97 protein-coding genes and 1 pseudogene (2 of these 98 cut by a window edge) are annotated in these 115343 nt (G+C 61.2%); 41 read left to right on the forward strand and 57 right to left on the reverse strand.

The window, feature by feature from the left end; all coding sequences use genetic code 11:
• From HUU46_01390 to HUU46_01405, 4 genes are all read right to left on the reverse strand, one after another.
• A protein-coding gene (locus HUU46_01390) for an NADH-quinone oxidoreductase subunit D (protein ID NUM52273.1) crosses the window boundary here: on the reverse strand, positions 1–1210 show its 5' portion. It extends 98 nt beyond the left edge of the window; 1210 of the gene's 1308 nt are visible here — the first part of the coding sequence; the start codon lies at positions 1208–1210; its stop codon lies beyond the left edge, outside the window.
• Between the two features lie 289 nt (positions 1211–1499).
• Positions 1500–2192 (reverse strand): NADH-quinone oxidoreductase subunit NuoB, encoded by a 693-nt coding sequence (gene nuoB, locus HUU46_01395; protein NUM52274.1) that lies wholly within the window; start codon positions 2190–2192, stop codon positions 1500–1502.
• Positions 2183–2509 carry an NADH-quinone oxidoreductase subunit A gene (locus HUU46_01400; protein NUM52275.1) on the reverse strand — a complete coding sequence of 109 codons (327 nt, stop codon included), beginning with the start codon at positions 2507–2509 and terminating at the stop codon, positions 2183–2185. Before HUU46_01400 ends, nuoB begins: the two co-directional genes overlap by 10 nt.
• Before the next feature lie 284 nt (positions 2510–2793).
• Positions 2794–4335: a DUF4331 domain-containing protein gene (locus tag HUU46_01405; protein NUM52276.1), complete on the reverse strand. Its 1542-nt coding sequence runs from the start codon at positions 4333–4335 to the stop codon at positions 2794–2796.
• 229 nt (positions 4336–4564) lie between these two features.
• On the opposite strand from HUU46_01405, the gene HUU46_01410 reads away from it, so the two are divergent.
• The 5 genes from HUU46_01410 (at position 4565) to HUU46_01430 (ending at position 11846) form a co-directional block, all read left to right on the forward strand.
• Entirely contained in the window at positions 4565–5908 is a 1344-nt protein-coding gene (locus tag HUU46_01410; protein ID NUM52277.1) for a Gfo/Idh/MocA family oxidoreductase, read from the forward strand.
• Positions 5844–7898 (forward strand): hypothetical protein, encoded by a 2055-nt coding sequence (locus HUU46_01415; protein ID NUM52278.1) that lies wholly within the window; start codon positions 5844–5846, stop codon positions 7896–7898. Before HUU46_01410 ends, HUU46_01415 begins: the two co-directional genes overlap by 65 nt.
• A gap of 67 nt (positions 7899–7965) precedes the next feature.
• Complete coding sequence (locus tag HUU46_01420; GenBank protein NUM52279.1) at positions 7966–9213, forward strand: Gfo/Idh/MocA family oxidoreductase; 1248 nt, start codon at positions 7966–7968, stop codon at positions 9211–9213.
• 3 nt (positions 9214–9216) lie between these two features.
• On the forward strand, positions 9217–10122 hold the full coding sequence (locus tag HUU46_01425) for a sugar phosphate isomerase/epimerase (protein NUM52280.1): 906 nt from the start codon (positions 9217–9219) through the stop codon (positions 10120–10122).
• A gap of 218 nt (positions 10123–10340) precedes the next feature.
• Positions 10341–11846 (forward strand): L-fucose/L-arabinose isomerase family protein, encoded by a 1506-nt coding sequence (locus HUU46_01430; protein ID NUM52281.1) that lies wholly within the window; start codon positions 10341–10343, stop codon positions 11844–11846.
• Between the two features lie 108 nt (positions 11847–11954).
• Here the strand turns inward: HUU46_01430 and HUU46_01435 are convergent, their stop codons facing one another.
• Both HUU46_01435 and rhaT read right to left on the reverse strand, forming a co-directional pair.
• Positions 11955–15194: a family 78 glycoside hydrolase catalytic domain gene (locus HUU46_01435; protein NUM52282.1), complete on the reverse strand. Its 3240-nt coding sequence runs from the start codon at positions 15192–15194 to the stop codon at positions 11955–11957.
• A 49-nt stretch (positions 15195–15243) separates the two neighbouring features.
• The gene (gene rhaT, locus HUU46_01440) at positions 15244–16293 is read right to left on the reverse strand and encodes an L-rhamnose/proton symporter RhaT (GenBank protein ID NUM52283.1); all 1050 of its coding nucleotides are present in this window, start codon (positions 16291–16293) and stop codon (positions 15244–15246) included.
• Between the two features lie 243 nt (positions 16294–16536).
• Here rhaT and HUU46_01445 point away from each other — a divergent pair, with 243 nt between their 5' ends.
• The 3 genes from HUU46_01445 to HUU46_01455 are packed head-to-tail and all read left to right on the forward strand — an operon-like array spanning position 16537 to position 20337.
• Entirely contained in the window at positions 16537–17514 is a 978-nt protein-coding gene (locus HUU46_01445; protein ID NUM52284.1) for a hypothetical protein, read from the forward strand.
• 11 nt (positions 17515–17525) lie between these two features.
• Positions 17526–18428 carry a homocysteine S-methyltransferase family protein gene (locus tag HUU46_01450; GenBank protein NUM52285.1) on the forward strand — a complete coding sequence of 301 codons (903 nt, stop codon included), beginning with the start codon at positions 17526–17528 and terminating at the stop codon, positions 18426–18428.
• A 10-nt stretch (positions 18429–18438) separates the two neighbouring features.
• On the forward strand, positions 18439–20337 hold the full coding sequence (locus HUU46_01455) for a DUF4445 domain-containing protein (GenBank protein NUM52286.1): 1899 nt from the start codon (positions 18439–18441) through the stop codon (positions 20335–20337).
• A gap of 74 nt (positions 20338–20411) precedes the next feature.
• Here HUU46_01455 and HUU46_01460 read toward each other — a convergent pair whose 3' ends face one another.
• Positions 20412–21413 carry a hypothetical protein gene (locus HUU46_01460; protein ID NUM52287.1) on the reverse strand — a complete coding sequence of 334 codons (1002 nt, stop codon included), beginning with the start codon at positions 21411–21413 and terminating at the stop codon, positions 20412–20414.
• Positions 21414–21586: 173 nt separating this feature from the next.
• On the opposite strand from HUU46_01460, the gene HUU46_01465 reads away from it, so the two are divergent.
• A complete protein-coding gene (locus HUU46_01465) occupies positions 21587–22255 on the forward strand; it encodes a cobalamin B12-binding domain-containing protein (GenBank protein ID NUM52288.1) in 669 nt (222 codons plus the stop codon).
• On the opposite strand, the gene HUU46_01470 is transcribed toward HUU46_01465, so the two are convergent.
• The gene (locus HUU46_01470) at positions 22256–22438 is read right to left on the reverse strand and encodes a hypothetical protein (protein NUM52289.1); all 183 of its coding nucleotides are present in this window, start codon (positions 22436–22438) and stop codon (positions 22256–22258) included.
• Positions 22439–22501: 63 nt separating this feature from the next.
• A pseudogene (locus tag HUU46_01475) lies at positions 22502–23695 on the reverse strand (hypothetical protein).
• A 215-nt stretch (positions 23696–23910) separates the two neighbouring features.
• On the opposite strand from HUU46_01475, the gene HUU46_01480 reads away from it, so the two are divergent.
• Positions 23911–24927, forward strand: coding sequence for a uroporphyrinogen decarboxylase family protein (locus tag HUU46_01480; GenBank protein ID NUM52290.1), 1017 nt, complete (start codon positions 23911–23913; stop codon positions 24925–24927).
• Positions 24928–24938: 11 nt separating this feature from the next.
• Positions 24939–26033 carry a hypothetical protein gene (locus HUU46_01485; GenBank protein ID NUM52291.1) on the forward strand — a complete coding sequence of 365 codons (1095 nt, stop codon included), beginning with the start codon at positions 24939–24941 and terminating at the stop codon, positions 26031–26033.
• Positions 26034–26130: 97 nt separating this feature from the next.
• Here HUU46_01485 and HUU46_01490 read toward each other — a convergent pair whose 3' ends face one another.
• Together HUU46_01490 and HUU46_01495 are read right to left on the reverse strand one after the other, a co-directional pair.
• Positions 26131–27645 carry a Gfo/Idh/MocA family oxidoreductase gene (locus tag HUU46_01490; GenBank protein NUM52292.1) on the reverse strand — a complete coding sequence of 505 codons (1515 nt, stop codon included), beginning with the start codon at positions 27643–27645 and terminating at the stop codon, positions 26131–26133.
• A gap of 36 nt (positions 27646–27681) precedes the next feature.
• Positions 27682–28749 carry an FAD:protein FMN transferase gene (locus HUU46_01495; protein ID NUM52293.1) on the reverse strand — a complete coding sequence of 356 codons (1068 nt, stop codon included), beginning with the start codon at positions 28747–28749 and terminating at the stop codon, positions 27682–27684.
• A gap of 39 nt (positions 28750–28788) precedes the next feature.
• On the opposite strand from HUU46_01495, the gene HUU46_01500 reads away from it, so the two are divergent.
• The 3 genes from HUU46_01500 to HUU46_01510 are packed head-to-tail and all read left to right on the forward strand — an operon-like array spanning position 28789 to position 31603.
• Entirely contained in the window at positions 28789–29838 is a 1050-nt protein-coding gene (locus HUU46_01500; protein ID NUM52294.1) for an ABC transporter ATP-binding protein, read from the forward strand.
• Positions 29835–30596: an ABC transporter permease gene (locus tag HUU46_01505; GenBank protein ID NUM52295.1), complete on the forward strand. Its 762-nt coding sequence runs from the start codon at positions 29835–29837 to the stop codon at positions 30594–30596. Before HUU46_01500 ends, HUU46_01505 begins: the two co-directional genes overlap by 4 nt.
• 2 nt (positions 30597–30598) lie before the next feature.
• Positions 30599–31603 carry a hypothetical protein gene (locus tag HUU46_01510; protein NUM52296.1) on the forward strand — a complete coding sequence of 335 codons (1005 nt, stop codon included), beginning with the start codon at positions 30599–30601 and terminating at the stop codon, positions 31601–31603.
• Positions 31604–31634: 31 nt separating this feature from the next.
• Here HUU46_01510 and argB read toward each other — a convergent pair whose 3' ends face one another.
• The 4 genes from argB to HUU46_01530 form a co-directional block, all read right to left on the reverse strand.
• Entirely contained in the window at positions 31635–32516 is an 882-nt protein-coding gene (gene argB / locus HUU46_01515) for an acetylglutamate kinase (GenBank protein NUM52297.1), read from the reverse strand.
• Positions 32517–32539: 23 nt separating this feature from the next.
• Positions 32540–33742: a bifunctional glutamate N-acetyltransferase/amino-acid acetyltransferase ArgJ gene (argJ, locus tag HUU46_01520; protein ID NUM52298.1), complete on the reverse strand. Its 1203-nt coding sequence runs from the start codon at positions 33740–33742 to the stop codon at positions 32540–32542.
• Positions 33739–34749 carry an N-acetyl-gamma-glutamyl-phosphate reductase gene (argC, locus tag HUU46_01525; protein ID NUM52299.1) on the reverse strand — a complete coding sequence of 337 codons (1011 nt, stop codon included), beginning with the start codon at positions 34747–34749 and terminating at the stop codon, positions 33739–33741. The genes argJ and argC overlap by 4 nt, the downstream gene beginning before the upstream one ends.
• 73 nt (positions 34750–34822) lie before the next feature.
• Entirely contained in the window at positions 34823–35749 is a 927-nt protein-coding gene (locus tag HUU46_01530; GenBank protein ID NUM52300.1) for a prolyl oligopeptidase family serine peptidase, read from the reverse strand.
• A gap of 91 nt (positions 35750–35840) precedes the next feature.
• Between HUU46_01530 and HUU46_01535 the strand changes: the two genes are divergently transcribed.
• Complete coding sequence (locus tag HUU46_01535) at positions 35841–36686, forward strand: 1-acyl-sn-glycerol-3-phosphate acyltransferase (protein ID NUM52301.1); 846 nt, start codon at positions 35841–35843, stop codon at positions 36684–36686.
• Between the two features lie 45 nt (positions 36687–36731).
• Entirely contained in the window at positions 36732–38732 is a 2001-nt protein-coding gene (locus tag HUU46_01540) for a hypothetical protein (protein NUM52302.1), read from the forward strand.
• A 13-nt stretch (positions 38733–38745) separates the two neighbouring features.
• Here the strand turns inward: HUU46_01540 and HUU46_01545 are convergent, their stop codons facing one another.
• The 4 genes from HUU46_01545 to HUU46_01560 all read right to left on the reverse strand — a co-directional run bounded on the left by HUU46_01545 (position 38746) and on the right by HUU46_01560 (position 46333).
• Positions 38746–40467, reverse strand: a complete 1722-nt coding sequence (locus tag HUU46_01545; protein NUM52303.1) for an NAD-binding protein — start codon at positions 40465–40467, stop codon at positions 38746–38748.
• 55 nt (positions 40468–40522) lie between these two features.
• Positions 40523–41503 carry a ketoacyl-ACP synthase III gene (locus tag HUU46_01550; GenBank protein NUM52304.1) on the reverse strand — a complete coding sequence of 327 codons (981 nt, stop codon included), beginning with the start codon at positions 41501–41503 and terminating at the stop codon, positions 40523–40525.
• A gap of 547 nt (positions 41504–42050) precedes the next feature.
• Entirely contained in the window at positions 42051–44147 is a 2097-nt protein-coding gene (locus HUU46_01555; GenBank protein NUM52305.1) for a protein kinase, read from the reverse strand.
• Complete coding sequence (locus tag HUU46_01560) at positions 44147–46333, reverse strand: serine/threonine-protein kinase (protein ID NUM52306.1); 2187 nt, start codon at positions 46331–46333, stop codon at positions 44147–44149. Before HUU46_01560 ends, HUU46_01555 begins: the two co-directional genes overlap by 1 nt.
• 301 nt (positions 46334–46634) lie before the next feature.
• Here HUU46_01560 and mntR point away from each other — a divergent pair, with 301 nt between their 5' ends.
• Together mntR and HUU46_01570 are read left to right on the forward strand one after the other, a co-directional pair.
• The gene (gene mntR / locus HUU46_01565; protein NUM52307.1) at positions 46635–47054 is read left to right on the forward strand and encodes a manganese-binding transcriptional regulator MntR; all 420 of its coding nucleotides are present in this window, start codon (positions 46635–46637) and stop codon (positions 47052–47054) included.
• Between the two features lie 102 nt (positions 47055–47156).
• Complete coding sequence (locus HUU46_01570; protein ID NUM52308.1) at positions 47157–48734, forward strand: alginate export family protein; 1578 nt, start codon at positions 47157–47159, stop codon at positions 48732–48734.
• 9 nt (positions 48735–48743) lie between these two features.
• On the opposite strand, the gene HUU46_01575 is transcribed toward HUU46_01570, so the two are convergent.
• From HUU46_01575 to HUU46_01620, 10 genes are all read right to left on the reverse strand, one after another.
• Positions 48744–49913: an iron-containing alcohol dehydrogenase gene (locus HUU46_01575; protein NUM52309.1), complete on the reverse strand. Its 1170-nt coding sequence runs from the start codon at positions 49911–49913 to the stop codon at positions 48744–48746.
• Positions 49914–49919: 6 nt separating this feature from the next.
• The gene (locus HUU46_01580) at positions 49920–50396 is read right to left on the reverse strand and encodes a tetratricopeptide repeat protein (GenBank protein ID NUM52310.1); all 477 of its coding nucleotides are present in this window, start codon (positions 50394–50396) and stop codon (positions 49920–49922) included.
• 31 nt (positions 50397–50427) lie between these two features.
• A complete protein-coding gene (locus tag HUU46_01585) occupies positions 50428–52128 on the reverse strand; it encodes a cation:proton antiporter (protein ID NUM52311.1) in 1701 nt (566 codons plus the stop codon).
• Between the two features lie 1114 nt (positions 52129–53242).
• Complete coding sequence (locus HUU46_01590) at positions 53243–53398, reverse strand: hypothetical protein (GenBank protein ID NUM52312.1); 156 nt, start codon at positions 53396–53398, stop codon at positions 53243–53245.
• Between the two features lie 194 nt (positions 53399–53592).
• The gene (locus HUU46_01595) at positions 53593–54948 is read right to left on the reverse strand and encodes a DUF1552 domain-containing protein (protein ID NUM52313.1); all 1356 of its coding nucleotides are present in this window, start codon (positions 54946–54948) and stop codon (positions 53593–53595) included.
• Positions 54945–55616, reverse strand: coding sequence for a hypothetical protein (locus HUU46_01600; protein NUM52314.1), 672 nt, complete (start codon positions 55614–55616; stop codon positions 54945–54947). Before HUU46_01600 ends, HUU46_01595 begins: the two co-directional genes overlap by 4 nt.
• Entirely contained in the window at positions 55613–56011 is a 399-nt protein-coding gene (locus HUU46_01605; GenBank protein NUM52315.1) for a DUF1585 domain-containing protein, read from the reverse strand. The genes HUU46_01600 and HUU46_01605 overlap by 4 nt, the downstream gene beginning before the upstream one ends.
• Positions 56008–56673 (reverse strand): hypothetical protein, encoded by a 666-nt coding sequence (locus HUU46_01610; GenBank protein ID NUM52316.1) that lies wholly within the window; start codon positions 56671–56673, stop codon positions 56008–56010. The genes HUU46_01605 and HUU46_01610 overlap by 4 nt, the downstream gene beginning before the upstream one ends.
• 112 nt (positions 56674–56785) lie before the next feature.
• Positions 56786–57439, reverse strand: coding sequence for a hypothetical protein (locus tag HUU46_01615; GenBank protein ID NUM52317.1), 654 nt, complete (start codon positions 57437–57439; stop codon positions 56786–56788).
• Positions 57436–59379, reverse strand: a complete 1944-nt coding sequence (locus tag HUU46_01620) for a DUF1592 domain-containing protein (protein NUM52318.1) — start codon at positions 59377–59379, stop codon at positions 57436–57438. The genes HUU46_01615 and HUU46_01620 overlap by 4 nt, the downstream gene beginning before the upstream one ends.
• Positions 59380–59860: 481 nt before the next feature.
• Between HUU46_01620 and HUU46_01625 the strand changes: the two genes are divergently transcribed.
• Entirely contained in the window at positions 59861–61690 is a 1830-nt protein-coding gene (locus HUU46_01625) for a tetratricopeptide repeat protein (protein NUM52319.1), read from the forward strand.
• On the opposite strand, the gene HUU46_01630 is transcribed toward HUU46_01625, so the two are convergent.
• Positions 61685–62116, reverse strand: coding sequence for an SET domain-containing protein-lysine N-methyltransferase (locus HUU46_01630; protein NUM52320.1), 432 nt, complete (start codon positions 62114–62116; stop codon positions 61685–61687). The two genes, HUU46_01625 and HUU46_01630, sit on opposite strands and share 6 nt — an antisense overlap.
• Before the next feature lie 163 nt (positions 62117–62279).
• On the opposite strand from HUU46_01630, the gene HUU46_01635 reads away from it, so the two are divergent.
• Positions 62280–65780 (forward strand): hydantoinase B/oxoprolinase family protein, encoded by a 3501-nt coding sequence (locus HUU46_01635; protein NUM52321.1) that lies wholly within the window; start codon positions 62280–62282, stop codon positions 65778–65780.
• Between the two features lie 106 nt (positions 65781–65886).
• The gene (locus HUU46_01640; protein NUM52322.1) at positions 65887–67104 is read left to right on the forward strand and encodes an NTP transferase domain-containing protein; all 1218 of its coding nucleotides are present in this window, start codon (positions 65887–65889) and stop codon (positions 67102–67104) included.
• Positions 67105–67471: 367 nt separating this feature from the next.
• On the opposite strand, the gene HUU46_01645 is transcribed toward HUU46_01640, so the two are convergent.
• The 4 genes from HUU46_01645 to HUU46_01660 form a co-directional block, all read right to left on the reverse strand.
• Positions 67472–68563, reverse strand: coding sequence for a hypothetical protein (locus tag HUU46_01645; protein NUM52323.1), 1092 nt, complete (start codon positions 68561–68563; stop codon positions 67472–67474).
• A gap of 140 nt (positions 68564–68703) precedes the next feature.
• Positions 68704–69111: a type II toxin-antitoxin system VapC family toxin gene (locus HUU46_01650; GenBank protein NUM52324.1), complete on the reverse strand. Its 408-nt coding sequence runs from the start codon at positions 69109–69111 to the stop codon at positions 68704–68706.
• Positions 69108–69323 carry a hypothetical protein gene (locus HUU46_01655; GenBank protein ID NUM52325.1) on the reverse strand — a complete coding sequence of 72 codons (216 nt, stop codon included), beginning with the start codon at positions 69321–69323 and terminating at the stop codon, positions 69108–69110. The genes HUU46_01650 and HUU46_01655 overlap by 4 nt, the downstream gene beginning before the upstream one ends.
• 12 nt (positions 69324–69335) lie before the next feature.
• Complete coding sequence (locus HUU46_01660; protein NUM52326.1) at positions 69336–70040, reverse strand: PHP domain-containing protein; 705 nt, start codon at positions 70038–70040, stop codon at positions 69336–69338.
• Between the two features lie 212 nt (positions 70041–70252).
• Here HUU46_01660 and HUU46_01665 point away from each other — a divergent pair, with 212 nt between their 5' ends.
• Entirely contained in the window at positions 70253–70765 is a 513-nt protein-coding gene (locus HUU46_01665; protein NUM52327.1) for a hypothetical protein, read from the forward strand.
• Positions 70766–70987: 222 nt separating this feature from the next.
• Here the strand turns inward: HUU46_01665 and HUU46_01670 are convergent, their stop codons facing one another.
• The 3 genes from HUU46_01670 to HUU46_01680 all read right to left on the reverse strand — a co-directional run bounded on the left by HUU46_01670 (position 70988) and on the right by HUU46_01680 (position 75626).
• Positions 70988–72970 (reverse strand): beta-lactamase family protein, encoded by a 1983-nt coding sequence (locus HUU46_01670; protein ID NUM52328.1) that lies wholly within the window; start codon positions 72968–72970, stop codon positions 70988–70990.
• Entirely contained in the window at positions 72967–73635 is a 669-nt protein-coding gene (locus HUU46_01675; GenBank protein NUM52329.1) for a four helix bundle protein, read from the reverse strand. The genes HUU46_01670 and HUU46_01675 overlap by 4 nt, the downstream gene beginning before the upstream one ends.
• A gap of 110 nt (positions 73636–73745) precedes the next feature.
• Positions 73746–75626, reverse strand: a complete 1881-nt coding sequence (locus HUU46_01680) for a M28 family peptidase (GenBank protein ID NUM52330.1) — start codon at positions 75624–75626, stop codon at positions 73746–73748.
• Positions 75627–75757: 131 nt separating this feature from the next.
• Between HUU46_01680 and HUU46_01685 the strand changes: the two genes are divergently transcribed.
• Positions 75758–76591 (forward strand): hypothetical protein, encoded by an 834-nt coding sequence (locus tag HUU46_01685; GenBank protein ID NUM52331.1) that lies wholly within the window; start codon positions 75758–75760, stop codon positions 76589–76591.
• Between the two features lie 46 nt (positions 76592–76637).
• Here the strand turns inward: HUU46_01685 and ppk1 are convergent, their stop codons facing one another.
• The 5 genes from ppk1 to HUU46_01710 form a co-directional block, all read right to left on the reverse strand.
• On the reverse strand, positions 76638–78671 hold the full coding sequence (ppk1, locus tag HUU46_01690) for a polyphosphate kinase 1 (protein ID NUM52332.1): 2034 nt from the start codon (positions 78669–78671) through the stop codon (positions 76638–76640).
• A 96-nt stretch (positions 78672–78767) separates the two neighbouring features.
• On the reverse strand, positions 78768–79835 hold the full coding sequence (locus HUU46_01695) for a Gfo/Idh/MocA family oxidoreductase (GenBank protein NUM52333.1): 1068 nt from the start codon (positions 79833–79835) through the stop codon (positions 78768–78770).
• Complete coding sequence (locus HUU46_01700; GenBank protein NUM52334.1) at positions 79832–80224, reverse strand: cupin domain-containing protein; 393 nt, start codon at positions 80222–80224, stop codon at positions 79832–79834. The genes HUU46_01695 and HUU46_01700 overlap by 4 nt, the downstream gene beginning before the upstream one ends.
• 197 nt (positions 80225–80421) lie before the next feature.
• Positions 80422–82359, reverse strand: a complete 1938-nt coding sequence (locus tag HUU46_01705; protein ID NUM52335.1) for a hypothetical protein — start codon at positions 82357–82359, stop codon at positions 80422–80424.
• Positions 82360–84048: a hypothetical protein gene (locus tag HUU46_01710; protein ID NUM52336.1), complete on the reverse strand. Its 1689-nt coding sequence runs from the start codon at positions 84046–84048 to the stop codon at positions 82360–82362.
• A 114-nt stretch (positions 84049–84162) separates the two neighbouring features.
• Here HUU46_01710 and HUU46_01715 point away from each other — a divergent pair, with 114 nt between their 5' ends.
• The 6 genes from HUU46_01715 (at position 84163) to HUU46_01740 (ending at position 88050) form a co-directional block, all read left to right on the forward strand.
• On the forward strand, positions 84163–84726 hold the full coding sequence (locus HUU46_01715; GenBank protein NUM52337.1) for a GNAT family N-acetyltransferase: 564 nt from the start codon (positions 84163–84165) through the stop codon (positions 84724–84726).
• Positions 84723–85169, forward strand: coding sequence for a hypothetical protein (locus HUU46_01720; protein ID NUM52338.1), 447 nt, complete (start codon positions 84723–84725; stop codon positions 85167–85169). The genes HUU46_01715 and HUU46_01720 overlap by 4 nt, the downstream gene beginning before the upstream one ends.
• An 81-nt stretch (positions 85170–85250) precedes the next feature.
• Complete coding sequence (locus HUU46_01725) at positions 85251–86147, forward strand: zinc ABC transporter substrate-binding protein (protein NUM52339.1); 897 nt, start codon at positions 85251–85253, stop codon at positions 86145–86147.
• Entirely contained in the window at positions 86144–86896 is a 753-nt protein-coding gene (locus HUU46_01730) for a metal ABC transporter ATP-binding protein (GenBank protein ID NUM52340.1), read from the forward strand. The genes HUU46_01725 and HUU46_01730 overlap by 4 nt, the downstream gene beginning before the upstream one ends.
• Complete coding sequence (locus HUU46_01735) at positions 86889–87689, forward strand: metal ABC transporter permease (protein NUM52341.1); 801 nt, start codon at positions 86889–86891, stop codon at positions 87687–87689. The genes HUU46_01730 and HUU46_01735 overlap by 8 nt, the downstream gene beginning before the upstream one ends.
• Before the next feature lie 7 nt (positions 87690–87696).
• Entirely contained in the window at positions 87697–88050 is a 354-nt protein-coding gene (locus tag HUU46_01740; protein ID NUM52342.1) for a hypothetical protein, read from the forward strand.
• A gap of 209 nt (positions 88051–88259) precedes the next feature.
• Here HUU46_01740 and HUU46_01745 read toward each other — a convergent pair whose 3' ends face one another.
• The 3 genes from HUU46_01745 to HUU46_01755 form a co-directional block, all read right to left on the reverse strand.
• A complete protein-coding gene (locus tag HUU46_01745; protein ID NUM52343.1) occupies positions 88260–89183 on the reverse strand; it encodes a DUF4349 domain-containing protein in 924 nt (307 codons plus the stop codon).
• A gap of 302 nt (positions 89184–89485) precedes the next feature.
• Entirely contained in the window at positions 89486–91069 is a 1584-nt protein-coding gene (locus HUU46_01750; GenBank protein NUM52344.1) for an AMP-binding protein, read from the reverse strand.
• 147 nt (positions 91070–91216) lie between these two features.
• Positions 91217–92098 carry a MaoC family dehydratase N-terminal domain-containing protein gene (locus HUU46_01755; GenBank protein ID NUM52345.1) on the reverse strand — a complete coding sequence of 294 codons (882 nt, stop codon included), beginning with the start codon at positions 92096–92098 and terminating at the stop codon, positions 91217–91219.
• A gap of 133 nt (positions 92099–92231) precedes the next feature.
• Between HUU46_01755 and HUU46_01760 the strand changes: the two genes are divergently transcribed.
• Positions 92232–93224 (forward strand): hypothetical protein, encoded by a 993-nt coding sequence (locus tag HUU46_01760; protein NUM52346.1) that lies wholly within the window; start codon positions 92232–92234, stop codon positions 93222–93224.
• A gap of 52 nt (positions 93225–93276) precedes the next feature.
• Here HUU46_01760 and HUU46_01765 read toward each other — a convergent pair whose 3' ends face one another.
• From HUU46_01765 to HUU46_01815, 11 genes are all read right to left on the reverse strand, one after another.
• A complete protein-coding gene (locus HUU46_01765) occupies positions 93277–95448 on the reverse strand; it encodes a response regulator (GenBank protein NUM52347.1) in 2172 nt (723 codons plus the stop codon).
• 315 nt (positions 95449–95763) lie between these two features.
• Entirely contained in the window at positions 95764–96177 is a 414-nt protein-coding gene (locus HUU46_01770) for an MGMT family protein (GenBank protein NUM52348.1), read from the reverse strand.
• A gap of 16 nt (positions 96178–96193) precedes the next feature.
• Positions 96194–97717 (reverse strand): Rne/Rng family ribonuclease, encoded by a 1524-nt coding sequence (locus tag HUU46_01775; GenBank protein NUM52349.1) that lies wholly within the window; start codon positions 97715–97717, stop codon positions 96194–96196.
• A 39-nt stretch (positions 97718–97756) separates the two neighbouring features.
• Positions 97757–98929 (reverse strand): rod shape-determining protein RodA, encoded by a 1173-nt coding sequence (gene rodA / locus HUU46_01780; GenBank protein NUM52350.1) that lies wholly within the window; start codon positions 98927–98929, stop codon positions 97757–97759.
• On the reverse strand, positions 98926–101106 hold the full coding sequence (locus tag HUU46_01785) for a hypothetical protein (GenBank protein NUM52351.1): 2181 nt from the start codon (positions 101104–101106) through the stop codon (positions 98926–98928). The genes rodA and HUU46_01785 overlap by 4 nt, the downstream gene beginning before the upstream one ends.
• Positions 101106–101639: a rod shape-determining protein MreD gene (mreD, locus tag HUU46_01790; protein ID NUM52352.1), complete on the reverse strand. Its 534-nt coding sequence runs from the start codon at positions 101637–101639 to the stop codon at positions 101106–101108. Before mreD ends, HUU46_01785 begins: the two co-directional genes overlap by 1 nt.
• Positions 101636–102655, reverse strand: a complete 1020-nt coding sequence (locus HUU46_01795) for a rod shape-determining protein MreC (protein ID NUM52353.1) — start codon at positions 102653–102655, stop codon at positions 101636–101638. Before HUU46_01795 ends, mreD begins: the two co-directional genes overlap by 4 nt.
• A 3-nt stretch (positions 102656–102658) precedes the next feature.
• Positions 102659–103687: a rod shape-determining protein gene (locus tag HUU46_01800; protein ID NUM52354.1), complete on the reverse strand. Its 1029-nt coding sequence runs from the start codon at positions 103685–103687 to the stop codon at positions 102659–102661.
• A 210-nt stretch (positions 103688–103897) separates the two neighbouring features.
• Positions 103898–104305 (reverse strand): hypothetical protein, encoded by a 408-nt coding sequence (locus tag HUU46_01805; GenBank protein ID NUM52355.1) that lies wholly within the window; start codon positions 104303–104305, stop codon positions 103898–103900.
• A gap of 175 nt (positions 104306–104480) precedes the next feature.
• Complete coding sequence (locus HUU46_01810; protein ID NUM52356.1) at positions 104481–105800, reverse strand: PQQ-binding-like beta-propeller repeat protein; 1320 nt, start codon at positions 105798–105800, stop codon at positions 104481–104483.
• 38 nt (positions 105801–105838) lie between these two features.
• The gene (locus HUU46_01815) at positions 105839–106075 is read right to left on the reverse strand and encodes a helix-turn-helix domain-containing protein (protein NUM52357.1); all 237 of its coding nucleotides are present in this window, start codon (positions 106073–106075) and stop codon (positions 105839–105841) included.
• A gap of 139 nt (positions 106076–106214) precedes the next feature.
• Here HUU46_01815 and HUU46_01820 point away from each other — a divergent pair, with 139 nt between their 5' ends.
• The 4 genes from HUU46_01820 (at position 106215) to HUU46_01835 (ending at position 108632) form a co-directional block, all read left to right on the forward strand.
• Positions 106215–106448 carry a TM0996/MTH895 family glutaredoxin-like protein gene (locus HUU46_01820; protein NUM52358.1) on the forward strand — a complete coding sequence of 78 codons (234 nt, stop codon included), beginning with the start codon at positions 106215–106217 and terminating at the stop codon, positions 106446–106448.
• Between the two features lie 19 nt (positions 106449–106467).
• Complete coding sequence (locus HUU46_01825; GenBank protein NUM52359.1) at positions 106468–106947, forward strand: hypothetical protein; 480 nt, start codon at positions 106468–106470, stop codon at positions 106945–106947.
• Entirely contained in the window at positions 106944–107633 is a 690-nt protein-coding gene (locus HUU46_01830) for a sulfite exporter TauE/SafE family protein (protein NUM52360.1), read from the forward strand. Before HUU46_01825 ends, HUU46_01830 begins: the two co-directional genes overlap by 4 nt.
• A 213-nt stretch (positions 107634–107846) precedes the next feature.
• Positions 107847–108632: a hypothetical protein gene (locus HUU46_01835; protein NUM52361.1), complete on the forward strand. Its 786-nt coding sequence runs from the start codon at positions 107847–107849 to the stop codon at positions 108630–108632.
• 449 nt (positions 108633–109081) lie between these two features.
• On the opposite strand, the gene HUU46_01840 is transcribed toward HUU46_01835, so the two are convergent.
• Positions 109082–109390, reverse strand: coding sequence for a hypothetical protein (locus tag HUU46_01840; protein NUM52362.1), 309 nt, complete (start codon positions 109388–109390; stop codon positions 109082–109084).
• A 128-nt stretch (positions 109391–109518) separates the two neighbouring features.
• Between HUU46_01840 and HUU46_01845 the strand changes: the two genes are divergently transcribed.
• The 7 genes from HUU46_01845 to HUU46_01875 form a co-directional block, all read left to right on the forward strand.
• Entirely contained in the window at positions 109519–110295 is a 777-nt protein-coding gene (locus HUU46_01845; GenBank protein NUM52363.1) for a hypothetical protein, read from the forward strand.
• A gap of 366 nt (positions 110296–110661) precedes the next feature.
• Positions 110662–112134: a PQQ-binding-like beta-propeller repeat protein gene (locus HUU46_01850; GenBank protein NUM52364.1), complete on the forward strand. Its 1473-nt coding sequence runs from the start codon at positions 110662–110664 to the stop codon at positions 112132–112134.
• Positions 112131–113141, forward strand: a complete 1011-nt coding sequence (locus HUU46_01855; protein NUM52365.1) for a hypothetical protein — start codon at positions 112131–112133, stop codon at positions 113139–113141. Before HUU46_01850 ends, HUU46_01855 begins: the two co-directional genes overlap by 4 nt.
• Positions 113116–113334, forward strand: coding sequence for a hypothetical protein (locus tag HUU46_01860; GenBank protein NUM52366.1), 219 nt, complete (start codon positions 113116–113118; stop codon positions 113332–113334). The genes HUU46_01855 and HUU46_01860 overlap by 26 nt, the downstream gene beginning before the upstream one ends.
• A complete protein-coding gene (locus HUU46_01865; GenBank protein NUM52367.1) occupies positions 113327–113950 on the forward strand; it encodes a 4Fe-4S binding protein in 624 nt (207 codons plus the stop codon). Before HUU46_01860 ends, HUU46_01865 begins: the two co-directional genes overlap by 8 nt.
• Positions 113937–115211, forward strand: coding sequence for a 4Fe-4S binding protein (locus tag HUU46_01870; GenBank protein ID NUM52368.1), 1275 nt, complete (start codon positions 113937–113939; stop codon positions 115209–115211). Before HUU46_01865 ends, HUU46_01870 begins: the two co-directional genes overlap by 14 nt.
• Positions 115212–115214: 3 nt before the next feature.
• On the forward strand, positions 115215–115343 hold the beginning of the coding sequence (locus HUU46_01875; protein NUM52369.1) for a PQQ-binding-like beta-propeller repeat protein. 1659 nt of this gene lie beyond the right edge of the window; 129 of the gene's 1788 nt are visible here — the first part of the coding sequence; its start codon is at positions 115215–115217; its stop codon lies beyond the right edge, outside the window.

The following is a 115343-nucleotide window of genomic DNA, read 5'->3' on the forward strand; positions in this document are numbered from 1 at the left end:
GGTTGTTGAAATTGGGCGAGCGGAAGTGCAGCCGGTACGGCGTTTTGCTCGTTCCGTCGGATGCGGCGAGCACTCCGAATACGCCGCGCGCCGTTTCCACATGTCCATAGTGCAGGCCTTCTGGAAGGATGATGTCGTCGTTGTATCGCAGCGTAGCGATCGGGCCTTCTGGGATATTGTCGATGAGTTGCTCGATGATGCGAATGGATTCCCGCATTTCTTCGAGCCGCACGTAGTACCGGTCCCAGCAGTCCCCGACGGCGCCAACGACGACGTTGAACTGCACCTTGCCATACATGCCGTAGGGCTCGGCTGCGCGCAGGTCGTATGGGACGCCGCTCGCGCGCAGGATCGGCCCGGTGCACCCGAGCGCAAGCGCGCGCGCACCGTCGATCATGCCGATGTTGCGCAGACGCTCCTGGAAGATCACGTTTCCGCTCAACAGCGTCTCGTATTGTTCGATGCAGTCTTTCAGGTACGGAAGGAGTTTCTTCACCTTCGCGGCAAAATCGGGCTTGATGTCGTACATCAGCCCGCCGGGCTGAATGTAATTCATCGTGAGCCGCGCGCCGATTGTTTCCTCGAAGATTTCGCCGATGATCTCGCGCTCGCGGAACCCGTAGAGAAACGCCGTGTACGCGCCGAGGTCCATGCCCGTCACGCCCCACCACAGCGCGTGACTCTGGAGACGCTGGAGTTCCGCCATGATTGTGCGAATCGTTTCGATGCGATAGTTCGTCGGAATGCCCGCGGCGGCTTCGACCATCCGTGCGACGGCCCAGTTGTTCATAATCGCGGACAGGTAATCGAGCCGATCGGTATACGGAACGATCTGGCGGTAGGTCAGGTGTTCGCACATCTTCTCGACGCCGCGGTGGACGTATCCTGGAACGGGAATGACGTGCTTGACCGTCTCGCCGTCCAGCCGCAGCACGACGCGCAACGAGCCGTGCGCGATGGGGTGCTGAGGCCCCATGTTGACGAGGTATTCCTGCGTCGTCAGTTCGCTGTCGGCAATGAGCGGCGCGTGCAGCAGTTCGTCGAGCGTTCGGACCTGCACGCTCACTTCGGCAGCTCCAGCATGTACTCGTCCTGATAATCTTTGCGCAACGGAAACCCCGGCCAGTCGTCTTCGAGAAACACGCGGCGCAGGTCGGGATGGTTGTCGTAGAGCACGCCGAGAAGATCGTAGGCCTCGCGTTCCTGCCATTCCGCGATCGGCCAGATGCCGCATACGGACGGCGCGATCGGTTCCGATCGCTTGACGTTTGCCGTTACAAACATCGAGTGCCCGTGGACCGAAGAGTATAGGACGTACACCAACTCGAATCGGTTTTCGTGAGGCACGTCTACGGCCGTGTGGGTCAGGAGCAAATCGAATTGCAGTTCGGGGTGGTTGCGCAGGGATTTCATGACGCCGAGCAAGTCTTCCACGGCAACCGCAATGGCGGCGCGATCCGCATGCGGCCTGTGTTGCACGGTGGGATGAAGCGACCCAATCAGCGTGAGGAGGCTTTCCGAATCCATTCTCTCACCTTTTGGGCCCAGGGTTTCTCGTTCGCGGATTTTTCGACGTCGATCACGTTTTCGTCGATCAACGTGCCGCGGATTTCCTTGCGAATCTCGTGGATCGTCACGTCTTCCGGCAATGCAGCCATGACCGGCTTTCGGCGAATCCCCGGTTCTCGAATCGTCTCGCCTTCGCGAATCATGCGTTGGAGCGTCAGCAGCCCCCAAAAGAAGGCCTCGGGCCGCGGTGGACATCCCGGCACATATACGTCGACCGGGATGACTTCGTCGGCGCCGCGGACGACGGTGTAGGAGTTGTACATGAACGGCCCGCCTGAAATGGCGCACGATCCCGTTGCGATCACGTATCTCGGTTCGGCCATTTGTTCGTAGAGCAGGCGCATGCGCGGCGCCATCTTCTTCACGATCGCCCCCGCAATGACCATCAGGTCGGCCTGCCGCACGGAGGCGCGCGCCACCTCCGCGCCGAAGCGCGAAAGGTCGTGGTGCGACGCGCCCGTGGCCATCAGCATTTCGATCGCGCAGCACTTCGTGCCAAACATGAGCGGCCACAGGCTGTTCGATCGCGCCAGATTGATCGCCTGGTCCAGCCGCGTGATCGCGACCGAGCCGCCGGGAAAACGCTCGACTATGCCCGGCAATTTCTCGAGCGCTACACCCATTCCAGGACCCCTTTCCGCCACGCGTACACGAGGCCGAGGATGAGGACGAACATGAAGATGGCCATCTCGATGAGTCCGGGCAGCCCGACGGCGCGGAACACGACCGCCCATGGATACATCAGCGCCGCTTCAACGTCGAATACAAGAAAGAGCAGGCCGAAAAGGTAGTAGCCGACGTTGAACTGAATCCAGGCCTGGCCGATGGGTTGCTCGCCGCATTCGTAGGGGATGTCCTTGAGCCCGCCGGGACGTCGCGGCGCGACCAGACGGGAAACGACCAGCCCTCCGGCCACCATCGCGGCGGCCAGCACGACCATCGCCAAAACGAACAAAAATTCCACTTCGGCATTTAAGGCCAAGCGGCACACCGCTTTAGCCTTCCCCCCGGCTACCCGTTCCCCCTGGCTTCTGTCCCGATACGCCAGCGAATAGCCGAATATATATGAAATTGTACCTTTTTATCGCACCAATTCGCAAACGCGAGGAGGGGCGTCAATGCGCGTGTCTTTTTGGGGGGGCGTTTGACTCGAGTGGGCGCACCGGCACGGGACGGGCGCCGCACTGCCCCCCGCGTTGGAACCGGAACGTGTCCGGTAAACTGCTAGTCATCGTTGATGCCGGAATCCTTGGAATGACTTGGTCCGGCATGCGGCGTCCCGGAATAGGGGAAAATCTGGTTGAAGACTTGGTCATTCGCGGCGACGTTGTCACCCATGATTGTGACTACCGAGTAAACCGGACCACTCGCCACGAGAGACAGCGCGATATCCACGACGTCGTCCCCCGGACGGCGTCCATTGGGCCAGCCGCTGGATTTCGTTTGTGCGCCGCTGTCCAGGATCGTATCGCCACCGAAGAATCCCAGGCGGTTGAAGCCGATCTGTCCCGGAAGAGGCACCGCTGCAGTAGTTGTATCGACACGCAGCACGTCGGGTATGAACACGTCCGCGAGATCGGTGCGGCCGGAGGTGACGAGACTCGTACCGAACACGGTGTTGAAGAGCGATGCAATCTCGGGGCTGAGCGCGTAATCGATGAACTTGTTCGCATCCGTCACAGGTTGCGTGCGGCTGTATTTGTCCTTGTTCCGGAGCGCGATGAACAGCTCATTGAACAGCGGGTTGCCCATGCGATTGACCTGAATGTACGGCCCCGATGTTTTCGGATCGCCGTCCACGCGGCGAATGGTTTTGCGCGGGCGGCCGACCGTGGCGTACACGCCGACGCCGTTCGCCGTGCCGTTTGCCGGTAGCGCGTTCGCCAAATCCGCGAACGGTGCGGTGTATTCGAATGAAGGGAGCGAATCAACCGGAATCTGAATCGCGAACGCGAGCACGTTATAGCCCTTCATTCCGTCCACGCCGCCGCCATCTTGTCCAAGACCATCGGCCAGGTTACCGTTGTTGTCAATGATGCGCGAATCCAGGAGATCGAAAAACCCGGGGATATCGCTGTAAAACCCGTCCTCGCGCTGGCCGGCGAACACTGCGACCCCAGATGGCAGGGCGTAAAGCGTCTGCTGTGTGTATTTGTCCAACGACCCAAAATCGACTGCGCCGGAAATCGCGCGGCCAGTCTGCGAGTCGTTGTAGAACGGCGTCGTGCGCAGCCCAACATTGGGCGGCGGCGTCAGGAGATCACTGCCCAGAATCGTCTCGTTGCCGTTGCTGTTCACGCGTGTGACGGAGTACGTCTGCGTGAAATTGTGCCGCGCATCGTTGACGTCAAGTATTGGCCCGAACTCGGTCCCGAGGCCGTACGAAAGAATGGTGTCTTTGTTCTTCAACCGCGCTCCACCGTCGGGATTGCTGTTGGAGAATTTGAAATCGTAGCGGCGCACCCCCTCGCCGGTCACGGGGTTGGCGATGTGAATACTGTACAGCGCGTCATCGGCGAAACGGTCGTAAATTGCTCCTGCGCCAGGTTCACAATACGGGTGGACATGCACAATGACGTTAAGCACCTTTACGCCAGCGTCGTCATATTTGGTACCGACGAAAGCGTAGACATCGGTGATGTTGGCGTCGGGGTCCTGTGAAACCAATGGAGCGTCGCTATGACTGGAGCCGTTGGCTGGCCCGGGGAAAAATGCCAAGGCGCCCAGAAGCACCGCCGCCGATAGATGCCGGGTAGTGTTATTCATCGGTTATGCACCCCTCCTGTGGTTTGAGTTCTTCCTGCCCGAACGTGCGCACCAAACCCGGCGATTGACCCGACTTCCAGCGGCGGGACGGACTGCCGCCCATGCACCAATGACTTGCAGCGTTGCTACGCTACCAGTCCGCTCCCCGCCCGTCAATAGCGTAGCGCGTTTATGTGTTCTCGCGCGGGTGTAGGTGTATAATAGGCACACGAAGTCGGGGGGCTTCATTATGGGGGCGAATACCACTCTGTCTCGACGGGGGTTCCTGAAGGCCGGCGTTGTAGCCGGATCGATCGCGGCGGGATTCCCAACCATTATTCCGGCGTCCGCCATTGGGCGGGGCGGGCGCGCGGCCCCAAGCGAACGCGTCGTCATCGGGTGTATCGGCGTGGGCGATCGCGGCGCCTACCTGATGGGGTCCGCGCTGCGGCAGCCGGACGTGCAGGTTCGTGCCGTCGCCGACGTCAAACGTGACCGGCGCGAAGCGGCCAAAGCGGCCATCGACAAGTATTACGGGAACAGCGCCTGCGACGCCTACAACGAATTCGAGGCCGTCACCGGACGCGACGACATCGACGCGTGCATCGTCGCATCGTGCGATCACTGGCACGTGCTGCACGCCGTGGCCGCGGTACGCGCGGGAAAAGATGTGTACGTCGAGAAACCGCTGGGCGTCAGTCTCGAACAGGATCAGACGCTCCGCAAAGCGGTTCGCCGCCACAAACGCATTTTTCAATTTGGCACGCAACAACGATCGGACGATCGCTTCCGCCGCGCGTGCGAACTGGTGCTGAACGGGCGCATCGGCACACTAAAGTCGATCAACGTCTGGTCGCCCGCAAGCGTGTCCGGCGGACCCACCGAGCAGGCGCCCGTGCCGCCGACGCTTGACTACGACCGCTGGCTGGGCCCCGCGCCCGACGTTCCCTACACGACGGAACGCGAGACGAACAAGTGGTGGTGGTTTATTTCCGATTACGCAATCGGCTTTATCGCCGGTTGGGGAATCCATCCTATCGATATCGCGCTGTGGGGCGCCGGAAAACTCGCGCAATCTCCCGTGCGCATCAGCGGCAAAGGAACGTTCCCGGCCGAAGGCCTCTGCGACACCGCCACGTCCTGGGACATTACATGTGCCTACGAAAGCGGAATCGACATACGTTACCGCTCAGAGCCGGCGCCCGCCGAATGGAAGGAGCGCTACGGCCAAATCAGCGGACACGGCACGGCATTCGAAGGTACGGAAGGCTGGGTGCACGTGAATCGAAACGTCATTCGCACGTTTCCCGAAAATCTTGTCGACTCCGTGATACAACCTAACGAAGTGCACCTGATCAAAAGCGATCACCACATGCGCAATTTCATAGACTCTGTAAAATCGCGCAAGGACCCCATATCCCCGATCGAATCGGCGGTCCACGGCGACCTGCTATGCCAGGTCTGCGATGTCGCCATTCGTCTTGATCGGGAAGTGCGCTGGGACACAAAGAAGGAGCGGTTCATTGACGATGCGGAAGCCAATCATCGGTTGGAGCGCGAAATGCGCGGCCCGTGGAAACTGGCGCGCATGTAGCGCCATATCATCTCTGCTGTTAACGGCCTTCGCGGCATTCGCCGCCGAAGGAAATCCCCAATTCACGGGCCGGTACTATTCCGGCGATGGCGATATTGAGTACCTGCAACTGCTGGATATCTCGCGCCGGATGTTCGCGTGCGATCCGGAGTTTCAGAACCTGTCGATGCTCTATATGCCCACCTGGAACGGTCTCGTCGAAGGGCCCACCTGGGGCGCGTGGTGGATACAAAACAGCTACGGCACGACGTATTGCGCGCTACCCTTCCTCGAAGAGCCGTTCACGACGTTCCTGCAGAACTCGCAAGACCTCTGGTTCGACCAGATGGGCGACGGCAAGCGCGTGGGATACAAGGATTGGGTCGCGCCCGACGGATGTCTATGCGACGCGGCGTCGCCGGGTTGGATCGTTTACAAACAAGGCGACGGCCGCACAGACATCCACGATTGGGGCATGGAATTCACGGCCGCCGGCGTTGTGCTGCAAGCAGAATTGCTGTTGATCAGCCGCGACGCGAAGGAAATTGCGCATTACCTGCCGATGCTCGAGCGCAGCGCGAACTTCATCGAAACGCGACGTGACCCGACCAACAATCTCTTCCTTGCCGGACCGGCGGGAAACCTTCTCGCGCCGAGCTTCGCCGGCTGGAAGCGTCCGGATGGAACGTACGACAAGGCGTATCTGACCGGACTATCGATCACCTATATCGCAGCGCTAGATCGTCTTATCGAACTCAAAAAGCTTGCAAATGCGACGGAGAAAGTCGCCCTATACACCGACCGTCGCGACCGCGCGCGCCTCGGCCTGAAACACGTCACGACAGACGAAGGCTACTTCATCAAATCGCTCGATCCCGACGGAACGCGCCACGGCGTATTCGGAGCGGAAAAGCACGGCTATTTCGAATCCTCGCCTAACCACGACGCAATTGCATTCCGCATCGTGGACGACGCTCAGGCGAACAAGATTTACGATAAGATCGCGTCGATCCCGCTTTTGCGCCGCCACGACATCATCATCGCAAACGAACCCGGCCTCGACGACATGTACGAGGAGCCCACGTCGTGGCTCTGGCAACACGGGACCTGGGTCAACGGCGGCCACTGGTCCACCTGTGAAGCCCGCATGGACCTCGCGTACTTCCGCCTCGGCAAATATGAAGACGCGCGCCGGGCGGTAAATCACATGATGCGCTTCGCGCGTGAGTTCCGGCTCGACAATCCCCTCGTCGATTTCGGCAACGCCGTGTACCAGCCGAAGGAAGCGTACAATTTGTGTTACGACTCGTTCGGGCCGATGGCGGCGATCGTGCGCGGACTGTTCGAATACCTCTACACGGCGGACACGCTGACAATCATCCCGCACATTCCCACCGGCATTACGCGGCTCGATCAAAAATTCCCCGTCCGGTTCGGCACGAAACGGATAGCGTTGCGCACCGTGGGACAGGGCCCCGTGACATCCGTGACAATCAATGGGAACCCGTGTTCCACGTTTGACGAACGATCCGTTCGATTGGAATACGGCGCGCTGCCCGACTCCGCCGTTGTAGCGATCGGTCTCGGAGGTAGCGCGACTGACCAAGTTGGGTCCGCGCCAGAGCTGTCCGCTCGCCATCAGCAGGATCTGGATACGGAAGCATCGCAGTTGTTCGCGGTCTCCGCAGGGAACAACGCCGAAGCGCTTGCGGCCCGTATCGCGAAATTCGCTTCAACCCTTGATGCCAGCGATTCACGTAACAGCTACGAAGCGTCGCACGCGGGCTTGGCCGTAGAAGCTATCAACGCGATCGTTGCGCGCAAACGCTTGAACGACGCAGGCAAGCTGGCGGCGCTGCCGGAACCCACGAAATCCGCCGCTGACAAGCTCTATGTCGATACGGCGCTGAAGCTTTGCCAGGGGCTGGAACAAACGTTGAACGCCTACGAGTCCTCCGCCGATCCGGCGAAGGTTGCCATCTATCAGGCGTGGACGAAAGCAAAGATCTAAGCTTCTCACAAAACGACTTCACGCGCCGCGACTCGGGGGAGCGCGGCGTCACAGGGGGAAACACACCATGTCGTTCGTTACGAACAGGCGCGCCTTCCTAAAAACGGCCGCGGGCGCGACGGCGATCTCGATGTCCGCATCGAGTTACGCGCGCGTCATTGGCGCCAACGACCGCATCAACATCGGAATCATCGGTTGCGGCAACCGCGGTATCGAAGCGCACATGCGCGGCATCAACACGCACGCGCAGGCGCAAAACGTGGTCATTTCCGCGGTATGCGACCCGTGGCGGCCGCGTCGTGAAGAGGCCGCCGCGCGCTGCAAAGAGTGGTATAACATCGACGCCAGGCAATTGGTCTCGTACCGTGATCTGCTTGAGCTCGACGATATCGACGCCGTCACCATCGCTTCCTGCGACCATCAGCACGCCACGCACCTGAAAGCCGCGGCCGATGCAAATAAGGATGTCTACATCGAAAAACCGCTCGGCAAGGACCTCGACAGCGTCAAGAAAGCCTGCGACGCCGTGAAAAAGAACAAGGTCGTCGTCCAAGTCGGCACACAACTACGCAGCATGGCGAGCATGACGGGCGCGCGCGTGGTGTACAAAACCGGTATTCTCGGCAAGGTCGGCCGCATCGAACAACACCGCAACGAGTGGCGGCCATATTGGTACGGCTACGTGAAGGACGTGCGGCGCGAAGACGTCGACTGGGACGAATTCCTCCTGCACGCGCCGAAGCGCGAATTCGATCCGCGCCGCTATTCCGGATGGTACGGTTACCGCGACTACTCCGACGGGCCGGTGCCCGGACTCGGTTCTCACTTCATCGATCTGGTGCATTACATCACCGGCGCCCAGTTCCCCGAGAGCAGCGTGTGCCAGGGCGGCATCTTCACGTGGATCGACGAGTACAAGTTCACCTGTCCCGATCACGTGCAGGCGACGTGGATTTACCCCGAGGGGTTCATGGTCAGTTACACGACCAATTTCGGCAACGCCGCGGGCGATTCGTTCGCCATCTTCGGCGAGAACGGCATGATCGATCTCGTGAATTGGGACAAGCCGATCCTTTCGGGCGAAGGCGCGGGACCAAACAAGGCGTGCGTGCCCGAACCAAAAATGATCGATCACGTCGAGCGCCCGGACCACATGCTAAACTGGTTGCAGTGCATCCGCTCGCGCGAGACGCCGCATGCATCTATCGACGCGGGATACCAGCACGCCGTCGCGGTGATCATGGCGATGCGCGCTTACGATACGGGGCATCGCATGGCGTACGATGCCAAGGCCCGCGAAATTCGGAAGGGGTAGGCCATGGTATCTTCCATTTCACGCAAAGAATTTCTCATCCGGGCAAGCGGCTCCGTCGCGCTAGCGGCGTCGTCCGCGTCCTTTGCCGCCGAACAGCTCGCCGCCACGTGGCAGATCGGTTGCTACCTTCGCCCGTGGAACCAGTTTGAACACACCGTCGCGCTGGACGCCATCGCCGAGGCCGGCTTCAAGTACACCGGCCTCCTGACCACGAAATCGCCGAACAAGTTCGGTATCACCGTAAACACGACGCCCGAGGAAGCCGCCGCAATCGGCGAGGAGTGCAAGGAACACGGGCTCGGGTTGCCTTCCGCGTACGGTGGCGACATTCCGCTCGATTCCATCGAAGCCGGCATCGCGGGGATGCGCAAGCTGATCGACAATTGCGCCACAGCGGGCGTGGCGAACCTGATGATGGGCGGCGTGGGCACGCCGGAACTGGGCGAAGTCTATTACAAGGCCATTGGCGAATCCTGCGCCTACGCCGCGGAAAAGGGCATCGGGATCAGCGTGAAACCGCACGGCGGCACAAACGCGACCGGCCCGCAATGCCGCGCGCTCATCGAAAAAGTGAACCAAAAGAACTTTCGACTCTGGTACGACCCGGGAAATATTTTCTTCTATTCCGATGGAAAGCTGAATCCTGTAGACGACGCCGCGACGGTGGATGGGCTTGTCGTGGGCATGAGCGTGAAGGACTACCGCGAACCCAAGACAGTCGACGTGACCCCCGGCACGGGCATGGTCGATTTCCCGAAGGTCCTCGCGCGGCTCAAACGCGGCGGATTCACCTCCGGCCCGCTGATAGTCGAATGCCTGAAACCCGGCACGCAGGCTGAACTGCTGGAAGAAGCGAAAAAGGCCTTCGCGTTCGTGACGAACCTAATCGCGTCACCAGGAAGCACATGACGCTTTCGTGCTCGTGCTCGTGCGTCGTCATCGTACTCGTGCCTCGTTTTTCCTCGTTCCCAAATTTCCATTTGGGAACGCGCTCTTGAAAAGCTCTGCTTTGGTCTTAGCCTTATGGAATGTCGACGGATCGAATGCACGATTACGAGTACGAGCACGACGGTGAGGCAGGATTACTTCCGCATTTAAAGACAAAGACTTGAATGGAGGATGGAGCAATGCTGCAAACGACAAATAATCCAGCCCGCCGCGCGCGCGTCGGTCTTTTCTCCATTGGTCATCCGCACTACTGGAACCAATTCGCGGGCCTGCACGATCGCCTCGTCGGCTATGGCCAGTTCATTGAACGACAAGTCGCGCACTGGGCGGAAGTGCACAACTTCGGCATGGTTGACTCGCCGGAGAAGGGACGCGCGGCGGGCGAGTTCTTCAACAGTCGCAACGCCGATCTGGTCCTCTGCCACGCCGCGACATACGCGATGAGCGCGTTCGTACTCCCCGTGTTTCAACGCTGCAACGGACCCGCGATCGTCCTAAACCTCCAACCCGCCGAACGCATGAACTACGCGAAAACCACGACCGGCGAATGGCTCGCGCACTGCTGCGCATGCTGCGTCCCGGAGCTGGCGAACGCCTTAACGCGATCGGGAATCCCGTTCCACATCGTCAACGGACTGCTCGGCCTAGACGAAACGCCCGCGATCTCCGTCGCGAACGAGACAACCTCCGATCGCCCTGAAGCTGTCAATGCGTGGCGCGAGATCGAGGAATGGGTCCGCGCCGCTGGCGTCGTGCGATCGCTGCGCGAGGGCCGCATGGGTTTCCTCGGCCATACCTATCCCGGCATGCTCGATATGTACAGCGATTTCACGATGATCCAGGCGCAAACCGGCATGCATGTCGAAATCGTCGAGATGTGCGATCTTGCGCGGCTCGTTTCCTCCGTCACGGACGACGAAAAACGCGCCAAACAACGCGAGGTCGCGGAATTCTTCATCATCAGCGAGGACTCGCCCAGCGATCCGCTCGCGAAGAAACCAACGCCGGAACAACTCGATTGGTCGTGCACCGTCGCCGCCGCGCAGGAAAAGTTGGTGCGGGAATTCAGCCTCGATGCACTGACCTACTACTACCGCGGCGCGCCGGGCAACGAGTACGAGCGGTTACAGGAAGCGTTCATCCTCGGCCACTCGCTGCTCACTGCGCGCGGTGTGCCGTGCTCCGGCGAGGGCGACATGAAAACGGCCGTCGCGATGAAGATATGCGACTTGCTCGGTGTCGGTGGAAGCTACAGCGAACTCGTCGCGACGGATTTCGTCGACCAAACAATCCTCATGGGCCATGACGGACCCTTCCATATCGCCATCGCCGATTCCAAACCGATTCTCCGCGGCATGGGCCTCTACCATGGCAAATGGGGCTCGGGCGTGTCCGTCGAGGCAAAAGTGAAACGAGGCCCCGTAACTACGCTCGGCATCACTCAAACGCTCGACGGAAAGCTCAAAATGATCGTGAACCAGGGCATCGCAACCGACGGCGAAATCCTCCGCATCGGCAACACGATGACGCCCGTGCGATTTGCTGTAAGTCCCGTGGAACTGATGGACGCGTGGTTCCCCATGGGCCCGACGCACCATTTCGCGATGTCCGTCGGCCACAACGCATCGCAATTCAAAAAGGTGGCAACGCTCCTCGGATGGCCATTCGAGACCGCATGCCTATGACATGAGACACACCCAAACCATATTCGCTTTTATCATGCTCGTAATCGTAATCGTGCTCGTAATCGTAATCGAACGTCTCGAAAATCCTTGTGGTAGCCGGTGCTTTTGCTAGGACTTCACCGAAGAGAATCTGTATGTCCCCGATCCCACGCGATAAACGACCCGATCCGCCTCTTTCCTGAGCGGTTCCAGTCGCTGTGCATCGTTCTCCGCGCCGTCCGTCTCGGAAACGCTGCCCGCGTCCGAGGTGGGTACGTACACGTCCGACGTCGAATTCGGCGGCACACTCAAGCTCCACGTGAATTCGTCCCCGTCGTGTTTCCATTCGCTTTCGATGACGCCATACGGACTGCGATACGTCGCGCGAGCGAAGTCTAATCCGTCCACCGGTTCCGGCCTTAGGATGAAGTGCTTGAATCCCGGCGCTTCGGGATCCGGCCGAATGCCTGCGAGATACTCGTAGAACCACACAAGCAAATCGCCCAGCAGCATCACGTGATTGTGCGAATTCATCGCGGGATCGGCCGTGTTCCCGTTCCACAACTCCCAGATCGTGGTCGCGCCGTGGTCGATCATGTAGCCCCAACTCGGGTAATCGCGCTGCGTCGCGAGCGTGTAACCGATATCGCTGCGCCCGTTGCTCGCAAGCGTCCGCATCAGCCACTGCCCGCCGATCAACCCTGTGCCGATGTGCCCGTTGTTCTCGACCGCGATCTTCTTTGTGAGATGATCGAACACCGCCGCGCGTCGCGCTTCCGGCACGATGCCGAACGCCAGCGGCAGCACACACGATGTCTGCGTGCCGTTGTCATACGTGCCGGACTGTTCGTTCAGATAGGTCCGGTTAAACGCGGATTTCATTTTCCCGGCAAGTCCTGAGAACCGTTCGGCATCGCCGGCCTTTCCAAGCAGTGACGCGTACCGCGCCATCAACGTCAGGTCGTGGTAGAAGTAGGCGGAGCCAATGAGATCGCCTGATGTTTTCCGCTTCGGATCTTTGCTGTGGATGAGATCCTGCGATTCCGGCGGGACGCACCAGTCGCCGTATTGGTCGCGCGGCATCAAGTCATCCTTGATGAATTGGCACATGTAATCTACCCAACGCTTCATCGCGGGATAATGCTTCTCGATCACACGCATATCGCCGTACTTCTCGTAAAGCGTCCCTGGAATGATGATGAAGCTGCTCGGCCACGTCACGTTGTCGGTATAAAACGGATAGTACGGCGGCGCAACGTCCGGTACGGAGCCGGTGTCCTTTTGCGCGTCTTCCATGTCCTGTACCCACTTCTCGTAGAACAATGCGAGGTCATACAAGTACATCTCTCCGCGCGATTCTTCCGACCGATCGCCGAGCCATCCCTGCCGTTCGTCGCGCTGCGGACAATCGGTCGGCACGCTCCGATAATTCCCGCGAATACCCCACACCGCGTTGCGATATATTGCGTTGATCGTCTCGTTCGAGCACGCGAACGTCCCCGCCGGCTCGACGTCATCGTGAACAACTTTTCCCTCGATCATATCCGGGGACAGCTCACCCGGAACGCCGCGCATTTCGACGTAACGGAACCCGAAATAGGTGAAGTGCGGTTCGCAAAATTCGTCACCGCTTCCCTTGAGCGTATGCACGTACTCGGCCTTCGCGCTGCGAAGATTGGCCACGTAAAGACTGCCATCGTCTTTCAACGTTTCCGCGTGGCGCATCCGCACCTTCGTTCCCGCGGGCCCGTTCAACCGCACGCGACACCACCCGACCATGTTCTGCCCCATGTCCACGAGGTAGACCCCCGGCTTTACGCGGCGGACGGATTTCGGCGTAACCGTTTCGACAACCCGAATCGGTTCGATCGACTGCGACGCGAGCACACCTTCCGGCGCCGGAACTACCGTCGCGGGCCGCCACGTCGAATCATCGAACGCCGGTTCGGACCATCCCGGAGTCTCCATCCGCGCGTCGTATTCTTCGCCGTCGAATTCGTTGTTCGTACGGATGGGACTATCGGTGCTCAGTTTCCACTGCGCGTCGCTCACGACGACCTGCGACGTGCCGTCCTCGAACTCGACATGCAGTTGCAGCAGCAATTTCGGGTAACCGTAACTCAACATGCCCACGAACGAACTGCCGCGCGGCGCGTAATACCTCCCGTTGCCCAGTTGCACGCCGATCGCGTTCGCACCCGGGCGCAATTCCGGCGTCACGTCGTATGTGACGTAATACACGCGCTTCGTGTAGTCGCTCAGCGCGGGCGACAGCACATGGTCCCCGATGCGCCTTCCATTCACGTACAGCTCCGACAGCCCAAGCCCGGCCATGTACACCAGCGCCGACCGCACGGGTTTATTCAGCTCCACAGTCCGCCGCAGCATGCGCGCGGCCAGACGTCGATCCTCCGGAATGCTGACATCGCCCCACGGTTTAATGCCGTGCGGTCCAAGCTCCATCGCCGGCGCCCACGCGGAATCGTCGAACTCCGGCGCGGTCCAATTCGCCGCATCTTCCTTGGCCACGCGCCACGACGCATCGGTCGCGCTTCTAAGCATAGAACCGTCCGAAAACGTCACCTCGACGACGCCAATGAGACCCGCCGGATTGTCCGATTCGCCGCCGTTCTCCGCTTTCACCGCAACAACATTTCGTCCCGGCTTCAGCAGTTCTCCAATGTCAAATTCCCCGGCGATGTGATAGTCCGGATTAATACCGGCTGGAGTGCCGTTCACGAAGACCGACGCCGAATTGTCGGCGGCAATCAGCGTCCGCGCGGAATCGATGTGCTTGTCTGTGGGCACGTCCAACGCGAACCGGAAGTATCGCGCGCCAAGCGGAGCCCCCTCCGCCGGATTTCCCTCCGGGTACCAAAGCCAATGCGCGCCGTTAAGCCCCTTCCGTACGGGGCTGGAATCGTCGCCAATCCATTGCGCGGTCCACTCCTCCGAACGCAGAATCCCCATGCTCCACCGCTGCGGCGCGCTCCATTCGGACGCCTCCCCCAACTCGTCCCAGACGCGGACCTTCCACCAGTACTGCTGGCGCGATGTGAGCGGTTTACCCTCGTATGGCACGAGCACGGATCGATCCGAATCGCGTTTCCCGGAGTCCCACAGATCGCCCGTGCCTTCGTCGAGAAGTTTCGCGTCGCTCGCTACGATCACGTGATGCGCGGTTTGTGCGGCGCCCCTGCGTTTGGATTGGAGTTTCCAGCTCAATCGTGGTCTTACCGTGTCGATCCCCAATGGTTCGCGCCGATACTCGCACTTCAAGTCGCCAACCGTAATCGCCGCGGACGCCACAAGACTGCTTCCAACCACCGCCAATAGCGCGATCAGCCGAAGTACAGTTTTCCTACTCATTGGTCTCATTGGTCTCATCGGTCCCATACTTTCCACCCGCCACCGGCCCTCACCCGCTACCCGCCAACTTGTTCCCATACCCGATTACCACGGTCGAGAGGATCAGCACCAAGAGGCCCGCGAGAATCCACGCCGTGGTGCGTTTGCTGCACCCTTTCCACTCGCGCAATCCAAGCGCCCAGATGTTGCTGAACACGATGATGAACGCCATGTGCAGCGTCCAACTCGCGAAATCGTAGCGGCCCATCTGTGTCGTGCCCATGCCGTAGAACATGAACTGCAAGTACCACGTCACGCCCGCGAGTGCGCTGAACAGGTAATTTGCCAAGAGCGGTGTGTCGCGGCGCAGGTAGTCTCCACCCGTCCTGTTCCGCACGTTCAAGTAAACGCACCATATACAGTTGGTCGTAAATCCACCGGCGAGAATGACGATGAAAACGGGCGCGTTTTGCCACAGATGTGCCGCGCCGCGTTCAACGGCGAGCGCCGCGATCGGTTTACCGGCATTGATGGCGAAGGACATGCACGCGCTCATCACCCCCGCGAACACCGCGACCCAAACGCCGCGCCAGAAGTTGAACTCCGCGATGACCGCCGTCTTGCCGCTTTCCGGAAGCTCCCGCTCCTTCTGGATGCCCGCGTGACCGCACACCGCGATCCCCGCGAGACACACGACGACGCCCGCGAGCACCACACGGCCGGACGCCGCCGCCATCATGCCGGCAAGTTCGCCGGTGAACATTGGTGGAATCAGCGTACCCAAGGCGGCGCAGAACCCGAGCGCAATTGCGTACCCCAGCGAAATGCCGAGGTAACGCATCGAAAGACCGAAGGTCAGGCCGCCTACGCCCCACAACACTCCGAACGCGTAGCTCCAGAAGAGGCTCTCACGCGGCGCATCGGCGAGTATTCCCAGCACGTCCGGCGCGGTGAGCAGCGCCACGATCCACGGAGCAACTATCCAGCTCAAGACTCCGCCCACCAACCAGTAGCTTTCCCACGCCCAGCCGCGCACCCCCTTATATGGAATGTAGAAGCTGCCCGCGGCGAGCCCGCCGATGGCGTGGAGCATGACGCCCAGAAAAGGATTGGATACCACGACTCGGGTCCCCCGTCGTTGTCGCAGTCTATTACGTCGCCCGCATCCCCCCGGCGCGGACGCCACAAGTCTACAGGAAGCGCCCGCTGCGGCGCGAAAACTTGCCGGAAATTTGGATCAATAGCTAGAATAGCACTGGCCGTTGGGGAACGGCCCGCATTCTGGGGGAAAAGCTATGCGATTCGCTCGCATCCGCTTCTCGTCATGTTCTCGTATCAATCGCCGTACGCGGGGTGTCCGCGTATGACGCCACGCGAGTCATTCATTGCCGCTTTGGAGCGGCGTCCTCCAAGCGGGCGCGTACCGCATTTTGAGTTGGTGTTCTTCCTCACCATGGAAGCGTTTGGCCGCGTGCACCCGCTGCATCGCAACTACGCGCAGTGGCTGCAAATGACGGACCGCGAACGCGCGTTGCACCGCGCCGACATGGCCGATCTCTTCATCAAGACCGCAGAACGCTACGAACACAATGCAATTTTCCTGCACACGAACCCAAGCACGGAAGACGAAGACATTCGCATGATCGATCTCGTTCGCGACATGTCGGGTGACGCCTACTTCCTGATGCTGCACGGCGACGCCACCTACGAGATTCCGCCGGGCGACAAGATGGTCTCGTGGGTGTCGTGGCTCTACGAAAACTTGGACGAAGCCAAGCACAAAGCCGACGAAAAGGTGAACCGCATGCTCGAGAAGGCGGAGCGATTGGCGAAACGCGGCGGACTCGACGGGTTCGCGCTCTGTGCCGACTACTGCTACAACGACAACCCGTTCCTGAGCCCGGACCTATTCGGCGAAGTCGTCGCGCCGTATCTCGCGAAGTTGTGCAGCGGAATGCGCGACCTCGGCTATTACGTAATCAAGCATACCGACGGCAACATCATGCCGATCATCGATCAACTCGTCGCAGCCCGACCGCACGCGCTGCACTCCCTCGATCCGCAGGGTGGCGTCGACATCGCGGAAGTGAAGCGGCGTTACGGCGGCGAAGTGTGCTTGATCGGGAACGTGAACTGCGGATTGCTGAATTCCGGCACCGATGAACAGGTCATCGAGTCCGCACACTACTCCATTCGGCACGGCATGCCGGGGGGCGGCTACGTATTCTCGACCAGCAACTGCATTTACACCGGCCTGCCGTTGGAGCGGTACGAACTCATTTGGAGAATATGGCACGAAGAGGCCGTCTACCCGGCGCAACCGGTCACCACGGCGGTATAAGGAGTACCACAATGCAGACTATTCGAGATGCGTTGCGCGAAAAGAAGCTCCTCGTATCCGACGGCGCATGGGGCACGATGCTCATGGCCGCGGGTCTGCCGCCGAACGTATGTTCCGAACTCTGGAATGTCGAGAACCCGGATGCCGTGCGCAACGTCGGGGCGCAATACATCGCCGCCGGTTCCGAACTTATCACGACGAACAGTTTCGGCGGCACGTCGTTCAAGTTGGGGGACTATGGACAAGGCGCTCGCGTCCGCGAATTCAATAGGGCGGCCGCATCAATTTCCCGCGAGGCCGCCGGCAACGACCATTTTGTCATCGGCTCGATGGGCCCGACCGGCAAGTTTCTGCTGATGGGCGATGTCACGGAACGGGAGCTTTACGACGCTTTTCGCGCACAGGCGGAGGCCTTGGCCGAGGGCGGCGCAAACGCATGCTGCATCGAGACCATGTCCGCAATCGACGAAGCGGTCCTCGCCGTGAAGGCGGCGAAAGAAAATACGGACCTCGAGGTGATTTGCACCTTCACCTTCGATCGCGTCGTTGACGGCGTGCATCGCACAATGATGGGAGTGTCGCCGGCGGAAATGGCGGCGGCGATCGTGGACGCCGGCGCGGACATCATCGGCTCGAACTGCAGTCAAGGGCCTTCTACGATGGTTGGGATTGTGGAAGCGTTGCACGCGGCGGCGCCGGACACGCCCATCGTCGTCCATCCCAACGCGGGCATCCCCGCTTTTGTCGACGACGCCGCGCAGTATCCCGAGACGCCGGAATCGATGGCGGCGTATGTCCCCGCGCTCGTGCGCGCCGGTGCGTCCATCATCGGCGGTTGCTGCGGCACGACGCCCGGCCACATTCGCGAGATCGCGGCAACCGTTCGATCGGCACGAAGAGAATCCCCCCGATAGGGAACCGAGCGTGGGCAACGACCTGCTGAGAGTGCGTTTTCTGCCTTCCGGCGCGACGGTGTCCGTCGCGCGGGGCACTTCGCTGAGCGACGCGGCGGCGCTCGCCGGCATTTCGCTCGATATGCCCTGCGGGGGACAGGGCAACTGCGGCAAGTGCAAGGTGCAGGTCACCGGCGGCGCGACCTTATGGACCAACACCGAACGGTCCCTGCTCAACCACGAGGAATTGCAGCGGGGATTTCATCTCGCGTGCCAGATGCGCGTGTTCGCGCCCCTGATCGTCGAAGTGCCGACAACGTCGTTGTTGGCGTCCACCTACAAAATCCTTGCAGACGCGCACTCGGGCGCATTCGACGTTTCCGATGCGCCGGTCCGCGTGCGGTCCGTGGTGCTCGAAATGCCGTCATTGTCAGACGACGCGAGCGACCTCGAGCGGCTCGAACGCGAATTGGGCCCGCTCGAACTGGACCTCGGCATGATGCGGGCGCTGCCCGCGTTGCTTCGCGAGCAGGACTTCCGCGGCACGGCAGTTCTGGCGGACCGCAGACTCCTCGCGTTTTCTCCGCCCGGCGACGCGCCGGCGTGCGTCGCAGCGGCCTTTGATATCGGCACGACGACCCTCGCTGCGTCGCTCATCGATCTTGCGGATGGCCGCGAACTGGCGCGCGCCGCGCGCCTGAACCCACAAACCAAATTCGGCGATGACGTCCTTGCGCGCATTTCCTACGCGAGCACGCCGGACAAGCGCGAGCGCTTGCGCCACGATATCGTCGACTCCATAAACGAGATGCTTCAGGACCTCGCCGAACATGCGGACGCGCGTATCGATAGCGTTTACGCGATTGCCTGCGCCGGCAACACGACTATGCAGCACCTGTTGTTAGGCATCGACCCGGTATCCATCGGCGTCTCGCCGTTCGTGCCGGCCGTCAGCGCGGCTGTGCACCTGCCCGCATCCGAGATCGGCATACATTCGCACGCGAAATCGCATTGCTACGTGTTCCCTGCGATCGCGGGCTATGTCGGCGGAGATACCGTTGCGGGACTGGCGGCGACCCGCTTCGCGGAGGCGGAAACCCCTTCGCTCTTTATAGACATCGGAACGAACGGCGAACTGGTGGCGAACGCCGACGGGAGACTCGTTGCTACGTCCTGCGCCGCGGGCCCCGCCTTCGAGGGCACACGCATCGCCCACGGTGTGCGCGCGGCCGCGGGCGCGATCGAGGCAGTCCACATCGAAGACGATCTCGTATACAAGACGATTGGGGGCGCGCAACCCATCGGCATCTGCGGTTCCGGTCTTATTGACATCGTCGCGGAACTGTTGCGTCTCGGAATCGTGTGCCAATCGGGCGTGCTCCTGGGGCCGAACGAGTTGCCCGAAGGGCTTCCCGGCGCCGTTGTGCGGCGCATTCACTATTTCGACGATCAACTGGGCTTTGTCATCGCGGATGCGGACGAGACGCAGACGGGGCAGGTGATTGCGCTGTATCAGAACGACGTGCGCCAGGTGCAACTCGCGACCGCCGCGGTGCGAAGCGCCATTGCGATTCTGCTCGATCGGATTGGCGTGCGGGCGGCCGAACTGCGGCGCGTGCTGGTGGCGGGCGCCTTCGGCAACTACATTCGGTGTTCCAACGCGCAGCGCATGGGGCTGTTGCCCGGCGACGTCGATCCGGAGCGCATAGCGTTTGTCGGCAACACGTCGCTGGCCGGTGCGCGTCTCGCGGCGACCTCGTTGAAAGCGCGCCGTGAAGCGGAGGAACTCGCGAAGCGGACCGAACACCTTGATCTTTCCCTGGACCCCGCGTTCCAGGAGATTTATGTGGACGCGCTGTTCTTCCCTGAGCTCACGAGTAAACCTTTGAGCGCGTGGCGGGAGGATTTTTCACGCGAACAGCCTGTATAGACCGGAAACCATGGAACTTCATGTGGCGCAACGGATAGCACACGTTTTTTTGCTGTTCGCGTGAAAAATCCGGGCTATAGCCACGCTTCGAACACCGCGGCGATGTTTTCGGCGGCGTCTGCGTTGCCCCATTCGCAGTGCGCGATAACGCCGCCCGTTCCATCGTCAAGCGCCCGCCGCACGCGCCGCACGGCCGCGCGCACGTCGTCCGGTGTCCCGAATGGCAGAATTTGCTGACGGCAAATCTCGCCCCAAAACGTAACTCTTCCCTTGAAGCGGTGCGCAATGAACTCGATATCCATGCAGAACAACTGCGAGTTCACGGCGTTCACGCCGATTTCGATGAGATCGGCCAGAATCGGATCGATAAAGCCGTCGGAATGAAAGAATACGAACTTGCCGGCTTGCTTGATGCGATTGCAGTAGTCTGCGTAACACGGCTTGAACACCGAGCGCCACAAGTCCGGCGCGATCAGCAAATTGGACTGCGATCCCCAATCGTCCATGAAGAAGATCGCGTCCACATCCGTCTTTGTCCACTGGTCGATTTCGCGCACGTAGTAGTCGTGGACCATGTCACGCAGCGTGTAGAGTTCCGCCGGCAGATACGCCAAATCGAGGAACAGGTTCTCGACGCCACGCAGAAACTGCATGCGCTCGAAAAGCCGAATCGACGTATTGCTCCGCACGAACTTGTCCGTCGCCGCGCAACTCGCGTTCGTTTCCGAGAAATCCGCACCATCGAGCACTTCCCACGGCGGCGCAAACTTGGCCAGGGCGCTCCAATCCTCCAGCGGATGGACTTTCACTTCGCCGACTACGCCGTCTTCCGCGACGGCCCACACGCAGCCCCACTCGTCGGTATACGACCCTACGCGGTCGGGCGTTCCACGCGCGCGCAGAGACTGCCCATACCGCGCGACCGGCTGGGCGAAATCGATAGGATATTGCGCAAGCAACGCGTCCAGCTCGCTCCTGCGGAACTGTGCTACCCCCGGCAGGTGCCATAGGTCGCGCGGCGCCCGGTCCGGAGTCCGGAATTCGAGGGCGCGTATAACGCGCTCGCGAGGCGTCATGGTTTGCCCATGCTAATCAAAGCAAAATGTCCATAGGAGGAATTGCACTCTGCCGTCGCTTCGGGCAACTCGGAATCGCTCGGCCGCTTTCTGTAGAATATATGTGGCACTATCGCTTGGGCGCGCCTTTGGGCTGGCGCGAATCGCCGCGCAATTGTAGTGCAGGGGGACGTATGAGCGAAATCATCGAACGCATTGCACTGTGTCTGGAACGGGGGAAAGTCAACCGCGAATCGCCGTATCCGCCGGACTTGAGGGGCCAGGACGGCGCAGATGAATTGACCAAGCGCGCGTTGGACGACGGGGTGTCCGCGGAAACCGTGCTCGCGGAGGGTCTCATCGTCGGGATGACGCGCGTGGGTCGAAAGTACAGCGACGGCAAAGCTTTCGTGCCGGACCTGCTCATGGCGGCGAAGGCAATGAAGGCGGCGATGGCGCACCTCAAGCCGTACTTCGATTCCGGCCAGACGCATCACCGCGGCACCTTCGTGATCGGCACCGTCGAAGGCGACCTGCACGACATTGGCAAAAACCTCGTCGCCATGATGCTCGAAGGCGGCGGGTACAAAGTCATCGATTTGGGCGTGAACGTTACCGCGGACAAATTCGTCGAGGCGGTGCGCGACAACCCCGGCTGCAGCGTCGGGCTCAGTGCGCTCCTCACGACGACCATGGTCAACATGGAGAAAATCATCAAGGCAGTCCATGGGGTCAGCCCGAGCACTCCCATTCTCGTCGGCGGCGCGCCGGTAACGGACGACTTCGCGCGGCGCATTCGCGCGACGGCCTACGCACCCGACCCGCAGGGCGCGCTCGACTACCTCAGCGCCGCGGCGACGTAGTCAAAACGACACGAGGCAGTGCCAGATATACGTGTAGGCAAAGCCTTCGATGTTCTCCCATACCCGCTGGACGATGGCTTCATCGCCGAGTAGGTTGTCGAGTTCCTTGCGTTTCACCGCCCACGGAATGCAAATGCCCGGAGCGGGATTCGCGTCGACGAACTCCTTGGCCCATGCTTTGATCCGGTTGTCATTGCGCGGCCGGGCCGACGGCGGGTCGAGCGATTCGATTGGCGGGCCGCCCCGATAAACGCCGTACTCGCGCGTAAAGTGCGTCATCACTTCCACGTTGTGCACCTGCGCGTCATTCTGCACGATGGCGCTTGCGTCCATGATGTATCCGCCGTCCGCGCCCACTTCGTCGATGAGCCGCTTGCAGTAGTCGCGGACTTCCTGCGGTTTTCCGAGCGCCAACAGCGTGTTTGGCACGCCGCCGCTGATTGCGAACTTGTGATGCAACACGCGGTGCGCTTTCCGGTAATCGCTCCGATCGACATGAAAGATGATGCTCCCCTCGGGCAGTTCGGTGAACGCCTCCAGGTGCGCGTCCCAATTCCCCTCCGCATAGAACAACACCTGATAGCCGTGCGCCCACAGCGTTTCGACAATCGGGCGCAGCGTCGGCCAGTAGACCGTCTCGAACGTTTCGGGCGTCACGAACGGCACGCACCCGCGGTGCATCCAGATCGTTATCGGCACCAGCTTGTCCGGATCGGCGCTCGTCAGCGCAATGTGCATCAAGTGCGGCATCAGCGCCCGGCAGGCGCGCAGTACTTTCTCCGGCTGTTCGATGAGATCGTTTGTCAGCCCGTAGTAACCGCGCAGCTTATCGCCGAGAATATCGAGTGGCGCCTTTAGAATTCCCCCGATGGCAGGTGCCATGCCGCACTCGGTCCTGAGTTTCTCGTTCTGCGCGCCGAGCGCCGTGAAGTAATGCAGCATCGCCATGCCACCCTTCAGGAACGACAGGTTATTGCGATAAGTCGCGGGCGCGCCGATCGGCGCTACGTCCTTCGATACACGCGGCAACCACGTGTTAAACAGAAATCCCGTCGGGTCGGCTATTAGCGCGTCGTACTCGTCCGCGCGCATATGCGCCTCGTTCTCGGCAGGTTCGCAGTATTGAAACCCCACGTCCGCGGGAACATGAATCCCCGGCGCGCCGTAATACGTCAGCCCGATGGCTTCCGTCAGCCCGGTCCACACGTAGATCATGTTGCCGACGGTCGCATCCCAGTCGAAGTCCATCGCGCACTTGCGCGTTGCCGTCAGCGCGCCTTCGAAATCGTGCGTCGCCTGCTGGCACGTAACGCCCGCGTACTTCGACGCAAATTCCGCCACGAACGGGCGGATCGGCACGCGATCCGGTTTCTTGTTTTTCATGGCGGTGGTGTAGCGGCGAAGTCGTTCGGCATAACGTTGGTCGATGGCTGCGCTCATGGCATCCGCCCCCTCGGTTTGGCCGGCAGCGTGAAAGTAGGATGGAATCGCTGGCTACGTCCCCCGACGCGCCAACTCCGCTCCGGCAACCCGGTTCGACAATAACAGCACGCATATCCGGCGTCAACCGTCGCGGTTGACCTTCACGGGCCGCAGGTTTAGGCTCTCTTCCGGGGGTTCTCAGCAAGTCCGGATTTCATCAGGGGGAAGGTGCCATGGACGGGCGCGAGAGGATACTTTCCGTGATCGAAGGCGGCACGCCGGATCGTCTGCCTTTCATGCCGATCACGATGATGTTCGCCGCGGAGCACGCCGGGAAACGGTACGGTGACTACGCGAAGGACTATCGTACCCTGGTCGAATGTCAGCTCCGCGTCGCGGAGGACTACGAGATCGACCACGTCTCCTGCATTTCCGATCCAGCGCGCGAGGCCGCGGATTTCGGCGCACGCATCCAATATTTCGACGATCAACCCCCCGCCATTGACGAAGATAACGCGCTGCTCGCCGAGAAGGCCGCGTTGGTCCGGCTCAAGCGCCCCGATCCGCTCGGCGGCGGACGCATGCACGACCGGGTACGAGCGGCCGCGCTCTTCAAGGAACGTGTCCGCGGCGAGAAGCTGATCGAAGGTTGGGTCGAAGGGCCCTGCGCGCAGGCCGCCGATCTGCGCGGCATTAACACGCTCATGATGGATTTCTATGAGGACCCGGACTTCGTCCGCGATCTTTTCGCCTTTGTCATCGAGTTGGAACTTGAGTTCGGGCGCGCGCAAATCGCGGCCGGCGCAGACTCGATCGGCGTGGGTGACGCAGCGGCCTCGCTCATTGGGCCGCGGTTGTATGAGGAATTCGTGTGGCCGTATGAGGTCCAACTCGTGAAGGGCCTGCGCGACATGGGCGCGCGCGTGCGGCTGCACATTTGCGGCAATACATCCCCGATCGTCGAGGGCATGGGCCGCCTCGGCTGCGACATTGTCGATCTGGACTTTCCCGTATCGATGGCCGCCGCGCGCGACGCAATGGGGCCACGACAAACGCTGCTCGGCAACATCGATCCCGTGCGCGATCTGCGCGACGGCACGCCGGAATCCGTCTACGCCGGAATCGCGAAATGCCACTGCGACGCGCACGCGCCATACATCGTGAGCGCGGGCTGTGAAGTGCCGCGCGGCACGCCGCCCGAGAACATGCGCGCGATGCTCGACTACGCGCGCAACACGAAGCCGGCCTGAGCAACCGCGCCATGACCGGGCAACTTATCAGCTATATTGCGCCGGGCGCGCCCGCGACGCGGCAACCCGCTGCGGGAGACGAACCATTCGTGCGTCCGGAGATTGGGTTTACACCCAAATGGTACCGTGACGCAATTGGCATCGACTTCGGCGAGCGATGGCATTTGGACATCTCGTACAGACTCGAATCCCTCGCTCTGATGCGTGCCGAACTGGATCGGCGTTTTCCCGGCGCGCAAATTGGAATGCCGCGCTACCGGCCCGATGTCACAGACGCGTTAACCGGGGTCCACGGCGCATGCGTTATTGCCGGCATCTATGGTCTTCCCATCCTGTACCGCGCCGAGCAATGGCCCGTGACGACGGGCACGCCGCTCACCGAAGAGCAAATCGCCACGTTGGAACCACCCGACCTCGACAATAGCCCATTCTTCGATAATCTCCTCGAACATGTTGACGACATCGCCGCGAAACTCGGGTGCGCTGCGGGATACATAAACTGGCAGGGTGTGCTCAACAACGCCCATCGAATCCGTGGCGAAGAACTGTTCACCGACATGTTCACCGCGCCGGAACTGTGCCATCATCTTTTTAATTGCGTCTGCACCACCATGATCGACGCGACTCGCCGCCTGCGCGAGCGGCAGTGCGTCAGCGGGTTCGACGTGTCGTTCTTCACGGTTAGTAATTGCCTCGTCAATCTTGTGTCGCCGGAGCTATACAAGGAATTCCTCTATCCGTATGATCGGCGCATCGCGGAAGCGTTCGGCACGCTCGGCGTGCACAACTGCGCGTGGACCGCGGACCCTTATCTCGACGCGTACGCGGACATTCCCCACGTTGCGTATATCGACATGGGCCTGGAATCCGACCTGGCTCGCGCGCGGCATCTGTTCCCAAACGCGCGCCGCGCCATCATGTATCGCCCCACCGAACTCGCGGACAAACCAATGAGCGCGATCGAGCGCGACATGGAGCGAATCGCGGGCGAGTTTGGTCCCTGCGATATCGTCGCCGCGGACATCGAGAGCGGCACCCCGGACGAACGCGTGCTGGCGCTGATCGATATTTGCAGAAATCTGAGCGGGATCGGCGCCTTACGTTGAAACCTGTTTCAGGGTTCGTTGCCGCTGAGAATCGTCATAAGATAAGAACACAGGCGCGGATGATCTCGCATCCGCGCCTGTGCGAAGTGAGCAGCTCTTACGAGATGACGAACGGGTCCGGCGTCTCGAAGTCGAACGTGTACCACGCCGGGTCGATGGTCACCATTTCCTTCTTTTCCGAGGCCTCGTGCGCGGCGATATCGCAGATCGACGCCATCAGCCCGCACATCTGGTTCGTGCGCGGCACCGTGTTCGTGCGTATGCACTCGGCAAACGCTTCGAACTGGAGCACGTCCGGGTTCTTTACGTAAGCGTCGTCTTCAAGCTCTGTTCCCTTAAATACGATACGTTCTTTCTCGATGAGCTTCGAGTACTTCTGGGTCTGGCCTGTTTGTTTGATCCACTCGATAATCTTGTCGTCTTTTGTCTGCTCGCCGGTATCCGGATCGAGCCAGATCTTTTCGGTTTCCGGCTGGAACCAGCCCCCTCGACCTGATGCATCGAAGCCGCGCTCGTGCATTTCAAAGGTCCCCTTGTCGCCGACGAACAAAATGCCTTCGCCCTTCAGCGAACTTTGTAGCGTACCCGTCCATGTGAAGCGGACCGTATACGGCTTCATCATTTCAGTTGGCTCGATTTGTCCAACGCTGGCGTTCGGGCTTGGAATGATATGGTTGGACTTTCCGCGCCGCATGTCGTACTCGAATATCAGTACGATATTGTCGTAGGTGTCGCGGTCGTCTTTCCAGAAATCGATTCCACCGGTTGCCATGACGCGTGCGGGCGGAGTGCCCAGCATCCAGTTCACAACTTCAATATGGTGCGTCGCCAATTCACTGATCAGGCCTGCGCTGTACATCTGGTAGATGCGCCAGTTGATCATCTTCTTGAAGTCCGGGATTAACTTCTTCTCCGCCGCCGTCAATTCGTATTCAATGGTCTTCTCGCCAGTCGGATCCTGAGGATCCTTCTTTCGCGGCATGGGCCGGCGCCAGTCGCCATACCGGTGCCACTGCCCCTCGATGTATTGCACACGGCCCGCGCGGCCGTCGGCGTAACCTCTCACCATGTGGATGTACTCGGGGTTGTAACGGCGCTGGTGACCGACCTGCACGAACTTCCCTGTCTCGTGGCACTTCGCGACGATATTGCGGCAGCGATCGACGGTGTCCGCCATCGTCTTCTCGCAGAAGACGTGTTTGCCCGCGCTCAGGCAGTCCATCACGATGTCGTAGTGCGTCTTGAACGGCGTCGCTATCAACACCGCATCGATGTTGTCCTTCTCCTTCGCCAGCATATCGCGGTAGTCGAGATAGCAATGCGGTTTGAATGCGTTTTGCTTCGCGGCAATCGCGGCTTTCTTGTCGTCCGGATCGTCCTTCTGAGGATCGGGTATGAGTGTCTTCAACCCGCCGATCAGCGACGGGATTAGGCAGTCCGACATCGCAACAACCTCGATATGAGGGTTCCCTGCGATGCCCTCTTCGAGATGGACGCGGTTTTGGCTTCCGGTCCCGATGAGTGCGAGGCGAATCTTTTCGTTTTGCGCGTACGAAAATGGCGACCAGCCCGTCGCAATCATTACGCCCGCAGCCGCACCGGCGCTTTGCATGAAGTTTCGTCTCGTCACGTCCATCGTCGGGTCCTTTCACTCCGTAAAGTTGATGCGAACCGGTTTGGGTTCCGATCCTTCCGCCGGATCCGGCACGAGGATCGCCCTTACCGTTGGATGTTTCGCGCAGTACTGCCTGGCCCATTCCACGCCGTTGACGAAGAAGCCTTTGCTCAGCGCTTCGGTCAGCGTCCCCGTCGGCCCGATGACCATCGCGTACATCACGCCCTGCGCCGGCATGCCCGTGCGCGGGTCAATGATGTGCCCGTACTTCTTGCCGTCAACCACAAAATGGTCGTGCGCGTAGCCCGACGTCGAGACGGCTTCGTCCTTTATCGGCGCTTCGTCTATCGTGGTATCATTATACGGATGCTTCAGTTGAATGATCCACCCGTCCTGCCCCGGCGGCGCGCCCATCGCGAGCATCGAGCTCGACCCGCCGTCGAGCAGCGCACACGTGACCCCATAGCCCCGCAGCACGTCGGCTGCCTGGTCCACGGCCAACCCCTTGGCGATACCTCCGAAATCGAGCCGCATCCCTTCCTTTTTGAAACCGACACTGTGGTCATCGTGCAGCACGATTAGCTTGTCCGAACCCACCAACGTTTTCGCAGCGGCCAGTTCCGCACCCGTCGGCAGCCGCGTCTCCTTTTTGCACGCCCGCCACAACTCAACGAGCGGACCGACGGTGATGTCGAACGCGCCGTCCGTATCCTTCCAGTAGTCGACTGACCGTTCGACGAGGTTCAGCATATCCATCGCCACACCAACAGGTTGCTTCGCGCCCTCATAGTTGATCCGCGACGCCTGCGTGCCGGGACGCCACGTGCTGATACGGCTCTCGAGACGGTCGATGGCGTCAAACGCTTCCTGGGCCGCCATCGCCATATGCCGTTCGGTTGGCCCGCCCTCTTTGCCAATGATCGTAAACTGAAACTCCGCGTACATCGCGTTGTGGGAAAGTGTAGTTTGAAAATACCCGGGGGGAAGAGACTGCGGAATCGGCGCGGAGATGGAGGCTTCGGCTCCCGCCGCTGCGGGAACGAAACAAACCTGCAGCGCGGCTAGCGCCACCAAATAGATTCGGCTGAGTACTGCGGCCATGGTTCTCGAAACCGTACTCCGTCGACGAGGACACCGTCAATGCTGGAAACATCGCCGGGGATATCGGTGTTCTCAAGCACGTGCGGTTTAGGGAGGGTAATTGTCGATTTCGTCCATATATGGTATACAACAACGTATAGCATCCTGTATATTGTGTTCGACATGGACGCGATTGAGACCAGAAACCTTACCAAGACCTACAAGGCCCAAATCGGGCGACGGTCCACGCCGTCGCTCGTCGAACTCAACCTGACCGTCCGCGAAAATGAAGTCTTCGGCTTTCTGGGCCGGAACGGCGCGGGCAAGACCACCACGATCAAGCTCTTGTGCGGGCTCATTCGCCCAACCCGGGGCGAGGCCCGCATCTTCGGCGAGGACTCGAAGCGCAAGGAATCGCGCCGTCAAATTGGCTACCTGCCGGAGAACCCCTATTTCTACGAGTACCTCACCCCGCGCGAAACCCTGGACTTCTACGGCAAGCTGCATGGGTTGAATGCCGCCGCGCGCGCGGCGGAATGGAAGAAGCTGTCGGAACTGCTCGACTTGGGTTCCATCGCGGACCAGCGCGTTCGTGGTTTCTCGAAGGGAATGCGGCAACGTCTGGGCTTTGCGGTCGCGCTCGTCGGCGATCCGCAACTGCTCGTGCTCGATGAACCGATGAGCGGACTCGACCCCCTCGGGCGCCGATCGATTCGCGAACTGATCTTGCGGATGCGCGACGAGAAGAAGACCATCTTTTTTTCGTCCCACGTGCTTGGCGACGTGGAACAAATCTGCGATCGCGTCGGCATTCTAGTGAAGGGTAGGCTGACGCGGCACGGCCAGATCGACGAATTGCTTACCGAGAAAGTAATGATGGTCGAGATCATCGCCGCGCGCCTGAACGACGCGGCGTTGGCTGCCATCGCACCCATGGCGGCATCGTCGAGGACCTCCGAGGCCGGCCACCATTTCGTCATAACCGATCTTGCCACGGCGAATCGTGCCGTCAAGGAAATTCACAATCACGGCGGCGACCTCGTTGACTTCGCCGCGGTGAAGGAATCGCTCGAGGACTATTTCATGCGCGTGCAGGAGGCGAAGCCATGAGGATTTTCGCCGTCGCGCACAACACCTTCCGCGAAGCCGTGCGCGACAAGGTCCTGTACGTACTCGTGTTCTTTGCGCTGGCGACGCTGCTCGGATCGAAAGCGCTCGGCTGGATCAGCATCGGGCAGGAAATCAAGATCGTCAAAGACTTCTCGCTTGCGTCCGTGTCGGTGTTTGGCGTGTTAATCGCCATATTCGTCGGCACCAGCCTGGTCTACAAGGAAATCGACAAGCGCACCATCTACACAATTATTTGCCGTCCGATGGCGCGCTACGAATTTGTGCTCGGCAAGTACTTCGGCATGGCCGCGCTGCTCGGCGTCGTGACGGCGCTGATGGGCGCGGCCGGCGCGGGCTACACTGCGCTGCTCGGCGGCGCGATCGACGCCACGTACTTCTACGCAGTGTTGCTGTCGTATTGGGAACTGCTCATGGTCACGGCGTTCGCCACGTTGTTCTCGTCGCTCACGTCGCCTATCCTCGGCGCTATCATCGTGTTCTGCATATATGTCGTCGGGCACGCGACCACAATTCTCATCGATCTCCCCGCGCACTTCGACGGGACCAACGCGAAGCGAGTCCTCGAGATCGTCTACTACATCGTGCCGAACTTCTCAAACTTCAACATTCGCGCCGAGGCCGCGAACAACGTCGCCGTGTCGTTCGAGTACGTCGCGTGGGCGATGGCTTACGGCACGGTATATACCGCGATGCTGCTGGCGCTCGCAGCGCTCGCCTTCGAGGACAAGGACGTGTAGCGGTGCGCAGGCTTGCCGCGGCAATTCTCGTTGTCTCGCTGTCGTTCGCGTGCACGACGCTCGCGCAGCGCCGCGCCGACACGCTTCGCAGGGAGCGGGAAGCGGAGGAAGTCCTCTATTTTCCGAACGAACGCCTGCTGAAGTCGTTCACGTGCGGACAGAGCAGCGTCATCGCCGACCTTCTCTGGCTGAAGTGCATCAGTTATACATCGAGGGAATTCCGGGGCGACTTTAAGTTCACGCTACTCGATCGCATGCTCGGCACAATCACGCGTCTCGACCCGTACTTCGTCGACGCGTACAAGTGGGGCGGGGTGTTCCTCGCCATGCTGAAGCGCGACAACGACGCGAGCATCGAACTCCTGAAAAGCGGCATCGACGACAACCCGAGAAGTTGGGAACTGCCGTTCGAGATTGCGCGCACCTACATCCTGAACCGGCACGACGGCGTCATGGGCGCGAAGTGGATGGCGCTCGCGGCGTCCACCGGCGAACCGCCGCAGTTCGTCGTGGATTGGGCGAAGAACCTGCAACAAAAACACAACCTCGGCGATATCGAGCGCGACATGTGGGCGCAGATCATCGAAAACACCACCGATGAGAACATGCGCGAGACCGCCAAGCGTCGGCTCATCGAGGTCGACCTGCGCGAGGTTTGCCGCCTGCTCGATGGCGCGGTAAAGGCGTATCGGGCGAAGACCGGCAAGGCGCCGGAGAGTCTCGATGATTTCTGGACGGCGGATTCAAGCGACGGCAGGCCCGTGGACCCGCTCGGCGGAACGTTCTTTATCGACGAGAAGGGCGACGTCCAGAATACGTCGCTGCTCGACTCGCAGGTCGAGGAGAGGCTTGTGTTCTTGCGCGGGTCGATTAACAGGTTCAAGGAGGAGACGGGAGCTACGCCGCCAAACCTCGAACTAATGCGCGAACGGGGCTATGCGATCCCAACCCACCCATACCACGGGCGCGAGTGGCAGTACGACCCTGCAACCGGCGAAGTGAAGTGATCCGTCACGCTGCGCAACCGGCGCCGCAGCGTCAATGTGTAACCAATGTACCCATGCCCTGATCGGTGAAGATTTCCAGTAGCAGCGAGTGTGGCACACGCCCGTCGATGATGTGGGTCTTCGCGACGCCGTAGTCCAGCGCCTTGAGGCACGCTTCCACTTTCGGAATCATTCCGCCGGCGATTACGCCCTGCTCGATTAGGTCTTCGATCTCCAGATAGTTCAATTGATGAATGAGCGACGCGTTGTCCTTCGGATCGCGCAGGATTCCGGGCGTGTCGGTGAGGAAGACCAGCTTCTCGGCTTGAATTGCCGCGGCGATCTCGCCCGCTGCCGTGTCCGCGTTGACGTTCCATGTATTGCCTTGGGGATCCGTGGCAATGGGCGCAATGATCGGGATGAGGCCCGCATCGCAGAGCACAGAGATAATCTTGAAGTGGACCCCCGTGATCTCGCCGACGAATCCCAGGTCCGCGCCGTCTTCCGCCGTCAGTTTTCGCGCGTGCAGCAGGTTGCCGTCCTTGCCGCAGATACCGATCGGGTTTCCGCCCGCGCGGCTGACCAACGTGACAATCTCCTTGTTGAGTGAGCCGGCAAGGACCATCTCGACGACCTTCACGGTCTCGTCGTCGGTAACTCGCAGGCCGTTGTGGAACTTTGCCTCGACGCCGAGCCGCTGCAACGTTCGGTTGATCTCAGGGCCGCCGCCGTGCACGACGACGGGGTTCATCCCGACGTATTTCATCAATACGATGTCTTCCGTCGTGCTTTCGCGCAGGCGCGCGTTCTCCATCGCCGCGCCACCGTACTTGATGACGACGGTCTTGCCCTCGAACTCGCGGATGTATGGGAGCGCTTCGACGAGCGTCGCCGCCTTGTGGATGAACTGTTCGTACTGGTTAAACGAGGCCATGTGCCCGGCGCTCCCCTCTGTCCCTATGATCGATAGTCGGCGTTGATGGAAACGTAGTCGTGGCTGAGATCGCTGGTCCAGAACACCGCCGCGCCGCTCCCTGCGCCCACGCGAATGCGCACGCGAAACTCGGCCTGCTTCATCACGGCGGCGGCGTCCTCCTCGCGGTACTCCGTCGCCGCGCCGTTACTCACGAGTTGCACGTTGTCCAGCCACAGCGCGAGTTCCGCCGGATCGAAATCCACGCCGGCGTATCCCGCCGCGCACGCAATGCGCCCCCAATTCGGGTCCTGTCCAAAAAAAGCGGTCTTCACCAGCATCGAATTGGCAACCGCGCGCGCGATCGTCCTGGCGTCCTCGTCATTCTGTGCGCCTTCGACGGCAATCTCGACAAACTTGGTCGCGCCCTCGCCGTCGCGCACTAACAGCTTCGCCATTTCGACGCACAGTGCTTTCAGCGCGTTCGTGAACGTAATGAAGTCGGGCGTACTGTCGACCACGCGGACGCCCGACGCGCCGTTCGCGAAGCACAACACCGTATCGCTCGTGCTCATGTCGTTGTCGATCGTGATGCAATTGAAAGACGCATTCACCGCCGCACGCAGCGCCTTATCAAGCGCCGGCGCCGCGATTTCTGCGTCGCACGTAATGACACAGATCATCGTCGCCATGTCCGGCGCGATCATCCCCGAACCCTTTGCAATTGCGCCAAATCGGATCGTGCCCGCCTGCAACGTGACCTCAATCGCCAGTTCTTTAGGCACGGTGTCGGTGGTCATAATTGCGTGCGCCGCGTCCGCGCTGCCCGATGGGCCTAGCGTCTTCAGACAGTCCGTGACGCCTGATCGAATGCGATCCATCGGCAACGGCACACCGATGACCCCAGTGCTGCAAATGCACACCTCGTTCGTTTCGATGCGCAGCCCGTCGGCGACCATGCCCGCCGTCGTGCACACGTCCATCGCCCCGCGTTCGCCCGTGGCCGCGTTTGCGTTGCCGCTGTTGATGAACACCGCCCGCGCTTTGCCCGCGAGACACGCCGCCGCGTTCCACACCACCGGAGGCGATTTCAAGAGGTTCTTTGTGAACATCCCCGCGACCGTCGCGGGGGCGTCGCTCACGATCAGCGCGCAGTCCTTTCTCGTCGAGGACGGTTTGATGCGCGCCGCGACGCCGGATGCGCGATATCCCTTCGGCGCGCACACGCCACCGGAGACTTTCGTCATGGGGCGATACCCGCGAAGTTGAGGCCGGTGCGTTCATCGAGCCCGAACATGATGTTCAAGCACTGAATCGCCATGCCCGACGTGCCACCCATGAGGTTGTCGATTGCGCTCACGACGATCAGGTTGCCCGTGCGCGCATCCTTGACCCAACCGATATCGCAGAAATTCGTGCCGCGCACATATTTCACTTCCGGCAACTGTCCCTCCGGCAGCACGCGCACGTACGGCTCGTCGGCGTAGCATGCGTACGCCGCCGCCGGATCGACGTCGCCATTCCCGCGAAAGGTGATCGTCGTTAGAATACCGCGCGTGAGCGGGGCCACGTGCGGCGTGAACTGCACCATCGCCCGGTTGCCCAGTTCCTGTTCGATCTCGGGGATGTGCTGGTGCACCGCAAGCTTGTACGCCTTGAGGTTCTCGTTCATCTCCGGAAAATGATAGCCTTCGCTCGGCGTGCGCCCCGCACCGGAGATTCCGCTGATGCTGTCGATCACAACGGGCACCGCCGCTTGCACGTGATCGAGGATTGGGCGCAGCGGCAGAATCGCGCTGATGGGATAACAACCCGGTACGCAGACGAGTTGCGCAGTCCGCAGTTCACTACGATAAACCGGGGCGAGACCGTACACCGCGTCCGCCAGCAAGTGCGGCGCGCTGTGCTCCTCCCTGTAAAACTTCTTGAACAACGACAGTTCTTTGAGTCGAAAGTCGCCGCCAAGATCGAGCACGCGCACACCTTCCGCGCGCAGCGCCGCGACGATCGGGATTGACTGCCCGCTTGGCACACCGATGATCACGGCGTCGCACCTCTTCGCCAGCGCCTTCGCGTCAAACCCTTCGATCGCGAGATCGTGGACCTTGCGGAAAGCCGGCAGCACGTCGCTAAGCCGCTTCCCGGCTGCACTCGTGGACGCCACGGCAACCAGTTCGACAGACGGGTGCACCGCCGCCAGACGCATCATTTCGCGCGCGCCATAACCCGTTCCGACTACGCCAATTCGTACCACTGGGATCTCCAAAGATAAACGCGGATTATAGAATTCGTGCGCTGCCTCCCGCAAGACCCGAACGTGCGGGCGGTTACGCCTTTTCCCTTTGCTCGAGCCATGCGCACGCGGCGGCCGGCAGGTCTTCGTGGCCGCCTTCGAAGATGGTAAGACGCGACAGTCCGCTGGTGCGGCGCAGGTAGATTGTTCGACCGTAGGTTTCGTCTTGGACGGGACCGGGGGCGGCGTTTTCCCGGCGGCACAAGGCGTCAAGCTGATCGTGCGGCACCGGCGTGTCGCCTCGCGCCTCCGCCAGCGCATTAAACGCCCATATACTGTGCTGGATGCCGATGCCGCGCGGTTGGCCGTCGCGGATACCGTGACTGATGTCGATCGGCACGTCCTTCGCCCTGGCCATGTGAAACAGCGGCGAGCGGTACCGCAATTCTTCATCCACCCGCGGAGACGACCCCGGCGCACCGCCGCACACCTTCACAATATGCCGGTAGGCTTTTGCGCCCTGCGCGACGCATTCGTCATAGAACCTGGCAAGATCCGTCACCGCGCACCACGCCGAGACGCCCGCCCACATCTCGGGCACTTCGGCCGCCATCACGAGGGCCATATGCGCGCCGCCGGACACGCCACCCGCGTAGATACGCCGCGGATCCACCGGATGCTTCCCTTTGACAAACGCGACTGCGTCCAGCACATCCTGCCGCGCCAACCGCGAAGCGCACGCCTGCGGCCTTTTGTTCGGCCCGCGGAAGTGCGGCGCAAGGAAGTGCCAGTCCCGCGCCTTCGCCTCCGCCTGCCAACGCCGCGAATCCGTGTCGTAACCGTGCCGCCACGGGTGAAGATAGACGAGCAGCGGCCGCGGCCCCGTTCCTCGCGCGGGGATGAACACGCACGGCTGCAACGCGCCGTCCAGCGTGCTTCTGACTTGGACCGTATGCCGCGCCGCTTCGGGATCGCGGTCGTCCGATTTCCGCAGACCGAGGCGTTCGAGCAGCCGCTTCACCAACTCACTCCTCCCTGTGTGTCAATCCACTATACAAGAACCCGCGTGCGTTGCCGCGCGGACCCCGATGTGCGACACTTATCGTGGTGACATGAGCAATACGCCCACAGAAAGCGCGGCGGAAATTGACCGCACGCTGACCTTTATCGAAGACGCGTTGCAGCGCGTTCGCGCGTGCCTTCGCGTTTCGATCGTCGCCATGTGGACCCTTGCGCTCTACGCCGCGCGCATGTCCGCGTTGCCGCTTGCGTTGATCAACGCCGAGGGAGAGCACGCGTTCCGCCGGTCGATTTTGCGGTTGTGGGCGCGGGGCGTCTGCGCGATTGTGCGCGCGCGCGTCACGGTTCGCGGGGCCGCGCCGCGACCACCGTTCATCCTTGTGTCGAACCACCTCGGTTACTTCGACGTAATCGTCTACGCGCGCCTGCTCGGCGCGGTGTTTGTATCCATGGCGGAAGTGAAAGCGTGGCCGCTGATCGGCATGCTGGCGCGCGGACTGAATACACTGTTCATCGATCGCAAGAAGCGACGCGACGCCGCGCGCGTGAACGGCGAAATCAGGAAGATTGTGCAGGAGGGTTACGGCCTGGTGCTTTTCCCCGAGAGCACGACCACCTACGGCGACACACTGCTCCCGTTCCGCGGTCCGCTCCTGCAGCCCGCGATCGAATTGAAGATGCCCGTACACTACGCGGCCATCTCGTATCGTACGCCGCACAACGATTCCGGCTTCGAGCATTCGATTTGCTGGGTGGACGACACGCCGTTCGCCACGCACGCATTTCGGTTGTTGCGGCTCCGCGCGTTCGATGTTACCGTCATATTCGGCGAATCGCCGATCGCCGCGGGCGATCGCAAACAATTAGCGGTATCGTTGCACGCGGCGGTTGAAGCATCGATGCACCGTACCGAACCAAAGACGCCTATCGAAGGATAGCCGCACAGCACCTGCCGTGCGGTAAACAAGGGGACTTGTATTGCCGTGGCGCCGACGCAACAATCGCAGTCTCCCGGGATGGAGATGCCGCCGCGTCCGCCCCTGGCGTTTCGCGTGGGCGTCGTCGGCCACCGGCCCGACCGGCTTGACCTTGAAAAGCTGGACACGCTGCGCGAAGTAATTCACGAAATCCTCCAAGCCGTGCGCAGCGAAGTCGAAATGGTTGGCGAGGCGTGCCGGACACTTTACAGCAGCGACCCGTTTACGCTTCGCGCAGTAACGCCGCTGGCCGAAGGCACGGACCGAGTTTTCGGCGAAGTAGCGTTGGGGCTCGGGTACGAGCTCACCTGCGTGATGCCTTTCCCACAGGCGGAATTCGAACGCGACTTCGCGCCGGGCCGTGCGCTCGAGGCGGGTTCGCTCGAGCGGTTCCGCGGCATTCTCGACCGCGCAAGACGCGAAACCGCCCTTACCACCTTCGAACTGGACGGCTGCCGCGATGACGAAGCGGCCGCGTATGGCGCCGGCGGACGCGTCGTGCTCAATCAATCCGATCTGCTTGTCGTCGTGTGGGACGGCCATCAGCGCGGCAAACGTGGCGGCACCGAGGAAACCTTCGGCGAGGCCAAGCGCACCGGTGTTGGCGCGGTTTGGATCGACGCGCACAATCCCCGGGCGTGGCAACTCGTCGACGCCACCACGCCGGCGCCGTCGAAGCGGAGAGACCAGCGCGCCACGCCGAACGGTTCGGGCACGGCGGCGGCGCTCCGGTCCTGGGTCCGCGAATCGCTCGAAGTTCCACAGGCCGTGTCAACCGGGAAACAGGCAGAAGACCCCCGAGCGAACTTGCTTCGGTACTACGACGAACGCCGCCCGGCCCATACGCGTGCGTTCGTCTGGAACGTGTTTCGGGACGTACTCGGGGACGGTAAATGGAAAGGCATCCGCAATGCGATAAGGCCGTTCGAGCAAGACGTCATGGACGAATGGCCGCCGGACCGATCGACACCAATCGGATGCGTCGTTGATTCGTTGCGCCCATATTTTGCCTGGCCGGACAAGCTCGCCGTGCTGCACTCGAATCGCTACCGCAGCGCCTTTGTTACCGCGTTCGCATGCGCGGCGCTGGCCGTCTTCTTCGCGCTGCTGCCGCTTTGTTACCCATTGTTACGCGTGCTGCCGTTCCGCTTGCCGGAATTCCCATACGGCGACTTCACGGCCATCCTGGAATTGGGTACGATAGGCGCAATTCTCTACCTCGTGCTCAAGGGCAGACACCAGCGGTGGCATGAACGTTGGATCGACTATCGCCTCGCCGCGGAACTGGTACGTCACCTGCGCTTGGTCGCTCCGCTCGGGGGCGGCAGGCCGTTTCCCCAAGTGCCGGCGCACTGGACAACCTACGGGCATCCCGGCTCGACATGGATGGCGTGGTACGTTCGCGCCGTCGAACGTGCGCTCGGACTTCCCACGGCCGTTGTCGACAAAGCGTACCTCGATCTGTACTTGCGGCACCTCAGCGATCTGCTCGGCGGCAAGTATGGCCAAATCGCCTACCACAAGATTACAGGGCGCCGATCGCACAAGATTGAATCGAGGTTGCACGCATACGGTATCGGTCTGCTTGTGTTGACTCTATTTGCTTGCGGCGCGCACATACTGCATGGTTTCGAGGAGTTGATGCACCTGAATGGACGGAGCGCGCCGCATTGGTTCGAACTCGCGCTGAAGGCGCTTCCTTCACCGATTCTCACGTTCGTGTGCGGGTTCCTGCCCGCGCTCGGCGCAGCGATGCAGGGCGTCGTGAACCAGGGCGAATTCCGCCGCATCGCCAAACATTCGGAATCGATGCAAATCCACTTGAAAAACCTGTCGAACCAAATCGAGGAACTTCGCGAGGAACTTGCCGCGACAAACGATCCCATCTCGTTTCAGTTTTCGACCCCTGTGGCCGCGCTGGCCGGCGATGCCTCGCGCCTGCTAATCACGGAGGTGCTGGACTGGCGCGTCGTCTTCCTCGACCATCCGCTGAATCCGCCGGCCTGAGGCGGCGCGCACGCTACGCCGAGTTTCCTCGCCCCGCCGTGCGCTTTGCCAACTCCACAAGCCTCGGCATGTTGCGCACCGTGTCGCGATCGTATTGCTTCACGGCGTCCGGCAACTCATCGTAAGGAACGAGGTACGGCGATCGCCGCCTCGCGACGTCCTTGTCGCCAAGCGTCCAACCGGCAAGAAATCGTTCCGCGTTCCAGCGGTGGTGTTCCATGCGCGCAAGCGTCTCGATACGGTCCTCGGGCACCCGTACCGCGCCCGGTACTTCGTGCGCGTGCCGCACCGAGTACCCAAGCGCGCGCAGTTTTACGGGAAGATGGTCTGCCTGCTGCCGGTTCGAGTCGCGCAACCCGGGCGCCAACTTGTCCCACTCGACCGTCGAGTCCCCGGGTTTCGCGCCGCGTTCGCGCTGATGGGCCACATAGTCCTCGTGAATCGCGCGCGCCAACGCATCGAGGCCCTCGCCGTTCGCCATCTCCCAGGTGCACGTGGAACCGGTCGACCCGAAACAAAAGATGTTCCTGCTGTCGCCCGCGCCACGGAACAAATTGGACAGGCCGGTATCGGAGGTAACGCGCACGTGAACCGGCACGGCGTCCGACGTGAGGTTGCGGCGCAAACTGATCGCGTATTGCACGTTTTGGGAATCGTTGTCGAGGCAGACGACGATCGTCGTCAGTTCGTCCTTTATCTCGACGATTTCGTCAAGCCGATTTACCGTTATGCGGTCGTCGCATTCCATCTCGATACACTCGATGTCGCACACATTGTCGATCCGCGGATAGCGCACGAGCAGGCTGCGCATTCTCGCGTCCGCGGCCCGATCGATGATCGTCACGCGCAACCGCTTCCCGTTTGCGAGATGGCACACCTTCGCGGCCTGGACGACGACGCTCTCGCCCATTTGTCCCAGACCGAACACCACGAGTCGAACGCTGCGCGGATCGTTCTCGCCGATGGGTTCGTAGTCCAATGGACGATCGCGCCACAGCATTCGCGCGGCGGCCTCGTACGAATTGAAGAGGGCAACGTCGAGCGTCCCGGCGGTGTCCTGCACGACGCCGTGTTCCTTGAACAGCGCCGCAAATGTGAAGTCCATCACTTGCACGACACACCGCAGGCGTTTCGGTCGCGCGTGTTCGGAAGCTGCGGCCAAAAGGTCCCGTGCGCGCATCGCAATCGCAATGTTCGTTCCGTCATCCCCGCATAACGCGAGCAACGATTCCGCGCGATGCACGCCCGCGCGCCGAAGAGTCTCGAGGTGCGTCGCGTCGCCGGTGACCAACAGCACGTGGCCGGATTCTACGATAGGCAGGCTCTTCGTGTTCGAATGGGCGTCTATCGCGACGACGCGTTTGCCCATCGCCACGCACTCTTCGGCAAGCTGTATTCCGCGGCGTCCCAATCCGCAAACTACAACATGATTTCTGATGGCGGACAGGCGTTCGCCGCGGCGCAATTCGCGGAGGTAGCCGTAGGACACGCCGATGAGCGCGGATGCCGTCGTGATCGGGGCGATAACGCGCGCGATCTCGAGAGAGAGCGGAATCGTTCCTGGTTGCGCGCCCGATTGCAGCGGGAACAGTTGCCATGACAGGTAGCAGATGTCCCACACCGTGTAGGCGTGGCCGTGCAATCTGCCGTATTGCCAAAAACCGAGACACCCCAGCGCGAACGAAACGACCACCGACACGAGCACGAAGTTCCATCGGTTCACGTCGCGCCGCACGACTCGCGCCCTCCATGCGTACGCGGGCCATACTTCGCAAGACGGCCCGGCGAGATTACCAACGAACGACCGCGGACGCCCATGTGAGCCCTGCGCCGAACGACGCAAGCAGCACAATACTCCCGTCACTTACGCGGCCTTCGCCGCGCGCCTGGTCCAGCGCAATGGGAATCGAACCCGCCGTGCAATTGGCAACCTTTTGGATATTCACCACGCACTTCTCCGCCGGCAGCCCCATGCGTTCGGCGACCGCCTCGATGATGCGAATGTTCGCCTGGTGCGGAATGAAAAGATCGATGTCGTTAAACGTCATTCCCACCGCTTCTAGCGCGACGTTCACCGCGTTCGCAAACTCGATCACCGCGCGGCGGAACAGGTCTTTGCCCTTCATATGGATGGTGTTAATGTCGTCGTCCACGTTTTCCGCGGTGACCGGGATTTTCGATCCGCCCGCGGGCAGCCACAACACCTCGCGGCCCGATCCGTCCGACCACAGGTGCGTCGTCAAAATCCCCCGATCGCCTTCTTCCGCGCGTACAATCACCGCACCCGCACCGTCACCGAAGAGGACCGCTGTGTCGCGCTTGCGAAAACTCACCCGGTTCGTAGCGAGCTCGCCGCCCACAAGCGCGACGGTCTTGTACGCGCCGCTGCGCACAAACGCGTCCGCGGTCGCAAGCCCGTACATGAATCCGGAGCAGGCCGCATTCAAATCGAGCGCCGGCGTGGTGCCCATCCCAAGATTGTCGGCAATGACGCATGCCGTGGCAGGAAAAATGTAGTCCGGCGTCGTCGTGCAGCAGATCAGAAGATCGATGTCCGAGGCGCCAATCCCCGCGGAATCCAATGCCTTCTTGACCGCGGGCGTACAAAGGTCTGACGTGCCTTCGCCCGGTAGGGCCGCATGGCGTTGTTCGATGCCTGTGCGTTGGCGGATCCATTCGTCCGTGGTGTCGCACAACGACTCGAGGTCTTTGTTGGTGAGGATTCGTTCGGGCAGAAAATGGCCCGTACCAATAATCCGTGAACGAGCCATCGAGAACGATCTCCGTTGCTACTGGGCAGGCGGGTCCGGCTCGCTGCCGTCGCGCGCAACCTCCCCGTCGTAGCGCGTGATACCCACCAGGATGGGCAAGACTAACATAAAGCGGCGCGGGAAAGCACGAACGCCTCGGGGAACTGTTAACAGTTCTGCGCTTAGTGTTACTCCCGCGCCGGTTGCAGGCCAATTAGCCCGCTCCGTTTTCTTAGACGCATAATTGCACCGCGCGGTGTCGATTCGATCACGTGCGCTTGCGATGGCCCCGAGCGCGCGTGCTCGAATTCTTGCGCCCGCCGAATTGATCTGTCGCTTACGCCCTCGGTCGCACCATTGGCCGGGATTTCCCCTTGAGGTGCTTTACATCGATTTTGTCGAAGACATCCAAATGATTTTGCACTTCTCGTGTAAGCTCTATTGCTTCAGCGAGTTGCTCTCTCAAATTCTGAAATTGCAGATCTGAAATTGATAGATCCAACTCGCTGGTTGCGGCCACGAGCCGCGTTACGTCCCCTGCGTAATTTCAGTCCCTCTCCCGGGCGCGCTACTGCGCAAGGCTGGCAAACAGCACGCTCGGTTTCGGCGTCGCGGCGGCGAACGTGGTCGCCGACTGTCCGTCGGGCGACACGAGCAGCGCGCGGTCTGTGCCGCCGTCGAGGAAGGTAAGCTGCGTGCGGTGGTCCGTCGCATCCAGACTTGCGCGGTAGAGTTGGACTTCCCCTTTGCTGTCTGGCGCGCTCATCACCACGTCGCCGCTGCGTGGCTCCCACGCGCCGCGCAAGGCGCGCGCGAACTCTGCAGTGCTGCCCGCATCGCCGGTCGATACAACTTCGACTGCGGGACTGCCGTCGTCGCGTTCGACGCAGATTAGAATGGCCGACGCGTCCGCGTTGAACGCCCCCGGCGCAAGTGAAATACGCCCGGTGCGAATCGGAACAGGCTCCGTCACGGCGCCCCCAACGGGCACGACGTACAGAGCAAATAGGCCCGCGCCGGTTTCGCGCACGTAGGCGATTTGCTGACCGTCGCGCGAATACTGGATGTGGACGATGCGAGGACCCGGCGGAACAATTTGCGACGCTTCGATTCGCCCGTTCGCGAGGGCCGCAACGGACAGGGACGCGCTACCGGCGCTGTCGATCACGGGTGCGGCCCACTGCGCGCCGCTCGGGTGCATGCCCGCGACGGACACGCTTTCCGCGGTATTCGAGACAACGATGGGTTGCGACGGTTCGCGCAACGACACGAGCGACACGCCGCCAGCCGTGCCGACGAGGCCGTGACCGTCGAAAATCGATCCGCTCATCGCGCCAACGGTAGCGAGCATCTCGAATCGCGCCGATGGAGTCGAAACGAACCGCACACTGGCCGTCTTTGTGTTTGGCGATACGACGCACAACACGCGCTTGCCGCTTGCACCGTGTTGTTCGACGAGCGCGGCGACGCTGCCGTCCGCGCCCGCCGGCGACAGCGAAAGCAGTGCGTATCCTGGCAACTGCAATTCCGACATGGTTACGTTTTCGCCTTCGTCGCCAAATGTCGCGAGTTCGGAAGCGGAAAACCACGCTGCGGGATTGCCTGCGTTCGATGCCGGCGCCGCCGGCTGCGCCGCCCGCCAGGCCGTCACGCCGAATACCGTCAGCGCAATGATCGAAACCGCGGCGGCAATTGCGCGCCGCATTCGGGAAACGCGCGTGACGTCGGATACCGTAGTCTTATTCGATGCCGTATCCGCGGCGAGATGTTTGCGAAACTCGTCGATCGCGACAATTGTTCGCGGCTCGTTCGCGTCGAGCGGCTGCCCTGCCTGCACGCGGTCGATCGCGTTACACACCGTGTGTCCGTCTTTCGGGCGGTGCCGCGGGTTCAATTCCATGAGCCACGCAACGAGGCGCTCGATGTCTTCGGGGACTTCTTCGACATACTGCCGCACGCGTGCGGGCGGCTCGGAAATGATGCGCTGGACCATCTCCACGGGCGATGACGCTTCGTACGGCAATCGACCGGTGAGCATCTGGAACATCATCACGCCGAGCGAGTAGATATCGCTCGCCGCGGTCACTTCGCCGTTCTTGCAGCGTTCGGGCGCCATGTAGTGCGGCGTGCCCAGGCGCGTGCCGTCTACCGTCAAGTTGTCGTCAAGCGTCAGTATCTTTGCGATGCCAAAATCGGTGACGTACGCGCGATGGTGATCGTCGAGCAGGATGTTCGGCGGCTTTACGTCGCGGTGAATGACGTGGGAGTCGTGCGCGCACGCGAGCGCCTCGGCGATTTGCCGCGCAATCGTGAGCGCCGCCTTCCACTCGAGGCGGTGTTCGCGTTGCATCACCGCGCTCAACGGCAGCGCATCGACAAATTCCATCGCGATGTACGGCGTGCGGTCCACCGCGCCGACGGAATAAATCTGCACAATGTTCGGATGATCGAGCCGCGCCGCGGCCTGCGCCTCGCGGCTGAACCGCGTGACGATCGATTGGTGCGCGCGCAAGTCGTCGCGAAGAATCTTGATCGCCACGATGCGGTCAAGCGACAAGTCGAGCGCGCGATAGACGATCCCCATGCCGCCGCGCCCAATCTCCTCGAAGAGTTCGTAGTTGCCGAGGACATGTCGGGATGGCAGCGCGCCGCCGGCGTTACGCATTACGCGGCCCCTTCATCGTTTGTAGCAGGCGCCGATTGCAGGGCCACGCGATCGCGTGGCGTACGCGCAAGATCGACGAATACGACACCGACGCCATCACGCCCCTCCGCGATGCCCGCGGCCCATGCGCCGTCAGCCGAAACGGCCGTCGCGTTCCCAACACCCAAAGCGAGTGCGGTCAATGCGCGCGTTTGCCGTGAGGCGACGTCCACGACGCACAATTGGCGCAGGCCGTTCGGTCCACGCCACGCCACGACAATTCCGCTGCCGTCGGGCAACCACGCGTCGTGCCCGACCGTCGCGTCGCCCAATTCCTGCAGCGTCGAACCGCCGGCAAGCGAGAGTATGCTGAGTTCGGGCGTTTGACCGAGCGATGCGCTCCACGTCACGGCGATGCGATCGCCGGAGGGATGAATCGCCGTCTCGCCCACAAAATAACCGACCGCGAGCAACGTTCCCTTGGCGCCGTTGGCGGGTGTAATCCAAAGTTCCTGCTTGCCCCACTGGTCCTTGCGAATATAGACAACGTGGTCGCCCGAGGGTGTGTATTGCACGGAATCAGGGACGATGCGTGCGCCGCTCGATACGATTATCGTAGATTGTGAAGTGCCATAGACCCGTTGTTCGACGAGTTGGTTCGCGCCATCGCCACGTTCGACGACGGTACACACCGCGCCGCCGTCGGGGCGCAACACGCCCTGGATTCGCAGGGGCGCGTCCGTAGCCAGTTCGGTACCGGAATCGAGCGCCATTTCGAGTGCCGCCGCGGGATTCAATGCGGGCGCAGCCTCGTTCCAGCGCTGCAGGAAGAGCAGTCCGGTGTACGTCGAGGCGTCTGCCGCCGTGCGCTGCGCCAATACGACCGCAGGCGCGGTGTTCGCGCTTCGGACGGAACTCGCCAAGGCGAGCGGAGCGGCTTCGGCCATGGCCGCGCCGGCGGCTAGCGTTGCGCCCGCGGGCGAGGCGACATTGATGCACTCCTTCTCGCCCGGACGTATTGCGAGGATGCCCGTCGCGCCGTGCGCCAATGTCGATGGTTGCCCAATCGCCTCGACCAACAGCACGTGTTCGCTCCCCGCCCAACCGATACGCGCCGCGCGGTAAGCCGTTGCCGGCAGGGTTGCAAGCACGCTTCCATCCGGTTGCTCGGCGAACGTACACGCCTGAAGCACCGGCGCGGGCATGGTGTTCGCGGGACGGCCCAGCGCAAACCATGCGGATGCGAGCGTTGCGCACGAAATGGCGAGCGCCGCGAAAGTTGCGCCCAAGAGCCAACGGCGGCGCGCGCCGGAGCGCTTTGGCGCATCCGTTTGCGTTGGCTTGGCCCTGTCTCTCGACGGCGGCGGCGTGAGCGCGCGCAACGGCGAGTCCTGGGCCTGCTCACGGACGTACGCGGCAAGCGCCTGTGGAATTGCCGAGCGGCCGCCGTCTTCGAGGCGCAACCGTTCAATAGTCTCGCACACCTCGCGCGCGCTTGCGGGGCGTTGCTCGGGTTCCTTTTCCAACAAGTGCGCCACCAGCCGCGCCACGTCATCGGGCACGTCGGACAGTATTCGGTTCAACCGAGGCGCGGGTTCGGACGCGATCAGTCGAATCAGTGCCTGCGGGGAGTCCGCCTTGAACGGCATGCCGCCTGAGATCATCTGGTACATCGTCACGCCCAGCGAATAGAGATCGGTGCTGTGGGTTACGCCGTCGCCCGCGCACTGTTCCGGACTCATGTACTGCGGTGTGCCGATGATCTTCGGTTCGCCGCCTTCCTGTTCAACCGTGCAGACGCGCGCGATCCCAAAGTCCGTGAGCCGCACGCGGCCCTGCCGGTCCAGTAGAATGTTTGCGGGTTTGATGTCGCGGTGAATGATTCCGGCGTCGTGCGCGCACTGGAGCGCCTCGGCCACCTGCAACCCCACGTACAGCGCCGCCTGCCACGAGACCTGACCCTTTCGGCGCAGGAACCGATCCAGCGGCTCGCCGGGAACGTATTCCATGGCAATAAACGGGGTGCCGCCTTCTATGCCGGCGGTGTACACGCGAACGATTCCCGGATGGCGGAGCGGGGCGGCGGCTTGCGCCTCGCGGTAGAATCCGCGCACCATGACCGGGTTGCGCGCCAAACTGCCCAAAAGCACCTTCAGCGCCACCGGCCGCCCAAGCGCCACGTCCCGGGCTAGATAGACTGTTCCCATGGCGCCACGACCGATCAGGGCCTGGACTTCGTATCCACCGAAGCCCGAGCCGATCAGGGAGGCATGACCTGAGGACTGGGATACCATATTTTGTAGTGCTATTTGAGTTTATGGTTTTATGTTGTACGAATATACGGCGTTGTGAAGAATTTAGCAAGGAATTATAGTTTTGTCAATAGTTTACTTGCCGCGCCTGTCTCCGCTACTCCGAGCAACTGCGTATCCGTCGGCAGACCGTTGACTTGAAACGGGTTACGGGCCTTCATGCTAGAATGGGGGACACAGGGTACTGGAGACGACGGTGGATAGAGACAGTTCTGCAAAAGGTCATCGCCGTACGCGAAATGACCATGCGGCAGAAACGGCGGAAGACTATGTCGAGGCGATAGCCACACTCCTCGAGGAGCGTGGCGTCTGCCGCGTCGTGCATCTGGCGGAGCACTTTGGCGTTACCCACGTTACCGTTGTGAAAATCCTCAATCGTCTCCGCAAGTCCGGACTCGTCCAACTGAGACCGCAGGCGCCAATCCAATTGACCGCGTCGGGCCGCGCGCTCGCGCGTCGCAGCAAGGAACGGCACGAGACCGTCTACCGGTTTCTGCTCGCCATCGGCGTGCCAGAACGCGTCGCCGCGGAGGATGCCGAGGGCATCGAGCACCACGTGAGCGACGCCACCATGGCGCGCTTCCGCAAAATCGCCCGCTCGAAAGGAACCCGCTAGCCCGCAAATCGCGTCTCTGCCGGATGCCTTGACAAGGCTTCGTAGCCATGGCTACACTGTCGGCGCTGTAGCCGTGGCTACATCCATGCAAGGGGTGCTTCAATGACTTGTCCGAATTTTTGTGCCATACGGCCGCGCCAGTGGTGCGCCTGTATCTTCGTTGCCGCGGCCTCGTCCATGGCCGAAGCCGAACTGCAAAACGTAGACGTGGGCGGGTCGATCGAAGTTTATGGCGCGTACTACTCCGAGTTCTTCGCCGATCGGAATCGCGCGGTCTGGCCCGATTTCTTCCTGCCAGGCCGCGCAATCGGCCCGAACGGAACGGTGGTGTACGTGGACAACGACGGTCACGGAAACAACACCGGGTTCGTCGAGCAGCGAACAAAACTCAACGTTCGCGCCGATTTTACGGACAACGTTTCTGCGTTCGTCGAACTCGACAGCGTATGGAACTGGGGAGAGGACTTTCGATCGGATTATGTGACCGGCACCGCTCGCCGCGCGACGTCAATCCCGGGGGACCCGGAAATCTTTCAGGCCTACATCGAAGCCGACGAGTTGTTCGGGTTTCCCGCGCGCCTTCGTATTGGCCGGCAGACATTGGCGTTCGGAAACGAATGGCTCGTGGGCACGAACTCCGACCCCGATCCGTTTATCGAGGTTTCGTTTGACGCCGTTCGCCTCACCCTGAATCACGGTCCGCTGACGGTCGATCTCTGGGCGGCGAAACTGGGCGAAAGCGGAATCAACGAAGAGGATGGCGACACGGACTTCTACGGCGCGTATGCGTCATGGGATATCGGGCCGAATGTCGAGGTCGATGCGTATTACATGTTCCTGCGCGACGCGCGAAGCATCAACGACACGAACTTCGTCGCGCCAATCGAACGCCTCGAACATATCGCCGGTCTTGACGACTACGATCCGACGACACTTCATACCGCCGGCATGCGCATTGCGGGCGAGTGGAACGGGTTCGACTATTACGCCGAAGCCGCATACCAGTGGGGCGAGGCGGACGCGTTGGGGGCGCAGTTTCGTTTTCCGGGCCAACTCTACGGCGACGACGACGCGCGGTACGATACGTTTGCCGGAATATTCGAGTTTGGATACACATTCGACGTTGCGTTGCAGCCGCGGGTGTTCGTTGCCGGCGCCTACTTCGGCGCGGACGATCGGCGAGACCGCAGTTTCGCGGACTTTCTGAACCCCTTCGCGCGCCCCGAGGCGAGCGTCGCGTTCAATCGCCTGTTCTCGTCGTATCGTGGCACGCACTACTTCGATTATTCGGCGTTGAGCAACTATTGGCTGCTGCGCGCGGGTGTCGAAGTGGCGCTTACCGAAAAACTCTCCGTCAGTCTCGACGCGATGAATTACCGCGTCGTCGAGCCATTCGACGTGCCGCACTATGTACAGCTCGGAGACTTCCGCATTCCTACCGCGCCCGCACTGTCCTTCTGGACGAAGGAAGGCGATGACGACCTTGGCGTCGAGATCATGCTCGCGCCGGAGTACGCGTACTCGGAAGACCTCACCTTCGCGATGCAACTGTGTTATTACTTCGTGGGAGGGGCGTTTGACGACGGCGTGTTTCTCGACGAGTATGCGAACCGGTTCATGGGCGGCACGGGCAGCGAGGACGCAGTCTCGGTGACGTTTCTCATGTCATTGTCGTTTTGACGGACGCGATCACGCGGCGCCGTCGGCCGACCCGACCAACGATTGGGAGTAGAACCGCATCACGTCGTCCCGATTCAGCTCGCCGATCTGGTTGCGGAAGCGGTAGGGGTCTTTCGCGATCTCCGCTGCAAAGGTTTCGATCTGCGCCTGTGTAACGCCGTGATCGCAGGCGGCCGGCGAAACGCCAAGCTGCGCCATTAGCCCGTACAAAGCGCGAACGACGGACGGCCCCGGCTTGGTTGCATCGCCGCCCATGGCCTCCGCGATGGTCGCGACGCGGTCGGGCGCTATCCGCGCGTTGTGCGCGAACAGCGGCGCGAGCAGCAACGCATTCGCCAGCCCATGCGCAATGCCGCACTCGATCGTGTAACTGTACCCCATGCCGTGCACCAACGTTGTGCCGCTCTGCGCGACAATGATGCCGGACAGCAGCGCCGCGCACATCATCTCCGTGCGCGCTTCCATGTCGCCGCCATCGTTTGCCGCGCGCGGCAGGAACTCGCACACGCGGCGAATCCCCTGCAACGCGATCGCGTCGCCAATGGGCGTCGATTTCCTCGAGACGATTCCTTCCATGCACTGGCTCAATGCATCGAGGCCTGTCGCAACGGTCACGTGACGCGGCATGGTGCGTGTCAACTCGGGGTCGAGAATCGCCGCGCGCGGAAACAAGGCCGCGCCCGAAATCGTGCGTTTCGCGCGCTGCTCGGGATCGATCAACACCGCGTATGGCGTGACCTCGCTGCCCGTACCCGCTGTTGTCGGGACCGCGACGACGGGCAGCGGACTCTTGCCATACTTGTCCGCGCCGAAGTAATGCGCGCATGGCGCGTCGTTTCGCGCCATCACGGCGATGGCCTTTGCCGCATCCATCGGACTGCCGCCGCCGATCGCGAGCACGACGTCGCGGTCGTGTTCCCGGCACGCCGCGGCGCACTGCTCGCAGACTGTGGTGTCCGGGTTCTCGTCAATCGCATCGAACACGATTGCGTTCGGCATTTGTTCCATCGCGCGGTCCAGAATCCCGGCCGCGCGCGCCGATCTCTTCCCCGTCACGATCAACGGCCGCGATCCGAAGCGCCTAACTTGATCGCCGGCCGTCGCGAACGTGTTCCCGCCAAAAAGGACCTCGGTTGTGAGAGAGAAACGAAAGGGGCTGACTGGAAGGGGCGATCGCACGACGGGCTACTCTCCCCGGATGCTGCGTTCGATATCGGCGATAACTTGCTCTTTGCGGTGCTGGACTCGGCGCAGGCGCTGTTGCGCCTTGGCAGCGGCGTCGGAGCCGGGATCGATGGCGATGGCCTTGGCCCACATGCCCTGTGCATCGGTGAGCCGCTGCATTTGGTAGTACGTCGATCCGAGATAGGTGTACGCGAGCGCGTAGTTCGGGTCTTCGACGATTGCCTGGTGGAAGTACTCCTCCGCTCGCGCGAAATCCTTTTCGTTGTATGCGCGGCGGCCTTTCTCGACATACTGCGCGGCGCGCCTGTGGTCGCCCGGCGCTTTTGACCCTTTTGCGACGCGCTTCAACCGGTCCGCGTCGTCCGAGATGCCGTCCACGGCGTCGCGGATCGATTCGCGCCCCATGAACACGCGCTTGGCGTGTTTTCCCACGTTTTTCAGGAGCGTTTTTGCGGTCTTGGCAACATGCTTGTCCATCGCGCTACTCCCACGCTGCACCCTGCCGTGCTCAATTCCCGCGAGTGCGCAACACGGCAAGGAACTCCGTATACGAGCCCGCCGCCGCTACCTTTTCATAGAATGCCGGATCGGAGAACCGATCCGCCACATCCGCGAGAATCTCGAGTTGCGCGCCGTCGTCGTGCGCGGGAGACGCCAGCAGGAACAACACGTGCGCGGGCTTGCCGTCCGGCGCGTTGAAATCGATCCCCACCGGGGAGATTCCCACGCCCACGCAGAACGCTTTCGCACCCGCGACGCGTGCGTGCGGCACGGCTACGCCGTTTCCCAACGCGGTGGACGCGATGAATTCGCGGTCCGACGCGGCGAGCGACAGCGCAGCGGGCTCGAGGCCGACCGCCTGCGCGACGCTCTCGGATAGTTCGCGGATCGCGCCCCGCGGATCGGTTGCGCGCAATTCGCGCATGTAGGTCTTGGCGGAAAGAAAGTCCTCGATCTTTCGCCTCTTCGCCCGCTTTAGCACAGCGGGAATCCAGACGCCGCTCATGACCGACGTGACGAGCGCCATTACGACGAGCGCGACGAACAATCGCTCGCTGATCACGCCGTACCGCAGGGCGAGCAACCCGAGGATGATTTCCATTGCGCCGCGCGCGTTCAGCGCAAACGCCACGGCCCACGACTCGCGCTTCGGCATGCCCGCCAGGATGCCCGCGCCGCCGCATGCCAGCACCTTCCCGATGCACGCCAGCACAATCACAATCAGCACGAGCCCAAGATCGAAGTGGGCGGCGAAGTCCACCTTCAGTCCGATCGACGCGAAGAACAGCGGCGCGAAAAAGAACGACACGAACTGCCGGATGATCGTGCGGGTGTGATTGCGCAGGTGGGACGAATCGCCAATGGCCACGCCTGCGAGGAATGCGCCGAAGATAGCATGGACGCCCGCCCATTCCGTGAACGCCGCGCTGCACAGCGCCAACGCGAGCGCAAGGCCGAGCACGCCGCCGGGAAAACTGGTGTGCGCCTGCACCCACGGCAGCGCGCGATGAATCGCCCAGCGCACCACCGTCAGCATCGTCGCCGCGAAACCGATAACCAATGCAATCGTGAACGCAATGCCGCCGGCATGGGCGGATTCGATGTCCATCATTCCCAGAATGACGGCGAACAGCATCCAGCCCGCTACGTCGCTCACGATGGCCGCCGAGATAACGATCATGCCGAGGTCGGTGTAATACAGGCCAAGGTCCATCAGGGTTTTTGCGATGACCGGCAACGCCGAGATGGAAAGGGCCGTCGCGAAGAACAGCGCGAAAATGTAGGGCGACGAATCGCCGTCGAACCCCAGGAGGTTGGGTGCAAGCCAGGCCGCGACGAAACCAAATGCAAACGGCAACGTCGTTCCCGCGATGCCAACGGCCGCCGCCGCGCGCCCCTGCCGCCATACGGTCGAGAGATCGACTTCCATCCCCGCGACCAGCATGAACAGCACAATCGCAAGGAGGAAGAGGCCATCGAGCACGACGACCCGCGGGCCCGCCGCCGGAAACAATGTCGCCGCCGCGTCCGGCGCGAACCGGCCGAGGGCCGTCGGACCCAGCGCGATTCCCGCGGCAATCTCGCCGAGCACTGCCGGCTGGCCAAACCGGTCCGCCAACTCGCCGGCCGCGCGCGCCGCAAGCAGAAGAATTCCTACCGTGAGCAGTAATAGCGTGTAATCGAGCGCGCTCAATCTGGTCCCCTTCATCCGCCTCGACACGCGGTCTCCGCAACCGCGCCGCACAGTGTACCGAACCGGCTCCGAGCAAGTCAGGAAGCGAGACAATGCCTTGCGACGCCCGTCGGTGACCACGCGGGGGTGGGGGGTGTGGCGTTGTGATTCTGACGGTTCAAGGGGGGGTAGGGGGCCGGAATCGTCGTAAGTCCAGGTTTCATGGCCGCCTCCCGTTCGATACCCCCGGGGGTGTGCCGGGACGCAGAGTGCCTGGGCGGCACAGGTCGCCGGGCCGCGAGTAGCGAGGGAGTTTGGAGTCGAGGAAGTCGGGAAGCACGACGATGCCTTGCGACCTCCGTGGGTGGCGGCTCGCGGGTGAGGTGTTCTCATGGCAAGTTGTCCTACTGATTAGCCCAGCGTGTTGCACTATGGGTACAACCACGGGGACACGGGGGGCACGGGGGAAGCGGGAGGATAGAGCGGAACTGGAAACGAGGGTCGTGCGCGCGGATTGGGCCGAGTTTGGTTGTCGGATAGTGCGGGCGAGAGGTGCGCCGTGCGAAACGACCCGTATTGGACTGACAGATTCTTCGATAAATACCAATTTTGATTCGAGTTGGGCGGGGAAGTACGTCTCAATCTCATCGAAGGCAGGCCATTGCGCTGCGGCTTAATGTCGCAACACGCCGGGCGTTGCCGGGTTCCGGGTATCGGGTTCCGGGTTCCGCGGAAGGAAGACAAGTCGACTGGGTCGTTCTGCCCGTGGCGGAGCCGTGCTTGAATCGGCGCGCCCGCTATTGAGTAGAGGTGTAGTACGTGAGAATTGGAACGAGCGGCCCTCGGCTCCTGGATTCAATTCAGAGCAATTCAGGAAACGTCGTAGCCGGAATGTGCCGTAGGTCTCGGCGCAAATCGAGTGTACGATTACGATTACGAGTCGTCATGAACAGAGATCTCCCAGAGATTATGAAAACTTGAGCAGAGCGCTTTCAGCGCGCGGCGATGGGGGCGTGGACAATTTCCAGGGGCGATGCCCCTGGCTAGGGTTGCGTTGCGCCTTGGGCGCGCGGGACGAATGGTGCATTTTCGGGGTAGCACGAAGCACGAGCACGAAAATGCAGCTACGTAGAATCTCAAATTGCTTTAGTCAGCGGACGGGGGCGCAGCCGGCCCCGCTGCGACACGATAAAGCGAACACATCCATTGAAACGGTCTTGACGGGACGGCCTTCGCCTTGGACCATTCGCCGGATTTGTTCGGTAACCTCGCGAGCGAAGACAGCCTCGCCGCAGTGTTCGCACACGCGCGCGGGAACCCCTTCAGATACATTCCCCAATGGGGGGTGGTTGGTACCCAGGGTAGCCCCGCCTACGTCGGAGCGACTTCGGCGGGTCAACCTTGGGCTGCGCGCCGAAACCCCTTGGGGGTAAACGCAAAAACGTCATTATTGTTAGAAGTTCTTAGTCGAGACAAAGGACCGCTATTCGCTTGGAAAGCTTACGCGACCACCACGTCCTTGATTGTGCCGGTGCTGTCGCCGAAGGAATCGGCAGGGACGCCCATGGCGCCGAGCATGGTGAGGTAGAGGTTACAGAGGGGCGTGCCTTTTTCGGCGGCGATGTGCCGGCCGGTCTTGAACGCGCCGCCCGCGCCGCCGGCTACAACGATGGGCAGGTTGTTCGGATCGTGGCGATTGCCGTCGGAAATGCTCGAGCCGAAGAGGATCATGCTGTTGTCGAGCAGGGTGCCTTCGCCTTCTTTCACGTCGCGTAGTTTGCCGAGGAGGTACGCGAGTTGGGCGCAGTGCCAACGGTTGATCTCGCGGTACTGCGTGATCTTCTCTTCCTTGTTCTCGTGGTGCGACATGTCGTGATGGCCGCCGGAGACGCCGGGGAGGAACGAGAAGTTCCGGCCGGAGACGTCGTTGGCGAACATGAAGGACTGGACGCGGGTCGAGTCGGTCTGGAACGCGAGCACCATGAGGTCGAGCATGAGGGTGACATGTTCGCGGAAGTCCGCGGGCGGTTTCGCGTCGGGCGGTTCGGGAATCGTTACGTCTTTGTTCGGTTGCCAGTCGCTGCGCTTCTTGTTCAGTCCGAACTCGATGCGTTTCTCGACGGCGCGAACGGATTCGAGGTATTCGTCGAGTTTGATTTGATCGTCGCGGCCGAGCTTGCCGCGGAGGGCGTTGGCGTCTTCGAGGGCCATGTCGAGCAGGCTGCGGTATTCCTTCGCCTGGCGTTTGTTGTTCGTACCGCTGCTGCCGAAAAGGCGTTCATAGACGAAGCGCGGATTGATCTCTTTCGCGACGGGCACGGTCGCCGAACGCCACGAAATGTACGAGCCGTACAGGCGCGTGAAGCCGACGTTGCTGTCGATGCCGGAAATGACGGGGTCGATGCCGAGTTCGAGCGAGGGCAGCGGCGTGTTGTGGCCGATGTGTGACGCGGCGAGTTGGTCCATCGAAATACCGCCGACGCTGATGTCTTTGCCGGTCGTCTTGGCGACTTTCAGACCGGTGAGGAAATTCGCGGTCTTCGCGTAGTGGCCGTCGCCTTCCTTGCTCTGCGCCTTGTCGAGGCCGGAAAAAATGTTGAGCGCGGTTTTGAAATCGGCCAGCGGTTCGAGCGCGTAAGGCAGTTCAAAGTCCACGCCGGTCGTCTTCGGAATCCAGGTGTCCATCCACGCGCCGTTCGGAAAGTACATGCACGCCATGCGGACCGGCGCCTTGGCCGCTTTCTTCGCGGCATACGCACGGGACGGGACCATCGCGTCCAGCAACGGCAAGGCAATCGCCGCGCCCATGCCGCGCAGCATCGTCCGCCGGGAAATCTGCCACTTCTTAGGGCTCATGCGTGTTTAACTTCCACTGATTCGAAGGTGTTCTCCGCAAGGCCTGCTTTCGTAAGCATGTAACGGTAAACTTTGTACGCAATTACAAATGGCAGTACCTGTCCAAATCCCATATAGAGTGCGACCACGTACCGATCCACATCCACGTCTAGCCTTAATTTTGCCGGTAGACACAGTTGAATGAGTTCGCTGGTTCCAAAGAACAACTGTACGCAGAAGACAACCAGGAACTTCTTGGTAAAAAGTCCTTCCAAACTTTTGACTTGGATGCCAACGCTACGACGGATATTGTTCGCAATGACTACGTAAACGACAATTGCCAAGCCGGAAACCGCAAGCAGCACAGACAGGCTGCCGTTACCTTCGCCAAAATACGATCTCCGATATGCATTAATTTGAATCGCCGCGCAGAGTGCAAGAAGCAAAAGCACAAACCCGATCGACCGTGTAATGGTCGTATTGTCAATGTTCCGATAGACCTTAAAGCCGTAGTACAGAGAAAGAATACCCAGCCACCCCGGTCCAAGCATCATGTATAGTGCTAAAATGGCGTCCAGTTCAGGACGCATGACAAAGGAATACAAAGGCGTAACGACAAATACGAATGTCCACAGCGCACCCGCGAGGGTTGCTACAATTCCCATGATTTGTGGTTTTGACAATTTCATGACGCTGACTTCGCCGTCTTTTCCTCGTGACCGCCACTGTAGCGGTGGCGGAAGGGGTAACTCAAGACTATTTGGGTGATGAGGGCGGAGGGTTTGTAGTCGGAGTCCTTGAGGGCCTTGACGCAGGATTTGATGACGCAGTCGTCGTATTGGGTCAGGGAGCGGCCGAGGGCGTAGGGCAACTCGTAGTCTGCGCCGGTTGCCTTCGGAATCCAGGTGTCCATCCACGCGCCGTTCGGAAAATACATGCACGCCATGCGCACCGGCGCCTTCGCCGCTTTCTTCGCAGCGTACGCCCGCGACGGGACCATCGCATCCAACAACGGCAAGGCAATCGCTGCGCCCATGCCGCGTAGCATCGTACGGCGTGCGATTTGCCATTTCTTACTGCTCATGTGTGATGTAATTCCGAAGGTATGTATGGCTTCTTAAAATGACCGGATGATCTGCCAAGTTTCCAAAAAATAAGGGCGGGAATGATAAGCGAGGCGATTACCTGCGCGACGATAATCGCAGTTTCAAGATATGTTCCATGGCCGCCAGCGCGTTGTGGCACAATTTCTCCAATAATTAAGAATGTTGAAACCCATACAATAACGGCCACGAAGAACAGGAAGGGCATGCTAAAAAGCCCAGTAAGTCCGTCAATGGGAATACATGCGCTGCGGCGGACCTTTGTCGCCACAAGTATGTAGGTCTGAATGCTCAAACTTGTGGCTATTAATATCAGAATTTCTGTGCTCACCTCTGTACCCACCAAGGATTCAAAATAATCATCGACAAGCACGATTGTTAAAACGGTCACTACAAATAATGTCGATCCGATCGCTCGCGTGATATTTGTGTTGATGGGATGTCGTAGTACTTTGAACCCATATACGAAGGCCATCAAGCCAGGCGCCGCTAATATCGGCATCAATACCAAGGCATTCGCAGCGGAAATCGCCAAATCTTTGTTGATATCCGTGACCATTGGCATGACCAGTGTCGCAAAGGACCACCACGCCCCGATTAATATTGCGACTACACCGACTATTTGGGCCTTCGACATCTTCATGACTTCACTGCGTAGCCTTGCGACGGGACCATCGCATCTAACAACGGCAAGGCAATCGCCGCGCCCATGCCGCGCAGCATGGTACGACGGGAGATTTGCCATTTCTTAGGGCTCATGCGTGTGTTTGCCCATTGAAATGTTTAGGAAGCCGATTTTCAATTCCGACGACTTTTAAGAATACGTCATAGAACATAAAGGCCAAAAAGATTGCTGCGATCACGGCGGCCCCATGCCACCAATTGAAATCCCCACTTACTGTGCGGTCCGGGATGAGAAACTCTACGACTTCTCGGGAAAAGCTCCATACAAGCAGGGCGAGCAAAAAAGCCGATGGTTTACCAAAAAAATTATGAAGTCCTTCAGTGACAATCCCCAAATTCTTTAGCACGCGTTTCGATAACCACACGTAGATCGGAAGCATAACGAAGACTGAAATGGTCAAAACGACGATAGTGGCAGATGCGATTTCGGACGGTTGTTGGAACCAAGCCCCGACCGAAACCGCAATGAATAGAGCGGCAAATACAAATAGGATTCCGATGGAACGTGTCACGCTGTTAAGGTCTGCATGGCGAAAAAGTCCGTAGCCAACACAAATCGCAAAGAATCCGGGGGAAGAAAGAAAAGGAAGCATGGTGAAGTCGAATATGCCGAGATTGCCTTCCACAATGCTTTTGAACATCGGTTGGATCAGAGCCTTCCAAACCCATATCGCACCGACGGCAATCTCCGTGACGCCTAGAACCTTTGTTGTTGAAACCTTCATGACTTTTCGGTCACTACCTCGTGCCCCCCAGAGTACCGGTGCCGGAAGGGGTAACTCAAGACTATTTTGGTGATAAGGGCGGAGGGCCTGTAGTCGGAGTCTTGGAGGGCCTCGGCGCAGGCTTTGATTACGCAGTCGTCGTATTGGTTCAGGGGGCGACCAAAGGCGTAGCCAGTCAGTTTGCGGGAGAGGTTGCCGGCGAATTGCCCCTTCTGGGCAAGCACGATATCTTTTAACTCTTTAGGGCCGTTGAATCTGCGGCCGTCGGGCAGTTCGCCCGAGGCGTCCAGCGGCTGGCCCGCCTGTTCCGTGCGCCAGCGGCCAATGGGGTCGAAATTCTCGAGGCCGAACCCGATGGGGTCCATGCGCTGGTGGCAGGAAGCGCAGTCCGGGTTCTTGCGGTGGGCCTCCATGCGTTGGCGGAAGGTGAGGCCGTCGGGTTGGACGTCGTCCTCCGGCAATTGGGCCACGTTCGGCGGCGGGGGCGGAACGCGGTCGCCCAAAAGCGATTCGAGCACCCACTTGCCGCGCAGAACGGGGCTGGTGCGCAGGGGATGCGAGGTCATGGTGAGGACGGCGGGCATGCTCATGACGCCGCCGCGGTTTTCGTCGGCGAGGTCGACCTTGCGCAGTTCGGGGCCGGTGACGTTTTCGAGGCCGTAGATGGCAGCGAGCTTGTCGTTGGCGAAGGTGTAGCGCGCGTCGATGAGTTCGAGGAGGCTGCGGTCTTCGGCGACGATGTAATTGAAGAAGGCTGCCGCCTCCGCCTGCAAGGTTTTGGCGAGGGCTTCGTCGAATTCCGGGAAACGCGCGGCATCGGGTTTGGTCGTTTCGCCGAGCTGCGTGATCCCCATCCATTGGAGCGCGAACTGTTCGCCGAGGGCCTTGGCCTTCGGATCGCGGAGCATGCGCGTGATTTGTTTCTGGAGCGTTTCGGTGTTGCGGAGTTCGCCGTGCATGGCGAGGACGAACAGTTCGTCGTCGGGCATGGACGCCCACAGGAAATAGGAGAGGCGCGCGGCGAGCGGGTAGTCGCCGAGTTCGTAATTGCCGGGTTCGGGCGGTTCGGGTTCGGCGAGGAAGAGGAAGTGCGGGGAGACGAGCGCGGCCTTGAACGCGAATTTCAGCGAGCCTTCGTAGCCTTCGCGGCGTTTGTAGGCCTCGTCGAAAGCTTCGAGGAGGCGGTCCACTTCCGCGTCATCGACTGGGCGGCGCCAGGCGCGTTGCGCGAAATCGTTCAAGACGATACGGGCGGCGTCGCGTGCGGGGAGTCTGCGGTTCGGGACCGCGGTGATGAGTTTGCTCGACGGTTTTTCTTCTTCGTTGGCGACGAGTTTCAGTCCGCGTTTCGCGGGGATCGCCGTTTCGACGGCGAGGTCGGCGGCTTCGAGGTATTTTTCGATCTGGATCGCGGAGAGGAAGAGCGAACTGCCGTTGTTGTCGAATCCTTCGCCGCCCGCACCGTCGGCGGGGAAGAGGTGCGCGACGTCGAGATCGATGTGCAGCAGGTCGCGGAGCGTGTTTTGGTATTCCGCGCGGTTGAGACGGCGGCTCATAACGTAGCCGGGATACCAGCTTGCGGTCTCTTCACTGGCGAGTTGATCGCAGTCGACGGTGTTGGGCTTTAACTCGGCGATCCACGCGAGCCATTTTTGGCGTTCTTCGTCCGTGGGTTGCGGCGCCTTGCGCGGGGGCATTTCCTTGCTTTCGAGACGTTTCGCGATGCGCTGCCAAATGGCGATGGAATCGACGACTTCGTCGTCCGACTTGAAGCGTTCGAGATCGAGATCGCCTTTGATCGTCTCCGCGTCGTGGCAGGGCATGCAGTATTTTGCGACGAGGGGTTGGAAGTCCTTTTCGAAGCTCGGGCCTTCGGCGCGCGCAACGGACGCGAGCACGGTAAAGGCGACCAGGCCGAAAATGACAGCGCGTGACAGCATGGGCGCGATTATAGCGGTTGCGGCATTGTGGCGCGACCATTGCAGGGCCATGTCAGGCGAATACGGCTCGGACGAAGCCTCGCCCCACCCTAACCGAACACGGCTCGGACGAAGCCTCGCCCCACCCCAACCAAATACGGCTCGGACGAAGCCTCGCCCCAACGCAACCGAATACGGCTCGGACGAAGCCTCGCCCCACCCTAACCAAATACGGCTCGGGCGAAGCCTCGCCCCACCCGAACCAAATACGGCTCGGACGAAGCCTCGCCCCACCCTAACCAAATACGGCTCGGACGAAGCCTCGCCCCACCCCAACCGAATACGGCTCGGACGAAGCCTTGCCCCACCCCAACCGAACATGGCTCGGACGAAGCCTTGCTCCAACACAACCGAACACGGCTCGGACGAAGCCTCGCCCCACCCCCACACCGCTATTGTGTATGATCGCGCGCGATTCATTCCGAAGGGCACGAACAGAGCCGTGAGCGACACCAAAGCGAATACCATGTTTGCCGAGCGCGCCGGCGCGTACGCGGCGTTGTGCGCGATTACGCTGGTGGCGTTTTGGCCGGTGTTCTCGCTGGATTTCATTCGGCTGGACGATACGCTTTATGTGACGTCCAATCCGGGGGTAAAGCTCGGGCTGACGGCGGAGGGCATCCGGTACGCGGCGACGGCGATTGTCTCCGGCAATTATCATCCGCTGACGGTGCTGTCGCACCAGCTCGATGTGTCGATGTTCGGATTGAATCCGCGCGGGCACCACGCGGTGAACTTGCTGTTCCACGCAGCAAATGTCTGTCTTCTGTTTCGTCTGCTGACTGCGATGACGGGTGCGCCGTGGCGTAGCTTCATCGTCGCGGCGCTGTTTGCCGTGCATCCGCTGCGCGTCGAGTCGGTGGCGTGGGTGTCCGAGCGCAAAGACGTGTTGAGCACGTTCTTCATGTTCCTCGCGATGGGCGCGTACGTGAAGTTTGCGGAGCGAAAACGTGCGTTCACCTATGCGCGGATGCTGGTGTGGTACGCCCTGGCGCTGCTGGCGAAACCGATGCCGGTGACGCTGCCGTTTCTGTTGTTGCTGCTCGACTACTGGCCGCTGCGGCGCGCGGGGAGTGGCGCACGGGTGCGCGATTTCGCGCGCGCGATCCCGAAACTCACGATCGAAAAGCTGCCGCTGTTCGCGTTGAGCGCGGTGTCGTGCGCGGTCACATTTGTCGTGCAGCGCGATTCGGGCGCCGTGCGCGGAATGGAGAGCGTGACGTTCGCGCAGCGCATCGAGAATGTGATCGTTGCATACGTGATGTATCTGCAGCAGCTTTTTGTGCCGGTCGATCTCGCGCCGCACTATCCGATGACGGACTATTCGACTGCACGCGTTGTATTGTGCGGAGTGCTGCTGGCGGCTATCAGCGTCGCGGCGTTTCTGCTGATGCGGACGCGACCCTATTGCTTCACGGGATGGTTCTGGTACGTCGGCACGTTGGTCCCGGTGATCGGGATTGTGCAGGTGGGCAATCAAGCGTATGCGGACCGGTACACGTATGTGACGGTCGTTGGCGTGACGATCGCGATCGTCTGGACCGTGGGCGAGATCGTCGAAGGACGTACGGCGATTCAGCGCGCTTGCATTGCGGTTTGTGCGATCCTGATTTTCGTTCTTGCGGCCGCTACGTATCGGCAAACGCTGTATTGGAAAGACAGCATCGTGCTGTTCACGCGGACGATCGAGGTTTCGCCGCGCAGCAGCATCGCGCACAAGGTATTGGGTCTCGCGCACGCGAAGGGCGGGGACGTCGCCAGCGCCCTGCCGCACTTCCAGCGGGCGATAGAGCTGAACCCACTCGATCGCGACGGCGCGTTTAACCTTGGCACGGCGTTGCTGCTGCTGGATCGCGTCGACGAATCGATTCCGTATCTGAATGCGGCGACGTCGGTCTATGAAAAGCCGGCGGATGCGTACACCAATCTGGGCCGCGCGCTGATGCAGAAAAACCTGTTGCCGGACGCGCGCATGTATTTGTTGAAGGCGCTGGAGATCAATCCGAAGCAGAACGACGCGCTGCTGAACCTCGGCATCATCGAGGGCATGCTGAACAACACGCAGCAATCCGTCGAGACGCTTGCCGACGCGGTGCGGCGCGCACCGGACAACGCGGATGCGCATTACAACTACGGTATCGCGCTCCTCAACGCCGGCCGCACGGAAGACGCTACGCGCGCGTTCGAAGAGGCGCTGCGCCTACGCCCGGATTTTCCCGATGCGGCGGCGGGGCTGGAGCAGGTGCGCGGCGCGAAGCCGCCGGATTCATAGCCGGCCCTTGCAGTTTGGCAGGCCGCAGGCGCAGGCCATTCCGTTGGCGTGGGGGGTTGCGCCATAGTCGATGGTGAGTTCGGTGTTCGCGCGGACGCGGCGGAGCGTGTACATCTCGACGCGCTTGCCGATGATGCGCAGGTAGCAGTTGGGTTTGCAGCAGTGATTGACGTGGCCGAGGTGGCTGCCTCCTGAACAATCGAGCGCGCATCGGTCGTCGATTTCGACGAGGAAGATGCGCCGTTGGCGCCGGACCTTTCTACGTGCTACGCGCAGCGGCAACAGCGGGCCGGTAAGTTCGCCGATCTTCTTCCGCGCGGGAAGATTTGCGAGTGTGAAAACACCAACGCCGTGGATTTCGCTCTTCATGATCGCGAAGGGATAGCGATCCGTTGGAACTATTCGCCCTTGCGAAGTTCTACTCACTGCCACCTACTGTCTTGCTTTCACCGAATGCAGACCGGTTCCGCGACACCGCAGGTCAAATCGATCCGCTGGCCGGGAATCATCGCATAAGCGCCTGATGCAATCGCAACCTCCTTGCACTTACACTGCCGATTAACGGCAACGTACGCGAGTGGTTGAACAAATGGGCCGAGAATTCTGGATCGATCGCGGGGGGACGTTTACGGACGTGTACGTCCCCAGTGCTGTGGGCGGCGATGCGACGTACAAGTACCTGAGCGAGAATCCTGCCGAGTACGCGGACGCGGCGGTGCACGCGATTCGCCGGCACTTCTCGTTGGCGGATGGCGCGCCGATTCCTTCCGGCGCGATTGAAGGGGTGTATATCGGGACGACGCTGGCCACGAATGCGTTGCTCGAGCGCAAGGGCGCGCGGGTTGGTCTATTGATCACGCGCGGGTTTCAGGACCTGCTCGAAATCGGGTACCAGGACCGGCCGAAGCTGTTCGCGCTCGAGATCGTGAAGCCGTCGTCGCTCGCTGCTGTGATTGCGGAGGTGGACGAACGAATCCTGGCGGATGGGACCGTGCGCGTGCCGCTCGACGTGTCGAGTGCGGAGCGGGCGTTGCAGCGGTTTCGTGCCGCGCACATCGAATCGCTGGCGGTCGTGCTGCTGAACAGTCACGCGAATCCGGAGCACGAACTGGCGGTTGAGCGCATCGCCGCGCCGTTCGGATTTCGCAACGTCAGTCTGAGCCATCGCGTTGCGAACGAGATCAAGGCGGTGCCGCGCGGCGACACGACGCTGGTGGATGCGTACCTGACGCCGGTGATTCGCGACTACGCCGCGACGCTGCGTCAGGAACTCGGGCCGGATGTGCGCCTGAAGTTCATGAAGTCCTCGGGCGGGCTGGTGGATGCGGAGCTATTTCGCGGGAAGGACGCGATTCTCTCCGGTCCGGCGGGCGGCGTTGTGGCGTGCCGCGACCTGCTGCAACGGACACGTTTCAAGAAACTGATCGCGTTCGATATGGGCGGGACGTCAACGGACGTATCTCGCATCGACGAACACGCGGTCCTTGCGTACGAGAAGCGCGTGGCGGGCGTGCGCGTGCGCGCGCCGATGTTTCACATCGACACCGTGGCGGCGGGTGGGGGTTCAATTCTGTCGTTTCGCGATGGCCGGTTTACGGTCGGACCGGAGAGCGCGGGCGCGAATCCGGGGCCCGCGTGTTACGGGCGGGGCGGCCCCGCAACGATTACCGACGCCAACGTCGTGCTGGGCCGGGTCCGGTTGTGGTCGATGAAATCGCTTGCGGAAAGCGAAGATGCGGCAATCGCGGCGGCACACAGCGCGATCGAAACTATTGCACGTCAGATTGAACGCGAGGACGGCCGCGTCATGTCCGTCGAGGACGTGGCGATGGGATTCGTGCGCGTGGCGAACGAGAACATGGCGCGGCCCATCAAGGAAATCGCGGCGGCGAACGGAATCGATCCGCGGGAGTACGCCCTCGTGTGTTTTGGGAGCGCGGGCCCGCAGCACGCGTGCGGCGTGGCGGACGCGCTCGGCATCAGGGACGTACTGGTGCCGCGCGACGCGGCGGTGTTCAGCGCGTACGGAATTGGGACCGCAGACATCGAGCACAACCAGGTGGAGCCGGTGCTGTGCGGATTGGATGCGTCGGTCTTTGAGACGTTGGACTCGATTGTCGCAAGGCTTACGGCGTCGGGCGCGGCGCAGGTGCAGGCGCAAGGCGTACCGGCAGAGCGGATTCGGCATCGCGCGGACCTGGAGGTCCGGTACGCGGGAACGGACGCGACGTTGACCGTGGCGTATCCCGCGGGGGAGGTGCGCGCGGAGTTCGAGACGGAATATGCGCGCCTGCATGGCTATACGATGGCGCAGGCGCCAGTGGAGATTGTCACGGTGCGCCTGACGACCATCGGCGATCGCGGACATACGCGTGCGGAACGCGACGCCGTCGTGAATGCGACGGATGACGATGGCGATGTGGCCGCAACGCGCCTGATTGCGCACGCGAATACGACGATTGTGGCGGACCCCGGATGGTCGGTTTCGCTGCGCGAAGACGGCGGTTGCGCGTATTGCCATTTGCATCGCGAGGACCCCGCCGCAGCGGCAAGCGCTGCCGGAACGAATAGCGATCCGGTGCTGCTGGAAATCTTCAACAACGCGTTCGCATCGATAGCCGAGCAAATGGGATCGATGCTCGAGCGCGTGGCGCATTCGGTGAACATCAAGGAACGGCTCGACTTTTCGTGCGCGGTGTTCGATCCGCGCGGCGAACTGGTCGCGAACGCGCACCACATTCCCGTGCACCTCGGCGCGATGGGCGAATCGGTGAAGGCCGTGATTGCGGCACGCGACGCCGATATGCGGCCGGGCGACGTGTACGCGACGAACGACCCATACGCGGGCGGCTCGCACCTGCCCGACGTGACGGTGGTGACGCCTGTGTTCGACGACTCCGGGAAGCGCATTTTCTTCGTTGCGAACCGTGGACATCACGCGGACATCGGGGGGATCGCGCCGGGATCGATGCCGCCGTTTTCCACGACGCTCGATGACGAGGGCGTGGTCATACGAAACGAGTTGCTCGTGCGCGGCGGCGAGTTTCGCGAACGCGAGTTTGGCAGCCTGTTGATATCTGGAAAATACGCTGCGCGCAACATCGACGAGCGTCTTTCCGATCTGCGCGCGCAGATCGCCGCGAACAATCAGGGCGTGCGGTTGTTATGCGAACTGTGCGGCAAGTATTCGCTCGACGTCGTGCACGCGTATATGGGGCATGTTCGCGCGAACGCGGCGGCATGCATGCGCGCGGCGATCGCGTCGCTGCCGGATGGCGTGCACCGATTCGAGGACAGGCTGGATTGTGGCGCGCGGATCGTGTGCTCGATTGCAATTGATGGGGATCGCGCGGTCGTCGATTTTGCCGAAACGGACGCGCAGTTGAACTCCAACCTGAACGCGCCGCCCGCGGTCACGATCGCCGCGGTGCTGTACGTGTTTCGCACGTTGATCGCGAAGGAGATTCCGCTGAACGGCGGATGCCTTGAGCCCATCGAGATTCGTATCCCGGAGGGTTCGCTGCTGAACCCGCAGTATCCGGCCGCGGTCGTGGGGGGAAACGTCGAGACGTCGCAGCGCGTGTGCGACGTGCTGTACGGTGCGCTGGGCGTGCTCGCAGCAGGCCAGGGGACAATGAACAATTTCCTGTTCGGCAACGAGACGTTCGGCTACTACGAGACCATCTGCGGCGGCGCGGGCGCGGGCGATGGGTTTGACGGCGCGAGCGGCGTGCACATTCATATGACCAATACGCGCATCACCGATCCCGAAGTGCTCGAACGGCGTTATCCCGTCGTTGTGCGCGAATTCGGTATCCGGCGCGGGTCCGGCGGCGCGGGCAAATGGCGCGGGGGAGACGGCGCGCGGCGGAGCATCGAGTTCCTCGAACCGATGCAGGTGTCGCTGCTTACCGAACGGCGGAGCACGCAACCGTTCGGGCTGAATGGCGGCGCGCCCGGCGCGCCGGGGCGAAACCTGCTCACCCGGAGTGGCGTGACGACGGAACTGCAGGGCCACGCGACGGTACGCGTCGAGGCGGGAGACATTGTGACCATCGAGACGCCGGGTGGGGGCGGGTATGGCGAGTAGCGTGGCGGCAATGCCATTGAATCGGGGCTAGTTCGATTACGATTACGATTACGATTACGATTACGAGCACGAGCACGAGCACGAGCACGAGCACGAGGGAGACCTAATGCAGGCAGTGATCATGGCGGCGGGGCAGAGTACGCGGACGTATCCGTTGACGCTGACGCGGCCGAAGCCGTTGTTGAAGATTGCGAACAGGACGATACTCGACCATCAGATCGACGCGTTGGCGGGGCTGGTGGACGAGGTGATCCTCGTGGTCTGGTATCGCAAGGACATGATCGAACGACAGTTTGGCGCGAGCCGGAACGGGACCGCGATCAAGTACGTGTACCAGACCGAGCAACTTGGCACGGGACATGCCGTTCTCCAATGCAAGAACGCGGTGCGCGGGCCGTTTATCGCGATGAATGGGGACGATCTCTACGACGCGGGCGACTTGAAGCGGCTGGCGGATATCGAGCAGGGCGCGTTGGCAAAGCACGTAGACGATCCGCGGTTGTACGGGATTTACGAAGTCACTTCCGACGGGTACGCGAAACGGATTGTCGAAAAGCCGGCGGAGGTATTCTCGAATCTGGCCAATGTCGGCGTGTACAAGTTTCAGCCGAACGTGTTCGATCTGCTCGAGACGACGCCGAAATCCGAACGGGGCGAAATCGAGATTACGTCCGCGGTGCAGGCGCTTGCCGATTGCGGGAAGTTTCGCGTGATCGAGATGCTGGGGTACTGGCTGCCGATTGGGTATCCGTGGCATCTGCTTTCGGCAAACGAGTATTGGCTCGAAAACTATCTCGAACACACGATCGAGGGCGAGGTCAGCCCGTACGCGCACGTCAACGGGCGCGTGTACGTCGCGAAGGGCGCGGTGGTGCGCAGCGGCGCGGTCATCGACGGGCCGGTGTATATCGGCGAGGGTGCGAGCGTCGGGCCGAATTGTTTCATTCGCCCGTGTACGACGATCGGGGACCGCTGCAAAGTCGGTCACGCGGTAGAGATCAAGAATTCGATCCTCTTTGATCACGCCCACGTGCCGCACCTCAGCTACGTGGGCGACAGTGTCATCGGCGAACATTCGAACGTCGGCGCGGGGACCATCACCGCGAACTTCCGGCACGACGCGAAACACATCAACGCGATGGTGAAGGGCGCGCGGGTGGACACGGGGCGGCAGAAGTTTGGCGCAATCATCGGGGATCACGTGCACACGGGCATTAATACCTCGATTTACCCGGGCCGGATGCTCTGGCCGAATACGCTGACGTTCCCGGGAGAAGTGATACGGAAAGACGTCACGGAAATCAGGCGAACGCCGCAGGGATAGTGGTGGGGCTTGAAAATGAATCGAATCGGGTTGATGTTGTCATGAGCATTCGCGCAATTTAAGACGTGTCGCAGCCGGTATGCTCTGTAGTTTTCGGTGCACATCGAGTGTACGAATACGATTACGAGCACGATTACGAGCGCGAGCACGAGCACGAAGCACGAAAACGCAGCTATGTAACATATCGATTTGCTTCAGATCACGTCAAGGTTTCGGGAGGGAATCCAGGACCAGTATCTGTCGCAGTTTTTTGAGCGGGAAGGCTCGATTTGATTGAACCTAAGTCGGCTGCGCCGGGTTAGGTAGATGTGGATTCTGTGCAAACGTACCAGAGGGCGCCGTAAACCTGCACCAGCCGGAATGCGCGCTAGCGGCGGAAGCGGAACGGCTTTCTGCGCGGGCGCGGCGACGAGGGGACGATATCGGGAAACAGATCACCCTCCGCGGAATCCGCGAGCATAGGTTCTGCGCCGACGGCGACGGGTTCAATGACGACTGCGCTTGGCGTCGGCGAGGTAATGACCTCGGGCCCGGGAAGATGCTCGGGCACGGCGGCCCAAATGGCCGGCGACTTCTTTTCTTTTCTATTTTTCTCGGTCGGGATGAGCGAGTAGCCGACGATGTCCGCCAAGTCCAGAAGGAATCCCAGCGCGAGGATCAGGTACTCGAGCGGACCGGCAGTGCGGAAGTCAAACAACTTCTGGAACACGGCGAAGAGGGGCGATTCGAGTTTTACGGCAGGAGGCATCGGTGTACCGGCCAGCGCGGCGAAGTCTTTGATTTGCACGCGCAGGTCGTCCTGCAACTTCATCACGTCATCGAGTTTTGTGACGCTTGCCTGAACGAGCACCGCATCGACGTCCTTTTTCTTTTCCTGCGCGGCGAGGATGTTCTGCAGTTCGACTTGGGCGGTTTTTTCGAGGAGGGTCAGTTCGTATTCTTCCTTGCGCGCTTCGGTGCCGTAGCCCGCGGGCTTTTCGCGCAGGCCCTTGATCTCGGATTCGAGTTCGCCTTCCTGGCGCGCGACCTGTTTTTCCAGTTCCTGTTTGCGTTCGTTTAGCTTGGCCTGGGTGGACGTGAGGTAGTCTTCGTAGGCCGTGCGCACTTTACTCTCGGAGTAGTTCAAGAAGAACTGCTGGTCGGCGGTGCGATAGAGGACGTCCATATTGAACGCAATCGAGATCGACGCGACGACCGTCAGGCCGATAATGCCGAAGATGTTGAGCCGCTTGTGACCGTCGATAATCGACAGTTTCAGGGCAAACAGCATCAACCCGATGGCGACGGACAGCGCCAGCGCAAACACGGAGAGATCGTGGACCTGGCCCGGCGCGAAGGTGACGGGGAAGGTCGGCTTCGGGAGGATGGAATCGCGCAGGCTCACGTAGGTCGTCCAGATGGAGACGATGGAGAACAGGACCATCGCGATGTAGATGACGAAGCGGTGGCTGGATTTCATGGGCATCCCTCGGATGTAATTGTGCGCGTCCTCTCCCAGGGGTGTTCCGCCTTCACCCCGCGTCACGCACGCGTATGTTATACACGCGCCGCCGCGAGAGTTCCACGGTGGCCCTACTGTCTAACTACCACGAAGGAAATTCAAGGGACAATCGCCAGCGGTATGAAACCGGCCTGCCGAAAATGCTTGTCGCCGGTCCAAGCCTCGACGATCCCACGCTCGCGCATGACGACGAAGGATATGCAGTCCGTTAGGGACCACTCTTTGTCCTCCATGCGGTCATATAACTCGGCGCCTTTGGCGAAAAGTTCGGAAGTTGTTTGGACGATGGTGCTCCTGGGATTAGACGCGAGTTGTGCCAGCAGGCGCGCGAATGCGGCACGATTCCGGGTGACGGCCAAGCCATCGCCAACTTCAGTAAGTACTGCGGAAGTCGTGACCAAGTCCCTCGTTTCCTTGCGAGAGAACTCGACCGCTGCCGAGTGGGCCGAGTCTTTTGGATTCAGAATAGCGAAAAAGTAGTAGCTATCCGCAAAGACTTCCATCATTTCCTGGGAGCGCCATGAAGATAGTGATCATGATTGGCCGCCATGTCATCGGGGAGGTCGTCGACCGACCCAATTACATCCTTCAGCCGCTCCACCCACGTATCGTTCTCGGACGTGGACGTTACTTCGACGGCCACTTCGGTGCCTTCCGGAAGGCATTGCCGATCGTCCAACACGATCACGCCGTTACGCACGTGTCCTCTGTAAGTCATTGCCTCCCCCTCTTACGGATTCAACGATTGCAGTGTCGGTTGGATGTAGAGCGCCATCATGTCCGCTTCGGAAAGCTCGGCGAGCGTGGCGGCTTTCTGGCCGGGGACGATGAGTTCGGCCGATTCGCGCGATCGGTTCTCGTAGCGCCGCGCAACGACGATGTGCCGGAATTCCTGCGGTGTGGCGAATGGCTCGAGGGTTTCGACCCAATGCCGGTTCAGGTAGTTCAGCCCTTCCGCTTCCGACGCGTACAACTCGGCCATGCGGTGGGAGGCTCCGTATTCGTGCAGGCCCTTGGTGCGCGCGGGGTCGGGCTGGCGGCAGGTGACGGTCTCGACCGCGTCCGCGAGTGCGCAAAATTTCGGTAGTTTGCCGGATCGTTCGCCCGCCTGCGCGATGACGGTTAGGTAACCGTCGGCGCAGGCCTGTGCGAACACCTCGCTGGGCGTCGTAAGCGATTCGTACACCGGGTTGTCCGCGCCCAGGACCAGAATATCCATCCCTTCGGGTAGGGCGATCTCGATTCCGGGCAGGATGCGCAGGCGGTCGCACATTTCGTTCATGGCGGCCAGTTCGCGGCTGGACCAGACCTTTCCCCGGTCGGTGAGGAATACGGCATCGTAGCCAGCGGCCTCTGCCATCTGGATGAGTTCCTTCGGGGCAATCTTGGAGCCAGGCGAGTAGCGCTCCGTTCGGCAGTGAATGTCTACCTTCATGGGCCCTTCACTTCTAGCGGCGGCGGGCCGGCGCGGCACGAGCGGTTCGCGCGCGGCCTTGCAACGCACAGCAAGTATAGCACACCTTGCGCGGCGCGTTTTTGAAGTGGATAGATTCGTGCGTGTATGCTATTGAGATAGGGCTGCGCACGTTGCTGTGCGCCATGACGCAAAATCTGTGGGAATTCGCCCGCGGGAAGGAGAATGGAATTATGTTGAAGTTCGCTCGGCTTGCGATGGTCCCGTTTTTGGTGGTGATGGCTGTTGCGCTCATCGCGGGTTGCGGTGGCGGCGACGCGGCCAAACCGGCGGACAGCGCCCCGGCGGCGGATGCGGCGAAACCCGCCGACGCGCCGAAGCCGGCGGACGAAGCGAAGCCCGCCGACGCGGCCCCCGCCCCGTCCGACGCCGCGCCATCAGACGCGACGATGGAAGAGAAGAAGCCTGAAGACGCCGCGCCTGCGTCGACGCCGGCCGACCCGGCAGCCGCGCCGGCCGCGGGCGTTGCGCTTGACGCGACGACGATAATCGGCACGAAGTGGAGCGCGGCGGGTTATGTGCTCGCGTTCCAAGAGGGCGGCGTCGTGAAAATCAACGACGACACGGAAGGCACGTGGAAGATCGATAGCAACAAGCTTTCGATCGACGCGGGCGGTACGGTGTACGAAGCAACGATCGAGGGCGACAAGATCATGTACGAAGGCGCGCCGCTCGAGAAGCTGTAGGATTCGATCACATTGAATTTCGCGTGGTCCCCGTCAGATTCGGGGGCCACGCTCTTTTTTTGGGGCGTGCGATTTCGGAGTAATGGGAACGGAGACCATTCGCGCGTCACAAATCGAACCGGACCTGGGCGATCGGATCGCGCAAACACAACGGAGGTCAGCCGCAAATCTGACATTTCAAATTAGAGACTTGAAATTCGATAGCCCGCGCGCCGTCCATTACTACCAATTGAATCCGAGCAGGTTCCAGTACAGGAAGAACGGAACGAGGCCCGCGCATGCAACAGCGACCAAGGTGTAGTGCAGCCGCACCCAACCGGACCAGTAGCCGCGCCACCAGATAGCAAGGACGTTGACCGCAAGCAGCGCCGCGCCAAGTGACAGCACGGGCGGCAAGAACAGCAGGTAGATGATGCGTTCGGGCATGCCGTAGGTGAATTCCCATTGGTCGAGCGTTAATAGCGTCTGGCCGAGCACGACGAGCAGGAACAGGGCGAGCGCGGCGAGCGCCCACGCGGTGACGCGGTAGCACGCCGGGGCGCGCCGCGCGGCATTCGTCCTGCGCCGGCGCCATATGTACGCGGCCGGCCAGCACACCACCGCGGACGCGGAAATCAGCAGCATTGCACCGATGAAGAGGTATTGCCAGCGCTGTTCTTCGTACCACTCCAATCGTTCGAGCGCGCCTTCGCCGGTCAGCAGGTGGGTCGCGTTCCCGTCATTGCCCAGCCGAAATACCGCGGCATTGCCGGTGCGCACGTCGGTGATGACGTCCGGATGGGTGGCCGCGTATCGCTTTGGATCGCCGCTCGAGCCGGCAACCGACACGTTGCCCTTGTCATCCACGGTCACACGCGTCTGCGCGACCAAAGTCTGCAGTTTTTCGATCGAGTGACGCGCGAACCGGTTGCTGCGGTACGACCCGGCACATCGGTCCTTGATGCGCTGGGCCAAGTCCAGATCCGCCGCCGGGTCCGTTTTGTCAGGCTCGGCGAAATAGCGGTCCATGAACTGGCCGACAATCGCGCCGCGCAGCGCATCATCGTCCACGTTGCACGACGTAAATATGCCGACGCCGTCGTCCGGCAACAGAAAAATTCGGCTCGCAAAACCGTTCAGGTCGCCGCCGTGTTCGAGGAAGCGGTGGCCGTTGCGCGTGCCTCTAAAGAATCCGACGGCCATCCACGCGTTGAGTCGCGGGTCTTGCGAGTACTGTTCGGAGTGCATTTCGTCGATTGAGTTTTCCTGCAAGATGCGGACGAGATCGATCTGTCCCTTCTGCAAATGCATGATCATGAAGCGTGCCATATCCGCGCCGCTGCTGAGCATGCCGCCCGCAGGCGGGATGCAGATGTGATCGAACGGCACCGGTTTCAACTGTCCGCCGGGCACCTGATATCCCTGCGCGATGTTCGGAGCGATGGTATCGTTCCACTCCATGCTCGAATGGGTCATGCCTGCCGGGATGTAGATGTGATCGCGCACGTAGGCGTTGTACGGTTCGCCCGACGCGAGTTCGACGAGATAGCCCGCGAGCGCGACACCGTGATTCGAGTAGCTTATGGTCGATCGCGGTTCCATGACTTGCGGCGGCATGCGCGCGGCGAGGTACGCGCCGAGCGCGGGCACGTCGGAAATCGCCAGCCGCGACATCCCAATGGCGCGTTCGTCGAACCCCGCGGTATGGTTGATGAGGTCAAGCAGCCGGACCTTCGTGGGGTAATGCTCGGCGATGCGCAGCGGTGCGTTGTACCGCTCCAGCAGCGCGTTTACCTCGTCGTTCAGATCAAACTTGCCCTGTTCGACCAACTGCATTACCGCTGTCGCATTGACGGTCTTCGTGACCGACGCGATTCGAAACAGCGTGCTGTCCGGCGAAACCGGCGCTTTCGTCTCCGCGTTCGCGTAGCCGTATCCCTTGTTCATCAGCACGCGCCCGTCTTTCACAACGGCCACCACCGCACCTGGAATCCGGCGCTGGTACATGACCGTGTTTACGACGCCGTCCATGAAGATTTCGAGACGCTCGGCGTCGTCGAGCGCGGGCCCGTGCGGGCCTTCGTGGGCGGAAGCGGAGGCGGTGGCCAAGAGAAGCAGGGCAAAACAAAACGAAGCGGATTGAAGAATGGGAGCAATGTGAGCTATGGGAGCAATAGGAAGCCGGGTATGCGCATCCGGCGCACTTGCTGGAACCGAATCTCTCATTCCTCGACCTCCTTATCAGGATTCGTACTTCGGTTATACCTCGCCTTAAGCCGCTCACGGGTCATGTGCTCGCGAAAACCGCCTTCCTCGAGGAACGATCGCCCGAGGCTGGCCAACTGCCGATCAAGAAGGTATGTGGCCTGAAAGATTAGGCAAATTGCGACATTGGCCACAATGTCTGCGTTGCGTGTTTCCACAATTTCGCGGAAATCCTCGTAGCTCAGCGGTGACTTCATTCCCATCTTCCGGGCATGCTGCGCTTTGCGGCTGTCTTTCTCCCAAATCTCGTGACCACGAACGCGCAAGAAGTCGCGGTAATCAAGAAGTAATTCCTCGAAGCTTGCGCGGGCAACATTGGTCAGTCTGATTTCGGTCTCGCGCGAAGTTGTTCCAGCTTTGCTTCCTTCGACAATGTTCTGTTTGGCCGAGCGTGCGGCCTGTACCATCTGGCCAATCGTTCTGTCGGGAAATCTCAGGAACCGTTCGCAGAAGTGGTACGTGATGTCAAAGATGACTTCCGCCTTTCGGTACGTGATCAGCTTCCGATAGTTGCCACGCTTCGGAAGCAGCCGTTGCGTGTCACGCGATGCACGGGAGTAATTAGGACCACCTGCCGGATCCGAGTTGTGAGAGCAGTCAGACGCGGAACTACCGCGACTGGGCATGACGCAACCAGCAGCGGCGTGACCGTCAGTCTCGTGCGGACGTTTCCGCCCCGTCATTAGGCTTGTCCCATAGCTCTCATGGCTCCCATTGCTCCCACTCTTTTTCCCGGCTACTCCCGTGGCGCCGGCGTGATCCTCAGTTCGATTCGTTGGCCTTCGCGCGTTACGGCGATGGTCACGGATTCGCCGATTTTCAGCGCTTCGATCGCATAGGTGTAGTCGTAAATGTTCTCGACTTTCATCCCGCCGAGTTCGACGATGATATCGCCGCCCCTGACCCCCGCCGCGGCGGCAGGCCCGCCTTCTCGAACGCCGGCAAGCAGCACGCCCAATACGCCGCTCTGACCGTAGTCGGGAATGGTACCGAGCGTCGCGCGCAGCCCTGTGTTCGTGCCGCTACCCTGCGGTTTTGCCTGGCCGATGTAGTCCGGCGGCTCCGCGCGGTTCGCGAGCGACCGGGTGATGTTCGCCATAAGCTGCGCCACGCTCGCCGCGCCTTCGCAATTCACCTTCTCGGCGGTGTCGCGCGGCGTGTGGTAATCCTCGTGGGCGCCGGTGAACGCGTTGATGAACGGAACGCCCTTCACGAAGAACGACGTCGCATCGGTCGGCAGGTAGCTGTCGTCCTGCGTCGAGACGGAAACGATGCCACCTTTGTTTGCGGCTTCGATCTCGTCGTTCCAGATTGAACTCGACCCGATGCCGCCGATTACGACACTGTCCCGCAACCGCCCGATCATGTCCATGTTCACGTACGCGCGGATCGCGGGCGATATCGTGTCGGCGTTTAACTGTTCCGCAAATTCCCGCGTGTAGTGGGCCGATCCGAGCAGGCCCAGTTCCTCGCCCGACCACGCGGCGAACAAGATGCTGTGGCTCGGCCGTTCGGCGATATCGGTACTGACAAACCACTGCGCGATCTCGAGTACGCCCGCGACGCCCGACGCATTGTCGTCTCCGCCGTAATGAATCCGTTCGCGCTCGTCGTCCCGCGCGAGCGATCCGGTCGATGCATCGGGTCCAAGGTGATCGATGTGCGCGCCGACGACGACCATGGATTCGGTCTTGCCCGAGGGCGGATCGAGACGTCCCAGCACGTTTCGCCCCGTGCGTCTTTCCTGTTGAATGGCTACGTTCGCGGTGAGCATTGCGTCCGGAATGGGAAATCCCATAACGGGATCGCCGGTATCCAACGCGTCCTGCAATTCTTTCAGTGACTTGCCCGCACGTTTCAGAAGTGCGTCCGCAACCGTATCGGTAACGCTGATCGCGGCGATGCTCGATCCGGAGAACGACGCGTCGAAATTCAGCGCGACCAGTGGCTGCGAGACCTTCGAGTTGGGGCCGCTCACGACGAGCAACCCCTTTGCGCCGCGATCACGCGCGAGCATGGCTTTGTAGCGCAGCCCGGCGTACCGGTTGAAGTGTTGCCTGCGCGGCGCGGGGACGCTTTCCGGAATGAAACGGAGGACGAGCACCCATTTGTCCTGCACGTCCAGATGCACGTACGAATCGTACTCGGCCTGTTCTTCGTGCGTGGGGGCGACGATGCCGTAGCCGGCGAAGACAACGCCCGCCTCCGTCGCGCCCGGCTTCGAGAAGGCGAGCGGGCGCCAGTCGGTATCCACGGCAAAAGTGGACTGCGCTTTCCCGGCGCTAAGCGTTAGCGCATTGCCCTCGCCCAACGACACGCCGGCGGTGAACTCGAACGAATCGAAGTAGTCGCCGTTATCGCCGGCTGGTTTCAGGCCGAGGGTTTTGAACACATCGGCAACGTAGCTGGTCGCGAGCTTTTCGCCCTCGGTCCCTGTAAGCCGGCCCTGCAATTCCTCGGATGCGAGGTAGTACACGTGCCGCCGAATGTCCTCCGCGTGAATCTGTGGGAGCATGGTGCGCACGTTCGGCGGCGCGTCCGCCAGCACGCGAAGGCAACCAAGCACTGCCGCCAGCACGAGTGTGCGCGTTACGCCGGACGCCAGGGTAGCCTGCACGGAAATTAAACTCCTCCCATTGCGTGTGGATGGACCGTTGCGCCTGCCGAACCGCGACGATTGCATGCGCCGGCGAGATGATATCACAGGCCGTTCTGTGGCATACTTCGAGCGGACCAAGGCTGCTTTTCATGGCGAATCGTAGTGACATTCCGCATTTGATCGACTTGCTCGACGGTGCGTCGCACGATGTGCGCGAACTTGTACTGCGCGAGTTGCTTTCGTTCGGGCCGTCGCTCGAGGACGAAGTGCGCGCGCTGGTAGACCAGCTTTCGCCGGTGCAGCGCCGGGCCGCGGAACGCCTCATCGCGGCGCACCGCAACGCGGAATCGCGGTGGGACGCGTGGTCGGCGTGGCCGAAACTCGCCGATCCGAGCGCGCAACTCGAGACCGCGTTCGAGCTTCTGGCGCAATTCCAATACGGTTGGACGCCGCCGGTTACGCTGCGCGAACTGCTGGACGATCTGGCGCGCGATTATCTGACGACCTGCCACACGCGCGATGCGCTTTCGTTGAGCCGCTTTCTCTTCGGGGCCAAACAACTGCGCGGAAATCGCGACGAGTACTATGCGCCGATGAACAGCAATCTCATCCACGTGATACAACACGGGGCCGGCCTACCCATCAGCCTGGCGTGCATCTACATGCTCGTCGGCGCGCGCTGCGGCATCGCGATCGAAGGGTGCTGCGCGCCGGGACATTTCCTCGCGCGCGCGAAGATGGGCGGGAGAACGGTCTTCTTCGATTGCTTCGACGGCGGACGGCTCTTGACCGACAAGGAAATCGGCGCAATCCGATCGCAAATGCCGGCGCGGCTGTGGCGCGCGTTGGCCGAGCCGACGCAGCCGGCGGATATTATCCGCCGCGTATTGAATAATCTCATTCACGCCTACGATCTCGAGGGGGATACGGAACACGCCCGCCTCATGCGCGACTTGCAGGGGTGCCTTCCGATCTTGTCCTGATTCCGAGGGCCTTCGGTCCGAGGGAGGCGCCGTACCGGCGCGCGGATCAACTCAGCGAATGCGCGGGGATTTCGTCGAGCAGCTTCGCCTGATGGGCGAGTTCTTTGTAGTACTGGTAGGTTTCGACCTGGGCCTGGTGCGATCCGGCGCCGTTCACGACGTACTTGTTCGACTGAAACTCGTCGAGCTCGCGCGCTTTGAAGGTGTCGGCGACCTGCAACGCCACGACGTCGACGATTTCCTGCATGAGGTGCGGGTCGTATACAGGAAACGCGACCTCGACGCGCCAGTCGAGGTTGCGTTCCATCAGGTCGGACGAACTCATGTACACGCGGCGGTCCTCGCCGCGGCCAAAGATGAAAATCCGCTGGTGTTCGAGGAACCGGTCCAAGATCGAGATTGCGCGAATGTTGGGGTGAGGCAGCATGGCGTAGGTCGTGCGCACGATCAGGTGCATCTGCACCCCGGCGTCCGCGGCTTCGCGAATCTTCTCGATAATCTTTAGGTCGGTTAGGTGATTGACCTTTAGGCAGATGTACCCGTCAGGCCCCTTCGCTTTTTCCCGCGCGATGAGTTTCGTCAGCATCTTGCGCGTCGTAAACGGCGACACCATCAAATGCTTGAACTTCGGTTCGGCCACGGTGTGCATTTTCGACGCCCGGTCGAGGAAGGCGAAGACTTCCTCCGCTTCGGCGGTCAGCCGCTTGTCCGCGGTGAAGAGCATGCAATCGACGTAAAGCCGTCCGGTCGCCTCGTTGAAATTGCCCGTGGAGTACCCCGCGATCGCGCCGCCCTTGCGCTTGATGAGGAGCAATTTCGCGTGCGTCTTCATCGGAGGCAGACCGTATGCGACCTGCGCGCCGAGTTCGGTAAGGAACTCGGAAATCTTGATGTTGTTCTGCTCGTCGAACCGCGCCTGCAACTCGATCGAAACGAAGATGCGTTTGCCGTTCCGCGCGGCGTTCGCCAGCGCGTTCACGATTTGCGAACGCGTGGCCGCGCGGTACATTGTCATGCGGATTTCCTCGACCTTCGGATCGATCGCCGCCTCGCGCAACAGCCGGACGACGTGATCGAACGACTGGTACGGGTACGTCACGAGCACGTCCTGTTTGCGGATAATGTCTATCATGGGCGTGCGTACGTTCGCATCGAGGATCGGGTGCGGCACGGGATCGAGCTTCGGGTACGCGAGGTCCGGGCGCGAACATGGGAACTTTATCAGGTCCTTCATGTTGTGGTAGCGCCCGCCGGGAATGAGCGTGTCGTCCTTGATAATTCGCAGTTCTTTTTGCAGCAGCTTCAGCAGGCCGGACGGCATTGTCGCGTCGTACACGAGCCGCGTCGGGCGGCCGCCCTTGCGCTGCTTGAGCACGCGCTCCATCTTGCGCACGTAGCCCTCGGAGAAATCGTTGTCGATGTCGAGTTCCGCGTCGCGCGAAATCTTGAACTCGAACGCTTCGATGCGGCTGTACTCGAAGATGTAGAACACCCGATCGAGACAATAGCGGATGACGTCGTCGACGTACATGATGTTGCCGTTGGGCAACTGCACGAAACGCGGGGCCTCGGGCGGAATCTCGAGAACGGCGTACCGAGTCTTTTCGCCCCACATCTTGATCGCGAAGTAGACTGCGCCGTCCTTCAACGCGGGAAACGGTTGGTCTTCGCGGATGAGGATGGGCACGACGAACGGCAGCACGTTCGCGCAGAAATAGTCGGTGACCCACTCTTTCAGTTGGTCCGATTGGCCGGCGAGGTCGGTCTCGGTGAGAAGCTTGATCCCTTCGGCTTCGAGGCCCGAAATGATCTCGGCGTACGCCTGGCGGAACCGCTCGTCCAACTCGCGCGTCTTGTCGCCGATGATTTCGAGCACATCGGCCATTCCTTTCTTTCCCATCTCGAGCCGGCGGTGGATGCTCGCGACGCGCACCTTGAAGAACTCGTCCATGTTCGACGAGAAGATGCCGAGGAACTTCAGGCGCTCCATGAGCGGGCTTCGCTTGTCCTCCGCTTCCTGCAAAACGCGCTCGTTAAACGAAAGCGTGGAGATTTCGCGAATCTGGAAAAGGTTATTCATGGGCACTTCACTATAAGAAATGACTGCGCCGCCGCGCAACGGCCGTGGCGCGTGGCGCCGCGCAGGGGACCTAACAGTGAATTGTGAGAATCGGCGTCAGGACGCAGTGTCGACGTAACGGCCCAGAAATTCGGCTACGTCCACCGGCCGGCCGGTGTGGGCCGATTCGATCGAGGCGAACAGCAGCGCTGCGCAATGGATGTTGTCGTCAAGAGTATTCTCCGGCGCCGGGCCGCCCCCAAGCCACCGCACGTAAAGCTCCGCCAGCCATGCATTTTTCCACGCGGGCTGTTCCGCGAGCGGAACCGATACCGATGCCGGCGCTTCCCAGGGTCCCCCGCGAAGCACGCGAAGGGCGCGCGCGTCGAGTTCCAGCGTGCCGTCGCGGCATTCCGCGCGGATGTAATCGTTCTCCCAGCCGTTCATCGTGCTCGCGTTGGCTTTCGCGCCTTCGTAGAAACAGCGGACGCCGTTCTCCATTTCGATCGTGACAAGGGCAGTCGAGTCGCCGGCGTATTCGCCCCACGGCGGGTTCCACGCGACGGTGTACACGCGGCGCGCGTTCGACGCCGCGAGCGCGCGAAGGCAATCGAAGTGGTGTACGGCGCCTTCGACGAGCAGCGGGTCGGGAATTTGATGGCGAAATGCGGCGCCCCAACTGCCGAACGCGCGGCAATTGTGCGTGAACCGGTGAACAACATAATTGAGTGGGCCGTACGCGCCGCTCTTCACAGCGCGTTCGATCGTTTGCTTGTCCTGATCGAAGCGGTGGCTCATGGTCACCGCCATCTTCAGTCCCGCGGAGCGCACCTTGTTGTAGATTCGCGCGCAGGCCTCCATCGTATCGGCGATGGGTTTTTCGCTGAGGATGTGGCAGCCGTGACGGACCGCGGAGTCCACGACCGATTCGTGGTGCGCGGGAGGTACGACAATAATCACGAAGTCCGGCCTGGTTTGGGCCAAGGCCGTTTCCGGATCGGTGAATAGTTGCGCGTCGTCGAGACCGAGCGATTCCTTGGCGAGCATGAGCGCCTCGCGATGAATGTCCACCGCACCCACTGCGCAGGCCAGTCCGAGTTCGCGCAGGCGCGGCAGCACTTCCGTGCGCCAGTGTGCGCCCCAGCCGCCAACGCCGACGAGCACGTATCGCAACGGATCGCTCACGCGGGGAAGTCCTCGGGCAACGGCATACACGGAACAGCATGGCCCTTCGCCTTTTCATCGTCGCGGTGCAAGTGACCGATTCGCCCGCCGGGCGGCGTTGCGTCCTCGAACCAGAACCCCTCGAGGTCGTCGTACACTTCGATCACGTCATGCTCGTCGCCCGCTTTGGTGCAGAGGATGTCCCCGCGCTTCAGGTAGTAGGTGTTCCCCTCGGACAGCACCTTTGCCTTGCCCGCGAAAATGAGCCAATACTCGTCGCAGTCGTGGTAGTGGCAATCGAATGTGCCGCCCGTTGCAGGCACGCGAAAGATTCCCGCGCTGGTAACGCGGGACCAGTCCGGGCGGTTGCCCGCGCCCATTTCGTTTTCGGTCGTGCGAATTACGGGCATGATCCCCTCCAAATTTTTCGCGGTAGCACGCTAGAGCGCTTCAAAAGCACGTCCTCCGCCTTTCCGTGTCGCGCTCGTGCGTCGTCATCGTACTCGCACTTTGACGCTCGATTACGAATGACGAGCACGGGCAGGAGCACGAAATCATGCTGAGTCAATTCGTCGTTTCGAAAGCGTACCGCGCCTCGCGAATTGCATTAGTTCAACCGCGCTTTGAACACCGAAGTCGCCGTGCCGAACAGCCACGTGCCCGGCGCGGGTTCTGTCGTGAACCGCGCATCGACGGCGGTTATCAGCGGCGTCAATTCGTTCGTCTCCAAGTTCCAACGATACAACACGCCCTGCGCCAACCAATAGCAGTTTCCGTCCGCGCCCGTGCGGACCATCGCGGGAATGCCGACGGGCGACTCGCCATCGTACAGAATATCGCCGTCTTCCGTGTCGATGAGCGTAATAGTGTTTCCGTTTGACGCGATGAGCAGGCCCTCGCGCGTAACGCCGTGGACCGTCACCACGTCCGCGCCAGGCCATAGATCGAGTGTCGTCGTGACTGTTCGCGTTGCGGGATCGAAAGCGTAGACCAACGGTCTCGGCTGTGTTGGCGGATGGCTGCGCATCTGGCCCCAGCGGTCCGTGCCGCCCCACACGAGCTTGTGCTTAGCGTCGTAGGCGAGACTTGGCAGGTTCTGGTCTTTGATGAGGTGGTGATAAACGTCGATCTTTTCCGTTGCGGGATCGATAACCGCGAGTGCTCCGCCGAGTTTGCTGTATTCGCTGTCTGAACTGATGAATACGAGCGCGCCGTCGGTTACGGCCGCGCGCGGGCGCGTCTGATCGTAGGGCTTGCTAAGCGAAACGAGTTCACGCGGGTTCGTGCCGAACGCGAAGGGCACCCTGGGGTCGTAGACGGAAAGAATCGAACCGGTGTAGATGCCGACAAACGCCTTGCCGCCAAACCCCACGGCGCACATGGGTTCGCCGCCGGTGCGCGCGACGACGGTTTCGGATTCGCGTACGTCACCCGTGCTTGGATTCACCGCGAACAAGTTCTGCTGGCTGTAATTCGCGCCGATCACGCAGTCGGGCGCGATCGTTTCGAGAAACATGATGCCGTTGCCGCCGGGCGCGCGGTTATCGAGTTGTCCGGTCTTGAACGACTTTGTCGCGAAATCGTAGCGGAACATGCCGCCGAAATAACTCACTCCGGCGATGCCGTCATTGCATGCCTTTATCCACCACGAGGGTTCGGACGGAATGCCGGTGTCACCCAGCAGGACCGGCGCTGCGCCGCCGTCGAATTCCCACACGCGGCCTGAGGGATTGCTCACCGCGTAGGTCTTGCCCTTGTACGCGATCGAACCAACGATATCTTTGTCACCGGTCTTCGCTGCGAGATCGACGCTCATTGCCGGGCCGCCGTCCCCGGGCGGTCCTGCCTTCGAAAACGCACGTGTCTTCGGGTCGAAGGTCATCCACACTTCATCCGGCCCCCATGCCTTGAACCGAATTGCGCCGTTCGCGTCTTCGCACAAATTCGTCACGTACGTCGTATCCGGAACAATGCGTTCATGTAAGTCCCACTTGTTCGTTGCCGGATCGTACTCGCCGAATGCCGCGTTCGGGTAGGTGCCGAAATACACGCGTCGGTTCGACGCGCCGATGGCGTCCCACGTGTAGATGTCTTTTGTAATTTGCGTTGCAACTGGCTTGAAGGTCCGTGTCTTCCAACTGAAATGGTGCGCGCGCCCGTTGCCGTAGGGCGTGAAGTAGATATCGCCGTTCGGCAGCATCGCCGCGCAGTGCGAGCCGTTGTCGTTGTTCGGCATATCGATTCGCTGCGCCGACAAGTCGCGGCAATCGATCAGGAACAGCCAATTCGCCTTCGTGGAATAGCTGAACGAAAACAAGCCCATCGTGTAGCCGTCGGGAAAATGCAACGGTCTGCGCGAATATCCCAGCAATACCCGCACCGACGGTGTCGCCAGTAGCTCCGCTTTAGGCAGGGTAGCGATATCTACGGCAGCGACAGTCGCCTTCTGCCGTAGCGGGTGATCGGTTGGAATCGCAGTTAGCTGCGCCGTAGCCGAAGACACTGTGCAAAGCGCGAAAACAATCTGCCGGAGAACGCGCATCATTTACTCCGCGCTCAACGCGAAGATCTTCGTGGACCGCATCTGAACCCGAATGCGCGCGGACGAATTGTCAAGCGTGGGCACGTTGCTATTGCCCTTCCATGTTACCGTAAACGCAACGTGGTCACCGACGATTGGGTCGCAATCCAGAACGGAACAGCCCGGCAACGGCTGAAGGTCCCGGTCGCACAATTCGACACGCACTTCGCCTGTACGCGCGGTCTGGACGTTCAAGATAATCTTCGATCCGAGCAGGCGCAGGTACGGCGTGGTGAACGAACCCTCCGATTCCGCCTCGATTGCGGACAGGCGGTCCGCCTTCCAGCGCGCGACGCCTTGGTTGCCTTCAACGAATCCCGCGCGCGGAAACTTGTGTGGCTGATTGTACGCGGAATAGAGCAACAGCAGATCACCGTCCGGGGCGCGCACGAACGACGGGACCGGCAACACGAAGTGGCTGTCCCAATCCTTCGCTGTGCCGGGTCGCAGCACCGGTCCTCCGGGCGCGAAGCGCCAGAGCGCGCCGTCACGGCTCGTCGCCGCGCGCACGACGCTGTTCTCCGTCCGCCGATCGTACGCGAGCACGAACATGAGATGCAGATCGTCGCGGCCGGGATACCGCGCCATCGCGTTCGCGTAATAATCGATATAGGGCGCTTCATTCGCATCCGGGGACAACACGGCGCGTGGCAGCGGGAAATCGCGGAAGTCTTTCGACTCGGCGCGTCCGATTGCGCGCCGGCCAAATTCCCACAGACGCGTGTAGGCCACGTAGCGTCGGATGCGCGTATCGAAAAACACAACCGTTTGTGTGTCGGCGTCGTGCAACAGGTTCGGCTCGGGGATCACGCGCCACGCGACGCCGTCCGCTGAGACGGCGGGAAACAGCACGTTTGCGGACATATCGCTCACCCGCGAACTTAGCGGCTTGCCCTTCTCTTTTGCGAAGGCGTGCAGTTTTTCAGGCGTTGCGCTTGCGAGGGTCGTCGTCTTGAATCGTTCGTCAGGCGGAGCGCTCGGATCGACAAAGACCGTTCCCGATTGCGCCACCTCCAGCGCGTCCGGTTTCTGGAACATGCCCGAAGCGGCGCATTCGTCGCGGTTCGCGATGTACGCGAGGTTGGAGTGCGTGCGGTCGCCGAATGCGGTGGGGTTCGTCAGCGGTTTCCGCCACGTCTTAAGGTCCGCCGATTCCGCATACGCGAGCCCGCCGGGGCATTCGTACCAGACACGGTATACGTGCGCGGCCTCGTCATAGAGCAGCGTGCGCGCTTTCATGTTCGCGCGCTCCCACGGATGCTCGACCGGGACCATGTCCGAGAAGACGCCGGCCTTCGTTGCCTCTTGCGCGCGAATGGCTACGCCGTGCGCAAACCCGAGTGGAATCGCGCGCGCCTCGTCAGGCGACGTCAGTCCGTGAGGTCCGTCCAGCGGGAGCGTTTTGCCGTCCGGCCCGACCCATTCGTTTTGCCCGGCTTCGACCAGCGCCCAATCCGCGAACGGCATCGGTATACTACCTAGCTCAAGCCGGTTTGCTTCACTATCGAGCACGGGCGTCGTCTCACGCGTGTTGACCATGCGAGACCTTTCGAGCGGCATCTCGCCCGCGTGCGCGCAGACGAGCGTGAGCGTAAACAGTAACGTTGTCCACGCGAGATGAGAACATTGCCTCTTGCAGCGATTTTGGCCCATGCGGCGCATCCCTGAATGTACCAATCGGGGAAGCATCATAGCATCGTGCAACGACGAGGACTTGCAGATACACTATGGGGCGAGAGCTTCCGTCCAACAGCGCTACACTACGCCATGTTCACGCTACGCCTTGCCATATCCGACGACACGCCAAACTTGCGCGAACTGATCCAGAGATCCGTGCGCGGGTTGAGTGCGGGCTATTATTCAGAGCAGGAAATCGAGAGCGCGCTTATCCATATCTTTGGGCCCGATACCGCGTTGATCGACGACGGCACTTATGCGGTTATCGAAGCGGGCAGTGTGTTAGCGGCGGCGGGCGGATGGAGCCGCCTGAGCACCTTGTGCGGCGGGGACCAACTGAAATCGGGATCGGAATCGCGGCTTGACCCAGCCAGGGATGCGGCGCGCATCCGCGCATTTTTCGTTCACCCTGATTTTGCGCGGCGCGGCCTCGGGCGCATGCTATACACGTGGTGCGAGGGTCAGGCGCGTGATGCAGGATTCCGGCGGTTCGAACTCATCGCGACGTTGCCGGGCGAGCCGCTATACTCCGCGCTCGGGTTTGAACCGGTCGAACGCTACGCGCTGCCGATGTCCAACGGCGTTGACCTGCCCGTCGTGCGCATGGTCCGCGCGATCGAAGGCGCGAAAGAGGAGGCGAGGGCATCAACATGACTGCTGAAGAGATTCGGAAACTGGTGAAGAGGTTGGACAGTTCGTCCAACGAGGAATGTCAAGAAGCGTGGGAGCGGCTGCGCGATCTGGGGCCGGCCGTTGTCCCTTACTTGCTAGAGGCCTACCGCAGTTTTCGTAAGGCGCGCGGCCGCGTCGAGCTGGTGTTTCATTCCATCCGCTACGCGAGGACGAGCGAAGACGCGTATCAGCTTGGGATAATCGCCTTGTCCGACAAAGCGACGCTTGTGCGGTATCGCGCGTGCATGTTGCTTGCGTATTCGTTGCGGCGCGACGCGGTCCCGCATCTCAAAACGCTGCTTACGCATGCGGACGCCGCTACCGTCGAGGACGCAAAAGCGGCTATCGATGCCATACAAAGCCAGAACCACAACTATTTCGTTGACCGAACCCACACGGGCCGGTCCTTTCTGAGCGTAAGTTAGCGGGAGACGCCGCGGAACCCCCGTGGCGCCGCGGTTCCGGCAAACTTGCCGGTCGCGTTCGATTTGAATACGCTCTCGCCGATGAAGCACACCGCCGCCATAACGTTCCTAATTGCCGTGCTGTGCCTCGGGTGCAGACCGCCGAGCGAACAACGAGTCGCCTATATCACGACAATCAATCCATTGCGCGCGATCGTTGCGGAACTGGTTGGCGATCGCGGCGAGGTGAGCGAACTGCTCGCGCCGGGCGCTTCGCCGCACACCTACGAGCCGCGTCCGTCAGACGCGATGGCAGCAGAGTCGGCCCTCGCGGTGTTCTACGCCGCCGAAGACATCGACGCGTGGGCGGCGAAGCTGCCGGCGAAGACTCGGATTGAGATGTTTTCCCTCGTCCCGGCCTCGGACCGGATTGAATACGACGCGGATGGCGAACACGACGATCACGACGAGGACGGACATCACCACGAAACGGGCTACAATGGCCACTTCTGGTCGGATCCCCGCATCGTGAGCGCCATCATTCCGAATTTGGTCGAAAAGTTGATCGAACTCGACCCCGCGGGCGCGGACACGTACCGGAACAACGCATCGCGTTTCAGCGCGGAACTGAACGAATTGGATTCGGAGATGAAGTCGGCGTTTGCGGGCCTGGAGAACCGGCCCGTGTTCATGTTCCATCCGTCGTGGTCGTATTTCATGCGGCGGTACGGGCTGACTGTCGGCGGAATGGTCGAGCCGTTTCCCGGCAAGGAACCCACACCGAAATACATTGACGAACTCGTGGACGCGGCACGCGCGAAGGGCGTGCGCGCCGTGTTCACGGAGCCGCAGTTGCCGCGCCGGCCCGCGGAAGTGATTGCCGAGGCTTGCCAACTGTCTTTGTTTGAACTCGATCCAAACGGCGGAGGGGAGGGCCGCCGCACCTACCGCGAGTTGATCACCTACAATGCGGACATGCTGAAGAAGGCCCTTCAATGAGCGCGCCGGCAATCGAGGCCACGCGCGTCAGCGTGCGGTTTGGCGAAGTGGACGCGTTGCGCGGCGTGAGTTTTGCGGCGCCGGAGGGCGCGTTTGTCGCGCTGATAGGACCGAACGGCGCCGGCAAGACGACGCTGCTGAACGTCGTGCTTGGACTCCAACGCGCGCACAGCGGAAGCGTTTCCATCTTCGGCAAGCCGCCGGACACATTACCCGCCGAATTGCTCGGCTACGTTCCACAAGTGAAGACGCTCGACCGTTCGTTTCCCGGGCGCGCGCTCGAGTTGGTCGTCACGGGCATTCGCCGTTCGTGGCCGTGGCGCATCGCCTCGGCGGATCGCGATGCGGCGCTCGCGGCGATGGAGCGCACCGGCGTCGCGCGCATTGCGGACCGCCCCATCGCGAAGCTTTCCGGCGGCGAATTGCAGCGCGTGTATCTCGCGCGCGCGTTGGTTCGCGGTCCGAAATTGCTCGTGCTCGACGAACCGGGCGCGGGAATGGACATTGCGGGCGAAGCCGAGATGTACCACATTCTCGAACGCGACCGGCGCGACCGCGGCGCGACTGTGCTTATGATCACGCACGACTGGGAAGGCGCGCGCACGCACGCCTCGCACGTGCTCCTGATGGATCGCGGACTGGCCGCGTTCGGCGCGCCCTCAGAAGTCGCGCGCGAGGAGCGGCTGCTGCAGGTGTTCGGCTACGCGGGACACAAGGCCGCAAGCCACGGGCGTTCGTCCGATGCTTGACGCGTTCGGGTCCGTCACCATGCAACGAGCGCTTGGCGCCGGCGTGTTGATTGGCTTTGTCGCCAGTTATTTCGGCGTGTTCGTCGTGCAACGGCGGATGGCTTTTCTCGGCAGCGGGCTTGCCCATGCGGCGTTTGGCGGCGTCGCGTTGGGAATCCTCGCAAGCATCCAGCCCATCGGCATCGCGATCCCGTTTACGGTCGCCGTCGCCGTCGCGATCGTGTGGGTGCGCGAAAGCACGGAACTCGCGGAGGATACCGCGATAGGCGTGTTGTTTGCCGCGTCGATGGCATTGGGTGTCGTATTCGTCTCGTTGCGAGAAGGATTCAGCACGGATGTGCAGTCGTATTTGTTCGGATCGATCCTGTTCCTGGATCCCTCGGATGTTTGGCTCGCGGCGGCGATGGCATGCGCGACGCTCGTGACCGTGCCGCTGTGGGGCGCGTGGGCTTATGCGACGTTCGATCGCAATCTGGCGCGCACGGACCGGCTGCGCGTCGCCGCGTACGACTACGCGCTGGCCGTCGCAATGGCGATCGCTATCGTCGTATCGATCAAGATCGTCGGGATACTACTGATCTCTGCGTTTCTGGTATTGCCCGCGGCGACGGCGCGGCTGTTGTCACGATCGTTTGCGCAGATGACGGTCCTTTCCATCGTGATTGGAACGATCACGCCGGCGATCGGACTGTACATTTCGTATGTAACGGACCTGCCCAGTGGGGCGACGATCATCCTGGTCCAGGCCGGACTGTTCCTGCTTGCGTTGGGGACGCGGCGTGCGGCACAGTGAGGGCGCCATGAGTACCTGCAACCGGCATCACGACCACGATCACCAACACGGCCCCGAATGCGGCCACACCGCTATCGAGCACGACGGGCACACCGACTACCTGCGCAACGGGCACCTGCTGCACGCCCACGGCGATCACTACGACGACCACGTGATTTCAGTCTCCGCAACAAACCCCGACGAATGCACCGCGGGCCATGCGTGCGCCGCGCATCCGCGCGAACACGTCCACGGGCCCGGTTGCGGGCACGAACCCATTCCGCACGGCGATCATGTGGATTACCTCGTCGACGGGCATTTGCACCATCCGCACGGCGACCACTGCGACGACCACGGGCCGGTGAATGTGGTGGGCGGGTAGCGGGGAGACGAGTTTACATCCCCCTAAATCCCCCTTCAAAGGGGGACTTAATACAGAACCAAAACAGTCGTTTTCCGATTCTTAAAGCCCCCCTTTGAAGGGGGATTTAGGGGGATGTGGGTATCGATATGGACGTGGATTCGCGTTGCGTGCGTTCCCGAATACTGCCGAACGGACGATGCATCGTCCCACCCTCGCACCGATCGATCCTACAGATTTAGTCTCCGAATCTGCTTGCGGTATTGGCGATACAATAGATACACGGCTGCCACGATCGCGGCAAATACCGGCGACCATACGAGCACCCATATAACCATTGACCAGATCACCTGCAAGAATCCGACCAGCGAGCGGATCGCCTCGGAAAACTCCTTCGCGGTGCTGAACGATTGCGGCGGAACGATCGGCTCGGCCTTTGCCTTTTCCTGGAGCGTGACCGTAATCGTGGAGAACGACACGCGGTTCGTCAGGAAGCGAAGACGCCCTTCCATCCGCTCGATTTGCTCGCGCACGCGCGTCAGTTCATTTTCGACGCGGAGGATGTCCTCGAGCTGGGCCGCGCGATTGAGGTGATCGATGAGGCGCTCCTCGGTCTTCTTCAAGTTCCGCACGCGCGAATCGGTGTCAACGTACTCCTCCGTCACGTCCTCGGTCGAGACTTGCTTGTTGAGAATCTTTCCGAGCGATTCGAGACTCGATATCGACTGGTCGAACTTGTCCGCGGGCACGCGCACCTGCATGGTCACCGTGCGCCGGCCCAGCGCATCCACAAACTCGTTCAGGTTCGATACGTACGCGCCGGCAGATTGCAGTGTGCCGACCAAGGTATTGGTGGCCGTACGCGCGTCGTCGCACTCGACGGTCACCGTGGCGTTCTTGATGAGGTAGACGTCGGGCTGGCTCGATGCAAGACTGGCCAGACCGCCCGCGCCCGGCGTACCGGCCTCGTCGCCCGCCGAACCCACTCCGGCGTCCTTTGCAGGTGCGGCGGCGGGTTGCCGGCTCTCCATCACTAGCCGGGCTTGCTCAAAGGCTTCTTGCGACTGCACTGCTCCCCGATAGGCTGGGCTGCAACCCCAGGAAGCCACGGCCGCAAAGAGGACGATCAGATTAACTACTCGGGACAATGACATGGAATTGCTCCTCAACGGTTGCCCATCCGATGTTTTGGACACCGTGCGGCTACAAAGGTTCAATTCATCCCGGCACCAGAGTTGGCGAGTCGTGCGATCGTTGCGATGCACATCCCCTATCCCCCTTCAAATGGGGACGTAATTCGGATCATATAGTGTCATTCTGCGCTCCTTAACGTCCCCCTTCGAAAGTGGTTTAGTGGGACGTTGGTCTTATACACGCGCGGGCAGGAACGATTTAGTCATGTCAATCGCTCCAGTTGAGACCAAACCAGTATACAGCGCAAACCCGAAACGTGTCTCTATACCAGCGATTCCTGCAGCTCGGCCTTCAGCGCCATTTTGTTCACTTTGCCGTTCGGAAGCAGCGGCAGCAGCGGGCGCACCTCGATGCGCTTGGGCACCTTGAAATTCACGAGATTCTCTTTGCAGTGCGCGTGGAGGTCGTCCGTGGCGGGCGACTTGCCCGGGTGCGGCATAACGAACGCGTGGCCGACCTCCTGGTAGAGTTCGTGCGGCACGCCGATCACGGCGGCCATGAGCACTTCGGGGTGCTGTTCGAGCACGTCCTCGATCTCGCGCGGGAAGACGTTTTCGCCGCCTGTCTTGAACATTTCCGATTTGCGCGACGAAATGCGGACGTATCCGCGTTCGTCCAACGACCCGAGGTCGCCGGAGTAGTACCAGCCGTCCGGATCGAGCGCGGCGGCAGTTTGCTCGGGCTTGTTCCAGTACTCCTTCATCATGAAGGGGCCGCGCACGGCAATCTCGCCGATCTGCCCCCGCGGCACGTCGCGGCGGTGTTCGTCCACGATGCGCAACTCGAACGGCGGGACGCAGCGCCCCGCGGTTTGCAGCAGCGTGTCGTACGAATCGTCCGGATCGGAGTAGGTGACGAACCCGCACATTTCCGTCGCGCCGTAGCCCGTGGCGAGCTTCGCGCCATGGCGCGCGGCGAGTTTGGTCAAGACGTCCAGCACGAGTTGCGGGGCAGTGGCACCGCCCCACGCGTACACGCGCACGCTCGAAAAATCGGTCTCGCGAAATGCCGGCAATCCAAACTGCATGAGAAACATCGCGGGGACTTGCCCGAACATCGTGACGCGCTCGCGCTCGACCAACTTCAGCGTCTCCGACGGCTCGAACCGATCCATCATAATTGAGGCGCCGCCGACATAGACGCACGCGTAGCCGATTTCGACCGCGGCGGCGACGTGATTGATCGGGAAGTGCATGAGACAACGCATCTCGCCGTCCATATAGAGGTGATCGATCTGGACGGCGACGTTCGCGAGAATGCTGCGGTGCGTCTGCACGACGCCCTTCGGTTTACCCGTCGAGCCGGAGGTGTACATCAGGAGCGCGTTGTCGTCCGGCGCGCATTCGGCGGCGCGCGCATCGAGTTTCGCGGCGAGGTGCGGGCGCGGCTTCGACACGTATTCGCCATAGCTCTCGCATCCCGAGGGCGGTTCGCCGATGACGAGCACCTTCTTGATGCACGGGAACTCGCGCGCGAGCACCTCGATTTCAGGGCCCAGATCGCGGTCATAGTAGTGCCGCAACGCGACGAGTACGGTCGGCTGGCAGTCGCCGACGATGTAGCGCATTTCCTGGAGCGTGAACTTCGGCGAAATGCCGAGCCACATCGCGCCCACCTGGTTCGCGGCCATGAACGTGTAGAAGAACTCGGGCCGCGCCATCGCGACAAGCGCCACGCGATCGCCGCGCTCGACACCCGCTTCGAGAAACGCGAGCGCATTTGCGGTCACGGCGCCGGCGAACTCGCGGTAGGTGACGTGTTCGTCCTCGAAGACAATCGCTTCCGCGCCGGGCTTTGTGTCCGCCCAGTCGTAGACGTACTTCCAGGTGAGATCGTGTTTGGTCATGTTCGTCTCCTGTAAGAACTGGCGCGAGACGTGCTCGCGCACGTGCCCGTCATTCGTAACCGACGCATCGAAGATCAAGACATGATCGACGAGTACGGTGATGACGCACGGGCACGAATAGCCCGAAGGTCCGCCCGTGCCGCGGTCCTACCCGCGCGCAAACTCCACGAACCCATCGCTGATTGCCCGGCGCTTGTCGCCATTGAGCACTTCAAAGTGCGCCCAATCCGTGTCTTCGCCCGAAGTGCGTCCCAACGCGCGAACCGTGATATCCGTGTCCGGCAACACCATGCCGGTAAACCTGCACCCCAGCCGCTTCACGCGGCGCGGATCGCCGTTCGCCTCGCGGTTGACTATATCGCGTAACGCAACCGAAAGCGTACACGAACCGTGCACAATAATGCCGGGAAGACCGACCCACTTTGCAAACCGCTGCGAGGTGTGGATGGGGTTGTGGATGTCCGCGCAACCGTCATAAATATGCGCGGCCATCGGCCCCAGGTGTGTCACGTTCTCCCACAGCGGGCCGTTATCCCCGCGGAAGCGCGGCGTCTCCGGCGGCGCCTCGACGGTCGTGCCTTTGTCCGTACATTTCACACCGCGCAACAAGGTACCCGCGTACTCGATGAACACGCGATCGCCTTTCTGGTCCCTTGCGGTGCACCGAATAATCATGTAGGTGCCGGCCCGATGCGGCAGGATCATCGGCAGGTCCGCGGTGATGGTCAGCTTGTCGCCCGGACGCAACGGGCGGTCGAACACGATTTGCTCCGTGTAGTGGACCTGTCGCACCAGCAGGTCCAGCGGGAACTTCTTCTCGTCCCAGTACGTGCTCGCGCTCTCGCCGAACGGCCACGTGAGCGCCACGGCCAACATCGGCGGGGCGACAATGCCATCCTCTCGTTCGTCGTCGAAGTACCACGGGTTGTGGTCCTGTACCGACGCGGCAAAATTCATCGCGTGCCGCCACGTGACTTCCCGTTCCAGCGGTCTCGACGACGACCCCGCATAACTCGATGTTACTTCCATGACACCTCGGCCCGCTTGCACCGAAAGAAACGTAGCACGGGAAGTGCGAACGAGTCGAATCCCAGTTGATTCTCTGTTACTGTGGTCACGCTTCGCTGGGCGGCGGGCTACTACAAATCGGAGGGACGTCCTCATGCTACGTTCGGTGTGTCTCTGTTTCGTTTCGATACTGGTTTCCGTCATCGCAAGCGCGGAGGTGAAGATGGAGAAGAAGGAATACGGGGGCTGGCCGAACTGCGTGTGGTTGAGCAACGGCCAGGTGGAAGTTGTTGTGACCACGGATGTGGGTCCGCGGATTATTCGGTACGGATTTGTTGGCGGGCAGAACTTGCTGAACGAATACAAAGACCTGATGGGAAAGACCGGCGGCGACGAGTGGCGGATTTACGGCGGGCACCGGTTGTGGCATGCGCCGGAAGCGAAACCGCGCACATATTCGCCGGACAATTCGCCTGTGAAGCACGAGTGGAACGGGTCCACGCTGCGCGTGACGCAGGGCACGGAACACTCGACCGGTATTCAGAAGCAGATGGAGATCACGCTGGCGCCGGAATCGTCGCAGGTGACTATTCTGCACCGGCTCACGAACCGGAACGAATGGGACGTGAAACTCGCGCCTTGGGCATTGACGGTCATGGCGAAGGGAGGACGCGCCGTATACCCGCAGGAACCGTTCATCGCGCACACGGATTATCTGCTGCCGGCGCGGCCCTTGACGTTGTGGCACTACACCGACATGAAGGACCCGCGCTGGACCTTCGGCACGAAGTACATCCAATTGCGGCAGGACCCGACGGCGAAGACGCCCCAGAAGGCCGGGTTCAAGAATTCGTTGGGTTGGGGCGCGTACGTGTTGAAGGGCGACGTGTTCATCAAGCGGTTCAACTACGTTGACGGCGGCGAATACGTTGATTTCGGGTGCAACACCGAGACCTTCACGAACGAAGACATGCTCGAGATCGAATCGCTCGGGCCGCTCGTCACGCTCAGTGCGAACGGCGGAAGCACCGAACACACCGAGGAGTGGCGACTGCATAAGGCGGAGATCGGCGAGAAGGAATCCGATATCGACGCAGCATTATTGCCGCTGGTGGACACGACACGATCGGGCGCCGCGCGGCGGTAAGAACAGTTCTCCAAACCGCCCGGATCGAAGTACAGCGCAATTCCCAATCGGCTTAGATGTCAGACCGCTGCGGTTCGACCACGTCGAGCAGTTCGCGGACTTTCGATGCGAGCTCCGTCGCGGTAAACGGTTTCTGGATAAAGCGGGGCGACTCCAATTCGGACACGAATTCCGCGTCTTCGTCTTCGCAATGGCCGGACATGAAGAGCATGCGCAGGCCCGGGCGATGTGTTTCGAGGAGCTCGGCGAGTTCGCGGCCGGACATGCCCGGCATGACCATGTCGGATACAAGCATGTCGATCGGGCCGGTGTAATGTTTGGCGAGGGTGAAGGCCTCTTCGCCGCTCGCCGCTTCGAGCACCGTGTATCCGCAGTGGCGCAGGATGCGGCTGACGACTTCGCGTACGGTCGTTTCGTCTTCCACGACGAGTACGGTTTCCGAGCCTTGGGTCTGGGTGGCCACGATGCGCGCGGCCTCGATCCGTTCGGCGGGCGCCTCGACGGCAGGCAGATAAATGTAGAAACCGGTGCCGGCGCCTTCAATGCTTTCGACGTAGACACGGCCGCCCCACCGCTCGACGATGGCGTACACGGTGCTGAGCCCGAGGCCGGTCCCCTTTCCTTCACCTTTCGTCGTAAAGAACGGTTCGAAAACACGGCGCTTGGTGTCGTCGTCCATGCCAACGCCCGTATCGCGCACGACGATGCGAACGTGGTCGCCCGGACGCAGCAGCGCATGTTCGAGGGGCCGGTCGTCATCGTGACTAACGACGGAGATCAAGATCGAGAGTTCGCCGCCGTGCGGCATCGCATCGCGCGCGTTGACGGCGAGGTTCATGATGATTTGTTCGAGTTGGCCCGGGTCACCCATGAAGCGCGGCAGTTCTTGCGGGAACGACATGCGCAATGAGACCGTTTCCCCGATGATCCGGCGCAGCATCGAGCCGATCGCGCCGATGGTCTGTGCGATGTCCACCGGCACGTGTTTGGAGGGTTGGCGCCGGCTGAATGCGAGCAGTTGCCGTGTGAGTTCCGCGGCGCGCCGCGCGGTGGATTGAATCTCGGCGATGCCCGCGGCCAGGGTCGGGCTCTCTTCGGCTTGCGGCAGGATGTACTCCGCGATGCCCATCATCGCCGTCAGCAGGTTGTTAAAGTCATGCGCGACGCCGCCCGCGAGCCTCCCGATCGCTTCCATCTTCTGCGCGTGGCGCAACTGGTCTTCGAGGTGTTTGTATTCGGTGATGTCGTGACCGTACGCGATGACGTGCTTGACGTGCCCGGTGTAATCGAAGATCGGCGTAAAGGTGCGGATGTAGTAACGAATTTCGCCGTCACTCGAGACGAAGCGCTCCTCCTGACTGACGATTTCGCCCTTCGCAATGGCCGCATTGATCCACGCCGCGCGCCGCGCCGCAAGCGACCGGTCGATGCCGCGCAATTCGCAATAGTCGAAGTCGGTCCGGTTCAGCAACCACTCCCGCGTCTGTGCGTTCTTTACCGTGCTGGGCGAGATGTACAGGTAGCGGCATTGCGTATCGAAGATGGCGATCTGCGCGGGAAGGTCCTGGAGCAACTGTTCGTAGAACTGGCGCAGGCGCATGGCTTCCTGTTCGGCACGATGAATCTCGTCGACATTTTGCGTGAGCGAAAGGATGCACGCCTCGCCATTGTAGGTTACGACACGGGCGTAGATTCGGCCACGCCGCAGCGAACCGTCTTTCTTGCGGGCGGACAATTCGAGGGCGTCGGCCCGCCCGTCTTTCCGGAGCGCGTCGACGAGAAAGCTGCGCCCCCCGGTTTCCGGGAAGATGCCCAACTCGGCGGACGTCTTTCCTATGACTTCTTCGCGCGTGTAGCCGAGATTGTTCAGAAAAACGGGATTGACGTCGCGGAACCGCCCTTCGCTCAACGTCGCAATCGCCATGCTGAACGGGCTGTTCTCGTACGCGAGCTTGAACCGCTCGTCCGCGTTCTTGCGCAGTTCCTCCTCCGCGGCGAGTTGGCCGCGGAGGGCGTCGATTTGCGCGCCGAAGGTGCGGACGCCCGATTCGAGCGTTTGGCAGGCACGGGCGGCGTGCCGCAGGAGGTCCGCGGTCGGCGTTTCCGCATCGGTGCCGGATTCGCGTTCGAGCTGTTCGAGGGCGGAATGGAGTTCGTCCACTTGACTAAGCAGGTCAAGTGAAGCCGATAAGTTGTGGGGCGGTTGATCCGAAATCTCGTCCATTCCCTACCGCATGGCGCGCGCCGCGGCGTGCATCACATCCTTCCTGCGGGCCCCGCGCGCAAATAAACTCGTGCAACTGTGGTCAGACGGGCGACAGTATAGCACGGCCCTATTGGGAAGCAATCGGCCCGTGCGTTGTCTGCGGGGCAATCTCGCCCGACTCGCCACCGACCTTTTTATTTGTTATTGCGTTGGTGAGGAAGTACGGCAGGGCATGAGGTCCGCTTCGGACGGCGCTGCCATTCTGGCTTCCGGCGGGGACGCGCCGCGGCGTATGACGCCGATCCATAGCGATGAACCTCGGGTCCGTGCTCGTCAGAACGGGAGGTCGGGGTTGTCTGCGTAGACGTACTGTTCCGGATCGGTGGGTTCCCACCGGTAGACGCGCAAATCGCAGCATTCAGCGGCGTTGAATTTCACGCCTTCTTTTTCGAGCATCACGCGCTGAAGCACGGGCCGATCGACTTCGCCGCGCGCGCTGATGCCGCCGCGATGGTTGACTACGCGCTGCCACGGGACGCGTCTGTTCGTACTCATGCGCATGGCGAACCCCACTGCGCGCGCGGCCCGCGGAACGCCCAACACCGCGGCAATCTGCCCATACGTCATCACGCGCCCGCGCGGTATGTCGCGGACGAGGCGGTACACGGCGTCGTAGAACGATTGCGGGAGTTGGCGCGGCGCCGCCTCGCGTTTTGCTTTGCTCGAACGCTTGCCCGGTTTCTTCACAACGCGCTCCTGCCGATCACTTGGCGCTGATTTCCGTACGCGTCTTTGCGCTCAGCATCTTCACGTCGTGGATGTGGAAGTCCGATACGGATTCGAGGGCCACTTCGCGGTCGAAGTCCCGCGCGATCGCGTCCAACATGTCCTTGTTCTCCGTGCGGAGCCGCCGCGCCACGTCCGGGTGAATCTGGAGAATCACACGCTTCTCTTTCGACGCGCAGAACAGGCTGTGCAAGCGGCGCAGCGTGTCGAACGTCATCGTCGTGACGGATCGGACCATGCCGCCGCCCTCGCAGTACGGGCACGGCTGGGACAGCGCTTTGATCAAGTTGTGTTTCACGCGCTTGCGGGTCATCTCGATCATACCCAACTCGCTGATCTCGGATATGGTCGTTTTCGCGCGGTCGTGTTTGAGGCAATTCTGCAGGTGCTTGATGAGTTCGCGCCGGTTTTTTTCGATCGCCATATCGATAAAATCGATGACGATGATTCCTCCCAAATCGCGCAGGCGCACCTGCCGCGCGATTTCCTCCGCCGCTTCAAGGTTGACGCGGAACACCGTTTCTTCGAGATGTTTCGTGCCCGTGAAGCGGCCGGTGTTCACGTCGATCGCAATAAGCGCTTCGGTCTGGTCGATGCAGATGTAGCCGCCGCTCTTGAGGTACACCTTGCGGTTGAGCGCCTTTTCGATCTCCTTCTCGATGCCGAACTTGTCGAAAATGGGGCGGCTCTGGTTGTACAGCTTGACGCGGTTCTTAAGGCCTGGCGCGAACATGTCGAGGAACTCGATGATGCGCCTGTATTCCGTCTCGTCGTCGATCGTCATCTTCTCGACGTCGGCCGTGAACATGTCGCGTACGATGCGCAGGATCGGCCCGAGGTCCGCGTGGAGCAACGACGCGCTCTTGGCCGTTTCCATTTTCCCCTTGATTTCGTTCCAGACGATCGAGAGATAGCGCACGTCGTCCTGAAAATCGGACTTCTTCTTGTCCTCGCCGGCCGTGCGCAGAATGAGTCCTGTTCCCGGCGGGCGCACGCTTTGCAGAATCTTGCGCAGTCGGTCGCGCTCTTTGTCGTTGCCGATTTTTCGCGAGACGCCGAGGTGCTTGACGGTCGGCATCAGCACGACGTAGCGGCCCGGCAGCGTGACGTAGTTCGTCAGGCGCACGCCCTTGGTCCCGAGCATGTCCTTGCTGACCTGCACCATGATGTGCTGGTTCTTCTTCAGCAGCGATTCGATCGAGGGCGGGCGCCCGCGGCGCGACGAGCCTCGCGGTTTGATCGTGCCTTCCTCGAAATCGAAGTCGCCGGTGCCTTCTGCGCCCGCGATATCGGAAACGTAAAGAAAGCCGTTTTTCTCGAACCCGATATCGATGAACGCCGCCTGGATTCCAGGCACGATCGAATCGACGCGTCCTTTGTAGATGTTGCCGACGACGCTCCGGCTTTCCTGTCGTTCGATCAGCAGTTCAGCGAGGCGCTTGTCCTCGATGAGCGCGATACGCGTCTCGAGCGGCGAGACGTTGATAATGAATTCCTTCATGGAAGCCCCCGGGCGCGCGCGGACTGTTCCGGCGGCCCATTAGTCAAAATATCCTTTGCGAACGTGGACACTTAACAGCGTGCCCACGCACATCATCGTGGTGATGCAGAACGAACCGCCGTAACTCAGAAACGGCAGCGGGATGCCGGTGACGGGCATCAGGTGGAGCGTAATGGCGATGTTCACGAACACGTGGAAACCGACGATCGTGATGCAGCCCACGGCCAGCAGGCTGCCGCCGAGGTCGGGGCACTCGCGGGCGAGCGCAATGCCCCGCAGCAGAAACAGCGCGAATAGACCGATGACCAGCACGCCGCCGACAAACCCCATCTCCTCGGCGATCAGGGCGAATATAAAGTCGGTGTGGTACTCCGGCAAGAATTTCAAATGCGTTTGCGTGCCTTTGCCGAGACCTTTGCCCCACATTTGCCCGCTGCCCACGGCGATCTTGGTCTGCGTGATCTGATACCCCGTGCCCAACTCGTCCGCTTCTGGCCGCATGAACGAGCGGATTCGGTCCTTCTGATAATTGTCCAGCGGCAGTTTGTCGACGTTGAGAAATATCAATGGCAGCAGGATCGCGGCGACGGAGGCAATCGCCATGAGGTAGCGCTTGCGGCACCGGGCTGCGTACAGCATGACAAGAATCACCGGCGGAATGACCAGCGCGGTGCCCAGATCGCGCTGCGCGAGAATGAGCACGAGGATGCCGCCCCCGATCGCGAAGGCGCCCAGAAAATAGAGCAGGCTTTGCGCGCGCTCTTTCAGGAGCGACAGGTACCACGCGAGCGAATATACGAGCACGAGCTTGCTTGCCTCGGACGGTTGCAGGTTGAATGGACCAATCAGCGGCAGCCAGTGCTGCCCGCCTTTCGCCGTTCTGCCAAAGAACAACACGGCAATAAGCAGACCGATAATCACCATGTACATGAAAGGCGCGAGCGCGATGAGCGCGCGGTAGTCGATGCACACGATCGCCAAGGCGAGCGCGAGCCCGATTGTAAAGGCGATTGCCTGGCGTACGTAGTAGATTTCGAGCAGGCCGGTGTCGGGTGAGGAGTTTTGGCTCGCGCTGAAAAGCGCAGTCAACCCGAACCCCGCGAGCGCCACCGTCACCGCGAGCAAGAACCAATCCAGGCGCCGCAGGTTACGGTAGTTGACCGTGCGGAGGTGCGAATCGCGCAGGTTGAGATCGCGTTGAATGCTGCTCATTCGGAAGGCGCCTCCTGCCGGGCGACCGTAATCGGCGCGGTCGATTCGCCTGTAGCGTCTTCCTGCTCCCGCTCGAAATAGAAGTATTCGCAAATCTTTTTCGCGACGGGCGCGGCGCCCGAACTGCCGTGAAGCCCATGTTCGACCATGATGCTGATGGCAATGCGTGGCTCCCTGTTCACGACGCCTGCGACGAACAATGCGTTGTCGCGAAGCTCATAAGGGACCGCGCGTTCTTTCAGGCCTTTGAGCTGTGAAAGGGCGACAATTTGCGCCGTGCCCGTTTTGCCGAGTATCTCGAGTCCTTCGATCTTGGCCAATTTGCCGGTGCCGGTCGGCGGTTGCTTACTCTTGTCGACGCATTTGAATAGGCCGTCATGCAAAATGCGAAGCGTCGTGCCGCTGATGAGCTGCTCAGACACGTTCGGCCCCAACTCGAGGTTGACATACGGGCGCACGCGCCTGCCCCCGTTGATGACCGCCGCCATCAATGCGGCGTTCTGCAGGATCGTCGTATCCACCATACCCTGTCCGATTGACATACTGATCGTGTCGCCGGGATGCCAACGAAAATCGTCCGGGTTCTTGGATTTGATCGCCTTGGCGTACGCCGCCTTTTTTGCGGGACTACCGACGAAGCCGGGCACTTCGCGCGGCAGATCGATTCCCGTCTTCACGCCGATGCCGAGCTTGGCCGCCCATCGGTCCATGGCGTCCGGCCCCATTTGCCTGCCGACGTTATAGAAGAAGACGTCGCACGAAAACGCGAGCGCGTCTACAACACTCACCGTGCCGTGCCCGCCGGGCTTCCAGCATTTCCATGTATGCCCGCCGAGCGTAAACGAGCCGCCGCAGCTAAACGACGAGTGTTCGTTGATGACGCCCTCCTCGAGGGCGGCGATGGCCATGAGTACCTTGAACACCGAACCGGGGTAGTAATGCGTCTGATACGCGCGATGGAGCATCGGCTTCTTCGGATCGCGCATCAATTCGGAAATGATGCGCCCCTTGTCGGCGGTGGACGTGGCAAAAATATTCGGATCGTAGGTCGGCACGCTCGCGAGCGCCAGCAATTCGCCGGTGTCCGCGTTCATGACGACAATCGCGCCCTCGGCCGGCGTGTCGACGATGTCCTCCGCGAAGAGTTCGTGCTCGAGGATGTTCTCGCATTCGCGTTGAAGGCCGATATCGATTGTCGTAAAGATTGGCTTTCCCGGCTCGGCATCGTGGCGCTCTTCGACCGAGAGCGGGCGCCCCATGTGATCGGTCTCGATGTACGGGTTGCCGCGTTCGTCCGTGCGCACCTGCGGCACGCTTCGGTTGTAACGGCTGACGATCATCGCGCCGTCCTTACCCTTCAACTCGTTCTCGTACGCCATCTCGATGCCGTCGCGCCCGATGATGTCGCCGAACTTATAGCGCGGGCGCAGTTTCTGATACTCGGCGGGGCTGATCTCGTTGAACCAGCCCAGAATCTGCCCGGCGGTCTTGCCGTAATAGTAGCGGCGCTGCGGGCGCGCGACCGTATAGACCCCGCGGAACTTGAACGAATACTCTTCGACGCGCATGCGCGCGGTTTTGCTGATGTCTTCCTTGATCAGCAACTGCTCGAAGGGGCTGTTGCTGCGCACCGAAGCGAGGATGCGGATAAACTGTTCGTCGCCGTTAACGCTCGCGATCTGTCCCAACTCGCCGCACATCGCGCGAACGGTGTGCAATGGCGGCAACAGGCCATCGAGTTTTTCGCGGTCCGAGTCCGACTGCGCGCAGTCGAGAATGGAATCCAGCGCATCGCCGCGCGTTATCGCGTCCGCGATCAGACAGAGCAGGCGCGTGCCCGAACGGTCCCCCGCGACCGGCGCGGCCGGTCCCCACGCCTTCGTGAGTTCGTCGACGTGTTCAAGCGACGCCGGCGTCATCACGAGGTCACAGGCTGCCCGGTTTCCCGCCAACACGATGCTGGGATCGCGCCCGTAGATTTCGCCCCGCGGCGATTTGAGCACTTCGTAATCGAGCCGGTTGTTTTCGGCCTTGTTCGCGTAGTCCGCGCCATTGACGATCTGCAATTGCCACAGCCGCAGCACGAGAACCGAACAGACGACGACAACCGCGACGGCAAGCGCGCTCAACCGCGAACCAACGCTCGATTCGGTTTGGTTAGGTTTGGTCTTCGGCATTAGACGGCCCCCTTGTTGAGCGTCCACTCGCGCTTGGGCTTGCGAAAAACGCGGTCCAGAAGGAAGAACATCACAGGCGTGAACAGCGCCGTGTAAAACGACTCCGGCACCACCCGTTCGACGATGTTCCTGAACGCGGCGGTTGCGGGGTCTTGCACGTACGTGACGCCGACGAACAGCAGGCCAAACACAATCGTCGCGCTGAAAACGAGCGCCGCCTTCGCCGCGGGATGTTCGGTGATCATGCGCGACGCCACGCGCGCCGCCGCGTAGCCGACGATCACGTTGCAGAAAATGTGGTGACCAAGCGCCGCGTTGCTCGCCACGTCCTGGAAGATGCCGCCGATCGCGCCGGTGAACATCGCGCGCTCTTCGCCTTCGATAATCGCGAAAAACACCACCATCAAAAGCGTGAGGTTCGGTACCACGTCGAGCAGACGAATCCGCTCGATCCACGTTGTTTCGAGCATCGCCGCGAGCACGACCGCGAAAAGCCAAATGGCGTTCTTGCGCACCGTCGCCATCGGCATCATGGCGCGTACCGCTCCTGCATCGTCCGATCGTCCGGCAGTGCGAACGCCGTCTTGTCCTCGCGTCGGACGGTTTTCACCGTGTCGTCGTCCAAAGGCGGAGGTTGTGGTACAGCGGGGACTTCTGCGTTCTCGTCGATTCCCGTCAGTTCGGGCAGGGTCGGTTGCGCGCGTTTCACGAGGAAGATTTCGTCCACGCTGTACGGGTCCGCGTAGGGTTCGATGTACGCGACCTGAAACAAGGTGCCGCTGTTTTCAACCTCGACGATCTTTCCAATGGGATATTCGGCGGGAAAGATGCCGCTGCCGCACGTGAGCACTTCGTCGCCCACTCGCACGATGTCTTTCGTGTCGATATGTTCCAGGCGGCAGATGTGGCTGTAATCGCTGCCGCTGCCGTGTACCGTCGCGCGCACGCGCTTGTCGCGCCCGATCATTGCGGCGATCTGGCAACGGTCGCTGTGCAGCGTGGCGATATACGAGAGCGTGGGCTTCACGTCGATGACCACGCCGGCCACACCGTCTTTCGTCATCGCGCACATCGCCGGCTCGACGCCATGGATCGATCCGCGGTCCACTACCAGCACGCCCGCCTTGTTCGAGATCGTCGCGGCGGTGATCGGGTCGGATGACAGCGGCAAGACTTTCGACGCCACGAGATCGAGCCGCGGCTGGGACGCCACGTATCCGATCATTTCCTTGAGCCGTAGATTCTCTTCGTAGACCGCGTCGCGGTCCGCTATCCGTGGAACGAGCGCGACAATCTCGGTTCGCAGGTCGGCCGCTTCCTTTTGTGACGCGTCATATGCCACCACGAACCCCGTCGCGTAGCGCGTGCCGTTGTCGATCGCGTGAAACACGCGCCAGAACGGATAGGCGATGACGGAACCCGCGGTGGAGAGGGCGTTCGAGATCACGTTGCCGCGCGTGCCCGAGGCGAGCGACATGACAGACAGGCCGACCAGCGCGGCCAGTACAAGGGTGGGGCGGTTCTCGCGTATGCGTCGCGACAGTTGCACTGTTTAAGCTTCTTCGTTAAAGCGGCGAATTCCTTCCAGATACTTGCCGGTGCCGAGCACGACGGCGGTCAGCGGGTCTTCCGCGACGGTCACGTGAAGCCCCGTCTCCTTCGCGAGCAACTGGTCCAGTCCGCGCAACAACGCGCCGCCTCCGGCCAACACGACACCGCGGTCCACAATGTCGGCAGACAATTCGGGCGGCGTTCGTTCGAGCGTCACGCGCACGGCATTAACGATCGACGCCACCGGCTCGCGCAACGCTTCGCGAATCTCCTCCGACGTGATCGTCAATATCTTGGGCAGGCCCATGACCTGGTCACGGCCCTTGACCTGCATCTCCATTTCTTCCTTCAACGGATAGGCGGAACCGATCGCAATCTTGATCTCTTCCGCGGTCCGCTCGCCGACCATCATATTATAGGTGCGCTTCAGGTGCTGAATGATCGCCTGGTCCATTTCGTCGCCCGCGACGCGCACCGAGTTCACGTGCACAATTCCGCCCAGCGAGATCACCGCCACTTCCGTCGTGCCGCCGCCGATGTCCACAATCATGCAGCCCTGCGGCTCGTGCACTGGCAGGCCCGCGCCAATCGCCGCCGCCATTGGCTCCTCGATCGTAAACACCTTCTTCGCGCCCGCCTGCGACGCGCTTTCCGTCACTGCGCGCTTCTCGACCGCCGTAATTCCCGACGGCACGCAAATCGCCACGCGCGGCATCACCAGCCGGCTGCGGTTGTGTACCTTCTGAATGAAGTACCGCAGCATCGCCTCCGTGATTTCGAAGTCCGCGATAACGCCGTCCTTCATCGGACGAATCGCCACGATGTTGCCCGGCGTGCGGCCGATCATGCTCTTGCCCTCGTTGCCGACGGCCTTCACCTTGCCGGTATCCTTGTTGATGGCGACGACGGAAGGCTCGCTCAGGACGATGCCCTGGCCCTTGACGTAAACGAGCGTGTTCGCCGTACCCAGATCGATACCCATGTCGTGCGAGAACAGGCCCGGAAGATAACTCAGCAACGAACGAAACATGAACCCCTCAAGCGGTCAGGAACCGAGCGCGGAAAGACCGCATAACATTTGAAGTGAAAACTACTTACAAGCACGCCCGCCGAACCGCGCGAAGTATAGCAGAACGATCCGTCAATTCCAACCGATTTCGGAATCGCCCGGAATGGGATGACTCCCGATGTCCTCTCCCCGTTTGAGATTTCAAATCTGGGATTTGAGATTCCGCTCCCGCTACCTGTCGGCGCCGGCTTCACCCGCTCCCATAATCGGCGCAATCGCGGCCGCGGTCTTCTCGCGAATATAGTTCAGCGCGTCGAAGCGATGCTCGATCCACCATGCAGCGCTAACTTGCGCTTCGATTTCGCCCAACGCGGCGTCCGCGGCGGACACAATTGCGAGACGCAACTCGGCATCTTGCGTGTCGAGCCCCTTGCTATTGACAAGGCGCTGGTGGTACTCGCGGTTGTGGGCGATCGCCTTGGCCCGAATGACTTGTGCCCACTCCTTGTCCGCCTCCGAACCCTCGAGCGCAGGCAGATTCATCTGCTCGCTCTGCGCCATCGCCGCGCCCGCCTGCTCGTTTCGCCAGCACGCTTGACACGGCCGCTTGCGCAACCACTCCTCGCGGTGCTTCCGCATCGACTCCGGCCCCGCGAACGAGTGCGTCACCTCGTGACCGCACGAATGCCTGACCTTGAACCTTGTCATCATATTCAACCGGGGCAATCATCAATTATTTCGGCCGTGTGCGTCGGAGCGAGGCGGATTGCCACCGCACGGCAGCGAAATAACAGGTGGCTGTCCCTATTTAATTTCATGGCTTTGCGCCAAAGGCGATGACCGTGCCGTCTTCGCTGCCGACGACGATCGTGCCGTTGACGATCGATGGCGCGGCGATGCCGTCGCTCACCTCGTGACGCCAGACTTCTTCGCCGGTTTCGAGCGACAGGACTATCAGTTCGCCATCCACGCCGGCGAGCACTCTGTCCGCTGCGATGATCGGCGAGGTCGGCAGCCCGCCTGACTCGAATGCCCACCTCAGCGCGCCCGACGCGCGATCGAGGCAATATATTTTTCCGTCTTCCGATCCGAACACCACGGCGTCGTTCCCGATTGCGGGCGTCGTGAAAATCTCGTCCGTGCAGTCCTCGTTCGTCCATACGATTGCGCCGGTCTTTGCGTCCGCGCGATAGAAATGTCCGCTGCGACTACCGGAATAAATCTCGCTGCCCGCCACGGCCGGTCCGCTCGCGACCTGGCAATCGCCGCACAACGCGATCGCGCCGCCTCGTTTGCCGTCCGGCGCGCCGTACACGTGCAGCGCGAAATCGCAACTGCCATACACAACCGTACCGTCCGCGACGGCCATCGATCCGTCCGTCCGCGCAATGGGGTCCGTGCGCCACACGTGCGCCCCGGTATCGAGATTGATGCAGTGCAACACGCCTTGACCTCGTTCGATTGCGTAAAGCAACGCCGATTGCGAGGCGTCGTCTGGCACGAAGCAGTTCACCGCGCCGAGCACTTCGCCGCCTATATCGTACGTCCACTTCGGTTCGCCGGTACCCGCATCGAGGGCGTGCACAATGCCCGCATTCGATCCGATCGCCACCGTGGATCGAAAGCACGCGATCGGCGCGTTCAATCGCTCCGTGGTCTCAACGCCGCCATCCGCTGCCGCGCGCATCAGTTGCGTCTTCCAGCGCTCCTGTCCCGCCAAGTCCAGCGCGACGATCCAACCATCCGTGGTCGCCGCGTACACGCCTCGATCGTCACCGGCAACCGGCTGGCGAATCGCGCCGGGCGCGATGTACTGCCAAAGCACCGTTGGCTTGCCGGGAGCCGACACGTTGGAGTATCCGCACAACTCGGGGCCACCGTGGTACGTTGGCCAGGTCTTCGTGACGGGGACATCCGCCAAGGCCGCCGCCGCTGCGGGCGCAGGACCGGCCGCACCGTCCTGTTTTGGTTCAGGTGCCGAGGGCGGTTCCGGTTCCACTGGCGATTTCGACGCAGGTTTTGGACCCGCCGGCGGACCCGGCGCAAATCCAATCTGGTACACAACGAAACAGAGGACGATCAGGGCGACTGCAATCGCGGGACCTTTCAGACCGGTGTTGGACGGTTTCGACATGCCGCGAAGTTACCGCGCATTCGCGAACGGGATTGTGCTCAGCAGCACCCGCGCCCGCCCGCAGCCGCCGAACAGCACATCTCCGATCCACAACAGCCCGCCTGAATCGGCACGCCGTCAATGAAACTGATCAGCGCCCTACGGGTGGTGCGCCACTGGCCGCCACCCAGATTGCGCCCCGGTAACTCGCTCGTAACAAGGAGATTGAGCACGACTTCGTGGGGAACCTGTAGGATTGCCGCGGCTTCGTCCACGGTAAGGATGTCGGAATCCATGGCCCAGTCTCCTTGTTAAACAGGGAACGACAGCTTAACATACAAACAAAGGCAAATTGTTCCTGCTGGCGGACTTCCAACGGCGCGCGCGCCAAGCCGGGACCCCAGACGCCAGGCGCCGCGACTCGGAGTTCAATCCATGAAGAAACTGCAAATCCTTGGCAGCGGTTGCCCCTCGTGCAACCGGCTCGCCGAGTTGACCAAACAGGCCGCCACCGAAATGAACGTCGAATTCGAGCTGGAGAAGGTTACCCAGATCGACCGCATTTTGTCGTTCGATGTGCCCGGCACCCCGGCGCTGGTTGTGGACGGCGAGGTGCGGCTGGTGGGTCGTGTACCTTCGGTGGGTGAACTCAAGGAACTGATCAAATAGATCGGCGCTTGGCCTCACCATGAACGCCAGAAAAGCCATTCGCAATTCACTCCTTGTTTTCGCCGTCGGCAGCCTCGCCTATTTCATCGTCACCGAAGTCGGTTCCCATCGCGCTGCGACGACTACCGCCAAGGCCTCGGCCGCGGAGATCACGCAAACGACCGATCTCGTCGTCTACTACTTCTCCGAAGGCAAGGAGTGCATTACCTGCGAACAGATTCCGCTATACGCGCGCGCCGCGCTGGACGGGCATTTCGCCAACGAGATGAAATCGGGCGCGATCGTGTGGTGCGCAATCGACGTTGACGAGCCGCGCAATCGCCATTACATCGACGAGTACGGCATCTACACCAAATGCATCGTGCTCTCACGAATCGCCGGCGGAAAACAAACGCGCTGGAAAAACCTCGACAAAGTGTGGGACCTCGTCTACGACAAGACCGCGTTTATCGACTACGTGCGCAATGAAATCCGCGCCGAACTGGATGCCCCTGCGTGAGCGAATGGCTCGTCGCGGCGGGCGCCGCCTTCTGGCTCGGCGTGCTGACGTCGGTTAGTCCGTGCCTGTTGGCGACGAACGTCGCGGCGATCTCGTTTCTGGCGCGCCGGGTGGACAGCATCCGGTTTGTGCTCATTTCCTGCACCTGCTACATCGCAGGACAAGCCGCGGCGTTTGTGCTGTTGGCGATGACACTGGTTACAAGCCTGCTCTCGGTGCCGTCCGTCGCGCACTTCCTCCAAGCGTACATGTTTCGCTTGCTCGGTCCGATCCTCATAGTGTGCGCGTTGTTTCTATTCGAGTTGTTTGCAGTCCAAATCGGCTCGGGCCGGCTTAAGGCGTGGGCGCAGGCGCGCGCGAACGCGGGCGGGTTCTGGGTGGCGGCGTTGTTGGGAATTGTTTTCGCGATGTCGTTCTGCCCGACGACGGCGGCGCTGTTTTTCGGCAGTTTGCTGCCCCTCGCCATCGCACGCGAATCGAGTTTCTTCCTGCCTCTGGTTTATGCGATGGGTGTTGCGGCGCCGGTCATCGTGTTTAGTCTGATCATTGCCGTGTCCGCGAACCGGCTGACGGCGGCGTTTGCGCGGGTCGGCAACGCGGAACGGTTCGCGCGCTACGCGACCGCGGCCATATTCCTGGTGGTCGGACTGTTCTTCACTCTGTCGTATACCTTGGAGTTGTTCTAGACCGGGAAAGACGACTGCGACACCCGAAACATTGGATGGTCCACGGGCGCGAGTGGCGGGCGCAGAAGTAGATGAAGTTGTTCCAAACGAATCTCTTGCCGTAGTTCTCACCTGGGCGTATCCTGATGCCGGGTTGTTCTGGGGCATGCATGGTGCTGCGCATGGCCTCTTCTGTTCTGAAACGTGTGGACTGCAATTCTGAGGAGAAGCGCCATGTCTTCGAACCTTCGCTCTGGACTCGTGTTGGTGGTGGCCGTAACGGTATCGGTTGGGATAACAGCGCTGCCAATTCGGGCGGCGGACGAGAGCAAGGCCTTGCAGGACCGCGTGAATAAGCTGGAGAAGAAGGTCGCCAAGCTCGAAGCGAAGTTACAATACATAAGCGTTAAGCAAGACCCGATCAACGGCCTGGCCGGTCCCCACGTCATTTTTGAGGACTGCAACGTTCATGTCCGCTCAGGCAGCGGCGACACGGAAGATAGTAGCGGATTGACCGGGCGCGGAAACCTTATCGTAGGCTACAACGAGAACGTTGACGGCTTTTATGAGCGCTCCGGCTCGCATAACCTTGTGGTTGGCCGTTTCCATGAGTATACGAACTGGGGCGGATTTGTCGCGGGCACCGGCAACTTTTTGACCGGGCAGGCATGCAGTGTGAGCGGAGGCTTGGATAATGCGGCCAGCGGCGATTACGCCAGTGTTAGTGGTGGAACCAGAAACGATGCTACCGCCAACTACTCGAGCGTGAGTGGCGGCGTGCTGAATGTGGCCAGCGGCAACGCATCGAGCGTGAGTGGCGGAAGCAATAATAGCGCGGGTGGACTCTATTCCAGCGTAAGTGGCGGCGCTACAAATTTAGCCAGCGGCGATGAATCCAGCGTGGGCGGCGGAAGGCAAAACGAGTCCAGCGGAAGATACTCATCCATCAGCGGGGGCGGGGCCACTGTCGCTTCGGGAATCGACGATTGGCGCGCCGGCAGCCTGTTTGAGGACAACTAGGTTTTGCCGACGCTGTGGCGACAGTCGGCAGGCGGTTCGGGGCATCGGTTAGATCGAGAGCTACCCCCCGCGCACGCGATCTCGATCTCAAAATTGCGTCGCAGTAAGTGCCTGGTTCGGCCCATAGCGGAGTTTTGGTGTAGTGTTTGCCAGTACCCGCGACCGCCCCGTTTGCCGGTGTAACGGGCGGCTACTTGAACGAAGCACAAGGTTTCACATCAAGCGTGTCAGGCGGCAGCTTCAGTGAGGCCACCGGCGAAGACTCCAGCAGCGTCAGTGGCGGCAATGGTGGGGCCGGCGGCGACGCCTCCCGCGTCAGTGGCGGCGGCCTTAGTAGCGCACCCGGTTTTCAGGATTGGCGCGCCGGAGACCTCTTCCAAGACGAATAGTCGCGATTCAGTATCCAGTTGCCTGGCAACAACGACCACCTTCTTCGTGTCTTAATGTGGTCACTTTTTCGCCGATTTCTTGCCTTCGGTCTTGGCGGGGTCGGTGGGAAGCCCTATCCATTGCAGCATTCCCGCGAGCAGTGCGCTTACGCCGGCGATGGCTGCCACGGTGAGGATCGTATACTTAGGTGTCGCGTCGCTTTGACCGTAGGCAACCGCCTCCCTTACGTCGTAGTGGCCCAAGATGAACAACAAATACGCGAGCGACCCGCCCGCAATGAAGAGCAGCAAACGAAATACGAAGATCAGCCCGTTACGCAGCGTCAGCCACGCGCGAAAACGATCGTGTAATGGAGACATCGTACTCATAAGTTTTCCGATCAACGTAAGTATACAATCCTCGGCCGCTTGACGCGCCCTACCCATCCACCCATACTGGTTCACGAAGGCGCTGCGTCACTTCCTGCTGGCAGTTCTCGACCCAAGAAGGACCCGCAATGAATGAACAGGATTTCCGCGTTTCCCCGCCCGGGCCGGTTCCGCTGCCTACTCCCGAGCACCAGCGGAAGATTACGCGCAACAAGTGGTTCGAAGTGATTACCGTCTGCACGATGATAATCGCCGGATTCGGGTACCTGGCCTGGCGCAATTCCGGCAGGCTCACGTCCGTCGATCCGGCACGAACGCTCGGCGACGCGGTCAAGGCCGTCGAGGCAACCGTCGAGCCGAGGGGCGGCTCGAAGTTTGGGCAAGGCGGTGGGTTATTCGGACGCCGTATGGTGTCGTTTTCCTACCCCATGGATCTGTTCGAGTGCCGGGTGGACCTCATTGGCAAGGACGAGAACTCGCCTTTGGAGACGGCGATCATCCGGCTCGCCCCGCGCGGGGGTGAGTGGGACCCCTCCGACGCGGCGCTGCTCGACGCCGTAAACAGTGTCGGCGAACTGGGCCAGAAGTTGGTGCGGTCCACAGGTGAGGCGATGGACAAGGCGGCGAATACCATGGAGCTTGTCGGCGATTCAGCACGTCCCCACGACAAAGGCGTCGCCGCCACAAATGACGGGTGGAAAGTGACTTACGTAACCTACCGCAGTTTTGATGAGAAGGCCGACCCGCCGCAGCCCGTCTTGTACTACGTCATTCAGCGTATGTCGGCCGGGGAGGACGAATCGATTGGAGAGCTCAACCGGACGCTGTACGAGGCGATCCGGCAAGGCGCCGACGCCAAGGCTGCAATTTTGCGGGCCGCCAGCCAGTACACGTCCGCTGGCTAGCGATCCGCTACCGGGGACGGTCACCGCTTCGGTGAATTCCCTTTTGGTCCTTTTGGTCGCGTTCGTCCTTTTGGTCCTTCAGAGTTCCAAAACTCCCGAACCAACCCGATCCGCCACACACCCCGCCGCAATTCATTGATTTTCTTCTATTTGGGCACGGTTCTACAATCTGGGAAACCCGCCGATTGCTGCCCTAAACAGGTAGCGAAAAGGAATATTGGTGCGGTATGCTGTGTTGTTTTCGGCGGATTAATGTGCCTCGCCGCGGCGTGAAGTCCCGGAGCTTGGGACTCCGGTAGCGGTTTCGGCGGGGTGGGCCGAAAAGCACGAGTGCCGGTTTGGGTGCTGGATGGAGCGCGAGGCAGGATGTCGTTCCTGAGCGTCGATCTCGATACGATTGGCAACAATCCACGCGTGAGTTTCTATGCCGTCGCGGGGACCACGTTGCTCTGCACGGTCGTGTCCGTCGCCGCGCTCGTGGCCTGGCTTCAATATGACCCCACGACCACCATGCACGCCGAAGTCCCCGGCAACGACGGCCTGCCCGTTGGCGGCGCGGCCAAGAAAGCCAAGCTGGACCTGTCCGGCATTTTCGCGGCGTTTGACGGCCAACCCTCCACCGCACCCGGCGAGTGGACGAATTTCCGCGGCGCCGATTTCAGCAACGTCGCGAAAGACGCGCCCAAACTCGCGGATTCCTGGGGTCCGGAGGGACCGCCGGTCTTGTGGAAAGTCCCTGTGGGCGATGGATACGCCTCGCCGGCCGTACTCGATGGCCGCGTGTACCTGATGGACTACGATCTGCAGACCCGCGCGGACGCTATCCGCTGTCTGTCGTTGGACGACGGCAGAGAAATCTGGCGGCGCTCGTACAACAACAACATCAAGCGCAACCACGGCATGTCGCGCACGATCCCCGCGGTCACAAAAGAGTATCTCGTCGTGATGGGTCCGAAGTGTCACGTGCTGTGCCTCGATACGGCGACCGGCGACTTCAAGTGGGGCATCGATCTTCAGGCCGAATACGGCACCGTCGAGCCGCTTTGGTACACGGGACAGTGCCCGATCATCGACAACGGCCAGGCGATCATTGCGCCGTGCGGTAAAGACGTGCTGATGATGGGCGTGGACTGCGCGACGGGCGAAGTGAAGTGGAAGGTGCCGAACCCGAACGGCTGGAACATGTCGCACGCCTCCGTCGTACCGATGACGGTTGCGGGCAAGCGCATGTACGTGTACGGCGCCATTGGCGGCACCTTCGGCGTGTCCGCCGAACCCGACTCGCTTGGGGCGCTTTTGTGGGAAATCCCGTTTGACGCGAAGGTCATCGCGCCGTCCGCGATCGCCGCGGGCGACGATTTAATATTCGCAACGACGGGTTACGGCCGCGGCAGCCGCTTGCTGAAACTCACACCCGCCGGCGACAAGATGAATGTCGATATCGTGTACGACAAAACGCCGGACAAAGTCCTTGCGTGCGAACAGCAAACGCCGATTTACCATAACGGCCTCTTGTACGGAATCATGCCGAAGGAAGCCGGCGCGCTTGGGCGCCAGTTCGTCTGTTACAAGCCCGACGGCACCCTGGTCTGGTCCAGCGGACCGAGCAACCGCTTTGGCCTTGGCCCGTTCATTCTCGCCGACAACAAGTTCTACATACTCGGCGACGAAGCCGAACTCACGATGTTTGACGCAACGAAACAGGAGTTCGTGCAGCTCGGCCACGCCGACATCCTGCCTGGCCACGATGCGTGGGGGCCGTTTACGCTCGCGGGTTCGCGCTTGATCCTGCGCGACATGAACACGCTTGCGTGCGTCGAATTGGGGGCCGCGTCATGATGCGCGAAGGCGTACGCCAACCCAAGAGCGGATTCTTCGTCGGCGTCGCCGTCGCTGGCATCGGCGCCGCGTATTTCTTCTTCCTCGGCACGAGCGAATTCAAGGAGCCCGGCGAGAGTCTCGAATACAACCTCGCCGAATTCGAGGCGCTCGATAAGGTCGAGACCGATTTCGTCGAGAACGACTCTATCGCGGTCGACGTCCCCGAACCGCACGCGATGTCCGTGAACAAAGAGAAACTGTTCGTCGCGGGGAAGGACGCGATTGCGGTGTACGAAAACGACGCGCCGAAAGCCACAGTCGCGATACCCGGCATGGCGGTCTGCCTTGCCGCCGCGCCGGACGGCGGCCTCTACGTCGGCCTGAGAGACAAAGTGCTTGTGCTCGATTCCGAAGGCAACAAGCAAGCGGAATGGAATGAATTCACCTCGCGAAGTTACCTGACGGCGATTGCAGTCGACGGCGCCGATGTCTACGTCGCCGACGCCGGCAAGCGCGTTGTTTCGCGCTTCGACAAAGACGGGAAGTTGCTCACGCAGTTCGGCACGAAGGACGAGTCGAAAGACATTCCCGGCCTTGAAGTGCCCAGCCCCTACCTCGATCTCGCGGTCAACGACGAGGGCCACATCTGGGTCGTCAACCCCGGCAAGCTCGGCCTCGAGCGGTATCAGCCGGACGGTTCGATCGTCACGTCGTGGTACAAGCCATCCGTGCTGAAGCTTGAAGGCTTCCCCGGATGCTGCAATCCCACGCATATCGCCTTCACATCGAAGGGCGAACTGGTGACGGCGGAGAAGGGGCTGGTCCGGATTAAAATGTACGAAGTGACCTCCGGCGAGTTCGACGGTCTTGTCGCCGGCTCGAGCTTGTTTCCGCGGGAACAGTCCGTCCGCGACATTGCGGTCGATTCCCGCGATCGTATATTGGTACTCGATCCGCAGCGCAGCGCAGTGCGCGTGTTTGCGCGCAAGGAGAGCGAGCATGGAACAGAAATTCAACCGGCATGAGTTTTTCCAGACTGTCGCGCGCGGCGGCTTCATGGCGGGGCTGCTCGGCGTGGGCGCTATGGCGCTGCACGGCAAGCGCGAAGTGAGCGAATGCTTCAATCACAACTACTGTTCGTCCTGCTGGGCGTTCAGCGGTTGTTCGCTGCCGGAGAAAAAAGTAGACGCGCAGCCCAAGGAGACGTTCCATGAGTGAACCGGTTGCATTCGATCGGCGCGATTTCATGCGCGGCGCGGCCGCGGTCGCGTTTGCGGGCGGCGCTTACGCACTCGTCGGCGAAAAGGGCGACGACATGCTCTGGCAGTTGGACCCCAACAAGTGCACCCAATGCGGACGCTGCACGACGCACTGTGTCTTGCCGCACTCGGCGGTGAAGTGCCTCAACCAGTTCAACATCTGCGGCTACTGCGATCTGTGTTTCGGTTACCTGCAACCGGGATCGCGCGACCGCGACACCGGCGCGGAAAACCAGCTTTGCCCGACCGCTGCCATCAAGCGCACGTTCATCGAGGACCCGTACTACGAGTACATCATCGACGAGGAGAAGTGCATCGGCTGCGCCAAGTGCGTGAAGGCGTGCCTCGTCTTCGGCAACGCGTCGTTCTACCTGCAAATCCGTCAGGACATCTGCATCAACTGCAACGAGTGTTCGATCGCGAAGGCCTGCCCGTCCGATTCGTTCATGAAGGTGCCGGCGTCCACGCCGTACATTTATCTTACGGGCGACTTTGAGTCCACGATTTCGCAGCCGTCCGCCAGTCCGAATCCGCCGCAAACAACCCTGGGACCGAAGGAAAGTGCGCCAGCTTAAGTTCATAGCGATTGCCGCGCTCTTCCTGCTGCCGGTACTCGCCGGCGGCGCCGCGGAGATGCGTTTTCCGCCGCCGGACTTCCAGACCGCGTACAAGATTCCGGACCTGTACGTGCCGCCCTCCGCCAGCAGCAACGGAATGTGGGACGCGATCATTTTGTTCCTCGCGCTCGCCGCGACCACGTGGATGGTATTCAAGGCGCGCTCGCGCAAGGGACTGTTCATCCTTAGCATTTTCTCGCTCGCGTACTTCGGCTTCTACCGGACGGGATGCATCTGTCCGGTGGGTTCGACGCAGAACGTCATGGCGGCGGTCTTTCTGCCGGATGTCGGCGTCTCCGTCGCGGTGCTGTCGTTCTTCGTCATGCCGCTGTTGTTTTCGCTGTTCTTTGGCCGCGTGTTCTGCGCGTCGGTTTGTCCGCTCGGCGCGATGCAGGAACTCGTCGCGATCGCGCCGATCCGGATTTCACCCGCGCTCGATCGCACGCTCGGCCTCGGCCGTTACGTGTACCTCGGTCTCGCCGTGCTCGGCGTTGCGACCGGTTCCGGCTTCTTCATCTGCCGCTACGATCCCTTCGTCGGCATCTACCGGCTCGGCCACAGCTACGGGATGATTATGGCGGGCGCGGTGATATTGCTGCTCGGCGTATTCGTCGCGCGGCCGTACTGCCGATTCCTGTGCCCCTACGGCATTTTGCTCGGGTGGATGTCGCGCTTCGCGAAATGGCACCTCGACATCCCGCCGTCGCCGTGCGTGAACTGCCGCCTCTGCGAGAATTCGTGCCCGTACAACGCGATCGACATGCCGACCCCGGCGCACCTTGTCGAAAACCCGGAAATCGGCAAGAAGCGCATCCGCGGGCTGGTTTTCGCGTCGCCCGTCATCATCTTAATTGGCGCGGTCGCGGGCTGGTCGATGTACGAGCCGCTGTCGCGCATTCACCCGACCGTCACGCTCAGCGAACGCATCGCCGCGGAAGACGCGGGCCTGGTGACGGGCGACACGCTCGAGAGCCGTACTTTCCGCGCGGGCGGCCAGACGACCGCGCAGCTCAACGCCGAAGCGATGGGCATTCGCGACAAATTCAAGACCGGCGGCGCTTGGCTCGGCGGTTTCCTTGGGCTTATCATCAGCCTTAAACTTATTGGACTTTCCACCGTGCCGAAGCGTGAAATCTACACGCCGCACAAAGAAACGTGCTTTAGCTGCGGGCGTTGCTATCCGTATTGCCCCGTTGAAGCGGTACCGAAACGGGCGTAGTCGATGTTAGAGAAGCGGGAGTTTGAGAAGAACGATTTCTTGTGGCGCGTTTCCACCGCCGTCATGGTCGTTTCCGGTTTTTTTTCCGTGATCGTCTTCGCGTTGCTGGTAATCAACTACCTGCAATTCCGC

This window comes from Candidatus Hydrogenedentota bacterium (assembly GCA_013359265.1).
Taxonomy (GTDB): domain Bacteria; phylum Hydrogenedentota; class Hydrogenedentia; order Hydrogenedentales; family SLHB01; genus JABWCD01.

Excerpts from the sequence above, each read along its gene's own strand:
- HUU46_01805 (NUM52355.1), bottom strand. The coding sequence starts at position 104,305 with ATGCGGAAGCACCGCGAGGAGTGGTTGCGCAAGCGGCCGTGTCAAGCG.
- HUU46_01825 (NUM52359.1), top strand. The coding sequence starts at position 106,468 with ATGAACGCCAGAAAAGCCATTCGCAATTCACTCCTTGTTTTCGCCGTC.
- HUU46_01840 (NUM52362.1), bottom strand. The coding sequence starts at position 109,390 with ATGAGTACGATGTCTCCATTACACGATCGTTTTCGCGCGTGGCTGACG.
- HUU46_01660 (NUM52326.1), bottom strand. The coding sequence starts at position 70,040 with ATGAAGGTAGACATTCACTGCCGAACGGAGCGCTACTCGCCTGGCTCC.
- HUU46_01645 (NUM52323.1), bottom strand. The coding sequence starts at position 68,563 with ATGAAATCCAGCCACCGCTTCGTCATCTACATCGCGATGGTCCTGTTC.
- HUU46_01710 (NUM52336.1), bottom strand. The coding sequence starts at position 84,048 with ATGGGCCAAAATCGCTGCAAGAGGCAATGTTCTCATCTCGCGTGGACA.
- argB (NUM52297.1), bottom strand. The coding sequence starts at position 32,516 with ATGGCCTCGTTTAACCAGTACGAACAGTTCATCCACAAGGCGGCGACG.
- HUU46_01650 (NUM52324.1), bottom strand. The coding sequence starts at position 69,111 with ATGATGGAAGTCTTTGCGGATAGCTACTACTTTTTCGCTATTCTGAAT.
- HUU46_01500 (NUM52294.1), top strand. The coding sequence starts at position 28,789 with ATGCTGGAAACATCGCCGGGGATATCGGTGTTCTCAAGCACGTGCGGT.
- HUU46_01785 (NUM52351.1), bottom strand. The coding sequence starts at position 101,106 with ATGCCGAAGACCAAACCTAACCAAACCGAATCGAGCGTTGGTTCGCGG.
- HUU46_01620 (NUM52318.1), bottom strand. The coding sequence starts at position 59,379 with ATGCTGTCACGCGCTGTCATTTTCGGCCTGGTCGCCTTTACCGTGCTC.
- HUU46_01700 (NUM52334.1), bottom strand. The coding sequence starts at position 80,224 with ATGCCCGTAATTCGCACGACCGAAAACGAAATGGGCGCGGGCAACCGC.
- HUU46_01485 (NUM52291.1), top strand. The coding sequence starts at position 24,939 with ATGACCGGGCAACTTATCAGCTATATTGCGCCGGGCGCGCCCGCGACG.
- HUU46_01410 (NUM52277.1), top strand. The coding sequence starts at position 4,565 with ATGGGGGCGAATACCACTCTGTCTCGACGGGGGTTCCTGAAGGCCGGC.
- HUU46_01850 (NUM52364.1), top strand. The coding sequence starts at position 110,662 with ATGTCGTTCCTGAGCGTCGATCTCGATACGATTGGCAACAATCCACGC.
- HUU46_01635 (NUM52321.1), top strand. The coding sequence starts at position 62,280 with ATGGGCCGAGAATTCTGGATCGATCGCGGGGGGACGTTTACGGACGTG.
- HUU46_01600 (NUM52314.1), bottom strand. The coding sequence starts at position 55,616 with ATGAAATTGTCAAAACCACAAATCATGGGAATTGTAGCAACCCTCGCG.
- HUU46_01745 (NUM52343.1), bottom strand. The coding sequence starts at position 89,183 with ATGTCATTGTCCCGAGTAGTTAATCTGATCGTCCTCTTTGCGGCCGTG.
- HUU46_01740 (NUM52342.1), top strand. The coding sequence starts at position 87,697 with ATGAGTACCTGCAACCGGCATCACGACCACGATCACCAACACGGCCCC.
- HUU46_01615 (NUM52317.1), bottom strand. The coding sequence starts at position 57,439 with ATGAAGGTTTCAACAACAAAGGTTCTAGGCGTCACGGAGATTGCCGTC.
- rodA (NUM52350.1), bottom strand. The coding sequence starts at position 98,929 with ATGAGCAGCATTCAACGCGATCTCAACCTGCGCGATTCGCACCTCCGC.
- HUU46_01715 (NUM52337.1), top strand. The coding sequence starts at position 84,163 with ATGTTCACGCTACGCCTTGCCATATCCGACGACACGCCAAACTTGCGC.
- HUU46_01845 (NUM52363.1), top strand. The coding sequence starts at position 109,519 with ATGAATGAACAGGATTTCCGCGTTTCCCCGCCCGGGCCGGTTCCGCTG.
- HUU46_01685 (NUM52331.1), top strand. The coding sequence starts at position 75,758 with ATGGCGAATCGTAGTGACATTCCGCATTTGATCGACTTGCTCGACGGT.
- HUU46_01815 (NUM52357.1), bottom strand. The coding sequence starts at position 106,075 with ATGGATTCCGACATCCTTACCGTGGACGAAGCCGCGGCAATCCTACAG.
- HUU46_01865 (NUM52367.1), top strand. The coding sequence starts at position 113,327 with ATGAGTGAACCGGTTGCATTCGATCGGCGCGATTTCATGCGCGGCGCG.
- HUU46_01860 (NUM52366.1), top strand. The coding sequence starts at position 113,116 with ATGGAACAGAAATTCAACCGGCATGAGTTTTTCCAGACTGTCGCGCGC.
- HUU46_01720 (NUM52338.1), top strand. The coding sequence starts at position 84,723 with ATGACTGCTGAAGAGATTCGGAAACTGGTGAAGAGGTTGGACAGTTCG.
- HUU46_01405 (NUM52276.1), bottom strand. The coding sequence starts at position 4,335 with ATGAATAACACTACCCGGCATCTATCGGCGGCGGTGCTTCTGGGCGCC.
- HUU46_01810 (NUM52356.1), bottom strand. The coding sequence starts at position 105,800 with ATGTCGAAACCGTCCAACACCGGTCTGAAAGGTCCCGCGATTGCAGTC.
- HUU46_01605 (NUM52315.1), bottom strand. The coding sequence starts at position 56,011 with ATGAGCAGTAAGAAATGGCAAATCGCACGCCGTACGATGCTACGCGGC.
- HUU46_01495 (NUM52293.1), bottom strand. The coding sequence starts at position 28,749 with ATGGCCGCAGTACTCAGCCGAATCTATTTGGTGGCGCTAGCCGCGCTG.
- HUU46_01430 (NUM52281.1), top strand. The coding sequence starts at position 10,341 with ATGCTGCAAACGACAAATAATCCAGCCCGCCGCGCGCGCGTCGGTCTT.
- HUU46_01820 (NUM52358.1), top strand. The coding sequence starts at position 106,215 with ATGAAGAAACTGCAAATCCTTGGCAGCGGTTGCCCCTCGTGCAACCGG.
- HUU46_01665 (NUM52327.1), top strand. The coding sequence starts at position 70,253 with ATGTTGAAGTTCGCTCGGCTTGCGATGGTCCCGTTTTTGGTGGTGATG.
- HUU46_01480 (NUM52290.1), top strand. The coding sequence starts at position 23,911 with ATGGACGGGCGCGAGAGGATACTTTCCGTGATCGAAGGCGGCACGCCG.
- HUU46_01425 (NUM52280.1), top strand. The coding sequence starts at position 9,217 with ATGGTATCTTCCATTTCACGCAAAGAATTTCTCATCCGGGCAAGCGGC.
- HUU46_01580 (NUM52310.1), bottom strand. The coding sequence starts at position 50,396 with ATGGACAAGCATGTTGCCAAGACCGCAAAAACGCTCCTGAAAAACGTG.
- HUU46_01585 (NUM52311.1), bottom strand. The coding sequence starts at position 52,128 with ATGAAGGGGACCAGATTGAGCGCGCTCGATTACACGCTATTACTGCTC.
- HUU46_01535 (NUM52301.1), top strand. The coding sequence starts at position 35,841 with ATGAGCAATACGCCCACAGAAAGCGCGGCGGAAATTGACCGCACGCTG.
- argJ (NUM52298.1), bottom strand. The coding sequence starts at position 33,742 with ATGACGAAAGTCTCCGGTGGCGTGTGCGCGCCGAAGGGATATCGCGCA.
- HUU46_01570 (NUM52308.1), top strand. The coding sequence starts at position 47,157 with ATGACTTGTCCGAATTTTTGTGCCATACGGCCGCGCCAGTGGTGCGCC.
- HUU46_01555 (NUM52305.1), bottom strand. The coding sequence starts at position 44,147 with ATGCGTAACGCCGGCGGCGCGCTGCCATCCCGACATGTCCTCGGCAAC.
- HUU46_01655 (NUM52325.1), bottom strand. The coding sequence starts at position 69,323 with ATGACTTACAGAGGACACGTGCGTAACGGCGTGATCGTGTTGGACGAT.
- HUU46_01490 (NUM52292.1), bottom strand. The coding sequence starts at position 27,645 with ATGCAAAGCGCCGGTGCGGCTGCGGGCGTAATGATTGCGACGGGCTGG.
- HUU46_01610 (NUM52316.1), bottom strand. The coding sequence starts at position 56,673 with ATGAAGATGTCGAAGGCCCAAATAGTCGGTGTAGTCGCAATATTAATC.
- HUU46_01800 (NUM52354.1), bottom strand. The coding sequence starts at position 103,687 with ATGTTTCGTTCGTTGCTGAGTTATCTTCCGGGCCTGTTCTCGCACGAC.
- HUU46_01725 (NUM52339.1), top strand. The coding sequence starts at position 85,251 with ATGAAGCACACCGCCGCCATAACGTTCCTAATTGCCGTGCTGTGCCTC.
- HUU46_01420 (NUM52279.1), top strand. The coding sequence starts at position 7,966 with ATGTCGTTCGTTACGAACAGGCGCGCCTTCCTAAAAACGGCCGCGGGC.
- HUU46_01560 (NUM52306.1), bottom strand. The coding sequence starts at position 46,333 with ATGGGAACAGTCTATCTAGCCCGGGACGTGGCGCTTGGGCGGCCGGTG.
- HUU46_01505 (NUM52295.1), top strand. The coding sequence starts at position 29,835 with ATGAGGATTTTCGCCGTCGCGCACAACACCTTCCGCGAAGCCGTGCGC.
- HUU46_01465 (NUM52288.1), top strand. The coding sequence starts at position 21,587 with ATGAGCGAAATCATCGAACGCATTGCACTGTGTCTGGAACGGGGGAAA.
- HUU46_01765 (NUM52347.1), bottom strand. The coding sequence starts at position 95,448 with ATGGACGAGATTTCGGATCAACCGCCCCACAACTTATCGGCTTCACTT.
- HUU46_01760 (NUM52346.1), top strand. The coding sequence starts at position 92,232 with ATGCTACGTTCGGTGTGTCTCTGTTTCGTTTCGATACTGGTTTCCGTC.
- HUU46_01755 (NUM52345.1), bottom strand. The coding sequence starts at position 92,098 with ATGGAAGTAACATCGAGTTATGCGGGGTCGTCGTCGAGACCGCTGGAA.
- HUU46_01730 (NUM52340.1), top strand. The coding sequence starts at position 86,144 with ATGAGCGCGCCGGCAATCGAGGCCACGCGCGTCAGCGTGCGGTTTGGC.
- HUU46_01595 (NUM52313.1), bottom strand. The coding sequence starts at position 54,948 with ATGAGCCCTAAGAAGTGGCAGATTTCCCGGCGGACGATGCTGCGCGGC.
- HUU46_01460 (NUM52287.1), bottom strand. The coding sequence starts at position 21,413 with ATGACGCCTCGCGAGCGCGTTATACGCGCCCTCGAATTCCGGACTCCG.
- mreD (NUM52352.1), bottom strand. The coding sequence starts at position 101,639 with ATGATGCCGATGGCGACGGTGCGCAAGAACGCCATTTGGCTTTTCGCG.
- HUU46_01855 (NUM52365.1), top strand. The coding sequence starts at position 112,131 with ATGATGCGCGAAGGCGTACGCCAACCCAAGAGCGGATTCTTCGTCGGC.
- nuoB (NUM52274.1), bottom strand. The coding sequence starts at position 2,192 with ATGGGTGTAGCGCTCGAGAAATTGCCGGGCATAGTCGAGCGTTTTCCC.
- HUU46_01550 (NUM52304.1), bottom strand. The coding sequence starts at position 41,503 with ATGGCTCGTTCACGGATTATTGGTACGGGCCATTTTCTGCCCGAACGA.
- HUU46_01775 (NUM52349.1), bottom strand. The coding sequence starts at position 97,717 with ATGAAGGAATTCATTATCAACGTCTCGCCGCTCGAGACGCGTATCGCG.
- HUU46_01670 (NUM52328.1), bottom strand. The coding sequence starts at position 72,970 with ATGAGAGATTCGGTTCCAGCAAGTGCGCCGGATGCGCATACCCGGCTT.
- ppk1 (NUM52332.1), bottom strand. The coding sequence starts at position 78,671 with ATGAATAACCTTTTCCAGATTCGCGAAATCTCCACGCTTTCGTTTAAC.
- HUU46_01445 (NUM52284.1), top strand. The coding sequence starts at position 16,537 with ATGACGCCACGCGAGTCATTCATTGCCGCTTTGGAGCGGCGTCCTCCA.
- HUU46_01400 (NUM52275.1), bottom strand. The coding sequence starts at position 2,509 with ATGGTCGTGCTGGCCGCCGCGATGGTGGCCGGAGGGCTGGTCGTTTCC.
- HUU46_01705 (NUM52335.1), bottom strand. The coding sequence starts at position 82,359 with ATGATGCGCGTTCTCCGGCAGATTGTTTTCGCGCTTTGCACAGTGTCT.
- HUU46_01750 (NUM52344.1), bottom strand. The coding sequence starts at position 91,069 with ATGACCAAACACGATCTCACCTGGAAGTACGTCTACGACTGGGCGGAC.
- HUU46_01450 (NUM52285.1), top strand. The coding sequence starts at position 17,526 with ATGCAGACTATTCGAGATGCGTTGCGCGAAAAGAAGCTCCTCGTATCC.
- HUU46_01435 (NUM52282.1), bottom strand. The coding sequence starts at position 15,194 with ATGAGTAGGAAAACTGTACTTCGGCTGATCGCGCTATTGGCGGTGGTT.
- HUU46_01735 (NUM52341.1), top strand. The coding sequence starts at position 86,889 with ATGCTTGACGCGTTCGGGTCCGTCACCATGCAACGAGCGCTTGGCGCC.
- HUU46_01675 (NUM52329.1), bottom strand. The coding sequence starts at position 73,635 with ATGCCCAGTCGCGGTAGTTCCGCGTCTGACTGCTCTCACAACTCGGAT.
- HUU46_01640 (NUM52322.1), top strand. The coding sequence starts at position 65,887 with ATGCAGGCAGTGATCATGGCGGCGGGGCAGAGTACGCGGACGTATCCG.
- HUU46_01835 (NUM52361.1), top strand. The coding sequence starts at position 107,847 with ATGTCTTCGAACCTTCGCTCTGGACTCGTGTTGGTGGTGGCCGTAACG.
- HUU46_01415 (NUM52278.1), top strand. The coding sequence starts at position 5,844 with ATGCGGAAGCCAATCATCGGTTGGAGCGCGAAATGCGCGGCCCGTGGA.